The sequence below is a fragment of the Gemmatimonadota bacterium genome, assembly GCA_016714015.1.
GTDB lineage: Bacteria > Gemmatimonadota > Gemmatimonadetes > Gemmatimonadales > Gemmatimonadaceae > Pseudogemmatithrix.
In genome coordinates this window covers 1-115,343 of the sequence record JADJNZ010000004.1, presented here as the reverse complement: position 1 = coordinate 115,343, position 115,343 = coordinate 1, and the positions used below count along the sequence as shown (strand labels likewise).

At 71.1% G+C, this 115,343-nt stretch carries 92 protein-coding genes, 1 pseudogene and 1 riboswitch (1 of these 94 running past the window's edge); of the genes and pseudogenes, 49 read left to right on the top strand and 44 right to left on the bottom strand.

Going from position 1 to position 115,343, the window contains the following annotated elements; genetic code table 11:
• Nucleotides 1–917 carry the 3' portion of a hypothetical protein gene (locus tag IPJ78_07775; GenBank protein ID MBK7906447.1) on the top strand. The gene continues 358 nt to the left of window position 1, outside the view, so 917 of the gene's 1,275 nt are visible here — the last part of the coding sequence; its start codon lies beyond the left edge, outside the window; it ends in the stop codon at nucleotides 915–917.
• A gap of 19 nt (nucleotides 918–936) precedes the next feature.
• Here IPJ78_07775 and IPJ78_07770 read toward each other — a convergent pair whose 3' ends face one another.
• Entirely contained in the window at nucleotides 937–1,575 is a 639-nt protein-coding gene (locus IPJ78_07770; GenBank protein ID MBK7906446.1) for a hypothetical protein, read from the bottom strand.
• Between the two features lie 15 nt (nucleotides 1,576–1,590).
• Nucleotides 1,591–1,875, bottom strand: coding sequence for a hypothetical protein (locus IPJ78_07765; protein MBK7906445.1), 285 nt, complete (start codon nucleotides 1,873–1,875; stop codon nucleotides 1,591–1,593).
• Nucleotides 1,876–1,980: 105 nt separating this feature from the next.
• Between IPJ78_07765 and IPJ78_07760 the strand changes: the two genes are divergently transcribed.
• From IPJ78_07760 to IPJ78_07750, 3 genes are all read left to right on the top strand, one after another.
• Nucleotides 1,981–3,180, top strand: a complete 1,200-nt coding sequence (locus tag IPJ78_07760) for a serine hydrolase (protein MBK7906444.1) — start codon at nucleotides 1,981–1,983, stop codon at nucleotides 3,178–3,180.
• Nucleotides 3,177–4,157: a threo-3-hydroxy-L-aspartate ammonia-lyase gene (locus tag IPJ78_07755; GenBank protein MBK7906443.1), complete on the top strand. Its 981-nt coding sequence runs from the start codon at nucleotides 3,177–3,179 to the stop codon at nucleotides 4,155–4,157. Before IPJ78_07760 ends, IPJ78_07755 begins: the two co-directional genes overlap by 4 nt.
• Before the next feature lie 122 nt (nucleotides 4,158–4,279).
• Nucleotides 4,280–5,734 (top strand): M48 family metalloprotease, encoded by a 1,455-nt coding sequence (locus tag IPJ78_07750; GenBank protein ID MBK7906442.1) that lies wholly within the window; start codon nucleotides 4,280–4,282, stop codon nucleotides 5,732–5,734.
• A 1-nt stretch (nucleotide 5,735) separates the two neighbouring features.
• Here IPJ78_07750 and IPJ78_07745 read toward each other — a convergent pair whose 3' ends face one another.
• Nucleotides 5,736–6,653, bottom strand: coding sequence for a DUF808 domain-containing protein (locus IPJ78_07745; protein MBK7906441.1), 918 nt, complete (start codon nucleotides 6,651–6,653; stop codon nucleotides 5,736–5,738).
• Between the two features lie 300 nt (nucleotides 6,654–6,953).
• Between IPJ78_07745 and IPJ78_07740 the strand changes: the two genes are divergently transcribed.
• Nucleotides 6,954–7,448 carry a DUF429 domain-containing protein gene (locus IPJ78_07740; GenBank protein MBK7906440.1) on the top strand — a complete coding sequence of 165 codons (495 nt, stop codon included), beginning with the start codon at nucleotides 6,954–6,956 and terminating at the stop codon, nucleotides 7,446–7,448.
• Nucleotides 7,449–7,473: 25 nt separating this feature from the next.
• On the opposite strand, the gene IPJ78_07735 is transcribed toward IPJ78_07740, so the two are convergent.
• Nucleotides 7,474–8,073 carry a GNAT family N-acetyltransferase gene (locus IPJ78_07735; GenBank protein ID MBK7906439.1) on the bottom strand — a complete coding sequence of 200 codons (600 nt, stop codon included), beginning with the start codon at nucleotides 8,071–8,073 and terminating at the stop codon, nucleotides 7,474–7,476.
• Nucleotides 8,074–8,190: 117 nt separating this feature from the next.
• Here IPJ78_07735 and IPJ78_07730 point away from each other — a divergent pair, with 117 nt between their 5' ends.
• Together IPJ78_07730 and IPJ78_07725 are read left to right on the top strand one after the other, a co-directional pair.
• On the top strand, nucleotides 8,191–8,571 hold the full coding sequence (locus tag IPJ78_07730) for a reactive intermediate/imine deaminase (protein MBK7906438.1): 381 nt from the start codon (nucleotides 8,191–8,193) through the stop codon (nucleotides 8,569–8,571).
• Nucleotides 8,571–9,872 carry an aminotransferase class V-fold PLP-dependent enzyme gene (locus IPJ78_07725; GenBank protein ID MBK7906437.1) on the top strand — a complete coding sequence of 434 codons (1,302 nt, stop codon included), beginning with the start codon at nucleotides 8,571–8,573 and terminating at the stop codon, nucleotides 9,870–9,872. The genes IPJ78_07730 and IPJ78_07725 overlap by 1 nt, the downstream gene beginning before the upstream one ends.
• Before the next feature lie 27 nt (nucleotides 9,873–9,899).
• Here the strand turns inward: IPJ78_07725 and IPJ78_07720 are convergent, their stop codons facing one another.
• Nucleotides 9,900–10,598: an anti-sigma factor gene (locus IPJ78_07720; GenBank protein MBK7906436.1), complete on the bottom strand. Its 699-nt coding sequence runs from the start codon at nucleotides 10,596–10,598 to the stop codon at nucleotides 9,900–9,902.
• Nucleotides 10,595–11,239 (bottom strand): sigma-70 family RNA polymerase sigma factor, encoded by a 645-nt coding sequence (locus IPJ78_07715; protein ID MBK7906435.1) that lies wholly within the window; start codon nucleotides 11,237–11,239, stop codon nucleotides 10,595–10,597. The genes IPJ78_07720 and IPJ78_07715 overlap by 4 nt, the downstream gene beginning before the upstream one ends.
• Nucleotides 11,240–11,275: 36 nt before the next feature.
• Between IPJ78_07715 and IPJ78_07710 the strand changes: the two genes are divergently transcribed.
• Both IPJ78_07710 and IPJ78_07705 read left to right on the top strand, forming a co-directional pair.
• Entirely contained in the window at nucleotides 11,276–12,094 is an 819-nt protein-coding gene (locus tag IPJ78_07710) for a fasciclin domain-containing protein (GenBank protein ID MBK7906434.1), read from the top strand.
• A 106-nt stretch (nucleotides 12,095–12,200) separates the two neighbouring features.
• Nucleotides 12,201–13,868: a S8 family serine peptidase gene (locus IPJ78_07705; GenBank protein MBK7906433.1), complete on the top strand. Its 1,668-nt coding sequence runs from the start codon at nucleotides 12,201–12,203 to the stop codon at nucleotides 13,866–13,868.
• 3 nt (nucleotides 13,869–13,871) lie between these two features.
• Here the strand turns inward: IPJ78_07705 and IPJ78_07700 are convergent, their stop codons facing one another.
• On the bottom strand, nucleotides 13,872–14,795 hold the full coding sequence (locus tag IPJ78_07700) for an alpha/beta hydrolase (GenBank protein ID MBK7906432.1): 924 nt from the start codon (nucleotides 14,793–14,795) through the stop codon (nucleotides 13,872–13,874).
• Nucleotides 14,796–14,955: 160 nt separating this feature from the next.
• Between IPJ78_07700 and IPJ78_07695 the strand changes: the two genes are divergently transcribed.
• The 6 genes from IPJ78_07695 (at nucleotide 14,956) to IPJ78_07670 (ending at nucleotide 21,190) form a co-directional block, all read left to right on the top strand.
• Entirely contained in the window at nucleotides 14,956–15,417 is a 462-nt protein-coding gene (locus tag IPJ78_07695; protein MBK7906431.1) for a GtrA family protein, read from the top strand.
• 31 nt (nucleotides 15,418–15,448) lie between these two features.
• Entirely contained in the window at nucleotides 15,449–17,251 is a 1,803-nt protein-coding gene (locus IPJ78_07690; protein ID MBK7906430.1) for an acyl-CoA dehydrogenase, read from the top strand.
• Nucleotides 17,252–17,258: 7 nt separating this feature from the next.
• Nucleotides 17,259–17,723, top strand: coding sequence for a GNAT family N-acetyltransferase (locus tag IPJ78_07685; GenBank protein MBK7906429.1), 465 nt, complete (start codon nucleotides 17,259–17,261; stop codon nucleotides 17,721–17,723).
• A gap of 110 nt (nucleotides 17,724–17,833) precedes the next feature.
• Nucleotides 17,834–19,270 carry a hypothetical protein gene (locus IPJ78_07680; protein MBK7906428.1) on the top strand — a complete coding sequence of 479 codons (1,437 nt, stop codon included), beginning with the start codon at nucleotides 17,834–17,836 and terminating at the stop codon, nucleotides 19,268–19,270.
• A 10-nt stretch (nucleotides 19,271–19,280) separates the two neighbouring features.
• Complete coding sequence (locus tag IPJ78_07675; GenBank protein MBK7906427.1) at nucleotides 19,281–19,655, top strand: hypothetical protein; 375 nt, start codon at nucleotides 19,281–19,283, stop codon at nucleotides 19,653–19,655.
• 11 nt (nucleotides 19,656–19,666) lie between these two features.
• Nucleotides 19,667–21,190 carry an Ig-like domain-containing protein gene (locus tag IPJ78_07670; protein MBK7906426.1) on the top strand — a complete coding sequence of 508 codons (1,524 nt, stop codon included), beginning with the start codon at nucleotides 19,667–19,669 and terminating at the stop codon, nucleotides 21,188–21,190.
• Nucleotides 21,191–21,202: 12 nt separating this feature from the next.
• Here IPJ78_07670 and IPJ78_07665 read toward each other — a convergent pair whose 3' ends face one another.
• From IPJ78_07665 to IPJ78_07635, 7 genes and pseudogenes are all read right to left on the bottom strand, one after another.
• Nucleotides 21,203–22,459, bottom strand: coding sequence for an aminotransferase class V-fold PLP-dependent enzyme (locus tag IPJ78_07665; protein MBK7906425.1), 1,257 nt, complete (start codon nucleotides 22,457–22,459; stop codon nucleotides 21,203–21,205).
• Nucleotides 22,460–22,463: 4 nt separating this feature from the next.
• Nucleotides 22,464–22,940 carry a damage-inducible protein DinB gene (locus tag IPJ78_07660; protein ID MBK7906424.1) on the bottom strand — a complete coding sequence of 159 codons (477 nt, stop codon included), beginning with the start codon at nucleotides 22,938–22,940 and terminating at the stop codon, nucleotides 22,464–22,466.
• Between the two features lie 102 nt (nucleotides 22,941–23,042).
• Complete coding sequence (locus tag IPJ78_07655) at nucleotides 23,043–23,654, bottom strand: ATP-binding protein (protein ID MBK7906423.1); 612 nt, start codon at nucleotides 23,652–23,654, stop codon at nucleotides 23,043–23,045.
• 32 nt (nucleotides 23,655–23,686) lie between these two features.
• Complete coding sequence (locus IPJ78_07650) at nucleotides 23,687–25,144, bottom strand: DUF4173 domain-containing protein (GenBank protein ID MBK7906422.1); 1,458 nt, start codon at nucleotides 25,142–25,144, stop codon at nucleotides 23,687–23,689.
• 44 nt (nucleotides 25,145–25,188) lie between these two features.
• A pseudogene (gene uppS / locus IPJ78_07645) lies at nucleotides 25,189–25,837 on the bottom strand (di-trans,poly-cis-decaprenylcistransferase).
• Nucleotides 25,838–25,950: 113 nt separating this feature from the next.
• A complete protein-coding gene (locus IPJ78_07640; protein MBK7906421.1) occupies nucleotides 25,951–26,379 on the bottom strand; it encodes a transcriptional regulator in 429 nt (142 codons plus the stop codon).
• Nucleotides 26,369–26,998, bottom strand: coding sequence for a hypothetical protein (locus IPJ78_07635; protein MBK7906420.1), 630 nt, complete (start codon nucleotides 26,996–26,998; stop codon nucleotides 26,369–26,371). Before IPJ78_07635 ends, IPJ78_07640 begins: the two co-directional genes overlap by 11 nt.
• A gap of 117 nt (nucleotides 26,999–27,115) precedes the next feature.
• On the opposite strand from IPJ78_07635, the gene IPJ78_07630 reads away from it, so the two are divergent.
• Nucleotides 27,116–28,564: an NAD(P)/FAD-dependent oxidoreductase gene (locus IPJ78_07630; GenBank protein ID MBK7906419.1), complete on the top strand. Its 1,449-nt coding sequence runs from the start codon at nucleotides 27,116–27,118 to the stop codon at nucleotides 28,562–28,564.
• 5 nt (nucleotides 28,565–28,569) lie between these two features.
• Nucleotides 28,570–28,707: a hypothetical protein gene (locus IPJ78_07625; GenBank protein ID MBK7906418.1), complete on the top strand. Its 138-nt coding sequence runs from the start codon at nucleotides 28,570–28,572 to the stop codon at nucleotides 28,705–28,707.
• Between the two features lie 10 nt (nucleotides 28,708–28,717).
• Here IPJ78_07625 and IPJ78_07620 read toward each other — a convergent pair whose 3' ends face one another.
• A complete protein-coding gene (locus IPJ78_07620; protein ID MBK7906417.1) occupies nucleotides 28,718–29,326 on the bottom strand; it encodes a class I SAM-dependent methyltransferase in 609 nt (202 codons plus the stop codon).
• A gap of 222 nt (nucleotides 29,327–29,548) precedes the next feature.
• Between IPJ78_07620 and IPJ78_07615 the strand changes: the two genes are divergently transcribed.
• Nucleotides 29,549–30,016: a hypothetical protein gene (locus tag IPJ78_07615; GenBank protein ID MBK7906416.1), complete on the top strand. Its 468-nt coding sequence runs from the start codon at nucleotides 29,549–29,551 to the stop codon at nucleotides 30,014–30,016.
• 9 nt (nucleotides 30,017–30,025) lie between these two features.
• Here IPJ78_07615 and IPJ78_07610 read toward each other — a convergent pair whose 3' ends face one another.
• The 3 genes from IPJ78_07610 to IPJ78_07600 all read right to left on the bottom strand — a co-directional run bounded on the left by IPJ78_07610 (nucleotide 30,026) and on the right by IPJ78_07600 (nucleotide 34,643).
• Nucleotides 30,026–30,415, bottom strand: coding sequence for a hypothetical protein (locus IPJ78_07610; protein MBK7906415.1), 390 nt, complete (start codon nucleotides 30,413–30,415; stop codon nucleotides 30,026–30,028).
• A 135-nt stretch (nucleotides 30,416–30,550) separates the two neighbouring features.
• Entirely contained in the window at nucleotides 30,551–31,264 is a 714-nt protein-coding gene (locus tag IPJ78_07605) for a prepilin-type N-terminal cleavage/methylation domain-containing protein (GenBank protein ID MBK7906414.1), read from the bottom strand.
• Between the two features lie 154 nt (nucleotides 31,265–31,418).
• Nucleotides 31,419–34,643, bottom strand: coding sequence for a sialidase (locus tag IPJ78_07600; protein ID MBK7906413.1), 3,225 nt, complete (start codon nucleotides 34,641–34,643; stop codon nucleotides 31,419–31,421).
• A gap of 138 nt (nucleotides 34,644–34,781) precedes the next feature.
• On the opposite strand from IPJ78_07600, the gene IPJ78_07595 reads away from it, so the two are divergent.
• Together IPJ78_07595 and IPJ78_07590 are read left to right on the top strand one after the other, a co-directional pair.
• Complete coding sequence (locus IPJ78_07595) at nucleotides 34,782–37,052, top strand: serine hydrolase (GenBank protein MBK7906412.1); 2,271 nt, start codon at nucleotides 34,782–34,784, stop codon at nucleotides 37,050–37,052.
• Nucleotides 37,049–37,429: a hypothetical protein gene (locus IPJ78_07590; GenBank protein MBK7906411.1), complete on the top strand. Its 381-nt coding sequence runs from the start codon at nucleotides 37,049–37,051 to the stop codon at nucleotides 37,427–37,429. Before IPJ78_07595 ends, IPJ78_07590 begins: the two co-directional genes overlap by 4 nt.
• Before the next feature lie 37 nt (nucleotides 37,430–37,466).
• Here the strand turns inward: IPJ78_07590 and IPJ78_07585 are convergent, their stop codons facing one another.
• A complete protein-coding gene (locus IPJ78_07585; GenBank protein MBK7906410.1) occupies nucleotides 37,467–38,351 on the bottom strand; it encodes a formamidopyrimidine-DNA glycosylase in 885 nt (294 codons plus the stop codon).
• 84 nt (nucleotides 38,352–38,435) lie between these two features.
• On the opposite strand from IPJ78_07585, the gene IPJ78_07580 reads away from it, so the two are divergent.
• From IPJ78_07580 to IPJ78_07560, 5 genes are all read left to right on the top strand, one after another.
• A complete protein-coding gene (locus tag IPJ78_07580) occupies nucleotides 38,436–39,491 on the top strand; it encodes a metal-dependent transcriptional regulator (GenBank protein MBK7906409.1) in 1,056 nt (351 codons plus the stop codon).
• Nucleotides 39,491–41,635, top strand: coding sequence for a ferrous iron transport protein B (gene feoB / locus IPJ78_07575; GenBank protein ID MBK7906408.1), 2,145 nt, complete (start codon nucleotides 39,491–39,493; stop codon nucleotides 41,633–41,635). Before IPJ78_07580 ends, feoB begins: the two co-directional genes overlap by 1 nt.
• 451 nt (nucleotides 41,636–42,086) lie before the next feature.
• Nucleotides 42,087–43,823, top strand: coding sequence for a serine/threonine protein kinase (locus IPJ78_07570; GenBank protein MBK7906407.1), 1,737 nt, complete (start codon nucleotides 42,087–42,089; stop codon nucleotides 43,821–43,823).
• A complete protein-coding gene (locus IPJ78_07565) occupies nucleotides 43,823–45,535 on the top strand; it encodes a hypothetical protein (protein MBK7906406.1) in 1,713 nt (570 codons plus the stop codon). The genes IPJ78_07570 and IPJ78_07565 overlap by 1 nt, the downstream gene beginning before the upstream one ends.
• 10 nt (nucleotides 45,536–45,545) lie before the next feature.
• Entirely contained in the window at nucleotides 45,546–46,085 is a 540-nt protein-coding gene (locus tag IPJ78_07560) for a hypothetical protein (GenBank protein ID MBK7906405.1), read from the top strand.
• Here the strand turns inward: IPJ78_07560 and IPJ78_07555 are convergent.
• Complete coding sequence (locus IPJ78_07555; GenBank protein ID MBK7906404.1) at nucleotides 46,072–46,278, bottom strand: hypothetical protein; 207 nt, start codon at nucleotides 46,276–46,278, stop codon at nucleotides 46,072–46,074. The two genes, IPJ78_07560 and IPJ78_07555, sit on opposite strands and share 14 nt — an antisense overlap.
• Before the next feature lie 314 nt (nucleotides 46,279–46,592).
• Here IPJ78_07555 and IPJ78_07550 point away from each other — a divergent pair, with 314 nt between their 5' ends.
• From IPJ78_07550 to IPJ78_07530, 5 genes are all read left to right on the top strand, one after another.
• On the top strand, nucleotides 46,593–47,249 hold the full coding sequence (locus IPJ78_07550; protein ID MBK7906403.1) for a fibronectin type III domain-containing protein: 657 nt from the start codon (nucleotides 46,593–46,595) through the stop codon (nucleotides 47,247–47,249).
• 150 nt (nucleotides 47,250–47,399) lie between these two features.
• Nucleotides 47,400–49,130 carry a fibronectin type III domain-containing protein gene (locus IPJ78_07545; GenBank protein ID MBK7906402.1) on the top strand — a complete coding sequence of 577 codons (1,731 nt, stop codon included), beginning with the start codon at nucleotides 47,400–47,402 and terminating at the stop codon, nucleotides 49,128–49,130.
• A 149-nt stretch (nucleotides 49,131–49,279) separates the two neighbouring features.
• Nucleotides 49,280–55,483, top strand: a complete 6,204-nt coding sequence (locus IPJ78_07540; GenBank protein MBK7906401.1) for a pre-peptidase C-terminal domain-containing protein — start codon at nucleotides 49,280–49,282, stop codon at nucleotides 55,481–55,483.
• 184 nt (nucleotides 55,484–55,667) lie between these two features.
• Entirely contained in the window at nucleotides 55,668–56,768 is a 1,101-nt protein-coding gene (locus IPJ78_07535) for a hypothetical protein (GenBank protein MBK7906400.1), read from the top strand.
• Nucleotides 56,769–56,790: 22 nt separating this feature from the next.
• Entirely contained in the window at nucleotides 56,791–57,255 is a 465-nt protein-coding gene (locus tag IPJ78_07530; GenBank protein ID MBK7906399.1) for a CBS domain-containing protein, read from the top strand.
• A 79-nt stretch (nucleotides 57,256–57,334) separates the two neighbouring features.
• Here the strand turns inward: IPJ78_07530 and IPJ78_07525 are convergent, their stop codons facing one another.
• Nucleotides 57,335–58,405 carry a hypothetical protein gene (locus IPJ78_07525; protein ID MBK7906398.1) on the bottom strand — a complete coding sequence of 357 codons (1,071 nt, stop codon included), beginning with the start codon at nucleotides 58,403–58,405 and terminating at the stop codon, nucleotides 57,335–57,337.
• Between the two features lie 215 nt (nucleotides 58,406–58,620).
• Here IPJ78_07525 and IPJ78_07520 point away from each other — a divergent pair, with 215 nt between their 5' ends.
• Nucleotides 58,621–59,211: a GNAT family N-acetyltransferase gene (locus tag IPJ78_07520; GenBank protein ID MBK7906397.1), complete on the top strand. Its 591-nt coding sequence runs from the start codon at nucleotides 58,621–58,623 to the stop codon at nucleotides 59,209–59,211.
• Between the two features lie 22 nt (nucleotides 59,212–59,233).
• Here IPJ78_07520 and bchJ read toward each other — a convergent pair whose 3' ends face one another.
• The 5 genes from bchJ to IPJ78_07495 all read right to left on the bottom strand — a co-directional run bounded on the left by bchJ (nucleotide 59,234) and on the right by IPJ78_07495 (nucleotide 66,061).
• Nucleotides 59,234–59,833 (bottom strand): bacteriochlorophyll 4-vinyl reductase, encoded by a 600-nt coding sequence (gene bchJ / locus IPJ78_07515; GenBank protein ID MBK7906396.1) that lies wholly within the window; start codon nucleotides 59,831–59,833, stop codon nucleotides 59,234–59,236.
• Nucleotides 59,830–61,194: an oxygen-independent coproporphyrinogen III oxidase gene (gene hemN / locus IPJ78_07510; protein MBK7906395.1), complete on the bottom strand. Its 1,365-nt coding sequence runs from the start codon at nucleotides 61,192–61,194 to the stop codon at nucleotides 59,830–59,832. Before hemN ends, bchJ begins: the two co-directional genes overlap by 4 nt.
• Nucleotides 61,188–62,900, bottom strand: coding sequence for a magnesium-protoporphyrin IX monomethyl ester anaerobic oxidative cyclase (bchE, locus tag IPJ78_07505; GenBank protein MBK7906394.1), 1,713 nt, complete (start codon nucleotides 62,898–62,900; stop codon nucleotides 61,188–61,190). The genes hemN and bchE overlap by 7 nt, the downstream gene beginning before the upstream one ends.
• 149 nt (nucleotides 62,901–63,049) lie before the next feature.
• Nucleotides 63,050–63,877 (bottom strand): sterol desaturase family protein, encoded by an 828-nt coding sequence (locus IPJ78_07500; protein MBK7906393.1) that lies wholly within the window; start codon nucleotides 63,875–63,877, stop codon nucleotides 63,050–63,052.
• Nucleotides 63,878–64,000: 123 nt separating this feature from the next.
• Nucleotides 64,001–66,061 carry an Ig-like domain-containing protein gene (locus IPJ78_07495; protein ID MBK7906392.1) on the bottom strand — a complete coding sequence of 687 codons (2,061 nt, stop codon included), beginning with the start codon at nucleotides 66,059–66,061 and terminating at the stop codon, nucleotides 64,001–64,003.
• Between the two features lie 48 nt (nucleotides 66,062–66,109).
• Between IPJ78_07495 and IPJ78_07490 the strand changes: the two genes are divergently transcribed.
• A complete protein-coding gene (locus tag IPJ78_07490) occupies nucleotides 66,110–67,366 on the top strand; it encodes a YncE family protein (protein MBK7906391.1) in 1,257 nt (418 codons plus the stop codon).
• A gap of 10 nt (nucleotides 67,367–67,376) precedes the next feature.
• On the opposite strand, the gene IPJ78_07485 is transcribed toward IPJ78_07490, so the two are convergent.
• Together IPJ78_07485 and IPJ78_07480 are read right to left on the bottom strand one after the other, a co-directional pair.
• The gene (locus IPJ78_07485) at nucleotides 67,377–69,209 is read right to left on the bottom strand and encodes a TIGR03545 family protein (GenBank protein MBK7906390.1); all 1,833 of its coding nucleotides are present in this window, start codon (nucleotides 69,207–69,209) and stop codon (nucleotides 67,377–67,379) included.
• On the bottom strand, nucleotides 69,206–69,718 hold the full coding sequence (locus tag IPJ78_07480; GenBank protein MBK7906389.1) for a TIGR03546 family protein: 513 nt from the start codon (nucleotides 69,716–69,718) through the stop codon (nucleotides 69,206–69,208). The genes IPJ78_07485 and IPJ78_07480 overlap by 4 nt, the downstream gene beginning before the upstream one ends.
• 91 nt (nucleotides 69,719–69,809) lie before the next feature.
• On the opposite strand from IPJ78_07480, the gene IPJ78_07475 reads away from it, so the two are divergent.
• Both IPJ78_07475 and IPJ78_07470 read left to right on the top strand, forming a co-directional pair.
• Nucleotides 69,810–71,249 carry a peptidylprolyl isomerase gene (locus IPJ78_07475; GenBank protein ID MBK7906388.1) on the top strand — a complete coding sequence of 480 codons (1,440 nt, stop codon included), beginning with the start codon at nucleotides 69,810–69,812 and terminating at the stop codon, nucleotides 71,247–71,249.
• Nucleotides 71,246–72,814 carry a DUF853 family protein gene (locus tag IPJ78_07470; GenBank protein ID MBK7906387.1) on the top strand — a complete coding sequence of 523 codons (1,569 nt, stop codon included), beginning with the start codon at nucleotides 71,246–71,248 and terminating at the stop codon, nucleotides 72,812–72,814. The genes IPJ78_07475 and IPJ78_07470 overlap by 4 nt, the downstream gene beginning before the upstream one ends.
• A 19-nt stretch (nucleotides 72,815–72,833) precedes the next feature.
• On the opposite strand, the gene IPJ78_07465 is transcribed toward IPJ78_07470, so the two are convergent.
• Both IPJ78_07465 and IPJ78_07460 read right to left on the bottom strand, forming a co-directional pair.
• Entirely contained in the window at nucleotides 72,834–73,316 is a 483-nt protein-coding gene (locus IPJ78_07465; GenBank protein ID MBK7906386.1) for a winged helix DNA-binding protein, read from the bottom strand.
• A 9-nt stretch (nucleotides 73,317–73,325) separates the two neighbouring features.
• Nucleotides 73,326–75,380, bottom strand: coding sequence for a TonB-dependent receptor (locus tag IPJ78_07460; GenBank protein ID MBK7906385.1), 2,055 nt, complete (start codon nucleotides 75,378–75,380; stop codon nucleotides 73,326–73,328).
• A 116-nt stretch (nucleotides 75,381–75,496) separates the two neighbouring features.
• Nucleotides 75,497–75,594: riboswitch (TPP riboswitch) on the bottom strand.
• A 64-nt stretch (nucleotides 75,595–75,658) separates the two neighbouring features.
• On the opposite strand from IPJ78_07460, the gene IPJ78_07455 reads away from it, so the two are divergent.
• Nucleotides 75,659–77,434, top strand: a complete 1,776-nt coding sequence (locus tag IPJ78_07455) for a M28 family peptidase (protein MBK7906384.1) — start codon at nucleotides 75,659–75,661, stop codon at nucleotides 77,432–77,434.
• 62 nt (nucleotides 77,435–77,496) lie between these two features.
• Here IPJ78_07455 and IPJ78_07450 read toward each other — a convergent pair whose 3' ends face one another.
• The 4 genes from IPJ78_07450 to IPJ78_07435 form a co-directional block, all read right to left on the bottom strand.
• Nucleotides 77,497–78,042: a hypothetical protein gene (locus IPJ78_07450; GenBank protein MBK7906383.1), complete on the bottom strand. Its 546-nt coding sequence runs from the start codon at nucleotides 78,040–78,042 to the stop codon at nucleotides 77,497–77,499.
• Nucleotides 78,043–78,052: 10 nt separating this feature from the next.
• Nucleotides 78,053–78,511, bottom strand: a complete 459-nt coding sequence (locus IPJ78_07445; GenBank protein MBK7906382.1) for a hypothetical protein — start codon at nucleotides 78,509–78,511, stop codon at nucleotides 78,053–78,055.
• Nucleotides 78,512–78,688: 177 nt separating this feature from the next.
• The gene (locus tag IPJ78_07440; GenBank protein ID MBK7906381.1) at nucleotides 78,689–79,567 is read right to left on the bottom strand and encodes a hypothetical protein; all 879 of its coding nucleotides are present in this window, start codon (nucleotides 79,565–79,567) and stop codon (nucleotides 78,689–78,691) included.
• 7 nt (nucleotides 79,568–79,574) lie between these two features.
• Nucleotides 79,575–81,557: a HAMP domain-containing protein gene (locus IPJ78_07435; protein ID MBK7906380.1), complete on the bottom strand. Its 1,983-nt coding sequence runs from the start codon at nucleotides 81,555–81,557 to the stop codon at nucleotides 79,575–79,577.
• Between the two features lie 137 nt (nucleotides 81,558–81,694).
• Here IPJ78_07435 and IPJ78_07430 point away from each other — a divergent pair, with 137 nt between their 5' ends.
• From IPJ78_07430 to IPJ78_07415, 4 genes are all read left to right on the top strand, one after another.
• A complete protein-coding gene (locus IPJ78_07430; protein MBK7906379.1) occupies nucleotides 81,695–82,267 on the top strand; it encodes a GAF domain-containing protein in 573 nt (190 codons plus the stop codon).
• 33 nt (nucleotides 82,268–82,300) lie between these two features.
• Nucleotides 82,301–84,559, top strand: coding sequence for a type II/IV secretion system protein (locus IPJ78_07425; GenBank protein ID MBK7906378.1), 2,259 nt, complete (start codon nucleotides 82,301–82,303; stop codon nucleotides 84,557–84,559).
• Nucleotides 84,560–84,819: 260 nt separating this feature from the next.
• Nucleotides 84,820–85,380 carry a hypothetical protein gene (locus IPJ78_07420; protein MBK7906377.1) on the top strand — a complete coding sequence of 187 codons (561 nt, stop codon included), beginning with the start codon at nucleotides 84,820–84,822 and terminating at the stop codon, nucleotides 85,378–85,380.
• Nucleotides 85,367–87,097, top strand: coding sequence for a flotillin family protein (locus tag IPJ78_07415; protein MBK7906376.1), 1,731 nt, complete (start codon nucleotides 85,367–85,369; stop codon nucleotides 87,095–87,097). Before IPJ78_07420 ends, IPJ78_07415 begins: the two co-directional genes overlap by 14 nt.
• A 486-nt stretch (nucleotides 87,098–87,583) precedes the next feature.
• On the opposite strand, the gene IPJ78_07410 is transcribed toward IPJ78_07415, so the two are convergent.
• On the bottom strand, nucleotides 87,584–89,923 hold the full coding sequence (locus IPJ78_07410; GenBank protein ID MBK7906375.1) for a carbohydrate binding family 9 domain-containing protein: 2,340 nt from the start codon (nucleotides 89,921–89,923) through the stop codon (nucleotides 87,584–87,586).
• Between the two features lie 119 nt (nucleotides 89,924–90,042).
• Here IPJ78_07410 and IPJ78_07405 point away from each other — a divergent pair, with 119 nt between their 5' ends.
• The 3 genes from IPJ78_07405 (at nucleotide 90,043) to IPJ78_07395 (ending at nucleotide 93,201) form a co-directional block, all read left to right on the top strand.
• Nucleotides 90,043–90,618 carry a gluconate 2-dehydrogenase subunit 3 family protein gene (locus IPJ78_07405; GenBank protein MBK7906374.1) on the top strand — a complete coding sequence of 192 codons (576 nt, stop codon included), beginning with the start codon at nucleotides 90,043–90,045 and terminating at the stop codon, nucleotides 90,616–90,618.
• Complete coding sequence (locus IPJ78_07400) at nucleotides 90,608–92,314, top strand: GMC family oxidoreductase (protein ID MBK7906373.1); 1,707 nt, start codon at nucleotides 90,608–90,610, stop codon at nucleotides 92,312–92,314. The genes IPJ78_07405 and IPJ78_07400 overlap by 11 nt, the downstream gene beginning before the upstream one ends.
• A gap of 176 nt (nucleotides 92,315–92,490) precedes the next feature.
• Nucleotides 92,491–93,201 carry a TIM barrel protein gene (locus IPJ78_07395; GenBank protein ID MBK7906372.1) on the top strand — a complete coding sequence of 237 codons (711 nt, stop codon included), beginning with the start codon at nucleotides 92,491–92,493 and terminating at the stop codon, nucleotides 93,199–93,201.
• 40 nt (nucleotides 93,202–93,241) lie between these two features.
• On the opposite strand, the gene IPJ78_07390 is transcribed toward IPJ78_07395, so the two are convergent.
• The 3 genes from IPJ78_07390 to IPJ78_07380 form a co-directional block, all read right to left on the bottom strand.
• Nucleotides 93,242–94,042 carry a hypothetical protein gene (locus IPJ78_07390; GenBank protein MBK7906371.1) on the bottom strand — a complete coding sequence of 267 codons (801 nt, stop codon included), beginning with the start codon at nucleotides 94,040–94,042 and terminating at the stop codon, nucleotides 93,242–93,244.
• Between the two features lie 416 nt (nucleotides 94,043–94,458).
• Nucleotides 94,459–94,950: a hypothetical protein gene (locus tag IPJ78_07385; GenBank protein ID MBK7906370.1), complete on the bottom strand. Its 492-nt coding sequence runs from the start codon at nucleotides 94,948–94,950 to the stop codon at nucleotides 94,459–94,461.
• Nucleotides 94,932–98,153 carry a glycosyl hydrolase gene (locus IPJ78_07380; GenBank protein ID MBK7906369.1) on the bottom strand — a complete coding sequence of 1,074 codons (3,222 nt, stop codon included), beginning with the start codon at nucleotides 98,151–98,153 and terminating at the stop codon, nucleotides 94,932–94,934. Before IPJ78_07380 ends, IPJ78_07385 begins: the two co-directional genes overlap by 19 nt.
• A gap of 130 nt (nucleotides 98,154–98,283) precedes the next feature.
• Here IPJ78_07380 and IPJ78_07375 point away from each other — a divergent pair, with 130 nt between their 5' ends.
• Nucleotides 98,284–99,423, top strand: coding sequence for a hypothetical protein (locus IPJ78_07375; GenBank protein MBK7906368.1), 1,140 nt, complete (start codon nucleotides 98,284–98,286; stop codon nucleotides 99,421–99,423).
• Between the two features lie 32 nt (nucleotides 99,424–99,455).
• Nucleotides 99,456–100,592, top strand: a complete 1,137-nt coding sequence (locus tag IPJ78_07370) for an aminotransferase class I/II-fold pyridoxal phosphate-dependent enzyme (GenBank protein ID MBK7906367.1) — start codon at nucleotides 99,456–99,458, stop codon at nucleotides 100,590–100,592.
• A 3-nt stretch (nucleotides 100,593–100,595) separates the two neighbouring features.
• Here the strand turns inward: IPJ78_07370 and IPJ78_07365 are convergent, their stop codons facing one another.
• Complete coding sequence (locus IPJ78_07365) at nucleotides 100,596–101,471, bottom strand: FkbM family methyltransferase (protein MBK7906366.1); 876 nt, start codon at nucleotides 101,469–101,471, stop codon at nucleotides 100,596–100,598.
• A complete protein-coding gene (locus tag IPJ78_07360) occupies nucleotides 101,468–102,610 on the bottom strand; it encodes a DUF5009 domain-containing protein (GenBank protein ID MBK7906365.1) in 1,143 nt (380 codons plus the stop codon). Before IPJ78_07360 ends, IPJ78_07365 begins: the two co-directional genes overlap by 4 nt.
• 87 nt (nucleotides 102,611–102,697) lie before the next feature.
• Here IPJ78_07360 and IPJ78_07355 point away from each other — a divergent pair, with 87 nt between their 5' ends.
• Both IPJ78_07355 and IPJ78_07350 read left to right on the top strand, forming a co-directional pair.
• Complete coding sequence (locus IPJ78_07355) at nucleotides 102,698–104,281, top strand: 4-coumarate--CoA ligase family protein (GenBank protein ID MBK7906364.1); 1,584 nt, start codon at nucleotides 102,698–102,700, stop codon at nucleotides 104,279–104,281.
• Nucleotides 104,281–104,781 carry a PaaI family thioesterase gene (locus IPJ78_07350; GenBank protein ID MBK7906363.1) on the top strand — a complete coding sequence of 167 codons (501 nt, stop codon included), beginning with the start codon at nucleotides 104,281–104,283 and terminating at the stop codon, nucleotides 104,779–104,781. The genes IPJ78_07355 and IPJ78_07350 overlap by 1 nt, the downstream gene beginning before the upstream one ends.
• 7 nt (nucleotides 104,782–104,788) lie before the next feature.
• On the opposite strand, the gene IPJ78_07345 is transcribed toward IPJ78_07350, so the two are convergent.
• A complete protein-coding gene (locus IPJ78_07345) occupies nucleotides 104,789–105,709 on the bottom strand; it encodes a phosphodiester glycosidase family protein (protein ID MBK7906362.1) in 921 nt (306 codons plus the stop codon).
• 78 nt (nucleotides 105,710–105,787) lie between these two features.
• Here IPJ78_07345 and IPJ78_07340 point away from each other — a divergent pair, with 78 nt between their 5' ends.
• Nucleotides 105,788–107,428 (top strand): amidohydrolase, encoded by a 1,641-nt coding sequence (locus IPJ78_07340; GenBank protein ID MBK7906361.1) that lies wholly within the window; start codon nucleotides 105,788–105,790, stop codon nucleotides 107,426–107,428.
• Here the strand turns inward: IPJ78_07340 and IPJ78_07335 are convergent.
• A complete protein-coding gene (locus IPJ78_07335) occupies nucleotides 107,425–109,236 on the bottom strand; it encodes an amidohydrolase (GenBank protein MBK7906360.1) in 1,812 nt (603 codons plus the stop codon). The genes IPJ78_07340 and IPJ78_07335 overlap by 4 nt on opposite strands.
• A gap of 93 nt (nucleotides 109,237–109,329) precedes the next feature.
• Between IPJ78_07335 and IPJ78_07330 the strand changes: the two genes are divergently transcribed.
• Together IPJ78_07330 and IPJ78_07325 are read left to right on the top strand one after the other, a co-directional pair.
• The gene (locus tag IPJ78_07330) at nucleotides 109,330–110,121 is read left to right on the top strand and encodes a response regulator transcription factor (GenBank protein ID MBK7906359.1); all 792 of its coding nucleotides are present in this window, start codon (nucleotides 109,330–109,332) and stop codon (nucleotides 110,119–110,121) included.
• Nucleotides 110,121–111,188, top strand: a complete 1,068-nt coding sequence (locus tag IPJ78_07325) for a histidine kinase (GenBank protein MBK7906358.1) — start codon at nucleotides 110,121–110,123, stop codon at nucleotides 111,186–111,188. The genes IPJ78_07330 and IPJ78_07325 overlap by 1 nt, the downstream gene beginning before the upstream one ends.
• A 28-nt stretch (nucleotides 111,189–111,216) precedes the next feature.
• Here the strand turns inward: IPJ78_07325 and IPJ78_07320 are convergent, their stop codons facing one another.
• Nucleotides 111,217–112,539: a hypothetical protein gene (locus IPJ78_07320; GenBank protein ID MBK7906357.1), complete on the bottom strand. Its 1,323-nt coding sequence runs from the start codon at nucleotides 112,537–112,539 to the stop codon at nucleotides 111,217–111,219.
• Nucleotides 112,540–112,636: 97 nt separating this feature from the next.
• A complete protein-coding gene (locus tag IPJ78_07315; protein ID MBK7906356.1) occupies nucleotides 112,637–113,416 on the bottom strand; it encodes a creatininase family protein in 780 nt (259 codons plus the stop codon).
• Nucleotides 113,417–115,343 lie beyond the last annotated feature (1,927 nt).

The window sequence follows — 115,343 nt, the reverse complement described above, 5'->3', positions numbered from 1 at the left end:
GGCTCAGTGACTATCTCGCCGGCACGGGAACGTTCTTCGCGCTCCTCGGTGCGTCTCGCGTGCAGACGGGAGACGCCCTGGGGGATGTCGCGGTGAACGCGGGTTCGGTGAAGGCCGTTCGCGACGCGAAGGTCTTCGCGGGCGAGCACGAGGCCGAGGGCGCGCCAGAGGACTGGGGCGGCATGCGCCGCGGTGGGCAGGAAGCCGAGGCCCCGTCCGCTCCCGCGCACGCCTCAGCGCCCCCAGCGCCGAGCGCGGCGTCGCATGTCCCCACGCCGGCACCGGCAGCGGCCGCCGTGCGCACCGAGCGCGTGATGCGCACCACCGGCGCGATCGAGCTCGTCACGCCGGCGCCCACGCGCGACCGGCGCCGCACCACGGCTCCCACCGGCCACCTCGCCATCGTCGAGACCGCGTCGCCGGCGCCGAGCGCCGAGGAACCGACGGAGCCGGCGCCCACGCCCGAGCAGCAGCGCCGTGCGGCCGTCGCCGCGCGGCACTGGCTCGGCCATCTCGCGATCGAGGCGGGCATGGCGCGGCCGGACGGCCGCGACCTGAGCGAGCCGCCGACGCTCGCGGAGATCTGGCACAGCATCGCCAAGCGGAACGAGATGACGGAGGTCGAGCTCGCGGTGATGGTCGCCGCGACTTACAAGCTCGACGTGGCGGACTTCGAGGAGGTGACGCCGCAGGCCATCCGCGCGATCCCCTCCAAGCTCGCGCGCCGGCTGGGCGTGCTGCCGGTGAAGGTCGACGGCCGCAACCTGGTCGTGGCCGTGAGCGATCCGGAGTCGCTCGACATCGAGCAGCAGCTCGGCTTCATCAGCAAGCGCGATCTCAAGCGGGTGATCGCCACACCGGCGGACATCTCCGGTGCGATCGCGTGGTACTACCAGGACGAGGCGGCCGCGGGCTGACCGCGCTCGCGCGAGATGCTCAGAACTCCTTCGGCACCCAGATCACGGCCTGCCACTGCCGGGGTTCGGTGTCCGCGCGCCAGGCGCCGTAGCCGGGCTTCTCGTGCGCGCCGCGCATCCCCTGCGTGTTGATCAGGCGCCCGAGGAAGGGCTCGACCGCCTCCGGTCCCGGAAGCAGGACCGAGATCCGGTGGCCCGCCCCCTCGGGCGTGACGGCGAGGATCCGCGATCCCGGTGGCATCATCGCCTGCACCATACGTTCGACTGAGGGCGGCGAGACGGCCTGCTCGCCATACTCGAGCAGCCGCTCCTCCGCCGCGAGGCGGCGATTCACGTCATCATTCACCACGCCAGGCGGCGGAGCCGCCAGCGGACCAAGGATCTCCCAGAGGGTCGAATGCTCGATCGTCCATGGCAACGGGAAGCCACGACACCCGTCACCGCACCACACATCGAACTGCGTGAACGACGTCGCCTGCAGCCGACCCACGAGCGCGCCGGTGGTATCGCCCGCGAGCGCGAACGCGAAGCGCTGCGCCTTGGGGTCGTCGAAGAACCGGACCGAGTCCTCGGGGGCGAGGTCGGTGAAGCGGACCTCGCCACCCGGCACGAGCCAGCCGGCGGCGCAGGCGTAGTCTCGCCCGCGCACCGCGCTCACCGTATCCGCGTATTCCTAGGCGCGCACGATCAGCTGGAGCTGCTCGCGCGCGTCGCCTCGGAGCTCGAGTGCTGACCAGGGCATCTTCCGCGACGCTTCGCTGAGCCGCGGCTCCACCAGCAACGCCCAGGCGAGACCGCGCTGGATCCAGTAGGCGCCGTCCACCCGCGGACAGTCGAGGGTGGAGTCGGGCGCGGCGGGACGCGCGCGCAGGACGATCCCGCGCGGGAGGCGATCGGCGTCACCGCCGCACGCGATCGCGAGACCAACGAGGACCGGGACGACGGACCGGCGGCGCATGCGGGCAAGATACTCGGCGCGTGCATGGTGGCGCCCCGCGGGGCGGTGACCCAGTTTTCCCCCCGCTCCCCCCGCCGACAGGACTCGACCATCCGCCCCCGACCCATGCGTCGCGCACTCGCCCTGATCGCCCTCCTCCCTGCCGCGCTCGCCGCTCAGGCGCCGTCCACCTCGTCACGCGGGAGCGCGCCGCCCGGTGCGTGGCCGGTGGCCACGCCCGCCGCGGTCGGGCTCAACGGCGCGGTGCTCGACTCCATCGACGCGGAGATCCGGAGCGGACGGTACGGCCTCGTCGACCGCTTCCTCGTCATCCGCCACGGCCGCATCGCGTTCGACCGGACCTACTCGCATCCGTACGACAGCATCTACGCCGACTCGGCGCGCGTGCGCAATCCGCTCAACTCGCATGATCCGACGAGCCCGTACAACTATTTCAATCCGTGGTGGCACCCCACCTACCGGCGGGGCGACCTGCACACGTTGCAGTCGGTGAGCAAGACGGTCGCGTCGGTCATCATCGGCACCGCGGTCACTCGCGGCGAGTTCCCGAGCCTCGACACCCCGATCCTGCGCTTCTTCGACACCACCGCGGTCCGGAACATCGACGACCGCAAGCGCCGCATCACGATCAAGCACCTGCTCACGATGACCGGCGGCTTCGACTGGAACGAGAACCTCCCCTACATCGACCCGAACAACACGGCCGTCGGTCTCGAGGCGAGCGCGGACTGGATCCAGTACACGATCGACCGGCCGATGATGCGCGAGCCCGGGACCCGGTTCAACTACAGCAGCGGCGAGAGCGCGCTGCTCGCGCACGTCTTCCGTCAGGCGACGGGGATGGACATCGAGGAGTACGGCGCCCGCCATCTCTTCGCGCCGCTCGGCATCACGCGCTGGTTCTGGAAGCGCACGCCGTCGGGCACCGCCGATACCGAGGGTGGGCTCTATCTCGAGGCGGGTGACCTCGCCAGGATCTGGTACCTCTTCCTCCAAGGCGGCACCTGGAACGGCACCCGGGTGCTCTCGGAGGAGTGGATCAGGCTGTCCGTCACGCCCGTCGTGCCGGCCGGCGGCGGCGACAACCCCGTCATGTACGGCCTCAAGTGGTGGCTGCACCCGGACGCGCTCGCGCCCGGGAAGTACCTCTGGACGGGATCGGGCTTCGGCGGACAGTTGCCCGTGGCCTTCCCGGATCAGGACATGGTGCTCGTCTTCAACGGATGGAGCATCCTGCCCGGCCGCGGCGGCGTGCCGCTGAGGCGGATCGAGGAACGGATGCAGCGCGCGGTGATCGGCCGATGAATGCGCTCGCCATCTCCCTCGACGACATCCGCGGGGCGGCGGGGCGGCTCGCCGGCGTGGCGCACCGGACCCCGGTGCTCACCTCGCGCACGGCCGACGCGCGCACCGGCGCGACGCTCTTCTTCAAGGCCGAGCATCAGCAGCGCATGGGGGCCTTCAAGTTCCGCGGGGCCTACAACGCGCTCTCGCTCTTCTCGCCCGAGCAGCGCCGCGGTGGCGTGCTCGCCTTCTCCTCGGGCAATCATGCGCAGGCGATCGCGCTCTCGGCCCGGCTCCTCGGGATGACCTCCGTGATCGTGATGCCCAACGACTCGCCGCGTGCCAAGCTCGCCGCGACGCGCGGCTATCAGGAGGGCATGCCCGGCAGCGAGGTCGTGCTCTATGATCGCATGACCGAGGACCGCGAGGCGATCGGCGCGCGCATCGCGCAGGAGCGCGGCCTCACGGTCGTGCCGCCCTACGATCACGCGGGCGTCATGGCCGGCCAGGGGACCGCCGCGCTCGAGCTGATCGAGGAGACAGGACCGCTCGACGCGCTCTTCGCGTGCGTGGGTGGGGGCGGCTTGCTCTCGGGATGCGCGGTCGCCGCGGCCGCGCTCTCGCCGGGGATCGCGATCTACGGCGTCGAACCCGAGGCCGGCAATGACGTGCAGCAGAGCGTCGCGCGGGGACAGCGCGTCCGCATCGACGTCCCCGTCACCATCGCCGACGGCGCGCAGACGCAGCAGGTGGGGGCGCTCACCTTCCCGGTGATCCAGCGACTCGTCACGGCGATGCTCACGGTGAGCGACGCCCAACTCATCACGACCATGCGCTTCTTCGCCGAGCGGATGAAGCAGGTGGTCGAGCCCACGGGATGCCTCGGGGCGGCGGCGGTGCTGGAACGGGTGGTCGACCTGCGTGGCAAGCGGGTGGGGATCATCCTGAGCGGCGGGAACGTGGATCTCGCACAGTACGGGGCGTGGCTCGCGGGCTGAATCGCCCTTCGTCGCGAAGCACCTCTGATGCGGCGGCGCCGCACCGCCGTCCGCCGCTCGTCAGGCGGCGCTAGTTTTCGGGACCGGTCCCCGTCATCGCCGCACGATCCCAGAGGTCTCGCATGCGCCGTTCCCGCTCGTTCAGCTCCCTGCCGCTGTTCCTCGCGGCGATCTCCCTCGTCGCGTCGTGCGCGACCAACCCGGCCACCGGCCGCCGGGAGATCATGCTCATCAGCGAGGAGCAAGAGATCGCCATGGGACGCGAGTACGATCCGCAGATCGTCGCGTCGATCGGCCTCTATCCCGACACCGCGCTCCAGCGCTACGTGCAGGCGCTCGGTACGCGCATCGCTGCGCTGAGCGAGCGGCCCCGGCTCCCCTGGACCTTCCGCGTCCTGGACGACCCCACCGTCAACGCCTTCGCCGTGCCGGGAGGCTTCATCTACATCACGCGCGGCATCATGGCGCACCTCGACAACGAGGCGCAGCTCGCGTCGGTGATCGGCCACGAGATCGGCCACGTGACCGCCCGGCACAGCGCGAGCCAGATGAGTCGCGAGCAGCTCGCGCAGATCGGCCTCGCCGTCGGGGCGGCCACCAGCGAGACCATCGCCAAGTACGCCGAGCCCATCACCCAGGGGATGGGCGTCCTCTTCCTCAAGTACTCGCGAGATGACGAGAGCCAGGCCGACAACCTCGGTCTGCGTTACCTCAGGCGTTCGAAGCACGACGTGCGCGAGATGCCCGATGTCTTCGCGATGCTCGCCGCCGTCAGCGGCGGCGGCGAGGGCGGCCGCCTCCCGGAGTGGCAGCTCACGCACCCGTATCCCGAGGACCGCAAGGCGAGCATCGAACGCCTGAACGCGCAGGCGCCGCAGGACACCGCCGGCGTGATCGTGTCCCGCGCGCCGTACCTGCGCCTGCTCGACAACGTCGTCTGGGATGCCGACCCGCGGCAAGGATACTTCGTCGGCACGCGGTTCCTGCAGCCGACCATGCGCTTCTCGCTCACCTTCCCCGACGGCTGGGCGACCAAGAACGAGGCGTCGTCGGTCCAGGCGATGAGCGCCGAACGCGACGCCGCGATCCAGCTGACCATCGCCCCCGCCCCGACCGCCGACTCGGCACAGCGCGCGTTCGTCGCGCAGCAGGGCGTCCAGTCGGGGACCGCGCAACGCCTCTCGGCCAACGGCGTCGCCTCGATCCTCACGCCCTTCGCGGCGGTGGCCCAGGGGGACACGCTGCGCGGGTCGGTCGCCTTCGTCGAGCACGGCGGGATGGTCTTCCAACTCCTCGGGTACGGCCCGACGGCGGCCTGGGCGGGAAAGCAGGCGGTGGTGGATCGCGCGCTGCGCAGTTTCGCGGTGCTCACCGACCGCAACGCCCTCGCGGTGCAGCCGCAGCGGATCGACATCATCACGCTCGACCGACGGAGCAGCATCGCCGAGCTGCTCACGCGCCGCCCTTCGCCGCTCACGGCGGATGCGCTCGCGCTGCTCAATCAGGTCCGCACCGGCGAGCCGCTGCCGGCCGGGACGCTGCTCAAGTGGGTGGTGGGTCAGCCGCTCCCGCGCTGACCTACTTCGGAGCCGGCGCCCTCCGGAAGAGCTTCGGCACCGACACCACCCCCACCACGATCCCGCCCGCGACCACGCCGACGAGTGCGTCGAGCAGCGTGGACACGATGGTGCCGAGGAGGCCGCCGCCGACGCCGTGCGCCGCGGCCTCCACGACGTGCTCGATCGCCGGGATCCCGTGCGCGATGATGCTCCCGCCGACCATGAACATCGCGGCGGTGCCGACCACGCTGAGCGTCTTCATGAGCACCGGCGCGAGCCGCAGGATCAGCGCGCCGAAGGCCTTCCCCGCCCGCGGGCCGTTGTACAGCGCGACGCCGAGATCGTCGAGCTTCACGATGGCCGCGACCAGCCCGTAGACCAGCACGGTGATCGCCACGCCGATCACGCTCAGCGCGAGGATCTGCTGCGGCATCGGGCGGGTCGCCATCGTCCCGAGCGCGATCACGACGATCTCGGCCGAGAGGATGAAATCCGTGCGGATGGCGCCCTTGATCCGGTCCCGCTCGAGCGCCACGAGGTCGACCTTCACGTCGCGCAACGCGGCGGCGAGCTCGGCCGCGTGCGCGGCATCCTCCCGCCCGTGCAGCACCTTGTGCGCGACCTTCTCGAAGCCCTCGTAGCAGAGGAACACGCCGCCGACCATCAGCAACGGCATCACGGCCCACGGCGCGAAGGCGCTGATGACGAGGGCGGTCGGCACGAGGATGAGCTTGTTCACGAACGAGCCTTTCGCCACCGCCCACACGACCGGCAACTCCCGCTCGGCGGCGAATCCCGTCACCTGCTCGGCATTCAGCGCGAGGTCATCGCCCACCACGCCGCTCGTCTTCTTCACCGCGACCTTGCTCAGGACCGCGACGTCGTCGAGGAGCGAGGTGATGTCGTCGATCAGCGCGAGGAGGCTGGAGCCGGCCATGATGGACCCTGCAGGAGGTGGTGATGCGAGGCGAGCCCAAAGTTAGCGGCGGGGTGCCGAGGCCGCGACGCACCCCGTAAGGTTCCGCATGGCCTCTCCCCTCGCCGGTGCGGATGGGTGCAAGGGCGGTTGGATCCTCGTCCAGGTCGCGCACCCGGGGGCGCCCGTCACGCATGTCCTCTGTCCCGACGCGGCGACGCTCCTCGCACGGACGCCGCGCGACGCGGTCCTCGGGATCGACATCCCCATCGGCATCAGCGATCGCGATCGCCGCGCCGCCGAGGTGGATGCAAGCGCGCGTTGGGATCGCGGCGGAGCAGCGTCTTCTGGTCACCGGTACGGGCCGCGCTCGACGCGACGACGCACGAGGACGCGAACGCGCGCAACCGGGACGCGTCCGGACTCGGGCTGAGTGCGCAGGCGTTCCACATCACGTGGCGCATCGCGGAGGTCGATGCCCTCCTGCGGGTCGACTCGCGCGCGTCGGCCCGCGTGCATGAGGTGCACCCCGAGGCCTGCTTCGCGATGCTCAACGGTGGCGTGCCCCTGCGACATCCCAAGAAGCGCGCCGAGGGACAGGCCGAACGCCGCGCGCTGCTGTCGCCCATCTTCCCCGGTGCCTTCGATGCGATCCGCGAGGCCTATCGCGTGAAGGAGGTCGCGTCGGACGACATCCTCGATGCGCTCGCGGCGCTCTGGACCGCGTCCCGCATCGCCGCGGGCACGGCGCGGCACTTCCCCGCGGGCCAGACCCCGCGCGACCGCTATGGCCTGCCGATGGTCATCCACGCCTGAGGCCAACGACGGGACGCACCGTCGCTCAGGGATCGATGCGCGGGATCTGCGGCGCGGCGTCGCGGGGGAGCACGCCGGTCAGCCGCGGATCGGGGAAAACCTCCGCGCGACGCCGATACGGCACGAAGCCCGAGCGGATGTAGAAGGGGAGCGCGTCCGGCGAATCCATGGAGCAGGTGTGCAGCCAGAGCCGCGTGATGTCGCGAGACCAGGCGCGCGCGATGGCGCGGTTCATCAACCATCGTCCCGCGCCCGTGCCCACGAGCCGTGTCGCGAGCCCGAAGAAGCCGATCTCGCACGCGCCGCTCTCGCGAAAGTCGAGTTCGAGGATCCCCTCGTCCCGCCCCTCGTGCTCGAGCGCGTGCACCTCCACATCCGGATGCGTGATCACCGCCGCCAGTGCCTCGTCGGTGAGCTCCAGCCGCGAGGACCAGAGCCAGTCGCTTCCCACCAACCGGTAGAGATCGCGATACCACGCGTTCGCGGGCCGTTCGACGCGCCGGAGCGTCCACGGCGCGTCCGCCCGTTCGGCGCGCTGCGGAGCACGCGCGCGCATCTCGAGATAGGTGACCTGCACGGCGAGCGCGCCGGGCGGGAGATCGTGGTAGCCGTCGGGAATGAGCATCGCCATAGCGTACCCGCGGCAGGCGCGTGAGGCCAGCCCCGACTCGCGGCACGAGGACGGCGGCGTAGCTTCAGGGCAGCGACCCCCGCTCCCCTTCACCCTCCACCTCCCCCCGCGATGCGCCCCATCCATTCGAAGGACCTTCCCAAGCCGGTCGGCCCCTACTCGCCGGGCATGGGATTCGAGCGTCTCATCTTCGTCTCCGGGCAGGGCGCGACCGACCCGGCCACCGGCAAGCTCGCGGGACCGGACGCCGCGTCGCAGACCGAGCAGTGCCTGAAGAACGTCGAGACGATCCTGCGCGCCGGCGGCTCCGACCTGCAGCACGTCCTCCGCTGCGGTGTCTTCCTGCTCGACATGGCGGAGTTCCAGGAGATGAACGGCGTCTACCAGCGGATGTTCGGCGAACATCGGCCCGCGCGCACGACGATCCAGGCGGCCGCGCTCCCGGGCGAGGGGCTGCGCGTCGAGATCGACTGCATCGCGTACGTGCCCTGATGGAGGTCCGCGGTCCGGCGGCGTCGCCCCCGACCATCGACGGATCCGTCCCCGCCGCACCGGCGACCCGACGCGAGTTCGTCCTCTCCGTCAGCGCGGCGACGGCGGGGTTGCTCGCGCCGCGGGTCAGCCTCGCGGCGTCTCGCGATGCCACCGTGCGGCGCGGGCTCGCCAGCGCACCGGGAGATTTCCTCTTCGAGCCCGGCCTCACCTACCTCCAGACGGGCTCGCTCGGACCCACGCCGGTCCCGGTGATGGAGCAGGTGATGGCCCACTGGCGCGAGCTCGAACGCAATCCGACGCACTATGCGTACGGCGCGCACGAGGTCGCGATGGAGGAGGTCCGCGCGAAGGTCGGCGCGTTCGTGGGCGCCTCGCGCGACGAGATCGTCCTCACCGGCTGCACCACCGACGGCATGAACCTCGTGGCGTCCGGGCTTTCACTCGAGCGCGGCGACCACGTGCTCACGACGGATCAGGAGCATCCGGGTGGCCGCTCGGGGTGGGAGTGGCTCCAGCGCACGCGTGGCGTCGTGCTCGAGGAGGTGCCGATCCCGCGCGGAAGCGACGACCCGCGCCCAATCGTCGACGCCTTCGCGCGACGCATCGGCAGCCGCACCAAGGTCGTGATGTGCTCGCACGTGCTCACCTCGACAGGCTACCGCATGCCGGTGGCCGAGATCGCGGCGCTCGCCCACGCGCACGGCGCGCTCTGCGTCGTCGATGGTGCGCAGGCGGCGGGCGGCATCGTCGTCGACGTGAAGGCGCTCGGGTGCGATGCGTACGTCGCGCCGGGCCACAAGTGGATGCTCGGCCCCAAGGGGACCGGCTTCCTCTATCTGTCCTCCGCGCTCGGCGATCGCGTGCTCCCGGTGCAGTTGCAGGCAGGACGCGCCGCCTACAGCGCCTCCAATGGCGTCCGGAGCTTGCCGAGCGTGCTCGGACTCGCCGCGGCGATCGACTACACGCTCGCCATCGGCCGGGAGCGGATCGAGCGCGAGGCGCTGCGGCTCGCGCGGCGGGTGCATGAGGGTGTCGAGGCCCTGGAGCGCCAGCAGCGGCGCGGCCTGCGTGTCGTCAGTGCCCCGCCCGGGGCGCACGCCTCGCCCCTCGTCACGTACGAGCTCCCCGCGTCGCGGCCGGCCGGCGAGTGGCAGCGTCGCCTGCACGCGCGGCACGGCGTCTACGTGAAGGTCGTGCCCGCGAACTTCCTCAACGGGCACCGCATCTCGACCCATCTTTTCAATACCGACGCCGACGTCGATCGGCTGCTGGCCGCGCTCCGCACCGAGCTCGCGTGACGAGTCACCGGTGCGCGCCGCCTCGGGTCAACCCGAGACCGGCGCCGCCAGCACGAGCCGCTCGCGCGTACTGACCACCACGCCGCCCGGCTTCTCGAGCGTGATCGCGAACAGCGTCGGGCGGCCCACCGCGAGTCGCGCCGTCACGGGGATGAGCACCTCGCCGTTCGAGTCGACATCGAACACGCCACCGTCCACCGGATAGCGGGCGTCCCGCTCGGCGTCGATGATCCAGAGCTGGTATTGTGCGAGCCGCGGATCGTTGGGCACCAGGCCGCGGATCCGGAGCACGCCCCGCTGATGCGCGGCGTCCCAGATCACCTCGCCCGTCGCGGCGGTCGCGGCCGGATCGGTCGACGCGACCCACGGCACGTGTAGCGCCGCGGAGTCGCCCAGCACGGCGGCCACCGACTCACCCGGAGTCCCGCCGGCCGGCCCCCCGTCTCGACGCGCGAACGGGGACGGCACCACCACCCAGCCGACCACCGCTGCCGCCGCGAGCAGCCATCCAGCGCGCGACAGGAGCGAAGGCGCCGGTCGCAGCGCCCGCGGCATGAGCCGATGCCGTGCGATCTCCTGCTCGCCCAACGCGATGAGCCGCCGCGCGAGCGCCGGCGGGAGCTCCGCCTCGTCCGCGCGCGCCATCGCCGCCGTGAGCTCGCCTGCCACCTGTTCCATCGTCGGGTCCATCTCGGGGTTCGGGTCCTGCCGGTGCTGCGCGGTCATGCGTCCTCCTCCACGGTGCGCCCGGTGAGCAGCGCGCGTGCCTTCAGGAGTCCGCGGCGGATGTGCGACTTCACCGTGCCGAGCGGCACCTGCGACTCGCGGGCGATCTCGTCGTGCGTCTTGCCGTCCAACAGGTGCCGCTCGATGAAGCGCCGCTGGAGCGGCGTCAGCTGCTCGAGCGCCGCACGGGCATCCATCGCGCCGGCGGCGCGCTCCGCTGCGTCCGAGGCCTCATCCGGCAGGTCGAAACCGTCCGGGATGGACTCCAGCGGGACCTCGCGGCTCCGCTTCCGCATGCGGTCGATCAACCGTCGGCGCGCGAGCATCGCCACGAAGCCGCGCTCGCTCGCCTTCGCGGCATCGTACCGGGGCGCGTGCTTCCAGAGGTCGAAGAACACGTCCTGCGCCGCATCCTCCGCGTCGGCGGCGTCGGTCGACCACCGTCGTGCGAGCACCATCACGAGCGGGCCGAAGGTCGCGACGCATTCCGCCACGGCGCCCGCATCACCGGATGCGACACGCCGCAGGAGGTCCGTCGGCTCGGGACGATTGAGCACGATCACCTTGGGAGTTCGTTGCACGGGCGCGATTGGATGCACTGCATCCGCCGGGACCTGGGCCAGCGAATGGAGTGGGGTCATGGCTGGTCAACGTCCCACACACCCTCGAGGGTTCCGATGCGTTTCGCCGTCACCACCGCCCTGCTCCTCGCCACCGCCGTCGCGCCGCTCCGGGCGCAACACGCCGATGTCATCCGCACCGCCCGAGACGCCGGGCAGTTCGCTACCCTGCTCGCCGCCGTCGAGGCCGCCGGCCTCACGGCCACCCTGCGGGGCGACGGACCCTTCACCGTCTTCGCCCCCACGGACGAAGCGTTCCGCAAGCTCCCGGCCGGCACGGTCGAGAACCTGTTGAAGCCGGAGAACCGTGATCAGCTGCGCGCGATCCTCCTCTATCATGTCGTGCCCGGCCGCGTGCCGGCCACGGCGGCGCGCGAACTGACGCGCGCCACGACCGTCGAAGGCCGTGCGCTCCGCATCGCGGCGAGCGGCAACGCGCTCCGGATCAACAACTCGACCGTCGTGAAGGCCGATGTCGGCGCGTCGAATGGCGTCATCCACGTGATCGATGCGGTCCTGATGCCGACCGATGCCCCTGCGTCGGGACACGGCGCCTCGAACTCCGGTGCGACGCCGTCCGGCACGTCGAGCCAGTCCGCGCGGGGCCTCATCACCCTCGCGATCACGCGCGGCGCGCCGCTCTACAACAACGGACAGCCGGCGGCGACCATCGCTGTCTACGAAGTCGCGGCACGCGGGGTGCTCGCACTGCCGAGCGGCGTCCCGATGGCCGCGCGCGCCCGTCTCGAGCAGGGACTGCGCGAGGCCGACCGTACCCGCGAGGAGGATGACCGGGCTTGGGTGCTCCGCGAGGCGCTCGACGACGCCGCGCGACTCATCGACGGCCGACGCATGATGAGCGTGAACGATCGTTGACGCGGACGGACCGCCGTGCCCGTGGCGCGGCGGTCCGCCTCTGGTGAACTTGAGGGGTCCGGCGCGGCGGCATGGGTCGCCGCGCCTCACCTCAAGGTCCATTGCGATGCTCACCTTCCGCCCGACCCTCCTCGCGCTCGCGTCCCTGCTCGTCGCCTGCGCCCCCGCCGCGCCGACGGTCACGTCGCGCCCCGAACCCAGTGCCGCCGGCAATGGCAACGCCAACAGCAGCGGGAACGCCGCGCCGAAGGCGTCCGCGCCGAGCGAGCCTGACGCGCCCGACGGTCCCGCGGAGGCGCCGCTCGCCTGGCAACGGCTCGACATCGAGCGTGGTGGCGTCTACGGCACGGGCGTCGACCGCGCCCTCAGCGAGCTGCTCGCGACGCGACGCCCTCAGCGCCGCGTGGTCGTCGCCGTCATCGACGGCGGCGTCGACACCGCGCATGCCCAGCTGAAGCCGGTCCTGTGGACCAATCCGCGCGAGGTCGCCGGCAACGGCGTCGACGACGACCGCAACGGCTTCGTCGATGACGTCCACGGCTGGAGCATGATCCCCAAGCTGCCCGGGGACACCGGCCGATATGACACGATGGAACTCACGCGCGTCTACGCCGCGTGCCGCGGTCTCCCCGCGGGTCGCGGCCTCACGAAGCCCGACGAGTCGATCTGCGGCGAGGTCGCCAAGACCTTCCGCGAGAAGGCCGCCGAAGGGGCGCAGATGGGGAACCAGATCGCGATGATCCGGGGGATGCTCACTACGACGAATGCCTCGCTGCGCCGCGCGATGGGCACCGACACGCTCTCCGTCACGCGCGTCCGCGCCTTCACGCCGGCCACCCGCGCGGACTCCAACGCGAAGACGATGTATCTCCGGCTCGCCACGGCCGGAATCGACTCGTCGGCCATCGCCGAAGCCGGCGAGCAGCTCAAGGCCTCCACCTGGCAGCTCGACACGCTCTTCGATCCGCGCGGCGTTCCGCACGACCGCGCCGGCTCCGCCGACGTCACCGGGCCGGACGCGGGCCACGGCACGCATGTCGCCGGCATCATCGGCGCCGTCGCCACCGCACAGCAGGACGTACGCGGCATCGCCCCGAACGTGAGCATCATGGCGATCCGCGCCGTCCCCGATGGTGACGAGCGCGACGACGAGGTCGCGCGCGCGATCCGCTACGCGGCGGACAACGGCGCGCAGATCATCAACATGAGCTTCGGCAAGGGCTACTCGCCCGGGAAGCCGGCGGTCGACTCGGCCGTGCGCTACGCGGCCGCCAAGGGGGTGCTCATGGTCCACGCCGCGGGCAACGATGGCGCGAACACCGACGAGGTGCCGAGCTTCCCCTCGCGCCGACTCGCTGGCGGGGATGACGCCCCGCTGTGGCTCGAGATCGGCGCGTCCTCCTGGCAGCCGGGACCGGCGCTCCCCGCCGAGTTCTCCAACTACGGCGCACGCACGGTCGACCTCTTCGCGCCCGGCGTCGACATCAACTCCACCGTGCCGGGTGGCGGCGTGGGAGAGAACAGCGGCACCTCCATGGCCGCTCCTGTCGTGAGCGGCGTTGCGGCGCTCCTCCTCTCCTACTTCCCGACCCTCACGCCCGAGCAGGTGAAGGGCATCATCCTCGAGACGGTTCGTCCACTCCGTGATCTCGAGGTGACCGTGCCCGGCGGGGACACGACGGCGAAGTTCGGCACGTTGTCGCGGACCGGCGGTGTGATCGATGCGTATGCGGCGGTCAAGCGGGCCATCGAGATGACACGACCGGTGCCCTGACGGCTAGAGGACCCGTCGACGCGACTCCGCGCGCTCGATCGCGCGGAGCACGACCGGCAGGGCTTCCTCGTGCACGAAATGTCCGACGCCGGGGACCCGCTCGATGCGCACCGCGTCGAGCGCCGCGAGGCCCGCGAGCTCCGATTCGCCTGGCGTGAAGTCGTGCGGGGCGGCCCCGACGAGGATGAGCGTGGGGGCCTGCAGTCGTCGGAGCAGCGAGGTGGTCGTTTCCGGTTCGCGCGCCTCCGCGAGTCGCGAGACCATCCGCGCCACCGCGGGGAGGTCCGCGAGCAGCTGGTCGGCGTACTCGCGCGCGGTCGCGTCGTCGAGCCAGAGCCGATTCCCGCTGTTCGCACGGATCCCCATCGCGAGGGCGGTCCGGAGGACGGCATGCCCGCCAGGAAAGCGCGCCATCACCTGAGCCGTGCGCAATCCGCGCGTGACCCCCGCGCTGCGGGTCGTCGGCAACAGTCCGCCCTCGAGGAGCACCAGTTCGTGCACGCGATCGGGCGCGTTGGCCGCCAGCCGGAGCGCGATGCCCGACGCATGCGCGTGCGCGACGACCACCGCCGACCCGAGCTTGACGCGCTCCATCGCGCGGGCGACCTCCTGCGCCATCCCGTGGAACGAGACGTCTGCGGACTCGGCCGAGAGGCGATACGGATCGATCGTCATGACGCGGAATCCGCGCGCGACGAGCGAGTCCGCTAAGGGCCTCATCCGCGCGACGCCGCCGAGCAGGCCGCTCAGGATGACGATCCCGGGGCCCTCGCCCCGCGTGACGATCGCCGGGTGCTCGCCGGGAGCCCCTGAGTCGACCTCGCGACGGATCGGCGCGGTGGCGGACGCGTCGGGAACGAACCCGACGAATGCCCACGCGACCAACAGTGCGTTCGCCAGCAACGGACGGAGGTGCGGTCGGGACATGGGGGTCGGTGAGGTTCCCGCATGCTAGGACGCGCATGCCACGGCCCACCGCCGGTGGCGTCACGCCTGGGTCACGGCTCCGCTGGTGTTCGGCGACGCGCGCTACATTTCGGCATTGCCGTTGCAACGGCCCGCCTCGCCAACGCCCGGTCCAGCGCCCGTGCCCACCGCGCCCTCCACCCCGCATCCGGCTCGCCAGTTCACTCGATTCGTCGCCGTCGGCCCGCTCGGCGTGGCGCTCGGCGCCGTGCAGTACGAATTGCTCTGGTTGCTCAATCCCGTGGCGAGCCATCGCGCAGCCAGCACGTGGATCGTCTCGTCGGCGATCGGCGTGCTCTGGGTCCACGCCCTCCACTGTCGCGTGACCTTCGGCGACACGGCGCGCGGACGCTGGCGCGCGACCCTCGGTCGCGCCTATCTGCTCTACGCGAGTTCGATCGCGCTCGGAGCACTCGGCATGTCGCTGCTCGTGGACCAGGCCGGATTCCGCCGGACCCCCGCCTGGTTCCTCACATCGGCGCTCGCGAGCATCTTCAACTTCGTCTTCCTGCGGCGGATGCTCGGACTGCACGACGGCGAGTCGCCGCACCGGGACGGCCCCTCCGCACCACTCGCGAACTGACCGTCGCCGCACCTCCACGGACCACCTCGACATGACCCTCCGGATCGACCGCCGCGACCTCGCGTTCCTCCTCTACGAGCTCCTCGACGCCGACCGCCTCGCCTCCCGCCCGCGATTCGCCGGCCAGGGCCGCGAGCTCTACGACGCCGTGCTCGACACCGCGCGCGCCGTGGCGGACGAGCACTACGCGCCCTTCCGCAAGGCGAACGATCAGCAGGAACCCGAACTCGTCGATGGCCGCGTCGTCACGAATCCGGGGCTCAAGCAAGGCTGGGATGCGGTGGCGGAATCGGGGATCATCGCGAGCACGCATGATGAGGCTCGCGGCGGGATGCAGCTGCCGCACGTCATCGCGTCCGCGGCGATCGGCCACCTCGAGGCCGCCAACATCGGCTCGGCGAGCTATCCGATGCTCACCGCCGGGGCGGCCAACCTGCTGGCCGCGTTCGGCAGCGAAGCCCAGAAGGACTTCTGGCTCCCCGACATGCTCGCCGGCAAGTGGTCGGGCACGATGGCCCTCACCGAGCCCGACGCGGGCTCCTCGCTGTCCGACCTGCGCACGAGCGCTACGCCGCTGCCCGACGGCACCTACGCCATCGAGGGCACGAAGATCTGGATCTCCGGGGGCGACCACGAACTCACCGAGAACATCGTCCACCTCGTCCTCGCGCGCATCAAGGGTGCGCCCGAGGGCACGAAGGGCATCTCGCTGTTCATCGTCCCGAAGGTCCGCGTGAAGGCCGACGGCACGCTCGACGGGACCAACCACGTCACCCTCGCCGGACTCATCCACAAGATGGGATGGCGCGGCACCACGAGCACGCTGCTCAACTTCGGCGAGCGCGGGACCTGCGTCGGGCATCTCATCGGCGAGCCCCACCATGGCCTCGCCTACATGTTCCACATGATGAACGAGGCGCGGATCGGCGTCGGGCGTGCCGCGACCGCGATGGGCTACGCCGCCTTCCGCTACGCGGTCGACTACGCGCGCACCCGCAAGCAGGGCCGCGTGCCCGGCGAGAAGGATCCGAAGCGCCCGCCGGTCGCGATCATGGAGCACGCCGACGTGCGACGCATGCTGCTCACGGCGAAGTGCGCCGCCGAGGGCTCGCTCGCGCTCATCCTCACCTGCTCGCGACTCGTCGACGAACAGGAGACCGGCGCCGACGAAGCGGCCCGCGCGCGCGCGACGGCGCTCCTCGAGGTCCTCACGCCCATCGCCAAGACGTGGCCGAGCATCTACTGCCAGGACGGCATCTCCGCCGCCGTTCAGGTCCTCGGCGGTTACGGCTACGCGCGCGAGTACGACGTGGAGCAGCTGTACCGCGACAATCGCCTCAACCAGATCCACGAAGGGACGAACGGCATCCAGGCGCTCGATCTCCTCGGGCGCAAGGTCACGCAGCAGAGGGGGGCGTGCTTCATCGCGCTCCTCGGCGAGATCGAGCGCTCCTGCACCGAGGCGACCGCGGCCGACGCGGCACTCGCGCCCATGGCCGACGACCTGCGGGCGGCGGCCGCCGACCTCGCGAAGGTGACGCAGCATCTGGTGGGCGCGATGGCCGCCGACCCGGAACGCGGGCTCGCCAACGCGACGGCCTACCTCGAGGTCACGTCGCGGGTCGTCTTCGCGATGCTATGGCTGCGTCAGGCGACGATCTCGACGCGCGCGCTCGCGGCCGGCGCCACCGGTAGCGACGTCGACTTCTATGAGGGGAAGCGGCAGGCGGCGCGATTCTACTTCGGCTTCGAGCTGCCACGCACGGGACCCGACGTGGCGCTCCTGCTGCGCAACGACGCGGCGGCGCTCGACATGCAGGACGGCTGGTTCTGAGCGAGTGGTGCGCATCGTCGGCTGGGATGCGCGATACGCGCGCGATGTCGAGCGCCTGAGTCGCGAGTGGATCGAACGATGGTTCGTCTCCAAGCCGGAGGATGAGGCGTACTACGCCGACCCCGCCGCACGCGTCATCGCGCGCGGCGGGCAGATCCTGCTCGCGCTCGACGGGAGTGAGGACGACCGGGTCATCGGCACCTGCGCTGCCGTGCCCCGTGCGGACGGCGCGGTGGAGCTCGCGAAGCTCGCCGTGACGGAACGCGCGCGGGGACGCGGCATCGGACGCGCTCTGGCCGAACGCGTGCTCGACTGGGCCGCGTCGCGTGAAGCCCCGATGGTCTACCTGTACAGCAGTTCCCTGCTCCGGCCCGCCGTCCGACTGTACGAGTCGCTCGGATTCGTCCATGCGCCGATGCCTGCGGCGGCCCCGCACGAGGACGCGGACGTGTACATGGAGCGACGAGCGTAGGCCGCTCGCCTTGCGCCCCCGCGCTCCGTGTGCGACCCTAGTGTATCGCTGGACTGACACGCCGTGCACCTGAAGGCGCGTCGCACCGCACACTTCGTCCTCACGACTCGATGCGCCTGCACGTCTTGTCCCGCGCACGAGGGAACCGCCTTCCCGTCGGCCAGCTCCTCGCGGCCGTCGCGATCGCCTCATCCCTCACGCTCCCCGCCGCTGCGCAGCGTGCGACCGTTCCATCGCCGACGCCCGTGCTCATCAGCAGCGGGCAGTACGACGTCGCGCTGCTCACGCACGCGAGCGCGGCCGGGCTGAGTGACCCGCGTCGAGGCGCGGAGTGGTTCCGCGCCTGTCGGACCCAGCTCTCCATCCCGGCAAGTGACAGCCTCGCCGTCGTGCGCTCGCAACCGTGGGACTGGGGCGCCGAGCCAGTGACCGACCCGGGCTCGTTGACGCTGCTCGTCAGCCGCACGCCCCGTCAAGCGATCGACTGCGGCGCTTCCGCGGCCTCGACCGCCATCGCATACGCGCGAGGGTTCCGCGTCACGGCCGACACGGCCTACCCATACGACGCGACCATCACCGAGGTGAACATCTTCCGGGGCGAGACGCGCATCACGTCGGCGCTCATCGAACGCGTGGCGGCGACCCGCGTGACGCTCCGCGGCCTCATCACGGTCCCCGCCGCCCTGCTTCGCCTGTCGTTGCCCATCGATGACGTCGCGCCGGACTCACTCGGCCGCGTCAGCGACCTCGAACTCGAGATCGTCTCGCCCGACTCCAGCCTGCCGCACCGGGTCGCGATCCCCTGGTCGCAACTCCGTCCCGTCTGGGAGCAACTCCTGCGCGCACGCGCCGAGCGGCGCTCCGCCGAGCTCGCGGGCACCGTGACCGCCCCGCTCGCGACGCTCGCGCGCGCGGAGGCCTCGGCCGCCGATCGGCTCGACGCGCAGGTGCGCGTGGGCGACGCGTTCGCGCTCGCCGGCGACCTGAACGCCGCGCGCGTGGTCCTCGGGCACGCCGTGCAGGAGGAGCCTTGTCTCACGCTCGCCGCGACGATGGACGCGACGTCGCGCGGCATCGTCGACCGTGTTTCGCGCCCGCGCGACCGGTGCACCGCCAATCTCCCGCTCGTGGTCGGGCGTGCGACGCTGCTGCCGGGCTTCGGCCAATTGCAGGGCACGCGCCGCAAGCTCTACGCCGTCGCCGTGCTCTCGACGGTCGCAGGGACCCTTGCCGCCTCCCAGTCCAGCAACGACGAGGCGAAGGCGCTGTACGCGCAGTATCTCGCCGTCGAGGATCCGAGTCCCGTCATCGCCGCGGTCCGCGCGGGGGAACTCTATGACGAGGCCGAGTCGAAGCGGCTCACCGGACGCAACCTCGTCATCGCCGGCGCCACGATCTGGGGAGCCTCGATCCTCGAGGCCGCCTTCAGCGAACAGCGGCTCGCCGCGCGACTCAAGCGCGTGCGCGACTACTCCACGGCGCGCCGCGTGAGCGTCGCCCCGTACGCGGGCTCGGACCGCGTCGGGCTCGCCGTCACCTTCTTCTGAGGAGCGACCCGTGATCCCTCGTATCGCGCGGCAACGTCTCCTGACGGCCGCCCTTCTGCTGACCGCCGCGGGCGCCTGTGTCGACGGCCCTTTCGCCCACGCGAATCCGAACGACCCGGACGCGGAGATCGTGCTCTCGATCGCCGGCGGTCTCGACACGCTCACCAGCGTCGACGGTGCCGTCCTCTTCCAGCTCGTCACGACGCCGGCGACTGACGCCGGCAGCGTGTCGTGGGCTTCCTCCGTCCCGACGCTGCTCGCGTCCAACGGACTCGGCCGCTTCGCGGTCCTCTTCCGTCCGTCACAGCCGACGACCGTCACGGTGACCGCGCGCCTCGGCGCGCACACCGCCGAACGCAGCGTCGTCGTCCTGCCGCTCCCGTGAGGACCATCCCTATGATCCGCCTGAAGCCCGTCACGCTCGGCCCGCTGCTCGGCCTCCTCTCCACGCTCTCGTGCACCTCCAGTGTGGCGGTGCCCGATCCCGTCGCACTCAACATCGAGATCGTCACGGGGGGGACCGCCCTCACTCAGGACGTCAACACATTCGCCGCCACGGTCCCGACCGCGCGCGTCGTCGACGGCACCGGGGCGCCGGTCGCGAACGTCCGCGTCGTGTTCCTCGTCACGCGGGGCGCTGGCGCGGTCGGCACCTCCGACGTTTTCACCGACGCCAACGGCATCGCGAATCCGATCTCCTGGCGCTACGGCACGCGCGCCGGCGCCCAGCAGTTGTCCGCCGCGATCGTCAGCGCCACCACCGATGCTCGGGTAACGTTCACGGGTACGGCCGTCCCTGGCCCGACCGCGACGATCGGCGTCGAGCCGGCGTCAATCGCGCTCCGCGTGGCCGGCACCCGGACGATCATCGCCTCGACGGTCGACGCGTACGGGAACCCCACGGCGGGCGGCCCCACCGCGACCTTCACCTCGCTCGATCCGGCCATCGCGACCGTCAGCAACACCGGGCTCGTGACCGCGATCTCGCCGGGTGCGACCACCATCCGGGTGAGCGTCGGGGCCGTACTCCGTGACATCCCCGTCTCGGTCGGTGACCGCCCGACCGGCCTCAACGTGACATCGACCGTGCTCGGCAACGATCCGTACGGCGTCGCGGTGCGCAACGACGGCCTCATCTACGTCACGCGCGGTCTCTCGACGTCGGTCTCGCGACTCCAGCTGCCGGGCGACGTGGCGTTGGGCACCATCCCCACCAATGCGGGCCGCACCACCGACGTCGCCTTCGTGCCCGGGCAGCAACTCGCCTACACCGCGAACATCGACATCCTCGCGGTGAGCATCATCAACACGTCGACGCACACCCTGCTCCGCACCGTCTCGGCGGGCGAGGAGCTCCTTCGGGTGAAGGCGTCGCCGGCGGGCGACTACGTCTTCGCGAGTTCCACCGCGGGCAGCATCAAGCGGTACAACACGACCAACGACGCCATCACCTCGCTGCAGCTCGCCGGGCCCATCAACGGCCTCGCCATCAATCCGGTGCGCGGCGTGCTCTACGCGACGAACTATTCCGGCACGTTCTACGAGGTGTCGCTCGCCACCTTCTCGCTCCTGCGCAGCGTCACGCTGCCGGGCATATTGCAGGGCATCGCGGTCTCACCGGACGGGACCCGGATCTTCGTCGCTTCGGAAGGCGGCGGTACGCGGGAGCTGGACGCCGCGAACCTGACGTCCGGCGCCTCGTTCGGCCCGATGGGGGCGTTCGATGTCGCCATCACGAACGACGGCAACGAGGTCTACATCTCGGACTCCGGCGGCGGCTTGGTCTCGGTGCACGATGCACTCTCGCACGTGCAGATCCGGACCCACGCCATCGCGAGCCCGCGGCGCATCGCCTTCTCGCCCGACGGACTCACGGCCCTCGTGGCCAGCCAGGGCGGCTCCGTCTGGTTCATCCGGTAGCGTTGGCGGCCCTCAGGCCGCCAACGCCCGGATCGCCGCCACGAGCGCATCCAGTTCGCTCGTGCTCGTGAACAGGTGCGGCGTGATCCGCACCCCCGCGATCCCCGCCTCCGGACGGTCGATCGCGACCGTGAAGATGCGATGCTCGTCCATCAGCCGCTTGGCGAACACGCCTGGTGGCATCCCGGTGATCGCGACGTTCGCGATCGCGCAGGTGCGCGCCGGGTCGGTCGGCGTGTTCAGCACCACCTTCGGGATCGCGCGCACGCGCGTCGTCCAGTACTCCTGGAGCCAGCGCAGCCGCGCCTCCTTCTTCGGCGTGCCGATCCGCTCGTGGAACGCGATCGCGTCCTCGATCGCCAGGTCGGTGTGGCAGGGATGCGTCCCGGTGTGGTTGAGCTTGCGGATGTCGTCGTCGGCGAATCCGGCGTCGCCGAACAGCGGCCAGATCCCGGCGATGCGGTCCTTCCGCACGTAGAGCAACCCCGCGCCGAGCGGCACACCGAGCCATTTGTGCATCGACGCGCCGTAGTAGTCCACGCCGAGGTCCGGGATGCGGAAGTCGAGCTGCGCGAACGCATGCGCGCCATCGACCATCACCTGCACGCCGCGCGCGTGCGCCATGTCGGCCACCTTCCGCACAGGAAGCACCTGCCCCGTGAGGTTCACCACGTGGCAGATCATGAGCAGGCGCGTCCGCGGGGTGATCGCCGCCGCGTACGCCTGCACCACCTCGTCGTCGCTCCGCGGATGCAGCGGCACGTGGACCACGCGGTTCACCACCCCATGACGTCGCGCCATCTGCTTGAACTGGTCGAGCATCGCGCCGTAGTCGTGCGACGCCATCACCGCCTCGTCGCCCGGCTTCCAGTCGAATCCGGCGATCACCGTGTCGAGCGACTCCGTCGTGTTGCGCGTGATGATCAGCTCGTCGGGGCCGCACCCCGCCATGGTGGCGACGCGCGCCTGCACCCGCGCCTTGTTCGCCGTCATCACCGTGCGCATGTAATGGGCCGCTTCGGCGTTCAGCATCCGCACATGGCCGACGAACGCATCGAGCACCGGCTGCGCCTGCATCGAGAAGTATCCGCTCTCGAGGTTGATGTACTCCGTCGGCAGCCGGTAGCTCGCGCGGATGGCCGCCCAGAACGGCTCATCCGCGGCGAGCGCGGCCGGGGTCGCGCGTTCCAGCCGCCGCACGAGGTCGGGGCCGATCATGAGGCCGAGGGCACCGCCCCCGAGCGTGCGGAGGAACTCGCGCTTCCGCATGTGGTCAGTCCCGGACGTGGAAGGCGGGCGGCTCGATCCCGAGCGCACGCAGGTACACGTAGCCCTGCCCGCGGTGGTGGATCTCGTTGTCGATCACGTAGAACATGATATTGATCGCCGGCCCCTCGAAATAGCCGAACGCGTTCATCACCTCCTGCCAGGCCTCGGGACGGACCTGCGCCCAGAGCCGGTCGATCTCCGGCGTCTGCGCATCCCACTTGGCGAGCAGCGTCGCCTTGTCGTCGGGCGCCGTGGCCCAGTTCGTCTCCCACTTCCCCGTCGTCATCCCGACGAGCGTCGGGATGGGCATGCCCAGCAACTCCTGCACGAGCGCACCGAAGGTGCGCATCCCGCCGATCGTGAAGCTGTTGATCTGGTCGGCCGGGAAGGCCTCGATCACGCGGCGCGTGAGGCGACGATGCTCCTGGTAGTGCTTCAGCAACTGCGCGGCGGTCAGGACCTGCGGTACGGCGGTCGACATGCGGACGCTCTCCTGCTGAGGTGACTCGAAGCCCCTGCTTCGGTTTTCATTCGGGACCTGATTATACAACTATCGGACTCGATCCCGCCAGCGCCGATTCCTTCACCGCTCCCCGAACAGCTCCACCTGCGGCGCCCGGTCCGGTAGCCGCAGCGCCCCGACGACCTGCGGCATCCATCCGCCCCGGTCGGCCGGGTCGAGGCGGACGACGTCCACCGAAAAGGCCGAGATCAGGCGCTCCAGCGTGGCATCGATCTCCAACTGGAAGACGCGACTCACCGCGCGCTTCCCGTCGAACGAGGGCGCGTCGGTCACCGGGACCTTGAAGAGCGCGTCGTAGCCCTTGATCCAGTCACCCACCAGCGCGTCGAGCGACGGCCGTCGCCCGACGCGCGAGACCAGATAGGCGTAGTTGTCGAGCACCGAGCGATCGCAGATCACCACCTCGTACATCGCCTGCGCCGCGATCTCCTCGGCCACCTGCGTGTGCAGGATCCACTCTTGCGCGTCGAGCGTCGTCTCCTCGTTGATCGGGAGCGGACAGCGGCGCGCGACCTCCTTCACGATGTCCACCCCCAGGTCGAGCCGCTTGAGCTGGCTCGCGAGATCGAAGCAGAGGGTCGTCTTGCCCACCCCATGCGTCCCGACGAACGCGACCTTCAGGCGCCGGCGCCCGAGGGCGTCGAGGGGGAGGAATTCTCGGATGCCGGTCACGCGGGAAGGTTAGCCCTGACCCGAGCAGGGGGTCAACGTACCGCGGCGCGCGCGCACCCCAGTCGCCCATCCGCAGCCGCCCAGGAGAGCGCGGACGCACGCGGCAGGTCGTTCGCGCGCCAGTCGCCCCATGTCGTCGACGCACCGAGATAGCCTCGGTACGCCCAGACCTCGAGCAATGCCGCCTCGAGCCGCGCGCAATCCGCCGCGCCCAACCGCGGGGCCTGGGCGCGCACCGTCGACAATGCATCGGCGGAGAGCTGCGAGTGGTACGACCAGTCGAACGCCGCCCCGGCCGCTGCGCGCGACACGTTCACCCGGACGACCAACCCTTCGAGGTTCGCGAGGTTGAGCGCCGCCACCCAGGCCACCGTCACCCCGAGGACGGCGGGCGCGAACCGCGCGCTCCGCCCGCGCAGCGTCGTGAGCGCGAATGCCATCAGCGTCGCGAGCACCCAGCACATCGCGGAGAACGCGAAGGCGCGATCGATCGTGAGCCCGAACTCCGACACGTAGAGCCACATCCGCACCACCGCCGACCCGAGGATGGCGACGATCTGCGCGACCAGCACGGTGCCCGCCGCGCGGAATCGTCGCCGCGCGGGCGCCTCCTCCGACCCCAGCAGCCAGTCCGCGACCGCCAGCGTGGCGAGCACGATCCCCGTCGCCGCGATCATCTCGAAGAAGCCGTTCCGCGCGTACTCCGCGCGCGTCAGCCCGGCGGTCGCGAGCAGGTACGACGCACCACCGAAGAGGACGCGCGCCTGCGTGCCGAGATAGAGGGCGAGCAGACCGATGAGCCCGTAGAGCCCGATGCTGACCGTGAGGAAGGGCACCGCGGGCGACGGGGGGTCGATCACGCGCACGAGCGAGCCGTCGCCGGCCGCGGCGCGCATCCAGCCAGCGGCCGCCCACGCGAGGATCGCGGCCACGACCGCGTGCCGCACCGCCCCGCGCTCGAGGAACGTGCCGAGTCCATCGATGAATCCACCGAACGCGGCATCCGATTGCCCGAGGAGCACCGCCACGAGGAAGATCGGGGGAACCGCCAGGATCGCGCCGATCCCGACGGCGCGCGCGCGACGCCCCGTCTCGACGGTCCCGCCGCCGGCCGCGACGCCGTCGCGGAGGACGGCCGACGCCCCCCCGAGCATCGTGATGAGCGAGAGCAACGGCGCGCGGGCCGCCTGCACGAGCGTGAAGTCCGCGAGACGACGCCCGGTCCCGTGCCAGACGATCAGCGCGCCCATGCAGACCGTGGAGAGGAAGTCGATCGGCCAGAGGTAGTCGGCATCCCGCACCGCGAGGCCGAGCGCGGCCGCGAAGAGTCCGAGTAGCATCAGCCGACGCTCGCGATCCCGTCCATCGAGGACGAGTGCCGCGACGACCACCAGCGCGATCCAGAGGGCGAAGCCCGCGCGCCACATGCCACCGCGCAGCAGATAATCACCGGCGATCCCGATGAGCGCCGCCACGACGAGTGTGCGCACGGCGCGCGCTCCGCGATCCGCGAGGAGAGGCTCCGCGCCGGCGCTCATGCGCTCGCCCGCTGCGACATGCCGCCGAATCGCCGGTCTCGCGACGCGAAGTCCGCGAAGGCCGCATCGAGCACCGCAGCGGTCACATCGGGCCAGAGGGTCTCGAGGAAGAGGAGCTCCGCGTATGCGCACTCCCAGAGCAGGAAGTCGGAGAGCCGTCGCTCACCACCGGTGCGTACCAGGAGATCGACGGGCGGGAGGATCGTTCCTTGCGCGGCTCCGCGCACCGTTCCACGCAGTGCGGTCCGCGTCGGGAGCGCGTCCTGCATCGCCGCGCGACTCGAGTAGTCGAGCGCGACGCGCAGGTGCAGGCGTCGTCCTGAGGCGGTCCGGGCCTCCGCCTGCGTGATCGCTCGACGCAGCGCGAGAGGCAACTTCGTGCGCCGCCCGATCACCGAGAGGCGGATCCCGTTCGCGGCGAGCGTCTCGGCCTGGGTCTTGAAGTGCGACTCGAAGAGCTCGAGCAGCGCGCCGACCTCGGCGACCGGCCGGTTCCAGTTGTCGGCCGAGAAGGCATAGATCGTGAGCTGCTCCACCCCGACGCGCGCAATGGGCGACGACGTCCTTCACGACGCGCGCCCCGGCGACATGGCCCATCCAGCGCGGCCGTCCGCGGCGTTCGGCCCATCGACCATTGCCGTCCATGATGAGGGCGACGTGCTGCGGAACAGGAAGAGTGCTTTGCGTCATAAAGCCAAGACCCCGAAAAAGGGCGCCCCGAGGCGCCAGTGGATGTCGAGCCCGCCCTGCTCCGCCCGTCAGCCGTCGCCGCCGACCCGACGGATGAGTGCCTCCATGTGTCCCAGATACGCCTCGAGGGCGCGCCGCCCCGTCGGCGTGAGCCGGTACTCGGTGCGCGGCACGCGCCCCTCGTACCCCTTCTTGCACACGACGTATCCCGCCTCTTCGAGCTTGCGGGCGTGGACCGAAAGGTTGCCGTCGCTCGTCTCGAGGAGTGCCTTGAGCTCGTTGAACGTCAGCAGCTCGTGCACGGCGAGCGCGCTGACGATCGCCAGTCGCACGCGTTCGTGGATCACGCGATCGAGCGCGAGTGGACCGCTCGCCTCGCCATCCACCGCCTTCAACTCGGGACGCGCCGATGCCGCGGCGCCGGCGGTCTTCGCGGTCTTCGCGATCTTCGCGCCCTTCACGACCTTCACCGCCGCTGATGCCCGCTTAGCCACCATGCCTCCGTGCGATCCAGATCCCGAAGCCGATCTGCGCCACGCCGAATCCCAGCGCGAGCAGGAGGTCGCCCGGGATGGACGGCGCGTAGAGCGCCACCGAACCGAGCGCCATGAAGAGGAGTCCCATCAACGGCACCGCCCGCACCGAGAAGGCGCCCGCCGTGACGATCCCCACCCCGTAGAGCAGCAGCCAGAGTCCCGGCAGGTACGGCGGGGTCGCCGACGCCGGGACATCGGGTGTCGGCGTGAGGAGCGCGAAGCTGAGCACGGCGCCCGCGATGATCGCCGGCAACAGCCCGAGGAGGAACTTGCGAGCAGGGACGCTGAGGGGCGCGCCGAGCCGGCTGCCTCCGCGCCGCCGCATCTTCCGCCACATCGTCCCCATGCCGATGGCGGCGGCGAGCACCGCCTCGCCGAACCAGAGCCAGAACCAGCGCTCGCGCGAGGGCTGCGCGGAGGCGAGGGCCGCCGCACCGAGCGCGGTGAGGCCGATCGCCACGAGTCCCCAGCCCGGGACATCGGTGAACGACGACGCGCCTTCCATCGTGCGACGGATGAACGAGAGGTCCTGGATCGCCTTGTCGTGCAGGGCGGGCGGTTCGCGGAGTGGCGCGGCCATGGAGGCAGTATTGGGCGCGGTCACTCATCTGTCAAGTACTTTGCTTTGCAAACCAGCTTCCTGCTTGACCATTTTACTGTATAGCAATATGCTAGGGTACCCCTTCCCGGATGCCCTATGGCTCGCGTGGTCGTGCTCGGAGCTGGAGTCGCAGGACATACTGCCGCCGCCTTCGCCCGCAAATGGCTCGGGCTCAACGACTCCGTCACCGTGGTCTCCCCCAAGGACCACTACAACTGGATCCCGTCCAACATCTGGGTCGGCGTCGGCCTGATGCGCCCCGAGCAGGTCACCTTCCCCCTCCGACCCGTCTACCAACGCGCCGGCATCGAGTTCGTCCATGGCGCCGCGCGTGTCATCCATCCCGAGGGCGACCGCACCGACGCGACCCCGTACGTGATGGTCGAGCCCGCCGCACCGGGCGGATCCTCCGTGCGCGTGCCGTACGACTACCTCATCAACGCCACCGGACCGCGCCTCCGCTTCGATCGGACGCCCGGCCTCGGCCCGGCCGCCAACTCTCACTCCGTCTGCACCGAGGACCACGCCGTCCACGCGGCTCGCGCCTTCGACGAGTCGGTGCAGCGCATGAAGCGCGGCGAACGTCAACGGTTCGTCGTCGGCGTCGGACACGGCACCTGCACCTGCGAGGGCGCCGCCTTCGAGTACATCGTCAATCTCGAGTTCGAACTCCGCGCGCGGGGCGTGCGCGACAAGGCCGACATCACCTGGCTCACCAATGAGTACGAGCTCGGCGACTTCGGCATGGGCGGCATGCACTTCCGCACCGGCGGCTACGTCCAGCCCTCGAGCGCCTTCAATGCATCGCTCTTCGCCGAGCGCGGCATCGACTGGGTGACGCGCGCTCACGCGCGGCAGGTCGATCCCGACCGCGTCCACTACGAGACCGTCGACGGCACGCTCGGCGAGCTCCCCTTTGACTTCGCGATGCTCCTTCCCCCCTTCTCCGGTGTGGGCCTCGCCGCGCGCGACAAGGACGGCAACGACATCACCGCGAAGCTTTTCCAGCCGAACGAATTCATGAAAGTGGACGCCGACTACACCGCCAAACCCTACGAGCAGTGGAAGGCGGCCGACTGGCCGCGCACGTACCAGTCGCCAGCCTACCGGAACATCTTCGCCGCCGGCATCGCCTTCGCGCCGCCGCATGCGATCTCCAAGCCCTACACGACGCCGAGCGGCGCTGCGGTCGCGCCCGCCCCGCCGCGCACCGGCATGCCCTCGGCGATGATCGGCAAGGCCGTCGCGCGCAGCGTGGTGGACATGATCCGCGGCGCCGACGGGCCGACCAAGACCGCGTCGATGGCCGAGATGGGCGCGGCCTGCGTCGCATCGGCGGGCGCCAACCCGTTCACCGGCACTGCGGCCTCGATGACGGTCTTCCCCATCATCCCCGACTTCGAGACCTACCCCGAGTACGGCCGCGACCTCGACAACACGTTCGGCGAGATCGGGCTTGCGGGACACTGGATCAAGATCGTCCTGCACCATCTCTTCCTCTACAAGGCTCGCCTGCGTCCTGGGTGGAGCCTCATCCCGGAGTGACCGCCATGCCCCCGACCAAGTCGGCGCACGTCGCCAAGCCCACGCGGTGGACGGTCTTCCTCCGCACCTTCATCCCGTGGCAGCTCTGGCGTTTCGCGATGATCAACCTCCGGATGCTCGGGATCATCCGCCGCAGCCACTAAGGATCGTCGTTCACCGGCGGCCGACGAAGCGGGTCACCATCGCGGCGCCCTGGTGGCCCGGCCCCTCGTCGAGGATGACCTCGCCGTCCCAGCCCACGAGCTCGGTGAGCGGCGCCGGCCCCTCGGGGCCGAAATCCTCGCGCAGCATCGCAAGGGTGAAGAGCATCGCGACGTCCTTCGGGCCACCGCTCGAGCGGCCGAGCTGCGCGGGATGGAACCCTTCGAGCAGCAGCACGCCCCCTCGACGCAGTCCGCCCGCCAGCCGCCGATGCGCATCGCGGCGCCACGCCGGCGGCAGGTGCACGTAGGTGAGGACGATCGCGTCCCACGCATCAGGCTCGGGACTCCATGTGGAAAGGTCGGCCTGCAGCGGCGCGATCGTCACGCCGCGCACCGCCGCCAGCGCGCGGGCCTTCGCGAGGCCGACCGCGGACTGGTCGAGCGCGGTCACCTGATGCCCCTGGCCGGCGAGCCAGACGCTGTTGCGCCCCTCCCCGTCCCCGGGCACGAGGATCTGTGCCCGAGCGCCGAGGCGGGCCGCCTCCCCCGCGAGGAACGAATTCGGCGCAGTGCCGTACTTGAACTGGTCGCCAGCGAACTGCTCGTCCCAGAAGCTCATCGGTCGGTCCCATGGGGGGCGGAGAGAGCGGCGCGGAGGGTATCCAATCCTCGATCGCGTAGCATTCCCCAACATAAAGCCCCCGCCCTACGGTGGGGGACCCATCACCGGAGAGAGCGCATGTCAGCGACCGCCACTGCCCGCCATCCCCACCTGACGGACTTGCGCGCCAGAACGCGGACCGGCGCGCTGCTCGCTTCGCTGGTGGCGTCACTCGTTGCGATGCCGGTTGCAGCACGTGCACAGCAGGACGACCGCATCGCGCTCACCGTCTCGACCCCGACGGCGCTGGGCGTGCTCTGGCACACGAGCGATCGTCTGGCGCTGCGTCCGGAGATCAACCTCACGCACAGTCGCCTCACGGGCACGCCGGCGACCACCGGTGCCACGCTGGGGACGTCCCTGCTCCTCTATACGAGCGGCGCGGGCGCGACGCGGACCTACCTCGCGCCGCGCCTCGCAGCGCAGTTGACGTCCCAGACGTCAGCGCCCGACCTCGTCACCTGGGCGGCCGGCCTCTCGTTCGGGGCGCAGCATCGATTCGAACTATCGTCGCTGATGGTCTTCGCCGAGGGCGGGGTCCAGGCGTCGTGGTTCGAGCGGGAGCTCGGCCTGGCCGGCAACGTCTCGGCCACGCAGTGGTCCACCCGCACCGCCATCGGACTTGGGTGGTACCTGCGCCGGCGCTGACCCGTCCGGCTACTGCAGGTACAGGTAGAGCCCGTAGAGGCCGACGCCGAGCCCGCCGAGCATGATGATCGAGCCGACGCCGTCCCCGATGATCGCGCCACCGAGCAGCGCCGCGCCGCCGAGGATCATGTAGGTCCGCGACTGCTTGGTGTCCGCGCGGCGCATCGGCGCGGGGGCCGTGCGCGCCTCGACCGGCGCGAGCGCACGGACACCGGCGCGTGCGGTCTCCACGCGAGGTCCGTCAAGGCGAGCTTCGGCCGACGCTTCCGTCGTCGCAGCTCGGAGGGCCGGCGCGACGGGGACCAGGGACTCGCCGGCGGCGGTCTGCTGCGCCCGCGCGGAGCAGGGGGCGATGGCAAGCACGAGGACGAGAACAGCGAAGTTGCGGACGATGGGCATCGAGCGGTCTCCGATCGGGGTGGCGGCAACGGCGACGTGACCTGCGCGAACACGTGCGTACGTTCGCGCGCGTCGACGCGCGAGGCAAGGTCGCGAGGCAAGGTCGCGAGCCGACGCGCGAACTCACTTCCTCGTCTACTTCTGGAACCACCCCGACGAGGTCGCGCGGAGACAGCGCTGATACTGCGCCGGGGGGAGCGTGGGCGCGCACACCGGATTGCTCTCGCGGGTCCGCTCGCTGGTCGTGCGCTCGGGCGGCGCGATGCGCGAGCCGCGCTCCTCTTCACGCGCCGCACTGTCGCCAGGCGACACGCCCGGATTCGCCGCCGCTCGGTCCGCGCGATCGCCCGGCTCGCCCTGCGCCTCGTCCACGCGACTGACGTCGCCGGACGACCCGCTCGTGCGGCGGATCGCGTCCGCGAGTTCGGTCGCCGCCGCGCTCAGTGGCACGAGCGTCACGTTCGGCGTATGCAGGCTCGGGAGCCGCACGACGGCGTGGAACGCCGCGAGCGTCTGTCGCGCGCCGGCGCTCCCGCCTTCCATGCGGATCCACACTTCCTTCCCCTCCCCCACGATGGAGAGGGTGATGCCGGCCTCGCCATGGAAGAACTCGCCGCCGAGGGCCCGCGTGAGCGCCGCCGGCACAGTGCCGGCCGACGAGCGCAGCGCCTCGGCCTCGGGCTCGTTCGCCCCGGCGTACGCCGTCTGGATGGCGCGGATGCGCCCCGCCAGTGTCGTTGCGCGGGCGGAACTCGTCGCGCCGCGCAACTGCGGCGCCAGCAGCAGGGCGAGCATGCCGAGGAGCACGAGCACGAAGATCAGTTCGATGAGCGTCAGGCCGCGGCGCACGCCCTGGTCGTCAGGGCGTGGCGTACACGATGGTGCGATGCGGGTCGGCGAGCGTGGCATGCGGATGGATCCCCCAGTACACAGTACACCGGGCACTGGGGGATCCGCGACGGGAGCGGCGGGTGCCGTCCCGAGGAGACGCCGTCCGTCCGGGCTACGGCACGATCGCCGGCCCACCGATCACGTTCGGCACGTTCCGCTGGCGCAGGAGCGAATTGAGCGCGTTCAGGTCGCCGCCCAGCAGCGACTCGAGCGCCGAGAGGTGCTGGCTGAGCTGCGCGTTGAGGATCCCCTGCACCTCGACCTGCTGGTCGGTCGGCCTGAAATCGTTGTTGATCAGTCCATTCGCGAGGTAGCCCAGCTTCGAGATCAGCTTGCTCCCGAAGCGCACGCCGTCCTGCCCGGTGCCCGTCTGCCGCAGGTCGACGAGCTCCATCTCGAGGGCGGTCACCTTCTCCTCGAGCGCCGCCACCGCGCGCGTCACCTCGGCATCGGCGACCGCCGTCCGCAGGGCCGCGAGCTGCACGCGCACCGACTCCATGCGATGCACCGCGGCCGCCGCGCGGTTCATGTCGTCGCGGATCGCGTTCGCCAGCCGCGTCTGCGCGACGATGTCGCCCTCGGTGCCGCCCGAGTTCGGATCCTTGCGCACCTCGAGCGGCTTGCTCGATTCCTGCCCGCCGACGGAGAGCTTCACCGTGTACGTCCCGGGGGGCATGAGCACCGAGACCTGCGCCGTGCCCGGCGCGGTCCGTCCCTCCGGACCGACGGTGATGTACGGCGCATACATCGGGCTCGTCCGCAGCGTGACCGCGGTCGAGGGCTCATCGCGCAGGTCCCACGTCACGCGATTGATGCCGGCGACATTGGAGCCGACGAGCGTCCGCACGACCTTCCCCGCGGCGTCGGTGACGGTGATGCGCGGCGCCTGCGCGGCCGGCGCCTTGAGCCAGTAGTTGATCGAGGCCCCGTAGCGAGGATCCTCGCCCGTCGTCGGGTCATCGTAGGTACTCGACGGCGCCGTGATGTTCCGGAACCGGTACGCCGCGCGAAGGTCGAAGAGGTGCGCCGCGCGCGCCATCACGTCGCCCGTGAGCTGCTGCAGCGGCGTGATGTCGTCCATGATCCAGAAGCCGCGGCCGTACGTGGAGATGACGAGGTCGTTGAAGTGCTCCTGCACCTGGATGCCGGACACCGGCGCGGCGGGCAGGTCGGTCTGCAACGGCAGCCACGTGTCCCCGGCATCGAACGAGACGTAGATGCCGTTCTCGAGCCCGAGGTAGAGCAACCCGCGACGCTTCGGGTCCTCGTGGATGACCTTGGCGTAGCTGAGGTTGTTCCGCGGCAGCCCATTCGTGATCGCCTTCCAGGTCTTCCCGTAGTCGGTGGTGCGATAGACGAACGGGTCGCGATTGTTCACCTGATGGAAGTCCACGGTGAGGTACGCCGTGGCGGCGTCGTACTTCGAAGAGACGATGCTGCGCACCGAGCCCCAGGCCGGGAGGCTGGGGAGGTTCGGCGTGAGGTTCGTCCAGGTCCGGCCGTCGTCGCGCGTGAGCTGCACGAGGCCGTCGTTGGTGCCGACCCAGATGGTCCCCTTCTCGCGCGGGCTCTCGGTGATCGCGTAGACCACGCCGGCGTACTCGACGCCGATGTTGTCCCCCGTGAGCCCGCCCGACGAGCCCATGCGCGAGCGATCGTTGAGCGTGAGGTCGGGGGAGATCACCTGCCAGCTCTGCCCGCCGTCACGCGTGCGGTGCACATGCTGGCTGCCCGTGTAGACGGTGTTGTGATCGTGCGGTGAGATCGTGAGCGGTGCGTCCCACACGAAGCGGTACTTCACGCCCTCGGCGGGTCCGTTGCTCTGCTGCGGCCAGACCTCCACCGAGCGGAACATCCGGCGGTCCTCCTCGAACCGCACGACGATACCGCCGACCATCCCCGACCCCGATGCGGTCGACCAGATGATGTTGGGATCGACCGGGTCCGGCGTCGCCCAGCCGGACTCGCCGCCGCCGACCGCATGCCACATGCCACGCACGATGCGTCCGCCAGCGAGGCGCGAGTTGCTCGGGCCGCGATACGTCGGCTCGTCCTGCTTGTTCCCGAGGACGTTGTACGGGATGTTGTTGTCGACCGTGACGTGATAGATCTGCGCATTGCTCAGGCGCTGCCGGAACCAGCTGCGCCCGCGGTTCTGCGTGATCGAGAGCCCCTGGTCGTGCGCGACGATCTGCCGGTCCGCGTTGGTGGGGTCGATCCAGATGTCGTGGTGGTCGCCGCCGGGTGCCGCGGCGCGCTGCTGCACGACGATCGTGCGCCCGCCGTCGATCGACTTGGCGAACGACGCCGTGAGGAAGTACGTCTCATCCTCGTCGTCCGGTGCCACCGCCATGCGCGAGTAGTAGTGCGCACGTCCCATCGCGTTGCGGTCGCGGCTCACCAGCTGCCATTGCCGCCCGCCGTCGTCCGAGCGCCAGAGCTGCCCGCTCTCGGTCTCCTGCCCGTTCCACGGGATGCCATCACCCGTCTCGATCATCACGAACACCCGATTCGGGTTCGAGACCGAGAGTCCCAGCGCGACCTTGCCGTGCGGCTTCATCGGGAGTCCGTTACCGCGCAGCCGCGTCCAGGTGGCCCCGCCGTCGGTCGACTTGAAGAGGCCGCTCCCGGGCCCGCCGCTGGTGCGCCCCCAGGTGTGGATCTCGATCTGCCACATGCCGGCGAAGAGCACGCGCGGATTCCCGGCATCCATCGCGAGGTCGGAGCAGCCGGTGTTCTCATCGACGAACAGCACCTTCGTCCAGGTGGCGCCGCCATCGGTCGTGCGGAAGACGCCACGCTCCGGCTGCGGTCCGTACGCGTGGCCCAACGCGCAGGCCATCACGATGTCGGGGTTCGTCGGATGGATCACGATGCGAGCGATGCGCGCCGTCCGTTCGAGGCCCATGAGGGTCCACGTCTCGCCGCCGTCGGTCGACTTGTAGATCCCCTGCCCCACCGAGATGTGCGAGCGGATGTGCGCCTCGCCGGTGCCGGCCCACACGACGTTGCGGTCCGACCGCGCCACCGCGAGCGACCCGATCGACTGCACCGGATGCGCGTCGAAGGTGGGGCGCCAGTTCACGCCGCCGTCGGTGGTCTTCCAGACGCCGCCGCTCGCACTGCCGACGAAATAGGTGAGCGGATCGCCCACCACGCCCGCCGCGGCGGCGAATCGGTTGCCTTCGGGGCCGATGTTGCGCCAATGCATGCCGCGCCATTGGTCGGCCGCGGGCCGCAGAGCGGCTGGCGCCGCCGGCGCCGGCGTCTGCGCCGTGAGCGGAAGGGCGGCCGCGACCAACGCGACCGCGACGAGCAGGCGGGACATCGTGCGCATGTCGGATCCTCGGTGGGGGTGCGCCGAGATTGTACGTCAGGCGGTCGGGCGTGGTAAGTCCGGCGCGCCGAGCGCCGCCCAGGTCCCTCGGCGCGCGCAGGGGTGGACGAAGTCGCCGAGTGGGGGGATCTTCCCGCCATGCGCCCACTGATCCTTCTCGCCCTCGCTGCCGCGCCACTCACCGCGCAACGCATCCCGCTCGTCGACCTCGACCGCGAGCCCGCGCGTCACGTCGTCGTCGATCGCGAACCCGGCCAGTACCTCGGCCACGTCACCACCGCGCTCCTTGGCGATGGTCGCTCCATCCTCGCGGTGTACCCGAAGGGTCACGGCCGCGGCGCGATCGTCATGAAGCGGAGTGACGACGAGGGGCGCACCTGGAGCGCGCGACTCCCCGTCCCCGCCAACTGGGCCGAGTCGCAGGAGGTGCCGACGCTCTTCCGCGTCCCCGACACCACGGCAGGCAAGTGGCGACTGCTCCTCTTCTCAGGGCTCTACCCCGCGCGACTCGCGCAGAGCGATGATGACGGCCGGACCTGGACACCGCTCAAGGATGTCGGCGCCTGGGGCGGCATCGTCGTGATGAGTTCCGTGGTCGCGATGCAGGACGGCTCGCTGCTCGCCTTCTTCCATGATGATGGTCGCGCCATCGCCGCCGGCGGACGCGCGACAGGGACCTTCCACCTGTACCAGGTGCGCTCGCGCGACGGAGGTCGGACGTGGGGCCGCCCGCAGCAGATCTGGGAGGGGAGCGATCTCCATCTGTGCGAGCCCGGCGCCATCCGCTCGCCAGACGGTCGCGTCCTCGCACTCCTCCTCCGCGAGAATCGGCGGCGCGCGATGTCGCAGGTGATCTTTTCCGCCGACGAAGGCGAGAGCTGGACCACACCGCGTTCGCTGACGGACGAGCTGACCGGCGACCGTCACACGGCCAAGTACGCGCTCGACGGCCGCCTCGTGATCACCTTCCGCGACATGGCCGCGGACAGCCCCACCAAGGGCGACTGGGTGGCATGGGTCGGCCGCTGGAGCGACCTCGTCGCGCGCGAGCCCGGACAGTACCGCGTGCGCCTCAAGGACAACACGAATGCGTGGGACTCGTCCTATCCCGGGCTGGAGCGCCTCGGCGACGGTTCCTTCCTCGCGACGACGTACGGGCACTGGATCGCCGGTGAGGAACCGTACATCCTGAGCACCCGCTTCTCGCTCGCCGAGCTCGACGCACGCGCCGTGTTCGATCAGTCGCGCCTCGCTCGGCTCGGGGACTACATGCAGATGAGCGTCGACTCGCAGTGGATCGCCGGCGCCGTGGCGCTCGTGCTGCGCGACGGCGAGGTCGTGTACGAGCGCGCCGTCGGCTGGTCCGACCGCGAGGCCGGGAAGCCGATGTCCGCCGACGCGATCTTCCGCATCGCGTCGCAGACCAAGGCGATCACGAGCACCGCGATCATGCAGCTCGTCGAGGAGGGACGCATCGCCCTCACCGATCCGGTGGCGAAGTGGATCCCCACCTTCGCGCGCACCAGCGTCGCCAGTCGCGCTGACTCGGGCCGCACCGTGCTCCCCGCCCGGCGTCCGGTCACCATCTTCGACCTCCTCACGCACACCGCGGGCATCTCCTACGGCACCGACGCCTCGGTCGCGGCGCGCTACCGCGCGGCGGGACTCGGTCCCGCCGCCGGCTTCGGCTGGTACACCGCCGACAAGGACGAACCGATCTGCACGACCATGGACCGCCTTGGTACCCTGCCCTTCGTCGAGCAGCCCGGGGAGCGGTTCGTCTACGGCTACAACACCGACATCCTCGGGTGCGTGGTGGAGCGCGCGAGCGGGCTGCCCCTCGACCGGTACCTCCGGGAGCGGATCACCTGCCCGCTCGGGATGGCCGACACCGAGTTCTTCGTGTCGCGCGAGAAGGCCGCCCGCCTCGTGACCGTCTATCGCAGCGAGGGCGGTCGCGCCGTGCGCGCCGACACGGGTCAGCGCGGCCAGGGACACTACGTCGACGGACCGCGGCGCAGCTTCGCCGGCGGTGCGGGCCTGACCTCCACCGCGCGCGACTACGCGCGCTTCCTCGAGGCGATCCGGCGCGGAGGGACCCTCGACGGCGTGCGGATCCTCTCCTCGCGGAGCGTGCGGCTCATGTCGACCGACCAGATCGGCGCGCGCTACGGCTCCGACGGCCAGGGCTACGGCCTCGCCTTCGCCACCGTCGAGCGCGACGGTGCCGCCGGCTTCGCCGCGCGCGGAAGCTTCAACTGGGGCGGCGCCTACGCGAGCATCTATCACGTCGATCCAGCGCGACGACTCGTCATGGTGCTGATGCTGAATCAGCTGCCCAGCTCCGCGGACCTGCGGCCGAAGTTCGCGACGCTCGTTTACCAGGCCATGCTCGAGGGCGCACCGTGACCTCATCACCCGCTCCGGGCGGCCGTCGACTCGCCGTCGCCGCCGCTATCCTCATGACGCTCTCGGCGGTCGCGCACTCCCTCGGCTCGCTCCTCCTCGCCGAGATGACCGCCGACCTCCCGAGCGAGACGGGCCAGCTGCTCACCATGCTCTGGTTCGGCGCCGCCGCCGACTTCGCGCTCGTCGCCGCCCTCGGTTGGCGGATCGCCCTGCGCCCGATGCCCGGTGCGCGCTTCCTCCTCGCGGGCTTGGCGCTCCAACCGTTCCTCATCGCGCTCCTGCAGGCGATCATCCTCGGTCCGAGCGCGCCGACCGCGATGCTCACCGCGAATGCCCTGCTCTTCGCGCTCGCCGCGTGGCGGTGGCGGGACGCCTGACGGGCGCGCACTCGCGGTGCGGCGTGCGAGCGGCCCGCTACTCCACGTCGTCGATCGACCGCGGCCAGTCATCCTTGAGCAGTCGCGACATCGCCCGGTCCGCGAGTCGTCGCCCCTCGGTCTGGCACCGCGCGCAGTAGTTCGTCTCGTTGTCCGCATAGCGGATCCGCTGCACCGGTGCCTCGCACACGGGACAGGGCAGGCCGAATCGGCCATGCACCTGCATCTCGGGACGGAACGCGGTCACCGTCTCGGGGAAGCCCGCCCCCACCTCGGCCCGCAGATGCGCGATCCACCACTGCAGCGTCTCGACGGTCGCGGCGTACAATCGCATCGCCTCGTCGTCGCCGAGCTTCGATGTCAGCTTGAGCGGCGAGAGCCGCGCCGCGTGCAGGATCTCGTCCGAGTATGCGTTGCCGATCCCGCTCAGGAGCCGCGGGTCCGTGAGCGCGCGCTTGAGCGTGTGGTTCTCGCTCCGGAGCCGGGCGATGAACGCCGCCGGCGGCGCGGTGAGCACCTCAAGCCCGCCCCGGTCGATCGCGCCGAGCGCCGCACGCCCCTCCACCGCGGTGAGCGACGCCCGACGCTTCGTCCCCGCCTCGGTGAAGAGGAGCGCCCCGTGCGCGAACTCGAAGATCGCCAACGGCCCCCGCCCCGCGACCTTCTTCCCCGGCGCGCGCCAGCGCAGCCGCCCCGCGATCATCAGGTGCATCACGAGGAACCGCTCGTCGTCGAACGCGAGCACGAGGCGTTTCCCGAGACGTTCGATGCCACGAACCTCCGCACCGACGAACGCCGTGACCGGAGGGGACACGGACCGGACGAGGAACGGACTGGCGATGCGGATCGCGGTCGGCGCGCGGCCCACCACGTGGCGCTCCAGCGCCTCCGCATAGACGACGAGGTCGGGGAGTTCGGGCACGCGCAGAACGTAGCGCCAGCGCCGGCACGGTGCCGAGGCCTTGCGCTGGACCGGTGCACCATCGAGTTTAGTATATACTAACTTATGGTTCCCGACCCGCGCTCCGCCCTCCTCGTCTTCGGCGTCCTCGCCGTCGCCGCGCTCGCCGTCCTCTGGCCCCGCCGGGGGCTGCTCGCGCGCCTCCGCCGCCTCCGTCGCGCCTCGGAGCGGGTCCGCGTGGAGGACACGCTCAAGTACCTCTTCCATCGAGGTGCCGAGGGGCGCGACGTGCACGCCGATGCCCTCGCCGGCTCGCTGCAGGTCCGCCAGCAGCTCGCGCGCGGGATCCTCGAACGGCTCACCGAGCGCGGCCTGGCCGAGCTCGTCGGAGCCGGCGGGCACCGCCTCACCGACCGCGGGCGCATCGAAGCGCTCCGCATCGTGCGGTCGCACCGGATCCTCGAGCACTATCTCGCCGACCGCACCGGCATCGGCCCCGAGGAGTGGCACGAGCTCGCCGAGGACGAGGAGCACCTGCTCACCGCCGACGAGATCGAGATGCTCGCCGCACGACTCGGGCAGCCGCGCTTCGATCCGCACGGCGACCCGATCCCCACGGCGGAGGGCGAACTCCCGGCGGCCGAAGGCGCGCTGCTCCCCACCCTCGCGGTCGGCGAGGTGGGGACCATCGTCCACCTGGAGGACGAACCCGCCGACGCCTACGACCGCCTCGTCGCGATGGGCTTCGCCCTCGGCAAGACCGTTGTCGTGCGCTCCCGCTCGGCGTCGATGGCGAGCGTCGAGCTCGACGGGCGGGCGCACATGCTCCCCCGCGCGCTCGAGCTCGCGGTGAGTGTCGAGCGCGCTGCGGAGGCGCACGGCCCGGCGCGCACGCTCGCCGACCTGGGTGCGGGCGACCGCGCGCGCGTCCGCCGCCTCTCGAGCGAGTGTCGCGGTGCACAGCGCCGCCGCCTCCTCGACCTCGGGGTCGTGCCGGGCACCATCCTCTCGGTTGAGATGCGCAGCATCTCCGGAGACCCGCGCGCCTATCGCATCCGCGGCGCGCTCATCGCGCTGCGAAGGCACCAGGCCGAATGGATCGAACTCGAGCCCGTCGGGTCCCCGCGCGACACGCCCCGCGACATGGCGGCGATCGCCTGATGGCCGCGACGACCATGCGCACCCGCCTCCCCGCGCGCGACGAGTCCCTCGTCCAGCTCGGCGTCCGCTCCGACAAGTGGGACTTCCTCGTCGCGCTCGCGGGCAATCCGAACACCGGCAAGAGCACGGTCTTCAACGCGCTCACCGGACTGCGCCAGCACACCGGAAACTGGCCCGGCAAGACGGTCACGCGCGCTGAAGGGTACTTCACCGTCGGTGGCGACCGCTTCAAGATGGTGGACCTGCCGGGCACCTACTCCCTGCAGGCGGCGAGCACCGACGAGGAGGTCGCGCGTGACGCGCTGCTCTTCGGCGCACCCGACGTCACGGTGATCGTGCTCGACGCGACGCGGCTCGAGCGCAACCTCAACCTCGCGCTGCAGGTCCTCGAGATCACGCCGCGTGTCGTCGTCTGCCTCAACCTGATGGACGAGGCGAAGCGGCTGGGGATCGGCATCGACCCCGCGGCGCTCTCGCGCGAACTGGGCGTGCCGGTCGTGCCCGCCGCCATGCGGCAGGGCGAGGGGATCGACGCGTTGCGCACCGCCATCCAGCAGGTCGCGCGCGGCGAGATCGCGCCGGCTCCGACGCGGGCGCGTGACTTCGCGCCCGAGGTCGAGACGCTCATCCACGAAGTGGAGGCGATGGTCCTCGAGGCCGAGCCCGCGCGCGCCAACACCCGCTGGGTCGCGCTCCGACTGCTCAATGCGGACGAGCGGGTCGCCTCGATGATGCCCGCCGACCTGGTGGCACGCGCCAACGCGGTGCGCTGGCGGCTTAGTCCGGACTTCCACGACCGCATCGCCGAGGGGCTCTATGCCTCGGCGGAACGGATCGCGGCGCGCGCGGCGCTCGCCGGCGTGCGCCGCGCGAAGTTCGATCTCGATCGCACGCTGGACCGCTGGCTCACGAGCCCGCTCACTGGCTTCCCGCTCATGGTCCTGATGCTCGGGGTCGTCTTCTGGCTGACGATCGCCGGCGCGAACGTGCCATCGGGGCTGCTCGCCGACCTGCTCGTGGATCGAGGGCATCCGTTCGCGCGCGGACTCATGGGGAGCATCGGCGCGCCCTGGTGGCTCACCGGGGTGCTGATCGACGGCGTCTACCTCGCGACGGCGTGGGTCATCGCCGTGATGCTCCCGCCGATGGCGATCTTCTTCCCGCTGTTCACGCTGCTCGAGGACTTCGGGTACCTGCCGCGTGTGGCCTTCAACCTCGACGCGCTCTTCCGGCGCGTCGGCGCGCACGGGAAACAGGCGCTCACGATGTGCATGGGGTTCGGCTGCAACGCGGCCGGCGTCGTCGCGACGCGCGTGATCGACAGTCCGCGCGAGCGGCTGGTCGCGATCATCACGAACAACTTCTCGCTCTGCAACGGTCGCTGGCCGACGCAGATCCTCATGGCGTCGCTCTTCATCGGCGCGCTCGTGCCGGCGGCGCTCGGCGGCCTCGTCTCGGCGGCCGCGGTGGTCGGCGTGACTCTCATCGGCGTGCTCGCGATGTTCGCCTCGAGCTGGCTGCTCACACGGACCGCGCTCCGCGGCGAGGCGACGAGCTTCTCGCTGGAGCTGCCGCCGTACCGGCCGCCGCGGCTCTGGCAGACGCTCTACACCAGCATCATCGACCGCACGCTCATCGTGCTTTGGCGGGCGATCGTCTTCGCCGCGCCGGCGGGAGCGGTGATCTGGCTGGTGGGGAACGTCGGCTGGGGCGGCGAGAGCGTGGCGCAGCACCTCGTCCGCGGACTCGACCCCGTGGGCATCCTCCTCGGGATGAACGGCGTCATCCTCCTCGCGTACGTGGTCGCGATCCCGGCGAACGAGATCGTGATCCCCACCGTGCTCATGCTCACGGTGCTCGTCGGCGGGACGCCGGACGCCGGCGCCGGCGCCGGCGTCATGTTCGAGCTCGACCAAGCGCAGATCGGCGCCCTGCTCCGCGCGAACGGCTGGACGACGCTCACGGCGGTGAACCTCATGCTCTTCTCGCTGCTCCACAATCCGTGCTCGACGACGATCTACACGATCTGGCGCGAGACGCGCAGCGCGAAGTGGACCTCGGTCGCGACGCTGCTGCCCCTCGGCATGGGCTTCGTGCTGACGTTCCTCGTCGCACAGGTCTGGCGGATCATCGCTGGGGCCTGATCGCCGCCCGCGCGCTCCGCGGCGGCATGTAGCGCGCGCGCATCAGTGGGGCGCAACGTCAGGGCGAGGCGGGGGCGACCGCGGGGGAGTCGGGCGAGCGCCGCGACGCCGATGACTGTGCCGCCGCCCCCTCCCTTCCGGTGATCTGGGTCCCCCGGCGGGCGGGCCGCTGCGCATCCTGCAATGAAGCGATGCAATTCGTTGCCAGATAGCGACTTGGATGGCCTGTACCCCCCCGGCCACACCACTGGCACGATTCTCTCTCTTTTCGCCCCCGTCGTGCCCGGTTGGGCCGTCCGGATGCCCCCTGTATTGCCAAGGTTCACCTGTTGGCGAAGATTAGGCGGTTGCCGGACCACAACCTTAGAGAGACCTGAGCGGAATGATCTGCGCGCATTGCAGCACGCCCGTCGCTGACGAAGCCCGTTTCTGCCACAGTTGCGGCTCCCTCGTGTCCGACGCGGAGGGGCAGGCCGCGGCGACCGCGGCGATGGACCAGAGCTCGTTCCTGCACATGGAGCGGCTGCTCCGCGAGGACACCAAGGGTGTCTACACCGTGAAGCACATGCTCGGCCGCGGCGGCATGGCCGTCGTGTACCTGGCCGAGGAGACCGGGCTCGCTCGCAAGGTCGCGCTGAAGGTGCTGCCGCCCGAGCTCACGTTCGGCCACGGCGTCGAGCGCTTCAAGCGCGAGGCGCGCACCGCGGCAGCGCTCGACCATCCGAACATCATCCCGATCTACCGCATCGGCGACGGCGGCAAGCTCTTCTGGTACGCGATGAAGTTCCTCGAGGGCAAGTCGCTCGAGGACCTGCTGAAGGAACGCGGCGCCATGTCGCTCGACGAGTCGATCGAGATCCTCGAGCAGGTGGCCGACGCGCTCGATTACGCACACGAACACAAGGTCATCCATCGCGACATCAAGCCCGCGAACGTGATGCTCGACAACCGGAATCGCGTCATCGTGACCGACTTCGGGATCGCGAAGGCGCTCTCCGAGGGCAAGCTCACCGCCACGGACTCGGTGATCGGCACGCCCTACTTCATGAGCCCCGAGCAGGGCATGGGCAAGACCGTCTCCGGTGCCAGCGACCAGTACTCGGTCGCGGTGATGGCGTACCGGATGCTCGCCGGGCATGTGCCGTTCGACGGCGAGTCGGCGATCGACATCCTGCACAAGCACTGCATGTTCCCGGCGCCGGTCCTCGGCGAGGAGATGCCCGACCTGCCGCCGCACGTCTCGACGGCGGTCGCGCGAGCGCTCTCCAAGGACGGCAGCGAGCGGTTCCTCTCGGTGCACGACTTCATCCAGGCGATGAAGGACCCCGATTTCGTGCCGAAGGAGCCGGCACGCGCGAGCGGCGTCACGGTCGTGATGAACGCCGACGACGCGAAGCGCCTGCGCACCGGCGCCGGGAGCGGCACGAACGCCTCCGCCGCGAGCAGCGGTCGGAACAAGACGGTCGTCCCGAGGGGACAGACCAAGCCGGCGGACAAGACGGTCGTCGCGTCCGCGAAGGCCGTGTCCGCGCCGGCCCCGGCGCCGAAGTCGAAGGCGGGACTGTTCGCCGCGATCGCGGTCGTCGTGCTCGGCGGTGGTGCCGCCGCGGCGTACTTCGCGACGAAGGGCGGCGACTCGCCCGCGACGAATCCGTCCACGCTGGCGGCCACGCCGCCGGCGCCGGCTCCCATCACCCCCGCGCCGGTCACGCCCACGCCTCAGACGGTCGACACCGCGGCGATCGTCGCAGCCGCGAACGCTGCGGCGGCCGCCGCGAAGCCGCCCGAGGACACCAAGGCGCCGGTCACGCGTCCGCCCGCCAGCACGGGCACGAACACCGGCACGAAGGCGCCCACGGGGGGCACCAAGGCGCCGGTCCGCACGCCCGCACAACAGCAGACCACGCCGGTGCAGAACGCCCCCGCGCCGAGCACGCCCGCGCCCGCGCCTGCGCCCGCGCCGGCCGCGGTCGAGATGGGGAAGCTCCGCCTCACGGTGAACTTCCCCGCGACCTTCGAGATCGACCGCACCTCGTACGGCGAGAAGAAGAGCTGGTCGATCGACCTCGCGCCGGGCGATCACATCATCGTCGTGAAGAAGGACGGCTATCAGACGGTCACGCAGACCGTCGACGTGAAGGCCGGTGACAATCCCGTGGTCCGAATCACCCTGGTGCCCAATCCATGATGCGTCGCATACACGCGGTGGCCGCGCTCCTGCTCCTCGCGCCGCTCGCCCTCTCCGCGCAGAACGCGCCCGCCCAGCCCACCAGCCGGGCCACCCTCGTGACGCAGGCGGCCGCCGCCTACGAGAACGTCGAACCCGACCGCGCGCTGCAACTCGCGCGCGCGGCACTCGACCCCTCCCTCGGCGGCGCCGACACCACCTGGGTGCGCGCGCTCCACCTGCTCGCGCAGGTGCTCGTCGAGAACGGCAACGAGCCCGACGCGCGCACCTGGGCCCGCTGGGGCATGCGCCTCAACCCCACGATGCGCATCGACTCCGTGAACTATCTCGCGGGCGTCGTGTCGGTGCTGCGCGATGCGCGCGCCTACGCCTCGGTGCGCACCGACTCGGACGACCTCACGCGCATGACCTGGACCTGGCCGGGCCGCACCAGCACGGCCACGCAGGGGACGCTTCGCCTCGACCCGTCGCCGATGTCGGCGGCGATCCGCGTCACCGTCTCCAATGCCGCGACCACACCCGGTGGCGCGCGCGGCACGCCCGTCGGACAGCTCGTCGCGGGCGCGGGGCTCGCGCTCCCGCCGGGCAGCTACGAGATCGAGGTCACCGCGACCGGCTTCCTTCCCGCGCGCATCACGCGCGAGGTCCTGCCGGGGGCCACGCTCACCTTCGCGTTCCAGCTCACCTCGTCGGCGGTCATCTCGGCGACCATCACCGACGCGGCCCGCCAGAACGCCTATCGCAGCACCGCGGCGCTCTCCGTCTCGCGCTTCGGCACGCCCGCCCCGGCCTGCGCCGCGGGCGTCGTCGCCGGCAGCCGCGTGCTCCTCACGAGCTACACCGCCATCCGCGGCGCCGACGCGCTCACGGTCCGCATCAACGGCCAGCCCGTCACCGGCGAGCTGCGCGTCGCCGCGTATGATGCGAGCGCGAATCTCGCCGTGGTGGTCCTCCCCGCGGCGCGCACCGACTCGGTGGCGCTCGCGACGCAGATCATCGACGGGCAGTCGGCGTGGGCGATCACGCTCGCGCAGTGCGCGACGGTCGCCGACACCCGCGCCAACATCGACGAGTGGGCGCAGCGGCCCCTCGGCGCGCTGCGGCTCAGCACCACCATCGCGCAGGGCGTGAACGGCGCGCCCGTGGTCGACTACCTCGGCCGACTCGCCGGCGTGTGGACCGCCGGCGCGGGCGCCATCCCGGCACCCAACGCCTCCGCCCTGCTCGCGCAGGCCCGGCAGGCGATCACCGCCCAGCAGACCCTCGCGCTCGCGGAGGTCGGCCGCCGTGAGAGCCACCTCTACGGCGGCGTGACCGTGGCGACCGACGTGCCGGGCGCGACGGTGAAGCTCACCGGTCTCGAGCGCTGGCACTGGACCGAGGTGACCGCCGGCGCGACCGGGCCGGCGCCGTACAACTTCAGCGGCCCGATGGGTCGCTATCGACTGGAGACCAGCGCGCCCGGGTTGCAGAGCCGCACGCAGGAGATCGTCATTCGCCCCGGCGAGACGATCCGCGTGGCGGTGCCGCTCCGCACGGCGGTCGCGCAGGGCCCCGCACAGCCGCAGGCCGCGCCGAAGAAGAGCAAGAAGTGGGTGTGGATCGCCGTCATCGGGGGTGCGGCCGGAGCGGCCGCGGCCCTGGGCGGCGGCGGCGGCGGTACGCCCGCCGCGACGACAGGCTCGATCAACATCTCGGTCCCGAACCCCTGATATGCGACCCATGCGCCTGACCCCTCGGGTTCTCGCCCTCCCGCTCCTCCTCGGAGCGAGCCTGCTCGCCTCCTGCGACGCGCCGACCAAGCTGCCCACCAAGGGCCGCATCGTCCCGCGCTTCGCGCTCGTGACCGACACCAAGAGCACGGCGAAGCTCGTCGCGCTCGACGGCATGCGCGCGACGCTCACCCTCTCGGGGTCGTCGTCGATCGTCACGACCGAGAATCTCACGCCGCCGACGACGCCGACCGGCAACTGGACCGGCACGCTCGACGCGATCGACCCCGGCTCGTACACGCTCACGCTCGAAGGCACCGTCGGCGGCGCGATCCAGCATTACGCGCGCTCCACCAGCGCGATCACCGTGACCGCCGGCGGCACCACGCCGGTCGTGATCCAGGTGGCCCCGGTCGTCCCGACCGTCCCGACCTTCACGCTCTCCGACACCACCGACTTCTCGCGAACCGTCACGCTCGGGACGAGCTTCGCGCTCGCGACCGGCTGGCAGTTCGAGGTCGCCGACAACGCCGGGTTCACCAGGGCGTGATCACGTTCACGTCCGCGGCCGGCGGTACGACGGTCCCGGTCACGATCACCGACACGGGCACGTGGTTCCTGCGCGCCCGCCCGACGCTCCCGGTCACCAACGCCCCTGGTCGCGTGGAGCACTCGCACAACTTCACCGTCCCGGCCTCGCCGGCGGCAGCGGCGTCGGCGACGCCCGAGCGGCGCGTCGTCACGGCTCGTCGTGCCCGACACGATCTTCGGCCGGAACATCACGCCCGGGCTCCGCGACGGGTGGTATGTCTGTCGACGCGCGCGGCCGGTGACACGATCGTCGTCGAGACGCGCGCGGCGCGCCTCACGCCTGCGTCGCCGCTCAACACGATCGTCTCGCTCTTCCGGAACGACGGCACGACGCAGGTGGGCGCCGACCAACGACAACATCTCCGGCCCGAACACCGACTCGCGCGACTCGAGCGTGGCGCCGGCGACCGAGAACGTACAAGGTGCGCGTGGGCCGGGGCAATAGCCGGTCGGCCACTACGATCTGATGATCGCGATCCGCCGCTTGCCGGCCGCGCCGAGCGCGCTGACCGCGGTCGCGACCTCGGCCACGTCGGCGACGCTCCGCTGGTCCGACAACGCCGACAACGAGTCGGCGTTCATCATCGAGCGCTGCGCGAGGGCCGGCTGCACCGCCTTCCCCGATCATCGACTCCAGGGCCGCGAACGTCATGAGCTTCAACGACGCCAGGGCCGCACCGCGGCGGCGACCTACCGCTACCGCGTCCGCGCGCGCAACAGCGTCGGCATCTCCGCCTTCATCGGCCCGGTGAGCGTCGTGCTCGGCGGCCCGGCCGCGCCAGAGCGGCTCAGCGCGACGACGATCTCGGGCACGCAGATCGACCTGACGTGGACCGACGCGACCGAACAACGAGACCGGCTTCGACGTCGAGCGCTGCGGCATGGCGTCTGCGGCACCGATCGCGACTTCGTCGGTCGCCAGCGTCGCGGCGGGCGTGACCCAGGCGTACCAGAACACCGGCCTCGCCGTCGACGGCACGTACACCTACCGCGTCCGCGCGACCAACAACGTCGCCCCGTCCGCCTACTCCGCGACGGCGACGGCCAACACGATCCGTCCGGCGGCGCCGAGCGCCCTCGTCGCGACCACCTCGGCGACGCAGATCGATCTCGGCTGGCATGACAACGCCGCCAACGAGACCGGCTTCAGCGTCCAGCGTGCTGCGCCACCGGGGCTGCTCGACGTTCACCGTGATCCTCGACCGGTCCCGACCGACGTGGTGACCACGTTCACCGACCCGACCACGGTCGACAGACGTTCTACACGTACCGCGTGTTCGCCGCGAACCTCGCCGGCAACTCGGCGAGCCCGTCCAATTCGGCGCTCGCGAACACCCGGAGCCCCGGCGTCCCGGCCAGCTTCGCCGCATCGGTCGTCTCGGCGACCCGCGTCGACCTCAGCTGGTCCGACACGACGGCCGCGGAGACGGGCTTCGCGATCGAGCGCTGCGTGGGCACCAATTGCGCCGTCTTCTCGGCCCTCGCGACGGTCGCGGCGGCCGCGACCGCCTACAGCGACCACACCGTCGTGGTCGACAGCTCGTACCGGTACCGCGTCCGCGCCACCGGCGTCGCCGGCAACTCGGCCGAAGCGGGCCCCGTGCTGGCGTCGCTCATCCTCCCGAACGCGCCCAGCGGCCTCGCGGCCGCGACGGTCTCCGGCACGCAGGTGAACCTGACCTGGACGGATGCGTCGGACAACGAGTCGTCGTTCCGCATCGAGCGCTGCGCGGGCGCCGGCTGCTCCACCTTCGTCGAGGTGGGGAGCGCCGCGGCCGGCACGCCGAGCTACAGTGACGTCGGCGTCACGGCGGGCAATGACTACCAGTACCGCATCCGCGCGCGCAACGCGGTGGGCAACTCGGGCGCGTCCAACACGGCCGCGGCGAGCACCCGCGCCGCGACGGCGCCGACCGCGCTGACGGCGCGACGATCGTTGCGGGCACCCAGGATCGACCTCGCGTGGACGGATCAGTCGGACAACGAGACGGACTTCCGCATCGAGCGCTGCACGGGTGTGGGCTGCTCGAACTTCACCACCCTCGCCACCGTCGCGGCCGGCGTGGTGACGTACCAGAACACCGGCGTCACCGCCGGGCTCTCGTACTCGTATCGCGTGCTCGCCATCAATGCCGTCGGTGCGTCGGCGGCATCGAACACCGCGACGGCGACCACCGCCGTCCCGTCGGCGCCCACCGGCCTCAGCGCGACGCTCTTCAGCGACTCGCGCATCGACCTCGCCTGGACGGACGCGTCGAGCGACGAGCAAGGCTTCGTGCTCGAACGCTGCGAGGGCGCCGGCTGCGTGAACTTCGCGGCGGTCGGCGCGGCCCTCGCCGCCGGCGTGATCAGCTATCAGGACACCGACGTGGCGCCGGGGCTCGACTACCGGTACCGCGTCCGGGCCTTCAACGTGGTCGGCTCCTCGGCCTTCTCGTCTGTCGTGGCGACCAGCACGCGGCCGCCGACCGCGCCGACCGGGCTGAATGCGATCACCGTGAGCGGGACGCGGATCGACCTGAACTGGACCGACGCGGCCGACAACGAGTCGGGATTCGTCATCGAGCGCTGCTCGGGCGCCGGATGCTCGACGTTCACCCAGCTCGCGACCCCGCCCGCGAACGTCACGTCGTATCAGGACCTCTCGGCCCCTCTCGACCTGAGCTACACCTACCGCATCCGCGCCGTGAACAACGCCGGACCGTCGGGCGACAGCAACGATGCGACCGCGGGCACGATCCTGCCGGTGGCGCCGAGCGCGCTCGCCGCGACCGTGGTCTCGGCCGGCCGGATCGATCTCACGTGGGCCGACAACGCGCTCGACGCGAACGGCTTCGTGGTCGAGCGGTGCCCGGCGCGGCTGCGTGACCTTCGCGGACCTCGACTCGACCTCGCTCGGGCAGACCGCCCTCTCCGACCTCACCGTGTCGGCGGGGAACAGCTACACGTATCAGGTCCGCGCTCGCAACATCTCCGGCCGTTCGGCGCCGTCGCGCAGCGCTGAGGTCACGACCGAGGTCCTCCGCCGCGCCGACGGCCTGGTCGCGACACGCAGTCGGACACGCGGATCGACCTCACCTGGACCGACAACGCCGTCGATGAGCTCGGGTTCTACGTCGAGCGCTGCGCCGGGGTGGCGCCTGCGTCGACTTCGTGGTCGTCGATTCGACCGCGACCGACATCAACGGCTACATCAACGAAGGGCTCACCGCCTCCCTGAGGTACCGGTATCGCGTCGCGCGTTCAATGCGCGCGGGCGCCTCGGCCTACACCGAGCATCGCGGCGGCCTCGACCAACCTGCCCGGCGATCCCGACCGGCCTGGCGGCCTCGGCCGCAGAGCACGACCGAGGTCGGCCTCACCTGGACGGACAACTCGACCGACGAGATCGGCTTCCTGATCGAGCACTGTGTCGGCGACGGGTGCCTCGACTTCGTCGAGGTCGCCAACGTCGCGGATGCGACGGTGGCGTTCCTCCACACCGGGGCCTCCGCCGGCGCGGTCAACCGGTACCGCATCCGCGCCTTCAACGGCGCCGGGAACTCGGGCTACTCGAACGTCGCGTCGGTGACGACGACCATCCCGGTGGCCCCGTCGGGCGTGACGGCGACCCCGAACGGGACGACGTCGGTCGACATCGCGTGGACCGACGTGTCCGACAACGAGACGCGGTTCGTGATCGAGCGGTGCACGGGCGCGGGCTGCGGCGCGTTCGCCGCGATCGACTCGGTCGCCAGCGGCACGTCGAACTACAACGACGCGACGGTCAGCGCGGGCGCCACCTACCGGTACCGCGTGTTCGCGCGCAACGCCATCGGCAGCTCGACGCCGTCGAACGAGGTCGAGGTCAGCACGCTGCTCCCCGCCGACCCGACCAACCTCGTCGCGGTCACCTTCTCCTCCACGCGCATCGACCTGACCTGGGACGACAACGCGACGAACGAGGACGGCTACGAGCTCGAGCGCTGCACCGGCGCGAGCTGCACCGACTTCGCGCGCATCGACAGTCTGGCGCCGAACACCGCGTCCTACAGCGACGCGGGGCTCACGCCCAACCTCGCCTTCCGTTATCGCGTGCGGGCCATCAACGGCGTCGGCGGCTCGGCGTACACGACGATCGTCGACGCGACGACCAACGTCCCGGCCGACCCGACCGCGCTCGTCGCGACCGCGGCCTCGACCTCGTCGATCAGCCTCGTCTGGACCGACAACGCGGACAACGAGACCTCCTACGTCATCCAGCGGTGCAACGCGGCGAGCTGCCTCGACGGCGACTTCACCGACATCGCCGCCGTCGGCGCGAACGTCGACACCTATGTCGATGCGACGCTCGCCCTGAACGACATCGCCACCTACCGCGTGCGCGCCGTGAACGACAACGGCACGTCGCGCTACACGAACACGGCCACCGCCTCGGTCACCATCCCGGCCGCGCCGACGGCGTTCGCCGCGGCCAACACCCAGGCGAACCGCATCACGATCGGGTGGTCGGACGACGCGACCAACGAGGTCTCGTACCAGCTCGAGCGGTGCACGGGGACGGGATGCGCCGACTTCGCGCTCCTCGTGACCCTGCCGGCGAACACCACCGCGCACGTCGATTCGGCGACGACCCTCGACGAGACGTACCACTACCGCGTGCGCGCGGTGAACCTGGTCGGTGAGTCGCCGTACACGGGCCCGGCGTCGGCGAACACGGTCCGTCCGAGCGCGCCGACCGGCCTCGCCGCCACGACGGTCTCCGCCACACAGGTGGACCTCGGCTGGGCTGACAACGCCTCCAACGAGTTGGGATACACGGTCGAGCGGTGCACCGGCGATGGCTGCACGGACTTCGCGCTCCTCGTCACCACGGGCAGCGACATCGCCGGCCACAGCGACCTCACCACCGTCGTCGGCCAGACCTACCGCTACCGGGTCACGGCGTTCAACCTCGCCGGCACGTCGGGCACCGACGGGCCGGTCGACGCGAGCACGCTCCTGCCGGCGAATCCGAGCGATCTCGCCGCGACCGTCACGGCGCCGAACGAGATCACGCTCGACTGGACGGACAACGCGAACAACGAGCTCACCTATCGTCTCGAGCGCTGCGCCGGCGCCGGATGCGCCGCGTTCGTGCAGATCGCGACGATCGCGCAGGACGTCACGTCCTACGCCGATGGCGGTCTCGTCAGCAACACCTTCTACCGCTACCGGCTGCGCGCCGCGAACAGCGCGGGCTTCTCGGCCTACACGGCCATCGTGAGCCCGAACACCTTCGCCCCCGCCCCGCCGACCGCGCTCGCGTCGACGACCGTGCTGGGCGACCGGATCGACCTCACGTGGACCGACGCCGCCTCCAACGAGACCGGCTTCCGCATCGAGCGCTGCACCGGCACCGGCTGCGCCGACTTCGTCGAGGTCGCGACCGTCGCGGCCAACGCGACCGGCCACGCCGACTCCACGCTCGCCTTCGGCACCACCTACCGGTACCGCGTCCGCTCCTACAACGGCGTCGCCAACTCGGCCTACTCCGACATCGTCGAGGAGAACACGAACGTCCCGCTCGACCCGAGCGGCCTGACGGCCGGCGCGCAGTCCACCACGCGGATCGACCTCGCGTGGACCGACAACGGCACCGACGAGACCGGCTACCGCGTCGAGCGGTGCGCCGGCCCGGGGTGCGCCGACTTCGCGGTCGTCGCGACGCTCGCCGCCGACGCGACCACGTTCAGCGACACGCCGATCGCCGAGGCGACCTCGTTCACCTTCCGCGTGCGCGCTTTCAATGAAGGCAGCTCCGGCTACAGCAACACCGCGACGGCGACGACGATCCTGCCCGCCGCCCCGACGGGGCCGAGCGCGACCGCCGTCGCAGGCGACCGCGTCGATCTCGAGTGGGTCGACGCGTCGGACAACGAGCAGGGCTTCCAGGTGGAGCGCTGCGCCGGCGCCGCCTGCAGTGACTTCGCCCTCGTCAGCACGACGGCGGCGGACGCCACGACCTACAGCGATCTCGGCCTCACCGGCGGGCTGGTCTACCGCTACCGCATCCGCGCGGTGAACGGCGCCGGCACCTCGGCGTACACCGGCATCGTCCAGTCCGCGACGGTCGTCCCGGGCATCCCGACCACGCTGACCGCGACCACCTTCAGCGCCGACCGGATCGACCTCTCCTGGGTCGACAACGCCGGTGACGAACTCGGCTTCGTCATCGAGCGCTGCACCGGCTCGGGCTGCGGCTCCTTCACCCCGATCGACTCGGTGGAGACACCGGACGCGACGAGCTTCCAGAACGGCGGACTCACCGCGGGCACGACCTACCGGTACCGGGTCCGCGCGTACAACGCGTCGGGCACCTCCGGTGCGTCGAACGTCGCGACGGCGGGCACCAACACGCCGGCGGCCCCGAGCGGGCTCGCCGCGGTGACCATCGCCGCGGGCCGCATCGACCTCACCTGGACCGAGAACGCCGACAACGAGGTCTCCCTCCGCGTCGAGCGCTGCGACGGCCCAGGCTGCACGACCTTCGCCGAGCTCGCCTCGCTTGGGATCGACGCCGCGTCGTACAGCGACCTCACCACGGTCGTGAACACGACCTACCGCTACCGGGTGCGCGCGGTGAACAACGCTGGCACCTCGGCCTACAGCGACATCGCGGACGTCGATACCGACGTCCCCGCGACGCCGACCACGCTGGTGGCGACGACGATCTCCGCGACGCGCATCGACCTGACCTGGGTCGACGCGGCCGACAACGAGGTGAGCTATCGCGTCGAGCGCTGCGTGGGCGCCGGCTGCTCGGAGTTCACCGAGGTCGCGACGCTCGCGGTGGACGCACAGGGCTACACCGACGAACCGCTCACGCCGAACGAGTCGTACTCGTACCGCGTGCGCGCCGTGAACGCGGCCGGCACCTCGGGCTACACCGCCGAGGTGGCCGCGACCACGAGCATCCCGCAGGACCCGACCGGTCTCGTCGCGACGACGATCTCGGCCAACCGGATCGACCTGAGCTGGACGGACAACTCGGCGAACGAACTGGCGTTCATCGTGCAGCGGTGCGCGGATCCGTCCTGCGCTTCGCCGGTGACGCTGGCGACCCTCGGAGCGGACGTCACGTCGTACAGTGACGAGACCGCGACCGTCGGGAACCTCTACGGCTACCGCGTGCTGGCGCAGAACGCGGCCGGCACGTCGTCGCCGGCGACGACCACCGGGTCGACCCTGCTCCCGGCCGACCCGGTGGCCTCGGCCATCGTGATCACCGGGGCGACGCGCATCACCATCGGCTGGACGGACGCCTCGGACAACGAGGACGCGTTCGTGATCGAGCGGTGCCGTGAGGTCGACTGCACCGACTTCGCGCCACTCACCACGGTCACCGCCGGCACCACCACGTACGAGGACACCGGCCTCGACGGCGGCGTCTCCTATTCGTACCGCATCCGCGCGGACAACGCGGCCGGCTCGTCGGCGACGTCGGCGACCCTCACCACGGTCCTCGTCACGCCGGACGCGCCGTCCAAGCTCAACGCCGTCACGCTGTCGGCGACGCAGGCGCAGCTCGACTGGCTCGACAACGCCACCAACGAGACCGGGTTCCGGATCCTCCGGTGCCGCGGTGTCGGGTGCGTGGACCTCGCGGCGATCGACAGCGTCGCCGCGAACGTCAACGTCTACCAGACCAACGACCTCGACTTCGACAACTCCTACACGTTCGCGGTGACCGCGATCAACCCGGTGGGCGAGTCGGTCGCGTCCGATCCGGCGACCACGACCACCGCGCTCGCAGAGGCGGCCACCGGCCTGGTCGCGACCGTGGCGAGCCAGAACCAGATCGACCTCGCCTGGACGGACAACTCGTCGATCGAGGCCGGCTTCCTCGTCGAGCGGTGCGTCGGCCTCGGCTGCACCGAGTTCGAGCAGATCCTCGTGACCAGTGCGGACGTGACGGCGATCGCCGACGGCGCCGTCTCGTTGAACAACGTCTATACCTACCGGGTGCGGCCGTTCAACGCCGTCGGCCCCTCGGTCTACACCAACGATGCCACCGAGACGACGCTCCAGCCGGCCACCCCGACCCTCGTCTCGGCCACGCCGATCACCGTCAACCAGATCGACCTGACGTGGACCGACAACGCCGACAACGAGACCTTCAACGTGATCGACCAGTGCGTCGGCGTCGGCTGCACCGACTTCAGCATCGTCGACGTGCTCGGACCCGACATCACGAGCTACAGCTGGACCGGCGCGACGCCGAACACGAGTCACCGGATCCGCGTCCGCACCTTCCGGTCGAACATCGGCTTCTCGGCCGGCAGCTCGACCAGCGCCGACCTGTCCACCGTCCTGAACGTGCCGACGATGACGTCGGTTCAGGTCTACGATCGCAACCGCGTGGACCTCGTCTGGACCGACAACTCCACCATCGAGACCGGCTACCAGGTGGTCGCCTGCTTCGGCGTCGCCTGCGTGCCCTCGGTGCTCCTCGGGACGTTGCCGGCGAACACCACCACCTTCACCTGGAGCGGGCTGGCGGCAGGGGCGAGCTACTCGTGGTCAGTGCGCGCGATCAGCGGCGCGACCCAGTCGGCACTCACGCCGGCCGGGGGCGTCTGGATGCCGGCGGTGATGTCGAGCGGCTCCACCGCCGTCGTGAGCGACACCGCGAGCGCGCAGCGGCACTACGTGATCAACGTGCCGGCCGCCACGCCGGAACTCCGCGTGACCATCACCGGGGGCACCGGCGACGCCGACCTGTACGTTCGCCAGGGCCTCGCGGCCACGCTCGCCGCCTTCAACTGCCGTCCGTTCATCACCGGCAACACCGAGACCTGCATCATCCCCAACCCGGCCGCCGGCGACTGGTTCGTGATGGTGCGGGGCTTCAACGCCTTCGACGGGGTGACGGTCAAGACGTCGCTCGCGACGCGCTACGGGTATCCCACGGCCTTCGCCGGCACCAACAGCTGGGCCGCGAACTACATGCTCGGCCAGCAGGTCGTCGTCTCGCAACCCATCACCCTCACTCACATCGGCTTCAACGTGGTGAGCGGCACGGGCGGGGTCCGGATCGGCATCTACACCAACAACTTCGCCAACAACCCTGGCGCGCTCGTGACGCAGGTCGCCGGGACCGTGTCGACGACCGGCAACGTCGAGTTCCCGACCTCCGCCGTCGCGCTCCCCGCCGGGACGTACTGGCTGATGTTCAACTTCGCGACGACGATCACCCGGACCGCCGACCTGGCGAGTTCCATCCCGACGATCTACACCCCCTTCGCGTACGGACCGGCGCTTCCGATCGTGGTGCCGGCGCCGTACACCAACACGACCAGCTATGCCATGAACTCCTGGATCCGCGGATATCCATAGCCTGCACCACGCATCAGCGGGATCGAACGGGCGGCGCCTTCCGGCGCCGCCCGTTCGCGTTCCGACCCTTCGGAAGGCCTACGGGTGTTCCCCCACATCGCCTAGGGCCTCCACTTATGGATTCGCGTCGCGCACCGGGCAGTATTCCGTTCGACCACTGGATCCCACCCGGCAGGAGGGCGCGATGTTCTTCCCAGACGAGCTGCTCGATTTCATCCGCTCACACCGCGACGAGCTCACCCTCAGCGTCTACATCGAGGCAGCACCCGCGGACCCGGCGGCCCGCCGGAACTGGCGCGTGCATCTCCGGCAGGGGCTCAACGACGTGCGCGGCACGCTCGCCGCCGCCCCCGCCGACGAGCAGGACGCCTTCGAGCGCTGCGCGGCGGAGGTCCTCGCCCGACTCCCCAACGGGGACGCCCCCGCCACGAGCCTCGGCTGGGCCTGCTTCGCGACCGCCGGCGGCGATGCCTTCTGCCTCCACCTGCGCGACGCGACCGAGACCAGCGTCTCCTGGGGCCCCGGGGCCCGCGTCGTGCCCTATCTCCGGGTGGCGACCGAGCCGCGCGCACTCGTCGTCCGCATCGACAAGACGCACGTGCGCATCGACCGGTGGACGGACGGCCTCTTCGAACCCCTCGAGGCCTTCGAGGCCGAGATCTCGCACGACGTCGGCACCCACATGGGCGACGCGCCGCGCCTCGGATTCCATGACGGCACCCGCGGCAGCACCCGCACGGACACCGACCAGCGGCACCGGATCGATGCGACCGAGCGCCTGTTCGTCCAGGCGAGGCAGCGCCTCCTCCAGCTCGCGCTGCCGCAGGAGCCGATCCTCATCGGCGGGACCGCCGACGCCGGCACCAAGCTGCGGGACCAGCTCCCCGACCAGCTCGAGGGGCGCGCGATGCTCGTGCCTGCGCTCACCATGACGCTCAGCGACGGGGCCGCCGCCGCGGTCGTCCTGCAGGCGCTCCACGAGTTCGATGCCGCACTCCGCGTCCGCCGCGTCACCGAGCTGCGTGAGATGGCGCACGCGCACGGCCGCGCGGCCATCGGGCTCATGCCCGCCCGTGCCGCCGCCGACCTGGGTGCCCTCGCCGAGCTGATCTTCAGCGAGCGCGCGTGGAAGCAGCATCCGGACGAGATCGAGGACCTCGTGCGTCGCGCCCTGTTCGAGGGGGCCGACGTGGCGCTCGCCCCGTCGCTCACCGGCGTCGCGTTCGACAGCGAGGCCGACGGCGTCATCGCCGGTCTTCGCTTCCCCCTCCCCACCATGCGCTGACACGGCGCGCTCCGGAGACCCCATGCTCAAGCTCCGCGACATCATGACGCGCGACGTCCTCACCATCGCACCGGACGTCAGCATCCGCGAGGCGGCGGAGATCTTCTCCAGTGAACGGCTCGGCGGCGCCCCGGTCGTTCGGCTCGGGCAGATCGTCGGGATGCTGAGCGCGAGCGACCTGCTCGACTTCATCGCGTCGCTGCCCGAGGAGCCCGGCGAGGCCCGCGGAGGCACTGACCACGGGATCCTCGAGATGCACACGGTCGAGGAAGCGATGACCCGCGCGCCGGTGCGCTCCTTGAGCCCCGACGACCCCGTCACCCTCGCCGCCGAGGTGATGAAGCGCGAACGGCTGCACCGGCTGCCGATCGTCGAACGGGGGAAGCTCGTCGGCATCGTGTCCACCGTCGACCTGGTGTCGGCGGTCGCCGACAAGCGGATCTCGCACCAGACGTTCGTCTTCCCGAAGCGGGCCGCGCTGACCTGATCCCGGCGGCCGCGGAACGGACCGGGGGCGGGCCGCGCATCGCGCGCCCCGCCCCCGTCACTTCCTCGATCGCCCGGGACTAGGGGAGGGCGATGTCGAGCAGGTTCTCCACCGGGTCGAGCAGGTCCTCATAGAAGTCGAACGCATCCTCGAACCAGTCCAGGATGTCCTCGAGCATGTCCACCTGCTGCTCGGTCAGCGGCTGGCCCTGGCCGTTGAGGATCGTCGGCGTCTCGTCACCGAACGAGTCGACCGTGATCGTCGCGAAGGTCTTGTTGTTCACCGAGACCGTGAGCGTGCCACCCGTCTCGCGCATGACCGTGCCGCTGATGCCGACGTTGCCCGACCCGCTCTCCAGCAGGCCGTTGATCATGACCGACGGCAACTGCCCACCGGTGATCGTCTGCTGCACGCGCGAGGCGAGCCCGCGCGACGGGACCGCCGCGCGCCAGTCGATCGCGATGGTCGAGTTCGCCAGCGAGATGGCCGAGGTGAGCGAGAAGGTGAGCGAGTCGCTGGCGTTCTTGGCGAAGCCGGCGACGACGATCTGCGGCGCGGTGATCGTGCCGGAGACGGTCGCGGCGTAATCGAGCACCTTCACGGGCGTCTGGACGCCGAGGTAGGCCTCGACCCGCGCGACGATCGCCTGGTTGGTGATGGAGCGCGAGAGATCGGCGTACCCGGTCTCGGTGAGCGGTAGCTGGATGTCGTCCGACGCGGTATCGACGGCATAGAGGATGAAGCGCACGCCGTTGGCGGGCGCGCCGGCGCGCTCGCTCATGATGTAGCGGTCCTCGAGCGTGTCGTACACGAACGTCTTGCCGAGCGCGACCTGCGGCAGGTCGGCGAGGACGCTCCGGTCGCGGCTGAGCATGCGCGTCCGCAGCTCCTCGCGCGCGATCACCGCGTTCGGGTCGCTCAGGAGCGAGGCCGGCACGTCGGCGATCACGCCCAGGCCGCCGATCGCGGCGCTGATCTGCGGGCCGAGTGCGCCGAGCGCCGCCGTGGCCGGGCTGCTCACGGCCGCGGTCGCGGCGCTGAGGTCGGAGCGGACGCCAGCCTCGTCGAGCGCCGCGGGGCCGGAACCCTCGCAGGCCGCGACGGCGACAGCGGTCAGGAGCAGGAAGGGACGGAAGGACGCGAGACGCATGACGGACCTCAGGTGGGGTGTCGCTGGAACCGGGCCAGCCAGCGGCCCTCGTGCACGCGCTATCGACGGATGGTACGCCGCGCGAGTCACCGCGTTCCGGGCGAACTGTCACAATGTGCGCGCGCACTGGCGATCGCTCCCGGACGTCACTCGGACCTGGTGACCTGCCGCACACGGCCGCCCGGAAGACGGCTCGGCGCCGTACATTCTCCCCCATGCGATCCCCCACCCCGACGACCCTCGCCGGCCACGGCGTGCGACTCGAGCCGCTCTCCCTCGCGCACGTGGAGGAGCTGCGCGCCGTCGCCGCCGACGGGCGCCTCTGGGAACTCTGGTTCACCACCGTGCCGACCGCGGACGAGACGCTCGGCTACATCGAGAAGGCGCTGGCGGGACAGCAGGCCGGCCACATGCTCCCGTGGGTCGTGCGCCTGGACTCCGGCGAGATGGTGGGCACCACCCGCTATCACGACATCGTCACCGAGGTCGACCGGGTGGAGATCGGCTACACGTGGTACGCCGCACGCTGGCAGCGCAGCCACGTGAACACCGCCTGCAAGTTGCTGCTCCTCGACCACGCCTTCGAGGCCCTCGACTGCGGGGTCGTCGGGCTCCGCACCGACCGCTTCAACACGCGGTCGCAGCGCGCCATCGAGGCCCTCGGGGCGAACCGCGACGGCGTGATCCGCCATCACATGCGCCGCCGGGACGGCACCGTGCGCGACACGGTGATGTACAGCATCCTGCGCACCGAGTATCCGGACATCCGCCGCCACCTGCTCTCGCGGATGGAGCGGAACGGCTAGCGTCCGTCCTGCCGCGCGCCGTTCAGTCGAGGCGCAGCGCGAACTCGCAGGCCGGAGCCCCCGTCGCCTCGCAGGCCACCTCGACGACCTCCGCCCGAGGCGTGACGAGCCGCGCGAGCAGCGTGCCGAGCGTGCCGGCGTAGAAGTGGCAGGCGGGCGTCGAGGCGCGCAGGTCGCGACACATCGGGCAGTGGCGCATGACCAGCCGCAACGGCTCCCCCGGCCGCCGCTCGAGCGTCACCGCGGCCGTCCCGGCGAAGGTCCAGGTGTGGCGCATGATCCCCGCGAGGAGCACGCGGAGCGCGAGGGGGGCCGGCAGCACGCGCATGAGCCACTGCACGGGACGCGGGATCCGGTGCGTCATCAGGTAGGCCGCCGTCCGGGCCCCCGCGCCGCGCAGCACGGCCTCGAAGAGCGCCGGGTCGAGGTCGTGCCGCAACGCGTGCACCAGCTGGTTCACCTCGGCCTCGTCCACCATCTCCGCGGGCATCGCCTCGAGCGCGCGGCCGGTCGCCCCGTGCACGAGCGTGCGCGCGCGGGAGTCGCCCACGCGCGCACGCAACGCCGCCGCCGTCTGGATGATCGCGTTGGGGCCGATGCGCCCCGCGACGGCGTGGCTCACACCGTCCTCGAGAAGCGCCCCTGCCCCGCCTGCGCGGGCAGGTACGCATCGAGCTCCATCGCCATGTTCCGGATGAAGAACCGCCCCATCGGTGTCACCGAGAGCCGGTCCTCGCCGAACTCCACGAGCCCGTCCTCCACGAACGGTGCGAAACGCTGCCGGAGGTCGTCCACGCCCGGCGGCACCGCCGCGTAGGGCAACTCCAGGTTGCACATGAGGTGCAGGATCGCCGCTTGGCGTGCCCGGTCGTCCGCACTGAGGGTGTGCCCACGCACCGTCGCGAGCCGACCGGCATCGATCCGCTCGCGCCAGGGTCCGAGCTTGGCCTCGTTCTGCGCGAAGCACCCGCCCGCATCGGAGATGGCGCTCATCCCCACGCCCACGAGGTGCGCAGCGGGCATGGTCGTGTACCCCATGAAGTTGCGATGCAGCCGCCCCTCGCGCTGGGCGACGGCGAGCGGATCGTCCGCCTTGGCGAAATGGTCGAGGCCGATCCAGGCGTAGCCCGCACTCGTGAACGCGTTCACCGCAAGCTGGAAGACCGAGGCGCGCATCGCCCCGTCGGGGAGGTCGGCCTCGTCGATCACGCGCTGGTGCGCGCGCTGCGTCGGCAGGTGCGCGTAGCCGAAACAGGCCACGCGGTCCGGGCCGAGCGCGAGGGCCTGCTCGATCGTGCGCGTGAAGGTCTCCGCCGTCTGGCGCGGCAAGCCGTAGATGAGGTCGATGTTCAATCCCTCGAATCCCGCGGTGCGCGCGGAATCGCAGACGTCGCGCACGAGGGCCGGCGACTGCAAACGGCCGATCGCCTCCTGCACCCCGCGATCGAGATCCTGCACGCCGAAGCTGATGCGCGAGAAGCCGAGCGACCGGAGGGTGCGGAGCTGCTCCGGGCTCACGAGCCGCGGATCCGCCTCCACGCTGAGCTCGACATCGTTGGTGAACCGGAAGCGGTCCACGAACAGCTGGAACGCCCGCGCGAGCTGCCGGTCGTCGAGGAGGTTGGGCGTGCCCCCGCCCCAGTGCATCTGCGCCGTGCGGTGGAAGCGTCCGAGCTGCGCGACCACGAGGTCGAGCTCGCGCTCGAGGTCGTCGAGGTATCGGTCGATCGTCTCCGGCCGGCTCGTGGTGAGCGCGTTGCAGCCGCAGTAGAAGCACTTCGCGGCGCAGTAGGGGAAGTGCGCGTACACGGCGAGCGGCGTCCCCGAGGCCCCGGCCGTGCGGAGCGCGCCGGCGTACGCCTGGTCGCCGAACTCGGCCGACCAGGCGGGGACCGTGGGATAGCTCGTGTAGCGCGGTCCGGCGGTGTCGTACTTCGCCAGCAGGGCCTCGGGGACCTGCGGGGCGTCGTCGAGCGTCAGCATGCGCGGATGCCGTCCGTGGCGGCCGCGACGGCGTCGGTCTGGTCGTTCTCGTCGGGCATCACCGCGGTGCCGCCGGCCGGCTTGGGGCGCATCGTCGAGCGCTTGGGGGCGATGAAGTCGTCGGCGGGCAGCTCGTGTCCGGCCACCGAGACCATCTGGGCCGTGCTGCAGGTGACCGCGGACTGCCCGTGGATGTGCTGGATCTCCTTCTTCGTGCGAAGGCGCACCAGCTCTTCCTTCGACGTGATCTTCGACTCGTCGAACTGCCAGTCGGCCTTGCCGGCGCCCCAGTAGTTGATGCGGCCGAGGTCGTAGCAGCGGCGCTCGAGCGCGCTCTTGAGGTAGGCCTTGAGGCAGCCGCGCAGGTACTTCCGGCGGTACGGGTCCTTGTCCCACAGATAGCCGCCGGTCGCCTTCTTGAAGTAGAAGCGCCGGTAGTTCTTGAGCACGCCGGCCAGCACCTCGTCGCGCGTCATCACGTCGGGCTGGATGATCGGCGTCACGAAGTCGTACTTGGCGTAGTCGCGCACCTCGACCTTGTCACCGAGATCCTGGAAGAGATCGGAGAAGGGCCACGGCGTGTAGCAGTTCCAGTTGACGAGGTCCGGCTTCCAGTCCTGCGCCATGTTGTACGTCTCCTCGAGCGTCTCGGGGGTCTCGTTCTCGAGCCCGACGATGAACTGCGCCTCGGTGACGATGCCGTTCTGGCGGAGGAGCTGGATGGCCTTCTTGGACTGCTCGACCTTGATCTCCTTGTTGAAGCGGTCGAGCTTGAGCTGCGCGGCCGCCTCGGTGCCGAGGGCGACGTGCACGAGCCCCGCCTTGCGGTAGAGCGGGAGCAGCTCCTCGTCGCGCAGGATGTCGGTCACGCGCGTGTTGATGCCCCTGGTGATGCCGAGGGTCCGCGCGATGAGCTCGTTGCAGAGCTCGACGAACTTCTTGCGGTTGATCGTCGGCTCCTCGTCGGCGAGGATGAAGAAGCCGACGTTGTGCTGCTTCACGAGGTACTCGATCTCGTCGACGAACTTCTTCGGGTCGCGCGTGCGGTAGGTGCGCCAGAACTTCCACTGCGAGCAGAAGCTGCAGGTGAAGGGGCAGCCGCGCGCGAAGTTGGGGATCGCCACCCGGCAGTTGAGCGGGATGTAGATGTACTTGTCCCAGTTCAGGATCGCCCAGTCGGGCGTGAGCGAGTCGAGGTCCTGGATGGGCGGGTGCGGCGTGGTCGCGACGTGCTGGCCGTCCTTGAGGAACGCGATGCCCTGGATCGATTCGCGCTCGGCGGGGAGGCGGCCCTGGCTGAGCGCCGTGACGAGGTTGACGACGACCTCCTCGCCCTCGCCGCGCACGATGTAGTCGATCTCGGGGCACTCGCCGAGCACCTGGCCGTACCTGAAGGTGCCGTGGATGCCGCCGAGGACCGTGACGGCCTTCGGGTGGATCCGCTTGGCGAGCTTGATGGTCTCCTGCGCCTTGTAGATCGCCGGCGTGATCGCCGTGCACATGATGACGTCCGGCGACTCGGCGCGGAGGATGGCCTCGAGGCCGGCGTCATCGATGTGATCGGTCATGGCGTCGATGAACCGGACGCTCGTGAAGCCGGCCTTCTTGAGGGCGCCGCTGATGTAGGCGACCCACGCTGGCGGCCAGTTGCCCGCGATCTCCGCACCGCCCGAGTGATAGTTGGGGTGCACGAGCAGGATCCGCATGGGGGAGCGTCCGAAAGCGTGAGTGTCGGGTTTTCGTGACAGTATTTCTGACGGGCTTACCTGTCACTTCCCACACCCATCCGCAGTAGGGAGAACTCCGCTAAATCATGTCGGGGATTGGACTAAGGGATTGTCTGTAGGCGCAAGGATCAGGCGCCCTTGGACTTCGTCCCGGGGCGCAGCGGCATCGTCAGAAGCGCCCCGACCGTGGTGTGTTCGGACGGGTCCAAGTGCGTGTCCACCCCGTACACCAGGCGCGCGCGGTCCATATCCATATAGGTGCCGAACAGCCGGTCCCACACCGAGAAGACGTTCCCATAGTTGGAGTCGGTGTACGGCAGCACGTAGTGGTGGTGGACCTTGTGCATGTCCGGGCTCACGATCACCCAGCTCAGCGCCCGGTCGAGGGCCGGCGGAAGCGCGATGTTGGCGTGGTTGAACTGGCTCAGGACCACGCTCAGGCTCTGGTACAGGAAGACGAGCCACATCGGCGCCCCGGCGACCACGACAGCCAGGAGCGTGAACACGAAGCGCACCACGCTCTCGCCGGGGTGATGGCGGTTGGCGGTGGTCGTATCGATGTGCGTGTCGCTGTGATGGATGAGGTGGAGCCGCCAGAGGAGCGGCGTCTTGTGCTCCACGAAGTGCGCCAGCCACGCGCCCACGAGGTCGAGCAGGAGCAGCCCCACGACCATCTGGCCCCAGAGCGGGAGCCCGGGCATCCAGCCGAGCACCCCGATCCCGCGCGCGACCGCCCACTCCGACCCCATGAGCAGCACGAAGGCGAGCAGGAAGTTCACGACGATGGTCGTCGCGGTGAAGAAGAAGTTCACCAGCGCGTGCGGCCACTTCCGGTACTGGAACGCGAAGAGCGGCGCCGCGCTCTCCCAGATCCAGAAGAAGGCGATCCCGCCCGCGAGGATCAGGGCGCGGTGGGAGCTCGGGATGGTGCTGAAGTAATCGACGACGGGCTGCATGGGGGCGCGTTGGGGGGAGAGAGCTGCCGCCAAAGATGAAGGCTGAAGGATGAAAGTTGAAAGTGGGTACCAGGCTCGGAGCCCGGTACCCACCCCCACCTTCATCCTTCCACCTTCAGCCTTCTACTGTACCACCGGCTTCGGGATGAGCTTCGCCGCCCAGAGTCCCGAGTTGAAGTCGGTGAAGAGCACGCGGCCCTTCCACGGCATCGCGTTCATCACGAACGGCGCGTTCGGGGTGTAGGCGTCCGGGTCGTACGGCTTGAAGACGGCGATCTCGCGGTTCTGGTCGGTGAGGTTCCCCATCAGCTCGCCGGAGACGTCCACCACGCGCACACCACCGTCGTAGTACGCCTGGTACAGGATGTCGTCCTCGACGATGATGTCGTGCGACCCGTAGTCCTCGAGGTGGTAACGGCCCACCGGGAGCGGGTTGAGCGGATCGGTGAAGTCCACGATGTGCGTGTAGCCACCCGACGTCTGCGCGATGCCGTTGCGCGGCGGCTTGCCATCGGGGCCGGCGAGCGAGTACTGCGTCCCCTCCCACACGCGACCGCGGCGGCTCATCTCCTCGTCACCGATGAAGAGGTAGGTGCGGCCGGTCTTCTGCTGGAAGTACGGGTAGATCTCGTGGCCCGAGTTCACCTTGTAGGTCGTGATGAGCTTCGGCTGCTCGATCGAGCCGCCGTACCGGCCGTTGCCGACGTCCACGACCACGACGCCCACGCCGCCCTGCGCCGAGTAGGCGATGCCATCGCGGACCCAGAGGTCATGGATGCGCGCGTTCGGATGGCGGTACTCGCTCACGTACTTGGGCTTGTAGATGTCGCGCACGTCGATGATGACGTACTTGCTGCCGCCCGAGACCGCGAACAGGTAGTCGTTCTGGGCGAACATGTTGTGCACGCCGCCGGTGAGCTCCTGGTCGAACGTCGAGGCGATCTTCGGGTGCGCCGGGTCGGCGAGGTCGAGGATCACGACGCCGTTCACGCGGTTCGACGCGCCCTCGCGCGAGAGCACGCCGTAGCGGCCGTCGGGCGAGATGGTGACGTCATTGATGGTGCGGGCATCGACGCGGACCGAGTCGGTCTTGACGATGTTGTCCATGTCGGTGATGTCGAACACGATCGCCCAGCCATCGCCGCCCCAGGTGCCGACGAGCACGTAGTCGCGCCCGTTCTTGCCGGTCCACGGCCAGAGATCCGAGGTGTGCGTGGTGTTGATGTTGCCGCGGCTCGTCACCTCGATGCGCTGCCGCACGTCGCGCGGGTTCACCTGGATCGCCCACTGCGCGTACGCGCCGCCCGACTGCGCGAGCAGCGTGTAGCGACCGGGATAGTTCGCCGCGAAGCGGTCGAACTGCACCATGCCCGCGCCGCCGGGGAGACCGGCCGGGGCGATCGAATCGTCGGGCACGTAGGTGTAGCTCCACGTCACCGGCGCGTCGGCCACCACCTGCCCGTTCGCGCGGCGCGCGGTCGCCTTGAGGTGGATCACGTCGCCGGTGCGCATCTGCGACTCGGCGATGCCGATCTCGAGCTTCGCGACCGGGTTGGCGGTCACGGTGTAGCTCCGCGTCGCGCGGACCCCTTCGGCCTCGGCGGTGACCGTCACGGCCCCCGGCGCCAGCGCGGTCAGGTCGCCGAAGCGGTTGACCGTGGCGATCTTGGCATCCGACGTCCGCCAGGTGGCGGTGAGTCCGGTGCGCTCGCTGTTGTCGGCGTGGAAGCCCTTGAGCTTCTGCGACTGCGTGAGGCCGGCATAGAGCGGGCCGGCGCCGGCGGCGATCTCGATCCGCGTGAGGGCCGGCCAGGTGACGTTGATCGGGATGGTGAGCGTGACGGGGGTGTTGTTCGCCCCCATCGTCATCGCGGTCGCCTCGAACCGGCCCGCCGCCGTCGCGGTCACCTCGGTATCGGTGAACCGGACCGACCGGCTCGCCGAGCGCACCTGCACGAGGGGGTTCGGGATCTCCTTCCCTGCCGCGTCGAAGGCGCGGAACTTGATGGGCGCGGACTGCCCGGCCTTGAGCGTCAGCGACGCCGGCTCGGCGACGAGCCGCGCCGCCGCGACGGGGGCGGCACCGCCGGCCTGCTGGGCGCCCAGCGGGGCGACCGCGGCGGCGCTCAACGCGACGAGGAGGGCGTGCGTGACGATACGACGGCGCGGTGTTAACATCTTCATGGCAGAGGTGCTCCGCGGATGGTTGGCCGACTCAGCAAGGATGAGACGATGCATCGGAATCCCGTACGCCGCAACCTGACGAAGGGTTGGCTCTCCCTTCCCGCCGCGCTGGCCGCGGCCCTCCCCCTCCTCCCCCTCGGCGCGCAGGGGCCGGCCGCCGCGCCTGCCCGCCCCGCGCCGCCGACCGCGACCTACTACGTCTACGCGGGGGCCGAGAGCGCGGACAAGATCTACCGCGTCCGGTTCGGCCCGGGCGGCACCGCCGTCGAGCGGGAGATCGTCGTGGGGGAGATGGCGGCCGAGATGGAGGGCCCGCACGGCCTCGCGATCTCCGCCGACGGCCAGTTCCTCCACATGACCACCGGCCACGGCTTCCCCGACGGCAAGTACTGGGTGTACGCCCTCGGCCCCGACACGCTCGTCGCCCCGGGGGTGCTCCTCGGGGCCTTCCCGGCGTCGCTCGACGTGACCCCGGACGGCCGCTACATGTTCTCGGCGAACTTCAACCTGCACGGCGACATGGTCCCGTCGTCGCAGTCGGTGGTCTACGTCCCGACCATGACCGAGGTGGCGCGCATCGTCACCTGCACCATGCCGCACGGCAGCCGCGTCTCGCCGGACGGTCGCCTGCAGTACTCGGGCTGCATGATGGATGACCAGCTGGTGGAGATCGACACGAAGACGCTGAAGGTGAGTCGCCGCTTCTCCGTCGCGGTGGGCAAGGAAGGGCCCCTCGCGCCCGAGGGGGACGACATGCTGCAGATGTGGATCGACGGCGCGAAGCGCGTCTCGAACGGCGCGACGTCGGACCCGGCCCAGGTCGGCTATCTCGCGATGGAAGGCCACAAGATGCAGATGGAGCCGCAGACCTGCTCGCCGACCTGGGCGCAGCCGTCCGTGACCGGCGCGCACATCTACGTCGCCTGCAACAAGGCCGACGTGATCCTCGAGATCGCGCGCGACACCTGGACGGTGACGCGCAAGTTCAAGACGGGCCGCGGCCCCTACAACCTCGGCGTCTCGCCCGACGGCAAGTACCTCGTCGCCTCGCTCAAGCAGGGGAACAAGGTCGAGATCTTCGACATCGCCTCGGGCACGAGCGTCGCGCAGATCCCGACGACGAACATCCTCGCGCATGGCGTGGCGATGTCGAGCGATTCGCGCTACGCCTTCGTCACGAGCGAGGGGCAGGGTGCGATGCCGGGCCGCGTGGACGTCTTCGACCTCGCGGCGCGGGCGAAGGTCGGCACCGCCGACATCGGACAGCAGGCGAGCGGCATCGCCTTCTGGAGGATCGTGCCATGATCACTTCGCCTCAGCCGATCCCGGGGATGCGCACGAGGTCCCGCAGCCGCGCCTCGAGCGCGGCCTTCTGCGCCTCGAGCTTCGTGCGCTCCTCGGCGATCCGCGTCTCGGCCTGTGCCTTGATGCCGTCGGCGTAGGCGCGGGCCTCGCGGGCCTTCTGGTCCACGAGCGCGTCGACCTTGGCGCGCACCTGCGCCTCGGCGCGGCGCACTTCCTCGCCGAGCTGCGCCTTGAGCGCCCCCGCGACCGCGTCCGCGATGTTGGTGCGCACGGCGAGCGACGGCGCGGTCACCGAGCCCGAGAACCGCGCCTCGATCTCGACCGAATCGATCCGCGCCACGGCGCGCCAGAGCGCGTCCTCCACGAGGCGCATCGCCGGCGAGGTGGCGCGCGGCTGCGACGTGGTGTCGCGCGTCCAGGTCACCGCCGTCGACCGCCAGAGCCAGCGGCCGCCGAGCCGGTCGCCCTCGCGGGCGAGTACGAGCTCGGAGGTGCCATCACCTAGCGCGACGGTCGCGCCGAGTCCGGCGAGCGGCATGGTGGGGAGCGGGAAGCCGGAGAGGCGTGCGGCGAGCGAATCCCGCACCGGCGCGCCACGATGGTCGAGCGAGCCACTGATGCGGGCGTCGCGCGGTCCGACCTTGCCGGCCGCACGGCTCACGAGGAACCGCGTCGGCGAGCCGTAGATCGCCGGCTGCGTGGTGACACCGACGAGGCGCGCCTCGTACTCGCCCGCCGCCGCCCCCTCGCCGCCGATCGCGAGCGAGAGCTCGGCGAGGCGCGCGAGGAAGGTCGGGTAGACCTTCTCCTTCGGGAAGAGGACCGTCGTGCCGCTCGCGCGGACCCGTTCCGGTCCCTTCTGCATCTGTCGCTCGAGGCCGGGCGGGATGTACTGCTCGGCCATGTTCACCCAGTACATCACGGGCCCGACCTTCTCGGCGATGAGTCCCGAGAAGAGCTGCGGTCCGATCGCCGGGATCTCGAACGTGGGGAGACGCAACAGGCCGCGCGCATACGCGTAGTCCGTCGCACGCGCGCGGCCGATGGCCTCGACGCGGTCGCCGAGCGAATCGACGTCGGCCTTGGTGGTCGCCTCGAACGTCTTGAGCTTCGTGTTGAGCGCCTCGAGGTCGCGGAGCGTGCGGCGCACGTCCGTCACGGCCTGCCGCGCGCCGGCGATGCCGAGCGTGCGGAGGTTGGCGCTCTTGAGCCGCTTCGCGAGGGCTTCGGCCGAATCGATCGTCGGACGGGGGTCGAGGGAGCGGATGCCGCTCGTGAAGCGGTCGCGCGCCGTGTCGGCGTACGAGCGCACCGCGAGCGCCGCGCGCAGCGTCGCGAGACTCTCGGCCGAGATCGCCTCGACGTTCACCGTCTGCGTGAGCGTGGAGAGCGAGAGCGGCGGCACCTTCACCTGCGCCATCCAGTCGTCGACGATCTTCTGCACGGCGCCCGGCTCGCCGTCCTCGGGGGACGGATCACGGGGGATCGCGCCCGACGTCTTGCGCGGCGTGCCGAAGCGGATGCCGCGCGCCGCGACGGTATCGACGACGACCTTCCCTTCGAGCGCGGGCAGGATCCCGACGTCGAAGACGATCGCCTCGGCCTCGAAGAGGTTCGTCATCGGCTTCGACGGGTCGGTGACGGCGAGACCCGAGAGCGTGACGTGTCCATCGAGGACGCCGACATGCGCCTTCGCGAGATCGACCTTGGCCCCGACGGCGGCGGTGCCGCCCGCTTCGATGCCGCGTCGCACGGCGGGGTCAAGGAACAGGATGGTCCCGCCGATGACGACGGCGAGCAGGACGACGAGCGGGATGAGGGCCTTCCAGCGGATCCAGCTCATGGGCGGAACAGCTCGTACGCCTGGTACAACTTGGAGGCCTTGATGGCCTGGAAGACCTTCATCTGCTCCAGCCGGGCGAAGACGTGCTCGCGGTACTTCGCGACGAGCGCCTTGAAGACGAACGCCGCAGGGATCACGACGACCAGCCAGCAGACGAGGCTGCCGATCACGATCGAGTTGTTCAGCCGCGACCAGGCGACCACGGGCGTGTTCACGACCCACGTGAAGAATGGCGCGAGGCGGTCGTTCAGCAGGAGCGACATCCCGACGCGATCGAAGACCGGGTCGAGCGCGAACCCGACCGGCACCGCGACCGCCCACCCGAGCATGAAGCCGGGGAAGGAGACGGTCGTGAGCATGGCGATGGCCAGGACGACGAGGTTGTGCAGGCTGCCGATGGGCGTGAGCCCGAGGCAGAGCCCGAGCGCCATGCCGGCGCCGACCTGGCCGGGCGTGCCGTCGGAGTTGAGCGCCTTGATGAGCGTCTGGAGGAACTTGAGGATGAGCATCGGCTGAAAGCTGACAGGGCGGCGGGGCGACTGGAAGCCGAGGATGAGACCGCGACTGTCGGGCGAGGGTTCCCCGCCCTAGAATCTCCGGATGCCCTTCTCCCCTCGCGCCCTCCTGCTGGCGGCGATGCTCGGTCTCGCCGTCCCTCCCGTCGCGGCCCAGTCGCTGACCAAGGCCGACTCGGCCCTCGTCGGGCGGATCCTGCTCGCCGAGGACCGCCGCGACGCGACCGATCCGGCGCTCGCCGCCGGGCTGGCCCATCCGGACGCCCGCCTGCAGACCCTCGCGCGCCGGGCGATCGGCCGGACGCGGGACGCGCAGTTCGCCGCACGCGATTCCCTGCCGCGGCTCGCGCCGCCGCCGATCTGGGTCGAGCCGGCCTGGCGGCTCCGCTTCCGTGCGCTGCCCCAGCTGCGCGACGACTGCTCGGCGCTGCTCCTCGCGGCGTCCGACTCGGCGTGGCCGGTGCGCTTCCGCGCCGCCGCGCTCGCGCGGGAGAGCTGCGCCAAGGACGAGGCGCTGGTGCAGACCTTCGTCCGGTGGGTCCGGGAGCGGCCCGTGGACCTCTCGCGCCGGAAGAAGGGGGAGGTCGCCTGGCAGGGCGCCGGGAACGGGCTCGTCGCGCTCGCGCGGATCGCGCCCGACGAGGCACGCTATCGGCTGACCGACGCGATGCGCAGCGACAACTGGCACCTGCGCCAGTACGCCGCGCGGGCCGCCGCGATCCTGCGGGACACGGTGCGGCTGCGGACGCTCGCGGTCGATGCGGATGACAACGTCGCCGAAGCGGCGATCGACGGACTCGCCCGCGTGAGCGGCCATGCCGACGATGCGCTGTACCTCCGCGCGCTGGAGCGGCGCGGGGCGCAGGTGGTGCGCGCGGCCGCGGTGGCGCTGAAGGGCTCCCCCGACCCGCGGGCGGCGGCGACGGCGATGCTGACGTTCGAGAAGTGGGCGGCGCGCGCGAACGCCTCGGAGCGCGATGCGCGCGTGGCACTGCTCGCGGTCGCCGGGCAGCCGGAGACGGCGGACCGCCCGCCGCCGGTGCGCGCGACGTTGCCGCGCGAGGCCGTGGCGCTCGCGCTCGGCCAGGAGCTGCGCCTGCGGGTGACGATGCACAAGCACAGCGGCGGCGGCACCTTCACGGTGCGGCTGCGCGGTGACGTCGCGCCGATCATGGCCGCGCGGCTCTACGCGCTCGCGAAGGACGGCTACTACGACGGCCTCACCTGGCACCGCGTGGAGCACGACTTCGTGATCCAGGGCGGGAGCCCGGGCGCCAACGAGTACGTGGGGCTGCCGCAGTTCCTGCGCGACGAGCTGGGGACCGTGACGCATGCGCGCGGCACGCTCGGCATGAGCACGCGCGGCCACGACACCGGCGACGCGCAGTGGTTCGTGAACCTGCGCGACAACGCGCGCCTCGACCGCGACTACACCGTCTGGGCCGAGGTGGTGGCGGGGATCGAGGTGGTGGATGGTATCTTGGAAGGCGACCACATCGCGAAGATCCGCCCCATCAAGCCATGACCGACCCACTCCTCATCGCCAAGTCCGCCGCCGCGGAGCTCGCGCTCCTCCCGGCCCTCGCCAACCGTCACGGCCTCATCACCGGGGCGACGGGGACGGGGAAGACGATCTCGCTGCAGGTGCTCGCCGAGCGCTTCTCGCGGATCGGAGTGCCGGTGTTCGCCGCCGACGTGAAGGGCGACCTCAGCGGCCTGGCCAAGGCAGGCGTGTCGACGCCCAAGCTCGAGGAGCGCCTCGCCTCGCGCGGTCTCCCCGCCCCCGCGTTCGGCGGCTGTCCGGTGGCCTTCTGGGACGTGTTCGGCACGCAGGGGCATCCGGTGCGCGCGACCGTCTCGGACATGGGCCCGCTGCTCATCGCGCGGCTGCTCAACCTGAACGACACGCAGGAAGGGGTGCTGAGCATCGTCTTCCGCGTCGCCGACGACAACGGCCTGCTGCTGCTCGACCTCAAGGACCTGCGCGCGATGCTGCAGTTCGTGGGCGACCATGCGAGCGAGGTGAAGACGCAGTACGGCAACGTCTCGCCGGCGAGCATCGGCGCGATCCAGCGCGGGCTCCTGCAGCTGGAGGACCAGGGCGGCGATGCCTTCTTCGGCGAACCGATGCTCGACATCGGCGACCTGATGCAGACGACCGACGGCCAGGGGGTGGTGAACATCCTCGCCGCGGACAAGCTGATGGCGAACCCGCGGCTCTACGCCTGCTTCCTCCTCTGGATGCTGTCGGAGCTGTTCGAGAACCTCCCCGAGGTGGGCGACCTCGAGAAGCCGAAGCTCGTGTTCTTCTTCGACGAGGCGCACCTGCTCTTCTCCGACGCGCCGACCGCGCTGGTGGAGAAGGTGGAGCTGGTGGTGCGGCTCATCCGCTCGAAGGGCGTGGGCGTCTACTTCATCACGCAGAACCCGATCGACGTGCCCGAGCAGATCCTCGGGCAGCTCGGCAACCGCGTGCAGCATGCGCTGCGCGCCTTCACGCCGCGCGACCAGAAGGCGGTGCGCGCGACGGCCGAGACGATGCGCGCGAATCCGGGGCTCGACATCGAGAAGGCGATCCTCGAGCTGGGCGTGGGCGAGGCGCTGGTGTCGTTCCTCGACGCGAAGGGGACGCCGGGGATCACCGAGCGGGCGTGGATGTACGCGCCGGGCTCGCAGATCGGGCCGGTGACGGCCGAGGAGCGGAACGCGGCGCGCGAGCGGTCGCTGGTCGCGGGCGTGTACGAGAAGGCGGTCGATCGCGAGTCGGCGTTCGAGATGCTCAAGGCGCGCGCGGACGCGGGGGCGGCCACGTCAACTGGTGGTGGCGCCGCGGCGGGCGCCCCGATGGGTGGCACGAGCGCTCCCGCGGGTGGCGGCATGGGCGCCGGTGCGGCCGGCGCGGCGGGGGCCGTGCTCGGCGGGCTTGGCGGGTTGATCTTCGGAACGACCGGTCCGCGCGGCGGCAAGCGCGACGGGATGGTCGATCTCGTGGCGAAGAGCGCGGCGCGGACCGTGGGGAACAGCATCGCGCGCGAGTTGGTGCGCGGCGTGCTCGGGTCGCTGCTCGGCGGCGGGCGGCGACGGCGCTGACGCGCCGTCGCCCACAGGGTCAGGCGAATCCGGCCCGGGCGCGGGCGAGGAGCGCGGAGAGGGCCTCGTGCTCGCCCTCGTTGGGCAGGCTGCGGCCGAACCGATCGAGCATCATGCGCACGTTCTCGTCGGCGCGCGCGAGGAGATCGAGTCCCACGGGCGTGATCTGCACGCGCACCGTGCGGCGGTCGCGTCCGCTGCGGTCGCGCTTCACGGCCTTCGCGCGCTCGAGCTTGTCAATGAGACGCGTGATCCCCGGGGCCTCCTCGACGAGGCGATCGCGCACGGCGAGCGTGGGCAACCCCTCCGGCCCGGCGCCGCGCAGGATGCGCAGCACGTTGTACTGCGCGGGGGAGATGCCGAAGGGATCGACCGCTTGGGTGAGCGCGCGGCGAACGAGGGCCGCCGTGCGCATGATCGAGACGAACGCCTCTTCGGCGGGGCTCGACCAGGGACGGGTCTGGCGGATCTCTTCAGCGAGGGTGCGGGGGGCGTCGGCCATGGGCAATGACTAGAAGGCGAGGATCGCCGTGACGAAGAGTGTGCGTCCCGCGACCGGGAAGAGGTAACGGGTGGTGCCGTCGGTGTAGCCGTTCGCGTACGCCGTCACATCGAGCAGATTCTGCACCTGGATCCGCACCAGCGTCCCGAGGACCGGGACCCCGGCACCGACATCGACGAGCGTGAACGCCGGGATCGTCAACGTGGCGTTCCCGTCGTTCGCGAGGAACGCACGACCCACGGATCGGAACCCGATGGACAGGTCACCGTCTCCCTGACGACGCGTGAGCTGTCCGTTGACGAGCACTTCAGGCGACAGCAGCGGAGTCACATCGTGATAGGTGGTGCTTGACGCTGCATAAGTATACTCGGCGATACGTGCTTGCATACGCATCGCATTGCCGGTGAACGAGAAGCCGTATCCAAAGTTGACGCCGCCAGCGATCTCGACACCGACGCGCGACGACCGATCGACGTTCGCCCGGAGCTGGTATCCGTTGAGCGTGATCTGTCCGATCGGCGCGATCTCGTCGCGGAACCGCATCGCGAAGACGTTCAGGTCGAGGAACCCGCGCGAACGCGCGACGCGCATCCCGACCTCGAGGTCCACGAGCTGCTCCGGCCGCACTTGGGTGAGGGGCAATACGTCAGCCGCGGTGGCGGCATCGACGTCGTCCGCGCCGCCGAACAGGTCGGAGCGGGTCGGTTCGCGCCCGCTCCGGCCGAGGGAAGCGAAGACGGTCAGGTCCGGCCGCGTGCGCCAGGCGACGCCGATCTTCGGGTTCACGAAGACCCAGTCGATCGACGGCTCGCCGATCCCGGTCCCCGCGGTCGGCTGGTAGCGGAAGGCCGCACGCCGCACCTGCAGATCGCCGGTGACGTCGAACGCGCCCCGCGTCCATGTGGCCTTGGCGAAGGCGCTCTGTTCCTGCTTGTGCCCGGTGTTGTCGTAGACGCGCGTGTCGAGGTCGGGGCGGACCTTCAGGTAGTGGTCGCGCGAGTAGTCGGAGACATGCGCCCCGGTCGCGACCTCGAGGCCCGGCCGCGCGTAGCGGACGGTCGAGAGGAGCCCGACCCAGCGATGGTCGAGGTTGAAGTTCCAGAGATCGGATCCGACCACCACGTCGTAGTCACCGCCGGCGCCGTTGCGATACACGGTCGTCGTGAGGCTCGCGCGCTCGGTGAGGGCGCGCGTCCACTGGAGACTCGCCATCTCCTGATGGAAGTCGTCGCGCTCGAGCGGCGACATGGGGTTCGTGCGCGGATCGACCGCCAACTCGGCCTCGCTCGCCGCGTAGTAGGCGAGCTGCATCCGCGAGCGCCCGGCGAAGCCGGTGAACTTCACCGCATCGCGCACACCGAACCAGCCGGCACTCACGAAGGCGGAGTTGGCGCGATTCCCCGAGTGCGCGCGATAGCCATCGGTCTCCTGCGCCGACACGCGCCCGTACGCCGCGAATCCGCGGTGCAACCCGGTCACGTGCTCCACGCTCGCGCGCCGCGTGCCGAAGGAGCCGGCGGTGAGCTGGATCTCGCTCGACGCGGGCGTGGTCGCGAGCGGGAGCGACTCGAAGTTGAGCGAGCCGGCGAAGCTCGCCGTCCCGAACGCGCTCGACCCCACACCGCGCTGCAGCGTCACCGACTGCACGGAGTTCATGAGGTCGGGGACGTTCGAGAAGTAGAGGACCTGGTCCTCCGGATCGTTGAGCGGCACGCCGTCGAGCGAGATCGCGAGACGCGTCTGGTCGATGCCGCGCAGGCGGATGGAGCTGTAGCCGGAGAAGGCGCCGGCGTCGGAGGCGGCGGTGACGCTGGTGAGCCCCTGGAGCGCGAGCGGCGCGTCCTGCCCCACCTGGGTGCGCTCGATGGCCGCGCGATCGAGCGTGGTGCGCGAGGTGGGCGCGGCCGTCGTCAGGCGCGTGGCCTTCACGGTGACCGACTCGAGCGTGTCGCGCCGCGCCGTGGTGTCGGGACGCGCGCGCGCCGGCGGTGCCACCTGGGCCGCGAGCGACGCCGCGGGTGGGAGCGCGAGTGCGAGGAGGAGCAGGATGCGACGATACGACATGACCGGATGCCTCGAATGAAAGGAGTCCGGAGTGACGGGCCTCGCCGCGTGCGGTGGCTTCGACGACGAAGGCCACGCGCACCCGGCGAGCGGGTGGCGTGGCCCATGGGAAGCGGACACGACACTCGCCGCACTCCCTACGCCGGTGTTGACCGGGTCAGGTTCCAAGAGACTTTCTCAACCCCGCGTTCGCGGAGTACCCCTGGCGGCTGTGCCTCATAGTTAGCGGGGCACGCGGCGCTTTGCCAGTGCGCGCCCGATGACGATAGCTTCACCGGATGACCTTCCCTGCCCCGTCACTCGCCCGGCTCGCGTTCGTCTCCTGCGCCGTCGCCACCTTCGGTCCGTCGCTCGCGGCGCAACCGGTCGCGCCCCCTCCCTCGCCGACCGCGGCGTTGCATCGCCTCGTCGCCGCGCCCTTCTCCGGCGACAGCGCCTTCCGCACCGTCGCCTTCCTCGACCAGTACGTGCGCTGGCCGGGGAACCGCGGCTTCGACGCCTCCATCGGGCATATCGTCGAGCGCCTCGAGGCGGCGGGCTATGTGCGCGAGGACCGGGCGCGCCCCACGGACCGGATGACCTACCGCGTGGAGCGCTATCCGATGGCCGCGCCGGCGTGGGAACCGCTCGACGCCTCGCTCGCGATCGTCGGCGAGGCCGAGCCGGTGCTCCGCTTCGCGACCAATCGCAACATGCTCGCGACCAACTCGCATGCCACGCCGCCCGGCGGGGTGACGGCCGAGCTGGTCGATGGCGGGCGCGGCACGGCGGCCGAGCTCGGCCAGCTCGACGTGAAGGGGAAGGTCGTCTACGTCGAGGCGAACGTGGGGCGCGCCTTCGCCGAGGCGGTGCAACGGCGCGGCGCGCTCGGCGTGCTCGGCTATGCCCTGCCCGACTACCTGCAGCCGTCGAAGCACGTCAACTCGATACAGTTCGGCGGGGTGGCGCGCGACACCGTCGGTCGCGGATGGGGGATCGCCCTGTCGTTCGCGGCCAGGGCGCGCCTGCGCGCGGCGCTCGACGCGGCGGCGCGGAGCGGGACCCCGGTGCGGGTGCAGGTGATGACCGACGTGCGCTGGACGCCGAACGCGGTGGAACAGGCGGTCGTCGCCGACATCCGCGGGTCACGCGCGCCCGACGAGCGCTTCGTCTTCAGCGCGCATGTGCAGGAGCCGGGGGCGAACGACAACGCGTCGGGCGTGGGCGCGCAGGTGGAGATGGCCCGCGTCGCGGCGCAGCTCGTGCGCGCGGGACGCACCGACCCGGCGCGCACGATCACGTTCCTCTGGGGCCTCGAGATCCGCTCGACCGACCGCTACATCACGCAGGACTCGGTGCGCGCGCGCGGGATCCGCTGGGGCCTCTCGCTCGACATGGTGGGCGAGGACACGAAGAAGACCGGCGGCACCTTCCTCATCGAGAAGATGCCCGACCCCTCGGCGATCTGGACGCGTGGCGACGACAAGCACACCGAGTGGGGCGGCAGCCCGATCACCAAGGCGCAGCTCACGCCGCACTACTTCAATGACCTCGTGCTCGGCCGCGCGCTCGAGCAGGCGGCGACGAACGGCTGGGTGGTGCGCACCAATCCGTTCGAGGGCGGGAGCGACCACACGCCGTTCCTGCGGGCGAAGAAGCCGGGGCTCCTGCTCTGGCACTTCACCGACGAGTTCTACCACACCGATGGCGACCGCATCGACATGGTCTCGGCCGATGAGTTGCGCAACGTCGGCATCACCGCGCTGGTGTCATCGCTGGCACTCGCGACCGGCGACGGCGAGACGACGCGCGGCCTCATCGCCGAGGTCGCGCGCGCGGCGGTCGCGCGGCTCGGTGCCGAGGCGCAGCTGAGCGCCGCTGCGGTCCGCGAGGGGAAGCCGAAGGCGGCGGAGCTCGACCTGCTGGGGACCTGGGCCTCGTGGTACGAGGATGCGCTCGGGAGCTTCCGCGAGGTGGAGATCGGCGGCCCGTCGACGCGCACGAACCGTGCGATCGAGGACGCGCAACGCGCGGTGCGCGAGGCGCACGCGCTGGCGCAGCGCGCGCTGCCCTGATCGGATCGGGCGCGGTCGAGCGCGCGCTGGCACGCCTCGGTACGCGCCCGTAGTCCCCGCGCTCAGCGCGGCGCGTACCGCGCGAGCGTGGTGCGGGCGGTCGTGACCGCGTCGGGGACGGCGCTGCCGCCGCGCCGGAGCGCCTCATCGGCGGCGTCGAGTCCGCTCCGCGCGAGCTCGACGTCGGCGGCCACCTGGGCCACCGTCGCGCGCAACTGCTCGGCGAGCGGCTCCCCCTGGTCGTGCTCGCGGATGCGCGTGAGCGGATGCAGGTCGCCGGCCGCGACCTGCTCCAAGGCCTGCTGGATCCGGTAGAGCGGCCCGGCGATGCGATGGCTCGCGACGAGCACCACGAGGAAGGTCGCCACCGTGGCGAGCGCCGCGCTCACGACGCCCATCGTGATGAGGACCGGCGCGATGAGCTCGCGCACGCTCGCGGCCGTGATGGACGCGCGCTGCAGCGTGGCGCCCAGCTCGCTGTCGGTGAAGAGCCAGAGGGCGGCGGTCGCGAGGGCGAGGAGCACCAGCTGCACCGCCAGCAGCTTGCCGATGAGGGCGAGCTGGAAGCGGCGATCGATGAGCAGGCGCTTGCGTCGGGGATCGGTCATGAGCGGTTCCTCAATGGCATGACTGGCACAGCTGGCCCTTGTCGTTGCGCAGGGCCAGCGCGTAGGTCCGGTGCCGTGCTTGCCGCCGGAAGACGGCGTCGTACAAGCTCTGCGATCGCCACGCCACGCTGTCGGTGGCGGGGCGCGTGAGGTCGTGGCAGGTGCGACAGGCGATGCGCCCCTCCGAGGAGCGCGGCAACGCCGGCGAGGCGAGGGCCTGCACGGCGGCGCCGACGGGATGATGCCCGGCGGTGGTCGTCGCCCCATGGCACTGCGCGCACTGCGTGTCGCAGGCGCCGCGCGGTGCGGCGGCCGCGAGCCGCGGGTCCTCGGCGGTATGGCACTGCGCGCAGGCGGTCCGCGACGTGGCGGCGACATGCGGCGCGAGGCGTTCCTCGCGCGCGCCGAGCTGCGCCACCGCGGTGGCGGTGACGACGCTCAAGGCGAGCACGACGCGCGCCGCTACCATCGCTTGGCGATCACGTTGAAGGTCCAGCTGCGCACGGGCACGAAGGCGCGCGACTCGTCGCCGATGGCCCAGCCCACCTCGGACTTGAGCGTCACGAGGGACCCGAGATCCACGCGCACGCCGCCCATGAGGCGCCGTCCGGCGATCGCGCCGCTGATGGCGGGATCCCAGAGCGCATCACCGCCGACGTCGTCCCAGCGGAGTTGTACCAGTCCGGTGATCGTCTCGCGCAGCGTCCACGGTACCTCGGTCCCGACGTACCAGCCCGAGACGGCCCCGGTGGTCAGCCCCGCGAGGCCCTGCACCACGCGATGCTGTTGCCACTCGGCGAGCACGTTCACCGCACCGAGCCGCACCGTGAGGTCCGTCGCGACGCGTGTCGGCCACGCGCCCCTCGCGACCGTCGGTGTGGACCGAGACGCCGAGTTCGAGCGGGCGGTCGATGCCGGGGCGGAGCGTGAAGGGATTGCTGAGCGGCGTGAACCCCAGGCGCGCGCCAAGGCCGCGGCCGTTCATCCCGCCGCGCACCAGCCAGGTGGTGGCGTTCCAGCGGGCGCGCACCGCGAAGAGACGCACGCCATCGCTGTTGAGCCCGCCGTCGGCGACGAGTTCGGTGGTGAGCGGTGCCGCGCCGAAGCCGCGGTCCGGCGCGGCGAAGTAGGCCCAGTCGCCGCCGAACGGCAGGTCGAAGCGCCCTGCCTGCAAGTGCACGCCACGCTCGGCGAAGATCGCGCCGCGCGGCGCGACGCGCCCGCCGCCGACATGCAGGTCGAGGAAGCCCGCACCGAGTGCGGCGCGGTTCCCGTCGCGCACGACGGCGACGGCGCCCTGCACCGCGCGACCGAACTCGACGGTGCCGTCGAGCTCCACCGCCGCCACGCCCCAGCTGGCGCGCGGCGCGGTGCGCGGATCGCCCGCGACCTCCGCGAATCCCGCGAACGCGACCGACGACAGCACGCGTTGCCAACCGGGCGTCTGCGCGCGGCCGAGGGCCGGCACGAGCGCGAGGACCAGGAGCGCGCCGATCGCCCGGACGAGCCTCACGGATCGGCGCATGCGCGCATCACCCCTGCGACGCGTGTGCACCGGCACGTGCGCGGCGCGCGCGCCACGACGACTTGCCGCTCGCGCCCGACGCGGCACCGGGCGCGTCGGCGCGCGACGCCGGCCGCTCATGCCCGCCCTGTTGTCCCTGCAGGTGGAACGAGGCGCAGAGCTCCTCCATCGCCCGCGACTGGGACTCGAGCTCCTGCGCGGTGCTGCTCCACTCCTCGCTCGTCGCGGCGGTGCGGCGCGTGATGTCGCTCGCGTGGGTGATGCCCTCGCTGACGCCCTGCATCTCGTGCTTCTGCGTCTCGCTCGCCTCGGCGATGCGCGTGAAGCGCTCGCTGGTCTCGACCACACGCTCGCGGATCTCCTCCAGGCGACGGGTCACGGCGGCAGCCGCCACGGCGCCGCGCTTGGAGCGGTCGGCGGCCTGTTCGATGAGCGCCGAGGTGCCCTTGGCCGCCTCGGCGGAGCGGCTCGCGAGCGCCCGCACCTCCTCGGCGACGACGGCGAAGCCGCGGCCAGCCTCGCCGGCACGCGCCGCTTCGACGGCCGCGTTGAGCGCGAGGAGGTTGGTCTGGAACGCGATCGCGTCGATCGTCTTCACGATCGCGGCGGTCTCGCGCGTCCCCTGTTCGATCTCGGCGACGGCGAGTCGGAGCGCCTCGGCCTCGTTGGCTCCGGCGACGGCCTGGTCGCGGGCGAGGTCGGCGAGTGCGGCGGCCTCCTTGGCTTCGGTGGCCGAGAGCTGCGCGGTGCGCGCGGCCTCGCTGAGGCCGCGGGCGGCGCCGTCGATGGTGGCCGTCTGGTCGGAGGCGGACGACGCGAGGTCGAGGCTGCCCGAGGCGATCTGCGCCGCGCCGGAGCGCACCTCGACCGCGTTGTTCGCGACGTCGGTGATGGCGGCGTGCAGCTGCGCGACCGCGTCGTTGAACGCCACCTGTACGCGCTGGTACTCGCTCTCGTAGGTGCCGGTGATGCGCACGGTGAGGTCGCGCCGGGCGACGGCCTCGAGGGCCTGCGCCGACTCGGTGAGGAAGGCGACGGCCTCCTCGTGGTCCTGCGCGGCGCGCTGGCCCTGGTCGAGGGCGGCGACCGTCTGGTTCATCGCGTGGGCGAGCTCGCCGAAGGCGCCCGGATAGGTGCCCTCGGGGATGCGGACGTCGTAGCGCCCCTGCTGCGCCGAGCGCATGAGGTGCGTGACGTCGGTGACCACGTGGCGCAGGTGGTCGGTGACGGCGGCGAAGGCGATCATCGCCTCGCCGAGTTCGTCCCCGCGGGGTTCGGACGAGAGGGTCGCACTGATGTCGCCGGCCGCGACCGTGTGCGCGGTCGTGGTGAGCTCCTGCAACGGGATGCGCATCCGCTCGAGCGTGCGGTTGGCCGTGAAGCCGATGCCGCCGAGCGCGAGGAGCAGCAGCGCGGCGACCTGGTAGTAGGCGAGACGCTCGCTGGACTCGGCCGCGGCCTGCACGCCGTTCGCCACCTCGGCGATGACGTCGCCGAACGCCTCGAGTTCGTTCTCGAGCGCGGAGTAGTCGATCATGAACCCCGCCACGAGCGCCTCCGCCTCGGCGTTCGTCGTGCCGCCGGCCTTGGCCGCGATCTCGCGGCCGGCTGTCGTGTACTTCCGCACGCGCGGTCCGACGTTGGTGAGGCCGGACCGGATCCCCGGGTGGTCGGTGAGGCTGGCGACCTCCGCGAGCGAGGCGTCGAACGTCTCGGCGTGCGCGGCGACATCCTGCCGCGCGGCCTCGAGGGCGATCGAGGCGTCGGGCCCGCTCGCCCGCAACGCCGCGAGGATGTCCGCGCGGATGGCGTCGTGCATCATGTCCGCGCGCATGGTCGCGCGCTGGACCTGCGCGAGGGCATTGAGGCGTTCCGTCGCTTCGACGGCGTGGTTGAGCGAGAAGAAGCTCGCGGCGCCGATGAGGACCGAGGCGCCGAGGCCGAGGGCCGTCAGGAGATGGATGCGCTGGCGGAAGGTCACGGGAATCATGAGGAGGAGGGCGGACGGACTTCGGACTCGTACCGTGAGTATCGGACGGAGGGGAGAATCCCTGACCCCCCGGTAAGGGGCCAATGGCACCCCCCCGTGCCACATCAAGTCCGATTCGTGCCAGTCGATACTGAGCAGTGAGCAGAGACGCCTCGCCCGGGGCGGCCTCGACCACACCCTTCGTCCCCACGCCCTTCCATATGGAACTCGCCCGCGCCGCCTTCTCCGCCTTCAAGGCCGGCTCCGCCCCCCTCGCCTCCGTCTACGAGGCGATCTGCAAGGACATCACCACGCACGTCGGCGCGACGCGGGCCAGCGTCTGGCGGATGGACACGACCGGCCTGCGGTCGTCGATCACGAGCGTCTGCCTTCACGACACCCGCGACGGGTCGTTCTCGTCCGGCGTGACGCTGACCGAGGAGGCGTTCCCCGAGTACTTCGAGGCGATCACGAGCGACCTGCGCATCGTGGCGCCGGACGCCATCACGCACCCCGCGACCTCGTGCTTCGACGAGGTCTACTTCACCCCGCTCGACATCCGCTCGCTCCTCGACTTCGTCGTGCTCGACAAGGGGCAGCCGGTCGCGGTGCTCTGCTGCGAGCATTGCGCCGAGCAGAAGCAGTGGACGCAGCAGGACCTCGACTACCTGCAGGCGATCGCCACCGTCGTCGGATTCACGATGAAGGCGAGCGCGAAGGTCGCGGCCTGACCCACCCGCTGGTGCACACCCGGAGCTGACCCGATGGCCGACTCAGACGCCCCGCAGTCACGCGAAGCACGCACCCCGTGGCTCGACCGCTGGTTGCTCGATGCGATGCGCCAGCAGGGGCACGCGTCGGTCGACCGCCTGCGCGCCGCGCCGACGGCGTGGGAAGCGCTCGAGACCGCCGGCGCGACCACGGAGGAGCTGCTCGAGACGGCCTCGGCGATCGCCGGGTGCAACCGTGCCGACCTGTCGAAGGTCTCCAAGACGACGGCCGCCCTGCTCAAGCAGAGCCTGGCCGTCCGCTACGCCGTCGTGCCGGTCCGCGAGGAGGGCCCGGTCCTCGAGGTCGCGACGGCGAACCCGCTCGCGCCGCATCTGGAGCGCGACCTCTCGTTCGCGTCGGCCCGGCAGATCCGGATCACCGTCGCGCCCCCGGGCGCGATCCGCGCCGCGCACGAGCGCGTCTACGGCGGCCGCGCCTCGACCGCCGTCACGGTGCAGCGCCTCGAGTGGATGATCCGCGAGGGCCCGATCGGACCGCGGTCGATCCCGTCGCGTGGCGCGGTGGTGGACTCGCTCGACCGTCTCATCGCCGACGCGCTCGACCAGCGGGCGAGCGACATCCACTTCGAGCCGAAGGACGACGACCTGCTCGTCCGCTTCCGCGTGGACGGCGTGCTGCACGACGTCACGCGCGTGGGGCCCGACGTCTCGCCGCTCCTCATGAGCCGCCTGAAGATCCTCGGCGGCCTCGACATCGCCGACCGGCGGCGCCCGCAGGACGGCCGCGCCTCGACGAAGTTCGACGGGCGCGTGGTGGACCTCCGCATCTCGACGCTGCCGCTCGGCGACCGCGCCGAGAAGGCGGTGGTGCGCCTGCTCGACGCGCACAACGCGACGCACGGGCTCGGCCAGCTCGGCTTCCTCCCCGGCGAAGCCCACCGGGTGGAGCAGCTCCTCAAGCAGAACGAGGGGATGGTGCTCGTCACCGGTCCCACGGGCTCGGGCAAGACGACGACGCTCTACGCCGCGATCGAGCACAACCGGTCGGCCGAGACGAACATCGTCACGGTCGAGGACCCGATCGAGTACCACCTCGAGGGGATCAACCAGGTCCAGGTGAACGAGAAGGCGGGCCTTGGCTTCGCCGCGGCGCTGCGGTCGATCGTGCGCCAGGACCCGGACATCATCCTCGTCGGCGAGATCCGCGACGCCGAGACCGCGGCGATCGCGGTGAAGGCCGGCCTCACCGGCCACCTCGTGCTCTCGACGCTGCACACGATCGACGCGCCGTCGGCGATCGAGCGCCTCGCCGACATCGGCGTGGAGATGGGCGCCCTCGCGGGCGCGCTCAAGGGCGTGATCGCGCAACGCCTGGTGCGGCGCCTCTGCGAGGCCTGCTGCCAGCCGGTCGCGCTCGCCGACCTCCCGGCCAACCAGCAGATGCTGCTGATGGGCAAGCGCGGGGACAAGCTGCGCCGCGCGGTGGGCTGCGAGGCGTGCCGTGGCACGGGATACCGCGGCCGGATGGTGGTGACCGAGGTGCTGCTCGTGAACGACGAGCTGCGCACGGCGATCGCGCGGCGCGCGGGCCGCGTGGAACTCGTCGAGATGTCGAAGCGCGCGGGCATGATCTCGATGTTCGAGGCCGGGATGCGGCGCGTGCTCGAGGGGCTCACGTCGCTGGGCGAGGTGCTCGACAACGTGCCGGCGCCGATGGTGGAGATCCCCGCCGAGCAGAACGACGTGGACGCGGTGGTCGCGCGGATGCTCGGCCGACCGATGCCGGAGGGGAGCGCTGCGCCGGCGGCCGCGCCCGAGCCGCCGTCGGGGACGACGGTGGTGATCGCGCCGGCGCGTCCGAACCAGATCACCATCCAGGCCCGTCCCACGCGCCTGCTCCCGGGCGATGCGCCGCGGGTGCTCGTGGCCCTCGACTCGCGCGACGAGCGCCGCGCGGTGCGTGCCGCGCTGGAGGAGGTCGGCTGCGCGGTGATCGAGGTGGCGGACGGCGACGCGGGGCTGCTCTACGCGCGACGCCTGCGGCCGGACCTCGTGGTGACGGAGCTGGTGCTGCCGCGGCTCGACGGGCACGCGCTCGCGCAGGCGCTCATGCTCGAGTCGGGCCCGCCGGTCATCGCCTTCACGGTCCAGACCGACGCCGCGGTGCACGACTGGGCGATCGACTGCGGCTGCGCCTCGGTGATCCAGGCGCACGAAGGGGTCGAGACGCTGGCCACCGCGGTCCGCGGGGCGCTGGAGGCGTCGTCACCGTCGCTGCGGCTCGCGATCTGACACCGCGAACCGCGTTCACCACAGAGGACACAGAGGGCACAGAGAGGGGCGGAGAACCGCCTTCTGAGGGGGGCGTGACGGGGAGATCCGGCTGTCACGCCCCCTTGCCGTGAAGTTATCCGCCGTTCTCTGTGCCCTCTGTGTCCTCCGTGGTGACCGTCGTTCCGGCCCGCAAGACCACCCGGCCGGCCGGTCAGGGGGCGGCCGATTGTGCGGAGCGGTACCGGACATGAGATTTGTCCGACCCTCCCCACGGACCGATGGCCAGTTTCTACCTGACGTTCCTCGTGCTCGGCGCGCTCGTGCTGCTGCTCCAGCTCGTGCTGGGGCTCACCGGCATCGACGGCGACGGCCTCCTCGATGACGGGGACGGCGATGGCTCCGACGGACTCGACCTCTTCACCGTCCGCGCGCTCAGCGCCGCCGCCGCCGCCTTCGGCGTGGTCGGCCTCGGGCTCATGCAGTTCGGCCTGGGCGGCTGGCTCGCGTTCCCCGTCGCGCTCGTCGCCGCGATCGCCGCCGCGGTGAGCGTCGCCGCGACCATCCGCTCGCTGCACCGCCTCGAGCAGGACCGCAGCTTCAAGCTCGAATCCGCGATCGGCCTGCAGGCCACCGTCGCGCTCGGCATCCCGGGCGAACGCTCCGGCGAGGGGAAGGTGCATCTCATCGCCCATGACCGGTTCCAGGAGTTCACCGCCGTGACCGCGGAGGCGGAGATCCCCTCGGGGACCTCCGTCCACGTGATCGATGTGCAGTCGCCCGACACGCTCGTCGTCGCCCGTCGCCTCTCCCTCCTCGAGGAGTCCCATGACCCCCGGTAGCGCCTTCTTCCAGATCGACGCCAGCATCCTGAACGACCTCAACCTGCTCGGCGTGGTCGGGCCGATCCTCGGGGCGTTGGTCGTGGGCGGCATCACGGTGCTGTTCGTCTCGCGCTACCGGCGCTGCCCGGCGAACAAGGTGCTCGTGATCTCCGGCCGCGTGGGCGGCGATGGCGCGGCCAAGTGCATCTCCGGCGGCGGCGCGTTCGTCTGGCCGGTGATCCAGGAGTACGCCTACCTCTCGCTGGAGCCGATCCAGATCGACATCCCGCTCAAGGATGCGCTCTCGCTCGAGAACATCCGCGTGGCGGTGCCGTCGGTCTTCACGGTGGCGATCGGCACCGAGGCCGAGGTGCGGCAGAACGCGGCGGTGCGCCTCCTCGGGCTGGGGCACGACCAGATCAAGCGGCAGGCGCAGGACATCATCTTCGGACAGCTGCGGCAGGTGATCGCGTCGATGAACATCGAGCAGATCAACCGCGACCGCGAGAGCTTCCTGCACCGCATCCTCACGTCGCTGGAGCCGGAGCTCAAGAAGATCGGGCTCGTGCTCATCAACGTGAACATCACCGACCTCAAGGACGACTCGGGCTACATCGAGGCGATCGGCAAGAAGGCCGCGGCGATGGCGGTGCAGCAGGCGCGCGGCGACGTGGCCGACCAGGAGAAGCTGGGCGAGGTGCGCGTGGCGGAGGCGGAGCGCGAGCGGTCGGTGCAGGTGGCGAGCGCGGTGAAGTTCCGCGAGATCGGCATCCGCGAGGCGGACCGCGACAAGCTCGTGCGGCTGGCCGAGATGGAGAAGGAGCAGCGGGTGGGCGAGCAGACGGCGGCGCTCCAGCGCGACACGCTCATCAAGGAGGCGGAGCGGCTGCAGGCGGTGCGCATGGCCGAGCTCGACAAGGAGCAGCAGGTCGGCGAGCAGAAGGCGGCGTTCGAGCGCGACGCGATGATCAAGGACGCGGAACGGGCGCGCCGCGTGGCCGTGGCCGAGGCGGAAGCGAAGGCGATCGACGGCGAGGCGACCTCGCTCGCGCTGGTCGCGAACACGCGCGCGACGCTCCAGGTGCGCGAGGCCGAGGCCTACCAGCTGTCCGAGACGAAGAAGCGCGAGGCGGAGGGCGCGGTGCAGGAGGCGGGCTTCCGCGCGATGGCGCGCGCCGCGCTCGCCGACGCCGAGCGCGTCGAGGCGGAGCAGCGCGCGAAGTACGAGGCCACCGCGAAGGCGGCGAAGGCGACGACGATCGTCGAGGCCGAAGCGGAGGCCGAGAAGGTGCGGATCGGCGCCGAGGCGGAGGCGCGGGCGATCTACATCAAGCTGGAGGCCGAGGCGCGCGGCCAGTACGAGATCATGTCCAAGAAGGCGGAGGCGATGAAGGAACTCGTCGCCGCGGCGGGCGGGGCGAAGGAGGCCTTCCAGCTCATGATGGTCGAGCACCTGGACACGCTCGCCGAGACCTCGGCCAAGGCGATCTCGAACATCAAGTTCGACAAGGTGGTGGTGTGGGACTCCGGGCAGGGCGGCAAGGGGGGCGCGAGCGGCTTCCTGCAGAGCATGGCGGGGACGTTGCCGCCCATGATGAACGTCCTGCGCGACATCGCGGGCGTGGAGCTGCCGGGATACGTCGCCAAGCTCTCGGATGCGGAGGCGCCTGCTCCTCCTGCTCCCGTCGTCGCGTCTGCGCCGCTCGAGTCGGAGGCTCCTGCCAAGAAGCGCTGACGCGCTCCTCTGGCTGCCGCGCGCGCGGTCGGGCGCCGCAGCCTCCGCTGCGCGAACCCACGCGCGCTTTACGCTGCGAGCCTCGCGCAACGGCGCGCGAGTCTCTTGCTACGCGCGAGGGTTCGCTTCGGCGGTGGCTCGCGGCGCCCGACCTGGCAGAGTCCCAGGAGTGCGCGATGCGGGGGGAGGCTGCGCCCCGACAGGAGCGGCGCGCGCCAGTGGGTGAGTCAGTCAGGAGCCGCCGTCGCTCTGACGCGAGACGAGTGGCGCGGAGCCGGCTTGCTACACGACGCGCTGTGCTGGTGTCGAGCGGACCCGCGATCCCGGCAGGGCGGCGTGCGGGGTGCCCCCGAAGCCGACCCTCGCGCGTAGCAAGAGACTCGCGCGCCGTTGCGCGAGGCTCGCAGCGTCAAGCGCGCGTGGGTCGGCGAAGGGGGTACCCCGCTCGCCGCCCCGCACACCGACCCACGAGCCGAAGCGCCGGACCTACCGCCGGAACAGGTACGACAGCTTGAGGAACACCGCGTCGGTCTGGCGCGCGAGGTGCTGGTACCGGAACGGCTCCGGCTCGAGCATGCGCGCGCCGTAGCCGAGGTAGATCACCGTGCCCGGCTGCGGCGTGTACGCGAGCAGCACGTCACCGCTCAGGCGGTTGACCTGCCCCGCCGTCGTGCGCACGTAGACCCCGTTCCGGTCGCGCTGGAGGAGCGGGAAGTTCGTGCGCGAGTCGTCGCGCAGCGCGTCGGTCGCCGAGGCCACGTACTCGCCGATGAGGCGCACGAAGAAGGGCCGCGAGACCTGGTACTCGAGCTTGAGGCGCGGGTTGCGCGTGATCCCCACGAGCGAGTGGTCGGTGCGGCGCTTGTACTCCTGGATCTGGTAGGTCGCGTCGATGCGGATCCGCTCCGAGGGCCGCGCATTGATCGAGAGCTGCGCGTAGAGGATGTCCGCCGAGGCCCACTCGAAGAAGTTCTCGTCCACGCCCCACACGAACGAGCCGCTCGCCTGGAGGTACTTGAAGCGCGGCGAGGTGAAGCTCGCCACCCAGTCGTGGTTGGGGAGGCGCGGCGTGCCGACGAACGGCAGCGTGTCGAGCCCGCCCAGGCCGTCCGGCGCCTCGATGCGATACAGGTCCTGGTAGAAGGTCGGATCGTACCCGAAGGTCTCCACGAGCAGCGACCCGCCGATCGTCCAGCCGCCGCGGAACTGCGTGCTGGTGTTGAAGTGCATCTTCTTGTCGCGCGCATCGCCGCGCTGCATGAACCGGTCGTAGTTCCAGGTGCCGTCGAAGAGCATGCTGTACGAGAAGGTCTCGATGCGCGAGCCCCGCTCGAAGAACCAGGTGTAGCGCGGCGCGACGTTGGCGTGGACCTCGCCCGGGCGCGAGATGAACCCCGAGCGCGTCACGAAATCGGGATCGATGCCGCTGAAGACCCCGCGCACGCCGAAGGCGCGGCCGTCGCGCGCCAGGTTCGCCTGGAAGAGCGGCGCCGTGGTGACGAGGCCGTTCACCGCGTTGCGCGCGGCGGCCACCTGGAACGAGCCCGAGTAGATCCGGTTGGTCACCGCGCGCCCGTCGAGGCTGACCACGCGGTTGCTCGCGTCGCCGTCGATCCGGTCGGTGTAGGTGAGGCCGAGGCGGGACTGCGCGCCGAGATCGCGCGAGACGCGCAGGATGTTGAAGAACGGGTTGTCGCCGGTGGCCGACGTGGTGCGGTCGTCCAGCGCGGTCATGTACGCGACGTTGGTCGAGCCCATCTTCCCCGCCACCTTCGCCGCCGCCTCGGGGCGGACCATCCGCCGCGTGTAGACGAGGTTGTTGGGCGTCTGGAACTGCTCGATGCCGTCGATGAAGAACGGCCGCCGCTCGGGGAAGAAGACCTGCCGCCGCGGGTCGAAGTTGACCTGGTTGACGTCCGCCTCGACCTGCGAGAAGTCGGGATTGAACGTGCCGTTGAACGTGAGGTTGTTGGTGATGCCCCACCGCACCGTCGCGCCCAGCTGCGGCTTGCCGGTGGTGTAGTCCCACGCCGAGGCGCCGGGGGCGCCGTCCACGCGGTCGGTGAGCTCGGGGGTCACGTCGAGCACGAGCCCGCGGTGCAGGTCGGTCAGCCCCGCGAGCGTGCCAGACTGCGCGAGGAAGCTCGCGTTGCCGCGTGTGGCCGGCGTCCAGCTGTCCTCGTAGTTGGAGTGCTGCACGCGCCGCACCACGTTGAAGCCCCATGTCTGCTCGGCGACCGACTGGAAGCGCAGGCTCTTGAACGGGATCGTCACCTCGATCTCGTAGCCCCACTCGGTGAGGCGGCCCTTCGAGGTGAAGACGTAGTCCTGCGAGAGGTCGGCGCTCTCGCGCGCGGCGCTCGCCCCGCCGCTCATGAAGCTGCCGCCCGACCGGCCCTGCTCCACGAGTGACCCGTCGGCCTGGATCCCGAGCGGGTTCACCGCGAACATCACCGCCTGCCGCCCGTCATTGAACGTCCCGATGAGGAACTGCACCTGGTCGTCGGTGCCGATGCGGTCGCGCTCGGCGAGCGTCGCGCGGACGTTGCCGTGCGGCTCGTAGGCGCGCACGCCGAAGTGGATCGCGGTGGCGGAGTACCAGACGAGGACCTGCGTGGAGTCGGCGGCGGCGATGCCGTCCTGCGGCGAGAACTGCGAGAAGCCGGTGAGCAGCGCGGCCTGCTTCCAGACGGCCTCGTCGAGCTTGCCGTCCACCACGATCTCGGCGGCGGCACGGGGCGGCTTGACCTTCGTCTCGCCCGCGCGACCATTGTGGACCGGCGGATCAGCGACGACGAGCGCGAGCAGCAGCGGGATGGCGAGCATCTCGAGGGGGCCAAGGGTTCGGGGGGAATGTGCATCCCCCCCGGCGACTACGCACCTCCTTTGATAATGTTGCGGCCCCGAGGGTTGCCGGCCCCGGCGCTCCGGATGCAACGTTGGGCATGACGAGCCTCTCCCGCCGCGCGCTGCTCCAGCTCGCCGGCCTCGCCGCCCTGCCCTCGCTGGCCCGCGCCGATGCCGCGCCCGACGACTGGGACGCGGACCTCCATGCGCAGGCCGCGCAGCGCCCCGCGACCCTCTTCCGCGCCGACGAGCGCGCCCTCGTCGCGGCGATGGCCGACGCGATCCTCCCCCGCACCGACACGCCGGGGGCGCTCGACGTCGGCGTGCCGGCCTTCATCGAGTTCATCACCGCCGAGTGGATGACCGAGGCCGAGCGCACCGAGTTCCGCGCCGGTCTCGCCGCCCTCGAGGCGCATGCGGTCGCGGGCTACGGCCGCACCTGGCCGGCGCTCGATCCCGTCCAGCGCATGGGCGAGCTCGACTGGGCGGCGCTGCCCATCGACCCCGAGCACCCCGCGCGGCGGGCGTACCGTCGCCTCCGCGGGCACGCGCTCCACGGCTATCTCACGAGCGAGCGCGTGCGGCGCGAGGTCCTCAAGGTGAACATGACGCCCGGGCACTATCGCGGCGACGTCCCCGTCACGCAGCGCGCGGAGGCGGGCCATGGGCACTGACCTCCACGCGGTGCAGGGGCGCCGGTACGACGCGATCGTCGTCGGCTCGGGGATCAGCGGCGGCTGGGCGGCGAAGGAGCTCACCGAGGCGGGACTGCGCACGCTCGTGCTCGAGGCGGGCGGCCCGATCGATCCCGCGCGCGACTACGTCGAGCACCTCGCGCCGCATCAGGTCCGCTTCCGCGGCTATGGCGACCGCGAGCGGCTCGCGAAGGAGCAGCCGATCCAGCGCGAGTGCTACGCCTGCGACGAGTACAGCGGCAAGTTCTTCGTGAACGACCGCGAGAATCCCTACACCACGCCCGACGACGCGCCCTTCCGCTGGTTCCGCGGGCGGCAGGTGGGCGGCCGCTCGCTCACCTGGGGACGGCAGGTCTATCGCTGGAGCGACCTCGACTTCGAGGCGAACCTCAAGGACGGACACGGGAACGACTGGCCCATCCGCTACGCCGACCTCGCCCCCTGGTACTCGCACGTGGAACGCTTCATCGGCGTGAGCGGCGCGCGCGAAGGACTCGACCAGCTCCCCGACGGCGAGTTCCTGCCGCCGATGAACATGAGCGTCACCGAGGCGCACACGCGCGAGAAGGTGCTCAAGGCGTTCGGCGGGCAGCGGGTGTGGACCATCGGGCGCGCGGCGATCCTCACGCAGGCGCACAACGGCCGCGCCGCCTGTCACTACTGCGGGCCCTGCGAGCGCGGCTGCATCACGCACTCGTACTTCTCGAGCAACGGCTCCACGCTCCCCGCCGCCGAACGGACGGGGCGGCTCACGGTGCGGCCCTGGAGCGTCGTCGCCGAGGTGGTGCACGACCCGCGCACCGGCCGCGCGAAGGGCGTGCGGGTGATCGACGCGCGCACCATGGCCGAGACGGTCTACGAGGCGCGCGTGATCTACCTCTGCGCCTCGGCGTTCGAGTCCACGCGCATCCTGCTCAACTCGAAGAGCACGGCGCACCCCACCGGCATGGGCAACGCCAGCGGCACGCTCGGCAAGTACATCATGGACCACCACTACTACTGGGGCGCGAGCGGGCGGATGCCCGGCTTCGAACAGTACAAGAGCGAGGGGAACCGCCCCAACGGGATGTACGTCGCGCGCTTCCGCAACACGCGCACCGGTCCGCAGCATCCGGACTTCCTGCGCGGCTACGGGATGCAGGGCGGCTCCGGCGGCCGCGGCCGCTGGAACGGCGCGGGACATGGCGCCGAGTGGAAGGCGCGCGTGCTCAGCGAACTGCATCCGTGGGGCATCGGCATCCACGGCTGGGGCGAGACGCTCCCGCGCGAGGAGAACGCCCTCGCGCTCGACCCGACGGTGCAGGACAAGTGGGGCGTCCCCGCCCTGCGCATCACCTGCCGGTGGGGCGAGAACGAACGGAGGATGCAGGAGGACATGGTGCGCACCGCCACCGAGATGCTCGACGCGGCCGGCGCGACCAACATCACGCCCACGCGCTCGAACAACCCGCCGGGCCACTGCATCCACGAGATGGGCGGCGCCCGCATGGGACGCTCGGCCGACGTCTCCGTCTGCGATGCCGACAACGCGCTCTGGGAGGTGCCGAACGTCCACGTGACCGACGGCGCCTGCATGGCGAGCTCCGCCTGCCAGAACCCGAGCATCACTTACATGGCGATCACGGCGCGCGCGGTGTCGCGCACCGTCGAGCGTCTCAAGCGAGGCGAACTGTGAGCCCCACCCGTCGCGATGCGATCAAGGAAGGCCTGAAGGCCGGACTCACCGGGGCCGGCGTGATCGCCGCCGCCTCGAAGTTCGGTGCCCCACGTCCCGCCACCGAGGAGAGCGCCGTGCTCCCGCCCTTCGTCCCGCCGTACAAGCAGAGCGTGGCCCGCTGGTGCTTCTCGAGCATGCCCCTCGCCGACCTCTGCCGCGAGGCGAAGCGCATCGGGCTCGACGGCATCGACCTGCTGAGCGAGGCCGAGTTCGAGGTGCCGAAGGCGCACGGTCTCCAGTGCGCTATCGCCAACGGCCCCGGTCCCATCGCCGACGGATGGAACCGTCCCGACCTGCACGACAAGCTCGTCGCCGAGGGCGAACGGCTGCTGCCGCTCGTCGCCAAGGCGGGGATCCCGCAGATGATCGTCTTCTCCGGCAACCGGAAGGGGATGAGCGACGGCGAGGGGATCGCGAACTGCGTCGCGGGGCTCAAGCGCCTCATCCCCGCGGCCGAGCGGCATGGCGTGACGCTCGTGATGGAGATGCTCAACAGCAAGGTGGACCATCGCGACTACCACGCCGACCGGACCGAGTGGGCGGCGCAGGTCGCGCGCGGGCTGGGCTCGCCGCGCTTCAAGCTCCTCTACGACGTCTACCACATGCAGATCATGGAAGGCGACGTCGTGCACACCATCGAGACGTACGCGCCCTTCATCTCGCACTACCACACCGCGGGCGTGCCGGGGCGGCACGAGCTGGACGACACGCAGGAGCTGAACTACGGGCGCATCGCGCGCGCGATCGCCGCGACGGGCTTCACCGGCTACGTGGCGCACGAGTTCATGCCGACGACGGCCCCGCTCGCGAAGCTCGCCGAGGCGCGGGCGATCTTCGCCGCCTGAGTGGTCGGCGCGGGGGCGCGCACCGCGCGCGCCCCGCGAATCAGCCGTGCGCCGGTCCGTCGGCGCGCGGCAACCGGACGGTGAAGCGGGTCCCGCGCCCGACCTCGCTCCAGAGGGCGATCGTGCCGCCGGCATCCGACACGACCGCCTGGACCGTGGCGAGTCCGAGGCCGGTGCCGCGCTGCGCACCGCGGGTGGTGAAGAGCGGCTCGAAGATGCGATCGCGGATCGCCTCGGGGATGCCGTGGCCCTCGTCCTCCACCTCGAGCACCGCCTCGCCCGCCTCGCCGCGAAGCCGGACCGCGATCGTGCCGCCAGCGGCGGAGGCATCGCGAGCGTTCACCACGAGGTTCAGGACGAGCTGGTCCCCGTCGCCGGGGCGGAGGTGGACGTGGATCGCGGCGGCTGGCAGCGAGACCGCGATCCGTCGTCCCTCGGTGAGCGACGGCCGCACCGCATCGACGATCGACCGCACGAGGGCCCCGACATCGACCGCGACGCGCTCGACCGACTGCCCGCGCATGAGTCCGAGCAGGCGCCGGTTGAGGGTCACCCCACGCTGGATCGTGTCCTCCATGATCGTCAGCGAATCCTCGGCCGCCGCGGCCCGCGGCGCCTCGATGCGCATCAGCTGTACATGGCCCAGCAGACCCCCGAGGACGTTGTTGAAGTCGTGCGCGATGGCGCCGGCGAAGCGGCCGAGCGACTCGAACTGCCGCGCGAGCGCGAGGTCCCGCTCGAGTCCCAACCGCGAGACGAGGGAGCGCTCGATCTCGCGGTCGAGGAGCAGATAGCGCCACTGGAGCACGAGGACGAACGAGATGGCGATGGCGCCCGGCACGACGAGCGCCTCGGGCGGTCTCCCGCACGCCGGCGATGAGGATGGGCGCGAGGACCGCCGCGGAGGCGACCAGCGGCGTGACGGCCCGCGTGACGAGGATCCCGCGCTCGTCGGCAGGCGGCGGCGTGCGCTGGCGGATCTCGCGCCACGCCGCGAGGGAGACGAGGAGCAGGCTGACGGCGAAGGTGATGTCGAACGGCCGGCCGCTGACGTAGGTGCCGTCGATGGAGCCCGTCTCGATGACGATGTCGCCGAGCGCCGAGATCGCATAGCTGGCCGCGAGGGCCGCCGAAGCGGGGCGACCGATCCGGTCGGTCGGGTAGGCCCACGCCGCGAGCGCGAGGAGCGCGGAGAAGGCGTCCGCGGCGGTGACGCGGCGAACCAGGCGAAGGCCACCGTGGTCTCCGCCCCCGCGGTCAGGAGCGGCCAGCCGACGAAGTACCACCCGATGGCCGCGCCGGCGAGCAGGAGCAGGGCGATGTCGAGCCAGGGGACCGCCGCGGCGCCGGCGCGGCGGAGCGGCACCAGACGCGCGATGCCGTAGATGGAGAGGGGTCGTGGTGAGGCCCGACCGCCTGATAGAGCGCCGAGTTCGCGGCAGGGAGTCCCGCGCTCGCCGCGATCCAGGCGAGCGAGTTGATGACGCCGACGATCTGGGACCACATGAGCGCACGGAACCCCCGCCATCGGGGCGTCCCGTCCGGCATGGACCGACAGGTCAGCCAGAGGGCCCGCGCCGCCAGCGGATGGAACGGCAGGAAGGCCGTGTCCATGAGCATGGGGCGTCCGGGGAGCCCGTCCGGCAGGAGGAACGCGAAGAGCGAATACACGACGGTCCAGGCCGCCGTGAGGACGACGACCTGGACCGCGCGACGTTCGGTCGTACTGCTCACGGGAGCGGCGCGCACCCCTCGAGCTTCTCGCACTTGGGATCGAGCAACGGGAGCCCGAGCCGCGCGAGTTCCTTGTTCACCGCCGCGAGGTCACGCGCCCACACCTGCTGCAGCTTCACCTCGTAGCCCTTCAGCTCGGCGTCGAGGATGCCGAAGATCTCCGGCATGTTCGTCGTGGGGCGTCCGTCGCCGCGCTCGGCCATCGAGAGCAGGTTCGCCAAGCGGTTGTTCACGCGGATGGGGAAGTTGAGCGGATCCTGCCCGCTCTGGTTCTTCACCTGGTAGATGTCGTCCTCCACGTCCGAGGCGTTGGTGACGAGCGTCGCGCCGGTGGAGGCGAGGCGGCGGTCGTTGTTCGCGCGCTTCTGCCGCTCCTCGAGCTGGGCCTTCACGCGCCGGACCTCGATCACGCGCTGATTCGCGTCGTCGGCGCGCTGGCGCACCATGCGCCCGAACTGGAACTGCGCATGCAGGTCGGCATCGGTGACCTCGGGGAGGAACGGATTGCGCTGGACGGTGAGCGTCGTCGTCGCGATCTGTCCGTCGGCGACGAGGCGCACGGTGTACTTGCCGGGCGGGATCGCCGGGCCGGCGGTGCCGGCGCCCCAGAGGATCATCCCCGGGAAGCCGGTGATGGGCGTGGTGCGGAGATCCCACTCGATCCGGTTGAGGCCGACGTTGGTGGCGATGGTGCTCGCGCCGCCCCCGCGGCGGCGGCCACCCTGCGGTGCGGCGACCGCCCCACCGCGCGTGGTGTCACCCTCCCAGCGGCGCAGGACCGTGCCCGCCGAGTCGAGCACCTCGAGCGAGGCGCGCCGCGGCGCGGAGGCGAACGACCAGGTGATCGGCACCGAGAGCCCGGAGCGGATCGCGGTGGGCGGCGCGTACAGATGCACCGCCGCGACGCGCGCGGTCACCTGCCGGAGCGGCGCGATGTTGTCGAGCACCCAGAAGCCGCGCCCATGCGACGAGATCACGAGCTCGTTCGCCTCGACGACGAGGTCCGAGACCGGGACGTCGGGCATGTTGAGCCGGAGCGACTGCCAGTGATCGCCGTCATCGTACGAGATGTAGACGCCATGCTGCCCCGCGGCGTAGAGCAGGCCGCGGCGCGTGGGGTCCTCGCGGATCGCGTGCATGTAGTCGTCGGCGCGGATGCCGGTGACGATCTTCGTCCAGGTGCGGCCGAAGTCGCGCGTGCGCCAGAGGTACGGACGGAAATCGTCGAGCAGCGGCTTGCGCACCGAGACGTAGGCGGTGCCGTCGTCGAACGCCGAGGCGTCGATCTGGCTCACGCGGCCGAACTCGGGCATGTCGGGCGGCGTGACGTTGGTCCAGGTCTTCCCGTTGTCACGCGTCACGTGCACCAGGCCGTCGTCGGAGCCGGTCCAGATGACATCGACGTTCCGCTTGCCGGGCGCGACGGAGAAGATCACGCCGTACACCTCGGGGCCGTTCATGTCGCCGGTGATCGGGCCGCCCGAGGGACCCTGCGTCTCCGGCGCGTGGCGCGTGAGGTCACCGGAGAGCTGCGCCCAGGTCGCGCCGCCGTCCATCGTCATCCAGAGGCGCTGCGAGCTCACGTAGAGGCGCTTGGGATCGGCCTTGGAGAAGACGATCGGGAAGGTCCACTGCCAGCGCTCCTTGATGTCGCGCGACGGCTCGCCCGAGTAGAACCAGGGATACGGGTTCACCTCGCGCGAGAGGCCGGTGCGACGGTTGAACTTGTCGAGGTAGCCGCCGTTGTTGGTGCCCGAGTAGAACAGGTCCGGATCGAACGGGTCGGTGCCGATGTAGCCCGGCTCGCCGCCGCCGGCGACGTACGAGACGACCATGCCGCCCGAGGTCGGATCGTTGTAGCCCGGGCCCGGCTGCGCGGGGCCGCCGCCGCCCGGCGCACCACCGAAGCGGAAGCCGCCCATGTTCCAGTTGAACGGCGTGCAGGCGGTGCTGTTGTCCTGCTGCGAGCCGCACACATGGAACGGGATGTGCTTCGTGGTGATCACATGGTAGAACTGCGCCGTCGGGAAGTCCTGGTCGGTCCAGTTGCGCCCCGTGTTGGTCGTCACCGCGCCGCCGCCGTCGTTGGCCACCACGAGGTGCGCCGGGTCCGCGGGGTCGATCCACAGGTCATGGAAGTCGCCGTGCGTGCCGTTGCCCACGCTGGTGAGCGTCTTGCCCTGGTCGGCGGAGCGGAAGAGCGAGGTGTTCTGCGCGTAGACCACGTCGGCGTTCTGGTGGTCGGCGAAGAGGTGCGTGTAATAGAAGGCGCGCTGGCGGATCGACCGGTTGTCGTTCATCAGCGTCCAGGTCGCGCCGGCGTCATCGCTCTTGAAGAGGCCGCCCTTCTCGTTCTCGACGAGGGCATAGACGCGATTCGGGTTGGCCGCGGTGAGCGCGACGCCGATGCGGCCGATGAGCCCCGTGGGCAGGCCCGGCCGACGCGTGATCTCGGTCCAGGTCTCGCCGCCGTCGGTGCTCTTGTAGAGCCCCGAGCCCGGGCCGCCGGACGACATCGTGTATTCCTTGCGGAAGGCCTCCCAGAGCGCCGCGTACATCACGTTCGGGTTGGTGCGGTCGATCGCGATGTCCACCGCGCCCGAGCGCTCGTCACGGAAGAGCACCCGCTTCCAGGTGCGCCCGCCGTCGGTGCTCTTGAAGACGCCGCGCTCGGTGCTCGGCGCGCTGTACTTGCCGAAGGCCGCGACGAAGACGATCTCGGGATTGGTCGGATGGATGCGGATCTTCGAGATCGCGTGCACGTCGCGGAACCCGACGTGCGCCCAGGTCTTGCCCGCATCGCTCGACTTGTAGACGCCGTCGCCGGGCATGATGTTGCCGCGGATCGCCGACTCGCCCATGCCGATGAAGACGAGGTCAGGGTTGGACTCGCTGACCGCGACCGCGCCGACCGAGGCGGAGGTGATCTGTCCGTCGGTGACCGGGAACCAGGTCTCGCCGCCGTCCATCGTCTTCCAGAGCCCGCCGCCGGTCGCGCCGAAGTAGGCCTCGTTCCGCCGGCCCACCACGCCCGAGGAGGCGATGGAGCGCCCGCCACGGTCGGGGCCGATGTTGCGCCACCGGAAGGAGGCGAGGAAGGCGGAGTCGGGGGCGACGGCCTGCGGTCCCTGCGCCGCGAGGGGCGCGAGCGGCGCGGCGGAGAGCAGGGCGGCGCCGGCGAGGAGCAGTCGGGCGCGACGCGAGCGGGATGGGGACATGTCCAGCCTCGGAGCGAGTAGGGGGTCATCATGTCGGCGGGTTGGCCGACACCCGGGAAAGGTGGCAACTTTCCGGGCGCTCTGCACCTGCCCGGCTCCCGCTCGGCGCCTCGCCCTCCCGCCCCCGTCCATGAAGCGCCGCCGCCTCATCGCGCTGATCCTGCTCATCCTGTCGGTCGCGACGTCCCCGTTCTGGGTCACGTTCCTCGTCTGGCAGAACATCCCGTTCAAGGCGCAACGGGTGGAGCTCGTGGACTACTCGGTGCCGTTCGAGACGGGCCGGGAGCATCGCGGCGCGGCCTGGCTGCTCAACCACGAGAAGTACCAGCCGTACAAGGGCACGCACTTCGCCGCGACGGGGACGCACGCCGGCTACGAGCCGACCGACCGCGACCATCCGCGCCCCATCTCCTCGCTCGACCTCGCGCAGACGGACTGGATCTTCGTCGCCGACGCCTACGGCGTGTACGTGGACGACATGCGCGACATCGAGCACGAGCAGGCGCACATGGACTACTCGAAGAAGATCTTCGGCGGCCTCTCGCTCGCCGACGCCGAGGCGATCCAGGCGCACGCCGCCCGGGGCCGGCACACCTTCCTCGAGTTCAACTCCATCGAGGAGCCGACCACCCCCGAGGCGCGCGCGATCGTCGAGTCGCTGTTCGGGATCCACTGGACGGGATGGACCGGCCGCAGCTTCCTCGACCTGCGCGACACCACCGACGTGCCCTGGTGGCTGCCGCGCGAGTTCAAGGCGCAGTACGGCGACATCCCCATGCCGCGCGGCCCGACGCTCGCGCTCGTCCATCGCGACGGCCGGCTCCTCCTCGTTCCCGACCCCATCTCGCTGCGCGTCGCGCCGCGGATCCGCCTCACCGCCGACGGCGCGAAGGCGCTCCCGCGCGCGTCGGGCGGGACGAGCTACTTCTATTGGTTCCCCATCCTCGACGCGATGCCGGGCACCGAGGTGCTCGCCGAGCTCGAGTTCCCGCGCACCGCGCGCATGGACTCGGTGCGCGCGCTCGCGCAGGTGCCGGAGCGGATCCCGCTCCTCACGCGGCGCACGAGCGGCGGCGCGCACCGCGTCTATCTCGCCGGCGACCTCTCCGACACCGACTTCGATCCGGGCGCCTACCGCTTCGCCGGGCTCGCGCGCGTGCACAAGGCGCTGCGGGTGGATCCGCGCATCTACAACAGCCAGGTCGCGTTCTGGCAGTTCTACGTCCCCGCCGTGCGCACGCTGCTGCAAGCCCCCTTCGCGGCCCCCTGACGCCGCGCCTCCCCACACCCCGAGCGTCGACCATGTCCGTCTCCCGTCGCCAGTTCGTCTCCGCCCTCGGGCTCGGGGGCACCGGCCTCCTCGCCGCGCCGTCGCTCCTCGCCCGCGGTCGCGAGGCGGCGCCTTGGGTGGGCGGCTCGCCGTTCGGCGCGCAGGACGCCACGCTCCGCCTCGACTCCAACGAGAATCCCAACGGCCCGAGCCGGCGCGCGCTCGAGGCGCTGCAAGGGATGCTCGGCGAGGCCAATCGCTATCCCGACGACCACGAGGAAGCGCTCGCGCAGGCGATCGCGCGCGCGCACGGCATCCCGCGCGAGCACATCGTCCTCGGCTGCGGCTCGAGCGAGACGCTGCGCCAGTGCGTGCAGGCCTTCACCTCGCCGACGGCCGGGCTGGTGACCGCCGCGCCGAGCTTCGAGCTCCCCGTGGACGTCGCGCGCCTGCTCGGCCATCCCGTCACGTCGGTGCCGGTGGGCGCGGGCCTCGCGCTCGATCTCGAAGCGATGGCGGCGCGCAGCACCGGCGCCGGGCTCGTCTTCCTCTGCAATCCCAACAACCCGACGGCGACGGTGCACGACGATGCGGCGGTGCGCGGCTTCATCGCGCAGGTGCACCGCACGGCGCCGGGCGCGACGGTGCTCGTGGACGAGGCGTATCACGAGTACGTCGATCATCCCGGGTATCGCACGGCGATCCCGCTCGCGGTCGCCGACCCGCGCGTGGTGGTGTCGCGCACCTTCTCCAAGGTGCACGGGATGGCGGGGCTCCGCGCCGGGTACGCGATCGCGCATCGCGACACCGCGCGGCGCCTCCAGGCCTTCCGGCTCGGCTCCGGCGTGAACGCGCTCGCCGCGGCGGCGGCGATGGCGAGCGTGGCGGACACCGCGCATGTGGCCGAGGAGCAGCGCAAGAACCGCGAGGCGAAGGCCTTCACGCGCGGCTTCTTCGAGCGCGCCGGCTACACCGTGGGCCCGAGCGACACGAACTTCCTGATGATCGACCTGCGCCGCGACCCGGCGTCGTTCCGCGCGGCCTGCCGTGCGAACGGCGTCGCCGTCGGCCGGCCCTTCCCGCCGCTCACCAACTGGCTGCGGATCTCCATCGGCACGCTCGACGAGATGCAGCGCGCGAGCGCGGTCTTCCAGCGCCTGCTGGGGTGATGCTCAGCGGCCGTGCGGCTCGACCTGCGCGTGACGCGCGTGCAGGTCATGCCACCCCGGGACCGCGCCGCCGGTGAACGCACGCAGCACCCCCGCCGTGGCGCGCTGGATCCGGCCGCGGCCGCGGAACCGCCAGCGATGCATCAGGCCGTCATCGCCGAGAAGATGGTAGCCGAGCCGCACCGCGCGGAGGCGGCGCTCGACGGCGTCGAACGACTCCCATGCGCCGGGCAGTTCCGCGCCGAAGAGACCGGTCGCCCCTTCGGCGAAGCGCTGCGCCGCGAACGTGCCCTCGCGCGCGGGGGACGGCGGCACCTGCTGCGGCACCGACGACTGCTCCACGAGCTGGAACGCATCGTACCCGAGGGCGTGCAGCGTCTCCACCTCGCGCCGCATGCGCGCGAGGCTCGTCTTGTCGATCTCCAGGCTCACGTAATCCGGCCGCGCACTGAACGCGCGCAATGCCTCGACGCAGTGCAGGTCGGCGCCCTCGATGTCGATCTTGAGGTAGCGCGGGATGCCATGAGCGCGCAGGACGTCCGCGAAGTCGAGCGCGGGAACGTCGATGGGGACGCTCGCCGCGCCGAGCCGCGCGTTGCGCTCGGCCCACGACGGCTCGACCGTCCCCCAGACCGAGTTGGCGACGTTCCGGTAGAAGCGCACCGTTCGCGCGCCGGCGGCGACGAGCGCCGGACTCACGATCGCGCCCTCGACGACGGTGCAGCGTCCCGCGGCGATGTGCTCGGCGAGCGCGGTCCGGCAGGCCGCGGCGAGATCGGGATCGGCTTCGACGGCGACGACGCGGAATCCCTTTCGCAGGTAGAAGGCGGCGTCCTCGCCGCGATGCGCCCCGACGTCGAGGATCAGGTCGCGGTTCACACCTTGTAGACGATGCCGCGCTTCTGCAGCACCAGCAGCACGAGGTACCAGAAGAGCACGAACGTCACCGCGAACGCGAACGACGCGAGCCGCGACGGGAGCCAGCTCGCGTAGAGCGACTGGTAGACCACCGTCTGCACCGCGGTCGCCTTGCCGTCCACGTCCACCTTCCAGAGCGAACCGATCACGCGCGCCATCGCGCCGGAGCCGAGGAAGGCGACCATCGGGTTGAGTCCGTAGGTGACGAAGAAGCCGGTCCACCCCGTCACCTTGTGCACGTCGGTCACCCACATGATCGTCGCGAGGCTCATGCAGGCGACGCCACCGCTGAAGAGCACGTAGCTCGACGTCCAGAGCGACTTGTTGATCGGGAACGACCAGTGCCACATGAGGCCGAGCATCATCGCGATCGCGCCGGCGGCGAAGAGGCCGTTGAGGCGCTCGGCGAGCGGGCGTCCCGACCCGATCCAGCGCCCGGCGAATACGCCGAGCATCGCGGTGCCGACGGCGGGCACGGTCGAGAGGAGTCCTTCGGGATCCCAGGTGCGGCTCGTGCGCCAGAGATGCCCGTCGAGGAGAAGCCGGTCGAGCCAGGCGGCGATGGAGCGGCTCGGGTCGTTCAGCAGGTTGGCGCCGATTCCCGCCTGCCCCGGCACCGGGAGCAGCGTCATCGCGAACCAGTAGCCGTAGAGCAGCGCGACGAGGGTGAGCACCTGCGCCTTGAGCGAGCCGCGGCGCGTGAGGAAGTAGGCGCCGATGTACGCGAGCCCGATGCGCACGAGCACGCCGACGAGCCGCACGTTCGCGATGCGGTCGAGCGGCCACCAGGGGAAGCTCGCGAGGCCCCAGCCGAAGAGGATGATGAGGAAGCCGCGCCGCAGCACCTGCTTCATGATCGCCGTCTCGTCGTCGCCGCGCGCACGACGGCCGCTCAGCGAGAGGTGCGTCGTGATCCCGACGATGAACAGGAAGAACGGGAAGATCAGGTCGGTGGGCGTCCAGCCGTTCCACGCGGCGTGCGCGAGCGGCGGATAGATGTGCGACCAGCTGCCGGGGTTGTTCACGAGCAGCATCCCGGCGACGGTCGCGCCGCGGAAGACATCGAGGGCCAGCAGGCGCTCACGGGGGGTGGCGGTCATGCGGAGAACTTCGCCCCCCGCGGCGCCGATTGCCACCCTCGGCGGCGGGTGCTATATCCGGCAGTCCTCCACCCCCTCGAGGCGCACGTGATCTTCCGGAGCCGCTTTCCCGATGTCGCCGTCCCGAGCGTGTCGCTCGCCGAGTACGTCTTCGAGCACGCCGCCGGTCACCTCGACCTGCCGGCGCTGATCGACGGACCGAGCGGGCGGACCTACACCTTCCGGCAGCTCCTCGGGTTGATCGGCCGCATGAGCGTCGCGCTCGCGGCGCGCGGCATCGGCAAGGGGAACACGATCTGCATCTACAGCCCCAACGTGCCCGAGTACGCGGGCTGGTTCTTCGGCGCGTCGCGGATCGGCGCCATCAACACCACCGCCAATCCGCTCTACACCGCCGACGAGCTCGCCAAGCAGCTCGTGGACTCGGGGGCGAAGCTCGTGTTCACGGTGCCGGTGCTCGCCGAGCGCGCGGTCGCCGCGGCGGCGAAGGTCGGCGCGGAGGTGATCACGCTCGGCGAGGCGCCGGGCTGCGTGCCGTTCGCCGAGTTCATCGCGACCGGCGGCCCCGCCCCCGAAGGGCTCGATGCCTGCCGCCCCGCGCAGCCCATCGACTCGGCCACCGATGTCGTCGCGCTCCCCTACTCGAGCGGCACGACCGGTCTCCCCAAGGGCGTGATGCTCACGCATCGCAACCTCGTCGCGAACCTCGCGCAGTGCGACTTCATCGACCCCAGCAAGCCCGGCGACCGGACGATCGGCATCCTGCCCTTCTTCCACATCTACGGGATGGTCGTGATCCTCTGCATGGTGATGCGGAAGGGCGCGACGGTGGTGACGATGCCGCAGTTCGACCTCGAGACCTACCTGCGGCTCAACCAGGACCACAAGTGCCGCACCGCCTACCTGGTGCCGCCCATCGCGCTCGCGCTCGCCAAGCATCCGATGGTGGACCAGTTCAAGCTCTCGCTCGAGATGATCAACTCCGGCGCCGCGCCGCTCGGCGCGGAGCTCGAGATCGCCGTCGAGAAGCGGATCGGCGCGCTCACCAAGCAGGGCTACGGGATGACCGAGGCGAGCCCGGTGACGCACTTCACGCCCACCGACCGCGCGCTCGTGCGTCACGGCTCGGCGGGGCTCGTGATCCCCAACACCGAGGTGCGCGTCGTCGACCTCCAGACCAAGGCGGATGTGGGCCCCACCGCGCAGGGCGAGCTGCTCATCCGCGGCCCGCAGATCATGAAGGGCTACCTCAACAACGACGAGGCGACGGCGAACGCGATCGACGCCGATGGCTGGCTCCACACCGGCGACGTGGGCTACGCCGACGCCGACGGGTTCTTCTTCATCGTGGACCGCTTGAAGGAGTTCATCAAGTACAAGGCGTACCAGGTGGCGCCGGCGGAGCTGGAGGCGCTGCTGCTCACGCATCCCGCCGTCGCCGATGCGGCGGTGATCCCCAAGGCGGACACGGAAGGCGGCGAGATCCCCAAGGCGTTCGTCGTGAAGCGGAGCGAGGTCACCGCCGAGGAGCTCATGGCGTGGGTCGCCGAGCGGGTGGCGCCCTACAAGAAGGTCCGCGTGGTGGAGTTCATCGAGAAGGTGCCGAAGTCGGCGTCGGGGAAGATCCTCCGCCGCGAGCTGATCGTCGCCGAACGGGCGAAGGGCGGCTGATGTCGCAGACCTTCTCCGTCACCTTCGACGATCCGGGCGAGCTCGCGAAGGACGTGCGCACCGTCCCGGGGCGCGAGTTCCTCGAGCGCCTCGTCGCGCAGAAGGCGCGCGTGCCCATCGGCGCGACGCTCGGCTACTGGCTCGCCGAGCTCGGCGACGGCGTGGCGGTGTTCGAGGGCGAGGCGGGCCCGCAGACGTACAACCCGATCGGCGGGGTGCAGGGCGGCTGGTACGCGTCGATCCTCGACGCGGCGCTCGGCTGCTGCCTGCACACCGTGCTGCCCGCCGGGGTCGGCTACACGACGATCGAGCTCAAGCTCAACATCGTGCGCGCCATCACGCCGCGGACCGGCGTGGTGCGCGCGACGGGGCGGATCGTGCATCGCGGTCGGCGGACGGCGGTCACCGAGGCGCGGCTGGAGGATGCCAACGGCAAGCTGTACGCGCACGCCACGGCGACGCAGCTGGTGATGGAGGACGCGCCCGGCGCGGGCGACTGACCGCGTCTCAGCGACGCGTGCAGCGGTTCACCACCGCGAGCGCATTCGCCACCGCCCGCTCGCCGGTGGGGTCCGATGGCTTGTTGGCCGGCCGGAACACACCGCTCGAGTCGCGCACCGGGAGCACCATCGCGGTCGAGCCGCCGCCGTCGAGATTGAGCGACTCGCGCGCGCCGAGGGCGAGCATGATCGTCGCCGTCTCGCGCAGCGTGGTGCCGGCGCTGTAGCCCGCCTGACGCCCGTCGATCACCACGAGGAGGATCCGCTTCCCGCCCTCGGCGATCCCCACCGCGGTGCGCGGATGCCGCGACTGCGAGAAGGTCACCGCCCCTTCGGTGTCCACTTCGCCGGTGATGACGCTGTCGCGCGTGAGCACGCCACGGCCGCCCACCGCTTCCATGGGATGGAACGGTCGCAGCGACATCGTCGCGAGGCGCGGGTCGTCCACCGAGAGCGAGTCGCGTCCGTCGCGCGAGAAGACGCCGATGTGCGGGCGCCCCGCGGAGTCGATCGCGAAGAGCGGCTTGGCGACGGGCGGCGTGAACACGCGTCCGCGCGAGACATGCGCGTTGGTCGGCACGCCGGGGGGCGTGAAGAGGAAGAAGTCGGCGTTCACGCCGCCGGCCACCTCCTGCGTGGCGGCGAGCTCGGTCATGAGCTGCGTCGTCGTCTTGCGCCCCACCGCGCCGGGCGCGCCCTTCACCGCGACCGCGGTCCAGCACTGATCGAGCCGCACGTCGAGCGCGTGGATCACCCACGGGCCCGCGGGGGACCAGATGATGCGGTGCGCGACGCCGGGGCGCACGAGGTCGGTGTGCACGCTGTCCACCGCGAAGGGGAACGCGGCGGGAGTGAGCGGGGCGAGCGGAGCGAAGGCCGGCCGCGCGCAGGCGGCGCACGCCACGAGGATCAGCAGGAAGGGGCGCATGGGACACGAAGCTAGCGCTCGCCCGCGTGGTGCGCTAAATCCGGGCACCGTCCCACCCACCTCCGCACGGACCGCCGCGTGAACCGTTCACTCCTCGCCGCCCTGCTCTGCGCGCTCGCCCTCCCTGCCGCGGCCCAGCGCCCTGCCGCGCGTCGCGCCCCCGCCCCCGACCCGCGCGCCGAGGCCGCCCGCCGCGCGATCATCGCCGACGTCGACGCCCGCGCCAAGCTCACGCAGGAGATCAACGACCAGATCTTCTCCTATGGGGAGCTCGGGTTCCAGGAGGTCGAGACGTCGAAGTACCTCATCGCGCTGCTGCGCCGCGAGGGCTTCACCGTGCAGGAGAACTACGCCGGCATGCCCACCGCCTGGGTCGCGACCTGGGGGAGCGGCAAGCCGGTGATCGCCGTCGGCTCCGACATCGACGGCATCCCGCAGGCGTCGCAGATGCCCGGCGTCGCCTGCCGCCTGCCGATGGTGCCGGGCGCGCCCGGTCATGGCGAAGGACACAACTCGGGCCAGGCGGTCGTCGTCACCGCCGCGCTCGCGGTGAAGAAGCTGATGCAGGAGCAGAACCTCCCCGGCACGATCAAGATCTGGCCCGGGGTGGCCGAGGAGCAGCTGGGCGGCAAGGCGTTCTTCACCGCCGCGGGGCTCTTCAAGGACGTGGACATCAGCTTCTTCACGCATGTCGCCGACGAGTTCTCCACGCCGTGGGGCGGGCCGCAGGGCTACAGCGGGCTCGTCTCGCTCCTCTACCAGTTCGAGGGCACCACCGCGCACTCGGCAGGCGCGCCCTGGCGCGGGCGCAGCGCGCTCGATGCGGTGGAGCTGATGAACGTCGGCTGGAACTACCGCCGCGAGCACCTGCCGCTCAACCATCGCTCGCACTACGTGGTGCGCGACGGCGGCGACCAGCCCAACGTCGTGCCGGCGACGGCGTCGGTGTGGTACTTCCTGCGCGAGCTCGAGGCGCCGAAGATCCGCGGCCTCTGGGCCATCGCCGACTCGATCGCACAGGGCGCGGCGATGATGACCGGCACGCGGCTCGCGAACGTGCGCGTGATGGGCGCCGCCTGGCCGCCGCACTTCAACCGGCCGGTGGCCGAAGCGCTGGGCGCGAACATCCAGCGCGTCGGCATGCCGGCGTGGAGCGCCGACGACCAGCGCTTCGCCAAGGCGATCCAGCGGGAGATGGGACAGGAGCCGAAGGGGCTCGGCACCACGACCATCGGGCTCGTCGCGCCGCCGACCGATGCGGAGCGCGTGGGCGGCGGGAGCGACGACATCGGCGACGTGAGCTGGGCGGTGCCGACGGTGCAGCTCTTCTATCCGAGCAACGTACCGGGCACGCCGGGGCACAACTGGGCGGACGCGATCGCGATGGCGACGCCGGTGGCGCACCAGGGCGCGACGGCGGGGGCGAAGGCGCTCGCGCTCACGATGTACGACGTCCTCACGCAGCCGCAGCTCGTGGCCGACGCGTGGAAGTACTACCGCGAGGTGCAGACGAAGGACGTGAAGTACGAGTCGTTCGTGCGCCCGCAGGACCGCGCGCCGACGGACCTGAACGCGAACATCCTCGGGCGGTTCCGCGAGCAGATGCGGCCCTTCTACTACGATGCGAGCCGGTACCCGAGCTATCTCGCGCAGCTCGGCGTGACGTATCCGACGCTGCGCGGGGCGGACGGGAGCTGCGGGGTGAAGGCGGTGCCCTAAGGCGCCGTATAGACGACCTTGCCGGCGAAGACGGTGAGCATGCAGGTCATCTCCTTGAGGTCCGCCGTGGGGACCGTGTACGGATCACGGTCCCACACCGCGAGGTCCGCATACTTCCCCACCTCGAGCGAGCCGATCTTCGTCTCGAGGAACATCTGGTGCGCCACCCAGATCGTCGCGGCGCGGAGCGCGGTGCGCACATCCACCGCCTCGCTCCGGCCGAAGGGATCGACCGGGTACCGGTCGAGCATCGTCGTCCGCGCCACCGACGCCCAGATCCCGTACCGCGCGGCGAAGGGCGTCACCGAGAAGTCGGAGCCGTTCGCCCAGACGATGCCCTTCCGCTGGTAGGTCGCGAACGGATTGAGCCGCTTCGACCGCGCAGCGCCGAAGTTCCCCGCGTAGTTGTCGCCGATCCACCAATGGAAGGTCGCGCTCGGCTCCGGATAGCCCGCATCGAAGTCGCGCTGCATCGTGGCCATGAGGTCGAGCGCGCGGTCGGTCGGCACGTTCGCGTGGATGATCCCGTGGCGGCGGCCCTTCACCGGCCGCTCGCGCAGCGCGAGCGCGTAGCTGTCCATCACCCAGTCGATGGTGCGGTCGCCGATGGAGTGCGTGCTGATATGGAAGCCCGCGGCATGATAGCGGCGGATCAGCGCGCGCAGCGTGTCGGGATCGAGCGCCGGGTAGCCGCGGTTCCCCGCATCGACGCCGGTGAGGTTCGTGTTCCATTCGTCGTACATCCAGGCCGTGCGCGCGCCGCCCGAGCCGTCGGCGAAGAGCTTCACGCCGCCGGCGATCACATGGTCGTCACCGGTGCTCTCGTACGGCCGCGCCTGCGCCGCGCGCTCGGCGATGAGCCGTTCGGCGGCGGCCATGGTGCGCCCGCCGGAGAAGAGCGCGAAGACGCGCTGCGGCAGCGCGCCCTCGGCGGCGAGCGCCTGGTAGTTCGCGAAGGTCTGCGCCGAGATGCCGGGGTCCTTGAAGCCGGTCATCCCCTCGGCGGCGAACTCCTTGGCGAGCGAGCGCATCGCCTCGCGCTCCTGCGCCGCGGTGAGCGGCGGCACGAGGCGGTAGACGAGTCCCTGCGCCGCTTCCTTGAGCACGCCGGTCGGCGCGCCGTCCGGGCCGCGGTCGATCGTCCCCGCGTCGGGGTCCTTCGTGTCGCGCGTGATGTTCGCGAGGCGCAGCGCGGCACTGTTCACGACCACGTAGTGGCCGGTCGTGTTGGAGAGCACGACCGGATGCCGCGGCGAGACGGCATCGAGATCGGCCGCGGTGATCATGCGCCGCTCGATGAACTTCCCCTCGTCCCAGCCGCCGCCCTCGATCCAGGTCCCGGCGGCGCGGCCGCGGCGCGGCGCTCGACCGCGGCGACGATGTCGGCGATCCCCTTCACCGCCGGATAGCTCACGTCGAGCTGGAAGTAGCGTTCGGTCGCGCCGCTGGAGAAGTGCGAGTGCGCGTCGAGCAGCCCCGGCGTGACCGCGCGACCGGCGAGGTCGATGCGGCGCGTGTTGGTGCCGGCGAGTCGCAGGACCTCGGCGTCGCTCCCCACCGCGACGATGCGGTCGCCGCGGATCGCGATCGCCTCCACCACGCGGTCGCGCGCGTCGACCGTGATGATGCGGCCGTGATGCAGGATGAGGTCGGGCGGCGTGGGCTGCGGCGTGGGCTGCGGAGCGCGCAGGGCCAGCGCGAACGGGACCGTCGCGAAGGCGGCCGCGGCGAGCATGGAGCGTGAGGAGGGGCGCATCGGGAGAACTTGGCGCGCCCGGCCTTCGGCGTCGAGGGAGGTCGGCGCGCACGGCCCGTCCCTCGATGGGAACGCCTCGTCCCGTCTGCGCATGCCTCCGGCCCGGTCGCGTGTCGCGCCCGCACGGACGGGGTAGATTCCGGTCGTGATCACGCGAGTCCTCATCGCCGACGACGAGCCGCTGGCGCGCGAACGCGTCCGCGAACTCCTGCGCGCGCTCGCGCCCACCGCGCAGGTGCGCGAAGTGGGCGACGGCGATGCCGCCGTCGAGGCGATCCTGCAGTGGGCGCCCGAAGCGGTCTTCCTCGACATCCAGATGCCGGCGCGCGACGGGTTCGACGTGGTCGCGGCGGTCGGCGCGCAGCGGATGCCGCCCACCGCCTTCGTCACCGCGTACGATGCGCACGCCATCCGCGCGTTCGAGGTCGCGGCGGCGGACTACCTCCTCAAGCCGTTCGACGACGCCCGCTTCGCGGCGACCTGGCAGCGCCTCGAGCGCGCGCACGCGACCGCGGCGCTCACGTCGGAGGCACAAGCACTCGGCGCGCTGCTCGCCGCCGTGGGGCGCGGGGCCGCGAGCGCCCCGGTCGTCGCCGCCGGCGCGTACACCGAGCGCTTCATGGTGCGGAACGGCGAGCGGACCTATCCCATCGCGGTGGGCGAGGTGCGGTGGCTGCAGTCGGACGGCAACTACGTGGACCTGATGACGGCGAGCGGGGCGCACACCATCCGCGAGACGCTCGCGAGCGTGGAGGAGCGGCTCGATCCCGCGCGCTTCGTGCGGATCCATCGGCGGGTGATCGTCGCGATCGACCACATCAAGGAGCTGCAGCCCTGGTTCGCGGGCGACCAGGTGCTCATCCTGCGCGACGGCACCAAGCTCCGCGTCTCGCGGACGCGCCGCGCCGAGCTGACGGCGCGGCTCGAAGGGCGCTGATGCAGCGCCCGCGTTCGCTGCTCGTCGGCTTCTGGCTGCTGCCGGCGGCCGTCGCGACGCTCGGGCTCCGCCTCGTGCCGTCGCGGCTCAACCCGGACCTGACGTTCGTCGAGCTGCTCACCGCGCAGCTCCTCATGTGGCTGCCGTGGGGCCTCTGGTCGTTGGTGATCGTCGCGGTGAGCGAGCGCGTGCCGCTCGAACGCGGCCGCGTCGTCCGGGCCCTCGCGACGCATGCGCTGCTCGCCCCGCTCGTGATCGCGGCGCAGATCCTCGTCATCGCCACCGTCTCCACGCGCTTCGGGCTCTCCGAGCCGCGCGGGCTCGCGAGCACGCTCATCATCGGCATCCGCATCTACGGCGACATGCTGCTCGTGGTGTACGCGGCGGTGGTGGGCGCGCATGCGGGACTCCGCTGGCATGGGCGCTGGCAGGCGGAGGCGCTCGCCGCGGCGCAGCTGCGCGAGGATGTCGCGCAGGCGAACCTCCAGGCGTTGCGCGCGCAGATCAACCCGCACTTCCTGTTCAACGCGATGAACGCGGTGGTGACGCTCATCGGCCGCGACCCGGCGGCGGCGCGCGACATGCTCGTGCGGCTCTCGGAGCTGCTGCGCGCCACGCTCACCGCCGGCGACGCGCAGGAGACGTCGCTCGCGCAGGAGCTGGAGCTCACGGGCCGCTATCTCGAGATCGAGCAGGTGCGGTTCGCCGACCGGCTCCGCGTGGAGTGGGCGGTCGAGGGCGGCCTCGCCGCATCGCGCGTGCCGGCGTTCGCGCTGCAGCCGCTGGTGGAGAACGCGCTGCGGCACGGCCTCGCGCACCGGCGCACGCCGGGCACGGTGCGCATCAGCGCGCGCGCCGACGGCGCGATGCTCGAACTCGTCGTGCGCGACGACGGGTCCGACAGTCCCACCACGCCGACGACGGGGAATGGCGGCGCGGGGATGGCGCTCAAGAATCTCCGCGGACGGCTCTCGCGACTCTATGGCGATGCGGCGAGCCTGACGCTGCGCCCGCGCGCCGAGGGCGGGATGGACGCGGTGGTGCGGATCCCGCGGCGCGACGGATAGCGGCCGAGAGCAATAGCGGCCGCGCGCCCTAGCGGCGGAGCGGGACCTCGCGCACGATGACCGCCGGGAGCGGGCCGCTCCCCTCCGCGCGCGTGCCTTCGTCGGCCCAGAAGGACCAGGCGCTCGACGCGATGTACACGAACCGGTCGCCGGCGATCGCGCCCACGGTGATCTCGCCCGGCGTCCTGGCGGCGCGGTCGAGGGTGCGGACCGTCGCGATGCGGCGCGCGTCGGCGCTGAGCGTGACGGCCGCGACGCGCATGGGCGCGATGCCGTTCTGCACCGCGATGAGGCGATCATCGGACGCGCGCAGCCCGTCGATGCCGAGCACCGCGACGCCCGGCGGAGCGGCGATGGCCGAGATCGAGTCGGTGCGGAGATCCCAGCGGAGGAGGCCGTGCGACCAGTCGGCGACGACGGCGACCGCGTCGCCGCGAAGCACCGCGATGCCCTGCGGCGAGCGCAGGAGCGGACTCGCGATCACCTCCACCCGTGATGCGCCTGCGCGCAGGCGATAGAGCCGCCCGAGCACCGCGTCGCTGACGAGCAGGTCGCCGTTGGGCGCGCGCGTGAGTTCGCCGGGCGTGCCCTTGCCGTCGCCGAGGAGGTGGCGGGAGATGATGGTGCCGTCCACGAGACGGACGCGGAGGAGTTCGGAGCGGACGAGCGAATCGCCGGGGGCGCTGCCCATGTGCCGTAGCGCGGCGGTGGTGAGCCACGCGTCGCCGTGCGTCGTGTCGAGGGCGACGCCCATCACCGCGCCGCGTCCTTCGAGTGCGGGCGCGAGGAGCCAGCGCGACGGTCCCGTGCGCGGGACGATGAGGACGTTGCGGTGGCGGAGGCTCGTCACGTAGAGCGTGCCGTCGCGTGGGTCGGCGTCGAGGCCTTCGGGGAAGAAGGTGGTGTCGGGGCTCAGGGTGCGTTCGGTCGCCTCGCCGGTCGTCGCGCCGGTCGTCGCGCCGGTCGGGGCGATGGCGGCGCGCAGCGTGGCGAGCGCGTGCGCGACCGCCGGGACCTGCGCCGCGCGCGCGAGCGCGGACGAGTCCTCGAGGACGGCAGCGCCCGCTTCCTCGGCGGCGAGCGTCGCGAGCACGCGGGTGAGCGTCGTGTCGTCATGCCGCTGCGCGGCGAGCACGGCGAGGGCTTCGCCATAGGCGGGCTGCATGGGCCAGGCCGCGTGCGCGCGTCGCACGTCGGCGTAGGCGGAGTCGTGCGCGGCGGCGCGGGTGGAGGCGGCGGCGCGGCGAAAGGCGGCGCGGGCGACGGCGGCCGCCGCGGCGGGGTCCTGTGCGGCGGCGATCGGGGCGAGGAGCGTCGCGGCGAGCGTGACGATGAGTGTTGCGGTACGCATGCCGAACGGTGGCGCAGTTCGCGCCGCCGGCGCGCCCTCGCGGGATGTGCCGCGCCGCGGCGGGGACGAGGCGTTCGTCCGGGGACCGGTGCGCGGACTAGGGACGGGGCGCCCCCTCGATCATCGCGTCCACCGGCGTGGCGGCGAGCTCCACGAGGAAGCCCGCGATCCGCTCGCAGACCGCCGCCGCGAAGGCGGCGCCCTTCTCGGGTGTCGAGGCGCGCGGGTCCCCGATCCCCGTGTCGGTGGTGACCTTGGTCCAGGGACGCGGCGCCCAGGCCCATCCCTCGCGGAAGGCGGCGACGGCCCACGGGTTCGCCTTGCCGTCGCCCGCCTGCACGAGCGGCCGCACGAGGTCGGGGACGAGGTGCTGCATCACGCTCGTCTCGAGCTCGCCGGCGTGGTCGCCGAGGTCGGTGAAGAAGGGGCGCGCGTCGACGACCTGCCACCAGTTGAGCGCGCAGAGGAAGATCGGGGTGCGCGGCTGCAGCTCGCGGATGATCGCCTTGAAGTCGTTGCCGCCGTGGCCGTTGAAGACGACGAGCTTCCGCACCCCCTGCCCCGCGAGCGCCGCCGTGAGGTCGGCGAGGAGGGCGAGCTGCGTGCTCGGGTTCATGTTGAGCGTGAACGGGATGTCGAGCTGGGTGGTGTTCACCCCGAACGGCACCGCGGGGAGGACGGCGATGCGGGCGCCGCGCCCCCAGGCGATCCGTGCGGACTCCTCGGCGAGGCGTTCGCTCTCGATGATGTCGGTGCCGTACGGCAGGTGGTGGTTGTGCGCCTCGGTCGCCCCCCAAGGGAGGACGGCGACCTCGTAGGCGGCGGCGCGTACGGCGGGAAGCGGCTGTTCGGCGAGGATCCAGGGGCGTGGGGGCATGAGCGCAAAGCTACGACGCGCGGGCTCGGCGTCCAGAGATCAGCGCCTGCTGCGCTCGACATCGCTTGACCGGAGCCGCTCGTCTCGACTCGGGAGCGGCCACCTGCCACCGCATCGCTGCGACCTGCCACTGCGACGCTGTCAACTTCAACCAGCGCTGTCAACTGAGATCGCATCGCTGTCAATCGGGCCACTGCATCGCTGCTTCGTGGCACTGCGACGCAGCGAATCGAAATAGGAGACTCGCACGACGACTCGCAGACTCGCACGCGACTCCCGCAGGATTGAACGCGATCGCAGCAGACTTGAAGGCGACTCCAGCAGACCTTGAACGCGACTCCCGCAGACTTGAACGCGACCGCAGCAGACTTGAACGCGACTCCCGCAGACTCGCACGCGACTGCAGCAGACCTCGCACGCGACTGCAGCAGACCTGAACGCGACTCCAGCAGACTCCAACTCCACCCGCACCTGAAACGCGACCCCGCAGACTTGAACGCGACCCCCGCAGACTTGAACGTGACCGCAGCAGACTTGAACGCGACTCCAGCACACTGAACGCGACCGCCGCAGGCTTGAACGCGACTCGCGCAGACTTGAACGCGACTGCGCAGACTTGAACGCGACTGCAGACCGCGAACCCGACTGCCGCAGACTCGAACGCGACCGCAGCAGACTTGAACGCAACACCGCAGCAGACCTGATCGCGACTCCAGCAGACTTGATCGCGATTCCAGCGGAGTCGCGGTCGAATGCAGCAGACCCCATCACGAGTTTCGGCAACCGACAACCCGACGCAGCACCCTCCACCGACACCCGCACGAACGGCTCCCCGTCATTTCGCGCCTGCGACTGCGCCGTAGTTGCGCAGAACGCGACCACGGTGGCCTACAGAGGCACATTCGGGCCGCGCTCGCAGTTCGACCGCCCGCGTCGGCGGCGCGCGGTCAGTCTGCGGTGTGACTCGCCCGCGCGCCACTGGAGACTGGCGACGAACATCAGGCTCGACGGGCAGCCAGAGCGCGCGCTCGGCGGCACTCGGCGTGTTCGCGTTGGCGACGATGCCCACACGCAGTAGGCGACGACGCCCCAGACCGCGCGCGAAGCTGCGTCGGGGATGCGGCGCGTGCGCGTATCATATGGATGAAGACCGCGAGGAGCACGGCGGAGAACAGATGACCGCGCGGGCGCCAGGTGGGCCCGGCCCGTCCGACTTGGCCGCCTTGGGTCAGCCTTCCACGGCGCCCCGGCTACGAGGGCGAGCTGGAAGGCGATGACGATGCCGGTGAGGGCGGTGAACGCGTGCGCGAAGACGAGGCCGAGGCATCACTGCTTCGCCCGCGCGGCGTCGAGGTCGAAGGCCGCGGTGTCGGCGCGCGTCGCGGCGTCCGGCTCGCGAGCACAACCGATGGCGAGGACGGCGGCGAGCGCCAACCAACGACGCGTGCGAATCGCGCCACGAAGCGAGGGCCGCAGGTGGGGAGCACGGGACCTTACCGGGATGACGAGGACGGATCCGCAGCGGACCTGTCCCACCAAAGTGGTGCGCGCCCGGCGCGCGGCCCGCTACTCCGCCCGCAGCACGCGCACCGGATCGCGCGCGTCGCCGCCCACGCCGGCCATGCACTCGCGCCGAGCGTCGCCGCCGCCAACGCCGCGGGACCACCACGTACGCCATCGGCGGCCGGCGACACCTCGAACAGGTACTGCGCAGCGCCCACGCCGTCCCGAACGCCGCCGGCACGCCGAGCACGATCCTGAGCACCACGCCGCGCATCGCATCGCCCACGAGGAGCCGCGCCAGCGCTGCGCGGGGAGCCGCCCACCGCCATGCGGATCCCCCTCGCGCAGGCGGCAGGGGCCGCAGTGCGCGCGCTCACGCCGTAGAGAGCCCCACCGCGGCGAGCAGGGCCGCGAGCGCGCCGAA

Excerpts from the sequence above, each read along its gene's own strand:
- IPJ78_07765 (MBK7906445.1), bottom strand. The coding sequence starts at position 1,875 with ATGCGCCGCCGGTCCGTCGTCCCGGTCCTCGTTGGTCTCGCGATCGCG.
- IPJ78_07760 (MBK7906444.1), top strand. The coding sequence starts at position 1,981 with ATGCGTCGCGCACTCGCCCTGATCGCCCTCCTCCCTGCCGCGCTCGCC.
- IPJ78_07755 (MBK7906443.1), top strand. The coding sequence starts at position 3,177 with ATGAATGCGCTCGCCATCTCCCTCGACGACATCCGCGGGGCGGCGGGG.
- IPJ78_07750 (MBK7906442.1), top strand. The coding sequence starts at position 4,280 with ATGCGCCGTTCCCGCTCGTTCAGCTCCCTGCCGCTGTTCCTCGCGGCG.
- IPJ78_07745 (MBK7906441.1), bottom strand. The coding sequence starts at position 6,653 with ATGGCCGGCTCCAGCCTCCTCGCGCTGATCGACGACATCACCTCGCTC.
- IPJ78_07735 (MBK7906439.1), bottom strand. The coding sequence starts at position 8,073 with ATGCTCATTCCCGACGGCTACCACGATCTCCCGCCCGGCGCGCTCGCC.
- IPJ78_07730 (MBK7906438.1), top strand. The coding sequence starts at position 8,191 with ATGCGCCCCATCCATTCGAAGGACCTTCCCAAGCCGGTCGGCCCCTAC.
- IPJ78_07725 (MBK7906437.1), top strand. The coding sequence starts at position 8,571 with ATGGAGGTCCGCGGTCCGGCGGCGTCGCCCCCGACCATCGACGGATCC.
- IPJ78_07720 (MBK7906436.1), bottom strand. The coding sequence starts at position 10,598 with ATGACCGCGCAGCACCGGCAGGACCCGAACCCCGAGATGGACCCGACG.
- IPJ78_07715 (MBK7906435.1), bottom strand. The coding sequence starts at position 11,239 with ATGACCCCACTCCATTCGCTGGCCCAGGTCCCGGCGGATGCAGTGCAT.
- IPJ78_07710 (MBK7906434.1), top strand. The coding sequence starts at position 11,276 with ATGCGTTTCGCCGTCACCACCGCCCTGCTCCTCGCCACCGCCGTCGCG.
- IPJ78_07705 (MBK7906433.1), top strand. The coding sequence starts at position 12,201 with ATGCTCACCTTCCGCCCGACCCTCCTCGCGCTCGCGTCCCTGCTCGTC.
- IPJ78_07700 (MBK7906432.1), bottom strand. The coding sequence starts at position 14,795 with ATGTCCCGACCGCACCTCCGTCCGTTGCTGGCGAACGCACTGTTGGTC.
- IPJ78_07690 (MBK7906430.1), top strand. The coding sequence starts at position 15,449 with ATGACCCTCCGGATCGACCGCCGCGACCTCGCGTTCCTCCTCTACGAG.
- IPJ78_07680 (MBK7906428.1), top strand. The coding sequence starts at position 17,834 with ATGCGCCTGCACGTCTTGTCCCGCGCACGAGGGAACCGCCTTCCCGTC.
- IPJ78_07670 (MBK7906426.1), top strand. The coding sequence starts at position 19,667 with ATGATCCGCCTGAAGCCCGTCACGCTCGGCCCGCTGCTCGGCCTCCTC.
- IPJ78_07665 (MBK7906425.1), bottom strand. The coding sequence starts at position 22,459 with ATGCGGAAGCGCGAGTTCCTCCGCACGCTCGGGGGCGGTGCCCTCGGC.
- IPJ78_07660 (MBK7906424.1), bottom strand. The coding sequence starts at position 22,940 with ATGTCGACCGCCGTACCGCAGGTCCTGACCGCCGCGCAGTTGCTGAAG.
- IPJ78_07640 (MBK7906421.1), bottom strand. The coding sequence starts at position 26,379 with ATGGTGGCTAAGCGGGCATCAGCGGCGGTGAAGGTCGTGAAGGGCGCG.
- IPJ78_07635 (MBK7906420.1), bottom strand. The coding sequence starts at position 26,998 with ATGGCCGCGCCACTCCGCGAACCGCCCGCCCTGCACGACAAGGCGATC.
- IPJ78_07630 (MBK7906419.1), top strand. The coding sequence starts at position 27,116 with ATGGCTCGCGTGGTCGTGCTCGGAGCTGGAGTCGCAGGACATACTGCC.
- IPJ78_07625 (MBK7906418.1), top strand. The coding sequence starts at position 28,570 with ATGCCCCCGACCAAGTCGGCGCACGTCGCCAAGCCCACGCGGTGGACG.
- IPJ78_07620 (MBK7906417.1), bottom strand. The coding sequence starts at position 29,326 with ATGAGCTTCTGGGACGAGCAGTTCGCTGGCGACCAGTTCAAGTACGGC.
- IPJ78_07615 (MBK7906416.1), top strand. The coding sequence starts at position 29,549 with ATGCCGGTTGCAGCACGTGCACAGCAGGACGACCGCATCGCGCTCACC.
- IPJ78_07610 (MBK7906415.1), bottom strand. The coding sequence starts at position 30,415 with ATGCCCATCGTCCGCAACTTCGCTGTTCTCGTCCTCGTGCTTGCCATC.
- IPJ78_07600 (MBK7906413.1), bottom strand. The coding sequence starts at position 34,643 with ATGCGCACGATGTCCCGCCTGCTCGTCGCGGTCGCGTTGGTCGCGGCC.
- IPJ78_07595 (MBK7906412.1), top strand. The coding sequence starts at position 34,782 with ATGCGCCCACTGATCCTTCTCGCCCTCGCTGCCGCGCCACTCACCGCG.
- IPJ78_07580 (MBK7906409.1), top strand. The coding sequence starts at position 38,436 with ATGGTTCCCGACCCGCGCTCCGCCCTCCTCGTCTTCGGCGTCCTCGCC.
- feoB (MBK7906408.1), top strand. The coding sequence starts at position 39,491 with ATGGCCGCGACGACCATGCGCACCCGCCTCCCCGCGCGCGACGAGTCC.
- IPJ78_07565 (MBK7906406.1), top strand. The coding sequence starts at position 43,823 with ATGCGTCGCATACACGCGGTGGCCGCGCTCCTGCTCCTCGCGCCGCTC.
- IPJ78_07560 (MBK7906405.1), top strand. The coding sequence starts at position 45,546 with ATGCGCCTGACCCCTCGGGTTCTCGCCCTCCCGCTCCTCCTCGGAGCG.
- IPJ78_07550 (MBK7906403.1), top strand. The coding sequence starts at position 46,593 with ATGATCGCGATCCGCCGCTTGCCGGCCGCGCCGAGCGCGCTGACCGCG.
- IPJ78_07535 (MBK7906400.1), top strand. The coding sequence starts at position 55,668 with ATGTTCTTCCCAGACGAGCTGCTCGATTTCATCCGCTCACACCGCGAC.
- IPJ78_07530 (MBK7906399.1), top strand. The coding sequence starts at position 56,791 with ATGCTCAAGCTCCGCGACATCATGACGCGCGACGTCCTCACCATCGCA.
- IPJ78_07525 (MBK7906398.1), bottom strand. The coding sequence starts at position 58,405 with ATGCGTCTCGCGTCCTTCCGTCCCTTCCTGCTCCTGACCGCTGTCGCC.
- IPJ78_07520 (MBK7906397.1), top strand. The coding sequence starts at position 58,621 with ATGCGATCCCCCACCCCGACGACCCTCGCCGGCCACGGCGTGCGACTC.
- hemN (MBK7906395.1), bottom strand. The coding sequence starts at position 61,194 with ATGCTGACGCTCGACGACGCCCCGCAGGTCCCCGAGGCCCTGCTGGCG.
- bchE (MBK7906394.1), bottom strand. The coding sequence starts at position 62,900 with ATGCGGATCCTGCTCGTGCACCCCAACTATCACTCGGGCGGTGCGGAG.
- IPJ78_07500 (MBK7906393.1), bottom strand. The coding sequence starts at position 63,877 with ATGCAGCCCGTCGTCGATTACTTCAGCACCATCCCGAGCTCCCACCGC.
- IPJ78_07495 (MBK7906392.1), bottom strand. The coding sequence starts at position 66,061 with ATGAAGATGTTAACACCGCGCCGTCGTATCGTCACGCACGCCCTCCTC.
- IPJ78_07490 (MBK7906391.1), top strand. The coding sequence starts at position 66,110 with ATGCATCGGAATCCCGTACGCCGCAACCTGACGAAGGGTTGGCTCTCC.
- IPJ78_07485 (MBK7906390.1), bottom strand. The coding sequence starts at position 69,209 with ATGAGCTGGATCCGCTGGAAGGCCCTCATCCCGCTCGTCGTCCTGCTC.
- IPJ78_07480 (MBK7906389.1), bottom strand. The coding sequence starts at position 69,718 with ATGCTCATCCTCAAGTTCCTCCAGACGCTCATCAAGGCGCTCAACTCC.
- IPJ78_07475 (MBK7906388.1), top strand. The coding sequence starts at position 69,810 with ATGCCCTTCTCCCCTCGCGCCCTCCTGCTGGCGGCGATGCTCGGTCTC.
- IPJ78_07470 (MBK7906387.1), top strand. The coding sequence starts at position 71,246 with ATGACCGACCCACTCCTCATCGCCAAGTCCGCCGCCGCGGAGCTCGCG.
- IPJ78_07465 (MBK7906386.1), bottom strand. The coding sequence starts at position 73,316 with ATGGCCGACGCCCCCCGCACCCTCGCTGAAGAGATCCGCCAGACCCGT.
- IPJ78_07460 (MBK7906385.1), bottom strand. The coding sequence starts at position 75,380 with ATGTCGTATCGTCGCATCCTGCTCCTCCTCGCACTCGCGCTCCCACCC.
- IPJ78_07455 (MBK7906384.1), top strand. The coding sequence starts at position 75,659 with ATGACCTTCCCTGCCCCGTCACTCGCCCGGCTCGCGTTCGTCTCCTGC.
- IPJ78_07450 (MBK7906383.1), bottom strand. The coding sequence starts at position 78,042 with ATGACCGATCCCCGACGCAAGCGCCTGCTCATCGATCGCCGCTTCCAG.
- IPJ78_07445 (MBK7906382.1), bottom strand. The coding sequence starts at position 78,511 with ATGGTAGCGGCGCGCGTCGTGCTCGCCTTGAGCGTCGTCACCGCCACC.
- IPJ78_07440 (MBK7906381.1), bottom strand. The coding sequence starts at position 79,567 with ATGCGCCGATCCGTGAGGCTCGTCCGGGCGATCGGCGCGCTCCTGGTC.
- IPJ78_07435 (MBK7906380.1), bottom strand. The coding sequence starts at position 81,557 with ATGATTCCCGTGACCTTCCGCCAGCGCATCCATCTCCTGACGGCCCTC.
- IPJ78_07425 (MBK7906378.1), top strand. The coding sequence starts at position 82,301 with ATGGCCGACTCAGACGCCCCGCAGTCACGCGAAGCACGCACCCCGTGG.
- IPJ78_07420 (MBK7906377.1), top strand. The coding sequence starts at position 84,820 with ATGGCCAGTTTCTACCTGACGTTCCTCGTGCTCGGCGCGCTCGTGCTG.
- IPJ78_07415 (MBK7906376.1), top strand. The coding sequence starts at position 85,367 with ATGACCCCCGGTAGCGCCTTCTTCCAGATCGACGCCAGCATCCTGAAC.
- IPJ78_07410 (MBK7906375.1), bottom strand. The coding sequence starts at position 89,923 with ATGCTCGCCATCCCGCTGCTGCTCGCGCTCGTCGTCGCTGATCCGCCG.
- IPJ78_07405 (MBK7906374.1), top strand. The coding sequence starts at position 90,043 with ATGACGAGCCTCTCCCGCCGCGCGCTGCTCCAGCTCGCCGGCCTCGCC.
- IPJ78_07400 (MBK7906373.1), top strand. The coding sequence starts at position 90,608 with ATGGGCACTGACCTCCACGCGGTGCAGGGGCGCCGGTACGACGCGATC.
- IPJ78_07395 (MBK7906372.1), top strand. The coding sequence starts at position 92,491 with ATGCCCCTCGCCGACCTCTGCCGCGAGGCGAAGCGCATCGGGCTCGAC.
- IPJ78_07380 (MBK7906369.1), bottom strand. The coding sequence starts at position 98,153 with ATGTCCCCATCCCGCTCGCGTCGCGCCCGACTGCTCCTCGCCGGCGCC.
- IPJ78_07375 (MBK7906368.1), top strand. The coding sequence starts at position 98,284 with ATGAAGCGCCGCCGCCTCATCGCGCTGATCCTGCTCATCCTGTCGGTC.
- IPJ78_07370 (MBK7906367.1), top strand. The coding sequence starts at position 99,456 with ATGTCCGTCTCCCGTCGCCAGTTCGTCTCCGCCCTCGGGCTCGGGGGC.
- IPJ78_07360 (MBK7906365.1), bottom strand. The coding sequence starts at position 102,610 with ATGACCGCCACCCCCCGTGAGCGCCTGCTGGCCCTCGATGTCTTCCGC.
- IPJ78_07350 (MBK7906363.1), top strand. The coding sequence starts at position 104,281 with ATGTCGCAGACCTTCTCCGTCACCTTCGACGATCCGGGCGAGCTCGCG.
- IPJ78_07345 (MBK7906362.1), bottom strand. The coding sequence starts at position 105,709 with ATGCGCCCCTTCCTGCTGATCCTCGTGGCGTGCGCCGCCTGCGCGCGG.
- IPJ78_07325 (MBK7906358.1), top strand. The coding sequence starts at position 110,121 with ATGCAGCGCCCGCGTTCGCTGCTCGTCGGCTTCTGGCTGCTGCCGGCG.
- IPJ78_07320 (MBK7906357.1), bottom strand. The coding sequence starts at position 112,539 with ATGCGTACCGCAACACTCATCGTCACGCTCGCCGCGACGCTCCTCGCC.
- IPJ78_07315 (MBK7906356.1), bottom strand. The coding sequence starts at position 113,416 with ATGCCCCCACGCCCCTGGATCCTCGCCGAACAGCCGCTTCCCGCCGTA.